Below are 115,343 nucleotides of genomic sequence, written 5' to 3'. Positions count from 1 at the left end.
GAGCGTATTGTAGATTTTGCTGTCACCAACGTACCTTCAGCCTTCAATTCACAATCTACCCGCGTTGTTTTACTTTTGGGTGAAAATCATAAAAAACTCTGGGAAATAGTAAAAGATACTCTTCGTAAGATTGTCCCTTCCGAAGCTTTTAAAAGCACGGAAGCGAAAATAGATAACTGTTTTGAAAGTGGTTATGGAACCATCTTGTTTTTTGAAGACCAACGTGTTGTGAAAGATTTGCAGGCTCAATTCCCCGGGTATAAAGATAATTTCCCCGGATGGTCTTTACAGACATCCGCCATGCACCAGTTAGCTATCTGGGTGATGTTGGAAGATGCAGGTTTGGGAGCTTCTTTGCAACATTACAATCCATTGATAGACGAAGAAGTGCGTCATACATGGGGATTACCCCATAGCTGGCACCTGATAGCTGAAATGCCTTTTGGCGCACCGGTTCAAGGACCCGGGGAGAAAGAATTCGAACCGCTTTCCGAACGTGTGAAGGTTTTTAAATGATCTCTTCTGTTGTATATGTTTTTATGAATATATTACCTATCTTTGCCCTGAAAAGATAAAGATAGGTAATGTTATGATTCGTATATTCCTGACCGGCTATATGGGTGCTGGTAAGACTACTTTAGGAAAGGCTTTTGCCCGCAAGCTGAACATTCCGTTTGTCGATCTGGACTGGTATATGGAAGAGCGATTCCATAAAACGGTTGGAGAACTGTTTTCCGAACGTGGGGAGGCAGGCTTCCGGGAATTGGAAAGAAGTATGTTGCACGAAGTAGGCGCTTTCGAGAATGTGATTATCTCAACAGGTGGGGGCGCACCTTGTTTTTTCGATAACATGGAATTCATGAATCAGAATGGTATTACTGTATTCTTGGACGTGGATCCGGAGGTTCTGTTCCGGCGTTTGCGCATTGCTAAGCAGCAGCGTCCCATCTTGCAGGGCAAAGAAGACAGTGAATTAAAAGATTTCATTGTTCAGGCGCTGGAAAAGCGCGCTCCCTTTTATTCCCAGGCACAATTTATATTCTGTGGCGATGAGTTGGAAGACCGCTGGCAGATTGAAAAGTCAGTGGATAAGCTTCGTGAATTATTAAATCTATAGCCATTTTGGGGCATATGTAGGTATCTTATGCAAAAAACGTTCCTTTCTGATTGTAAACTATGGATTTATAGTTATTTTTGCTGCCTTAAATAACTTAATAAAACAACTGAATACAGAAAATGAGAAAGTGGCGTATTGAAGATTCTGAGGAGCTTTACAACATCACAGGTTGGGGTACCTCGTACTTTGGTATTAATGACAAAGGTCATGTGGTTGTAACCCCGCGGAAAGAAGGTGTAGGTGTCGATCTGAAAGAACTGGTCGACGAACTGCAATTGCGTGATGTGACAGCCCCCATGTTGGTGCGGTTTCCGGATATTCTGGACAATCGTATTGAAAAGACTGCCCATTGTTTCAAGCAGGCTGCCGAAGAGTATGGCTATAAAGCTCAGAACTTTATCATTTACCCCATAAAGGTAAACCAGATGCGTCCGGTTGTCGAAGAAATTATCAGTCACGGAAAGAAATTCAATCTTGGACTGGAAGCCGGTTCCAAACCGGAACTTCATGCCGTCATTGCTGTAAATACGGATTCTGACTCATTGATCATCTGTAACGGATATAAGGACGAAAGTTATATCGAACTTGCTTTGCTCGCCCAGAAGATGGGTAAGCGGATTTTTCTTGTCGTCGAGAAGATGAACGAGCTAAAGCTGATTGCCAGAATGGCAAAACAGCTTAACGTCCGGCCGAATATCGGTATCCGTATCAAACTGGCATCTTCCGGCAGCGGTAAATGGGAAGACTCCGGTGGCGATGCCAGCAAGTTCGGACTTACTTCCAGCGAACTCCTTGAAGCATTGGACTACATGGACTCGAAAGGGCTGAAAGATTGTCTTAAATTGATTCATTTCCACATCGGTAGTCAGGTGACAAAGATTCGCCGTATCAAGACCGCCCTTCGTGAAGCGTCTCAGTTTTACGTGCAACTTCACTCAATGGGCTTCAACGTTGAGTTTGTCGATATTGGCGGAGGGCTGGGAGTCGATTATGACGGAACCCGTTCATCCAGTAGCGAGAGTAGCGTGAACTATTCGATTCAGGAATATGTCAATGACTCCATTTCAACTCTTGTGGATGCCAGTGATAAGAATGGTATTCCTCATCCGAATATCATTACTGAAAGTGGAAGGGCTTTGACAGCCCATCACTCCGTACTCATTTTCGAAGTGTTGGAAACAACCACGCTGCCCGAATGGGACGAAGAAGAAGAGATTGCTCCCGATGCACATGAATTGGTACAGGAACTTTATGGAATTTGGGATACGTTGAACCAGAATAAGATGCTGGAAGCGTGGCATGATGCACAACAGATTCGTGAGGAAGCTCTCGACTTATTCAGTCACGGTATAGTCGATTTGAAGACTCGTGCCCAGATTGAACGCCTTTATTGGTCCATCACCCGCGAAATAAACCAAATAGCTGGTGGCTTGAAACATGCGCCTGATGAATTCCGGGGCTTGTCCAAGCTGTTGGCGGATAAATATTTCTGTAACTTCTCCTTGTTCCAGTCGCTTCCCGACTCTTGGGCAATTGACCAGATATTCCCCATCATGCCTATCCAGCGTTTGGACGAGAAACCGGAACGCTCTGCCACTTTGCAGGATATTACTTGCGATTCGGATGGAAAGATTGCCAATTTCATATCCACGAAAAACGTGGCACATTACATGCCTGTCCATAGTTTGAGAAGTAAGGAACCCTATTATCTAGGTGTTTTTCTGGTAGGGGCTTATCAGGAGATATTGGGAGATATGCATAATTTGTTCGGTGATACGAATGCTGTACACGTATCTGTCAACGAAAAAGGATATACCATCGAACAGATTATAGATGGTGAAACGGTAGCCGAAGTGTTGGACTATGTGCAATACAGCCCGAAGAAGCTCGTCCGTACGTTGGAAACGTGGGTAACTAAGTCCGTCAAAGATGGAAAGATTTCTTTGGAGGAAGGAAAAGAGTTCCTCTCCAACTATCGTTCGGGACTGTACGGATATACTTATTTGGAATAAAATACTTTAAAAGGAAATTATTAAATATTCCGCTACAAATTACGGGCTACCGGCTACGAGTCATCATATCGGGAATCTGATGTGTCGCTTGTAACCCGTAGCTCGTTGTTTATACCTGTCGGTACTGATTTGTAGCCTATAATTGTGAGATTATGAGAGAAAAACTAACCGTTATTAAAGTTGGTGGCAAGATTGTAGAAGAAGATGCCACCCTCAACCGTCTATTAGATGACTTTGCAGCTATCGGAGGGCACAAAGTGCTTGTTCACGGTGGCGGGCGTTCCGCCACAAAGCTGGCTACCCAGTTGGGTGTTGAAAGCAAAATGGTCAATGGCCGCCGTATAACAGATGCCGAAACGTTGAAAGTAGTCACTATGGTTTACGGTGGATTGGTCAACAAGAATATAGTGGCGGGTTTGCAAGCCCGTGGTGTGAATGCATTAGGTTTGACCGGTGCTGATATGAATGTGATCCGTTCTGTCAAACGACCGGTACAGGAGGTAGATTATGGTTTTGTGGGGGATGTCGAAAAAGTAGATGCTTCCTTGCTTTCCGATCTTATTCATAAAGGGGTCGTTCCGGTCATGGCTCCCCTTACTCACGATGGAAAGGGGCATATGTTGAATACCAATGCCGATACGATTGCCGGAGAAACGGCTAAAGCCCTTTCGGAATTCTTCGATGTCACCCTTGTCTTTTGTTTTGAGAAAAAAGGAGTCTTGCGTGACGAGAATGATGACGACAGCGTTATCCCCCAGATCACCCCGGATGAATTCAGGTGTTATGTGGAAGACGGGGTGATCCAGGGAGGCATGATTCCTAAGCTAGAGAATTCTTTTGCTGCCATTCATGCAGGTGTGACAGAAGTCGTAATAACCTTGGCCACAGCTATTAATGGTAATGGAGGCACAAGAATAAAAAAATAATTCAAAAAAATAGGAATCCCCCTGTAACTTTTCAAATACTCACCCGTCATTATTATAGAGATGCAAGAGATCAGCTTCCGGAACGACATATTGCCTTTGAAAGACAAACTCTTTCGATTGGCGCTGCGGATTACCCTGAACAGGGCTGAAGCGGAGGATGTTGTACAGGATACCATGCTGCGGGTATGGAACAAGCGTGATGAATGGCAACAATTTGAATCGGTCGAAGCCTATTGCCTGATAGTGGCAAAAAACTTGGCGATAGACAGGATTCAGAAGAAAGAAGCCCAAAACGTGGAAATCACCCCGGAGATGGAAGAAGAGGCAGATGCATCGGGTCCACATGATCAGTTGATCAATGAGGAACGGATGCGGATCATTCACCGCTTAGTCGATGAACTCCCGGAAAAACAGCGGCTTATCATGCAACTGCGGGATATCGAGGGTGAAAGCTATAAAGAGATTGCAAGAATCCTGAACCTGACAGAGGAACAAGTGAAAGTAAACCTTTTCAGGGCAAGGCAAAAAGTGAAACAACGTTATATTGAGATAGATGAATATGGACTGTAGGTATGTAGAACAGCTTTTAGGGCGATACTGGCAATGTGAGACTTCTTTGGAAGAAGAATCGGAATTGCGCTCCTTCTTTTCGAAAGAAGAAGTTCCCGCTCATTTGCTTCAATATAAAGACCTGTTTGTTTATCAGCAAGTCCAGAAGGAAGTAGGGCTGGGTGAAGACTTTGACGCACGTATCTTGGCACAAGTGGAAGCACCTGTAGTAAAGGCAAAGCGTCTGACCCTTGTCGGAAGATTCATGCCTTTGTTCAAGGCGGCTGCGGTTATTGCCGTCATGCTTTCGCTGGGCAATGTAGCGCAACATACATTCTTTGCCGATGAGGCATTGGATTATAATTATGATATGTATACGGATACATACGACGATCCGGAGGTTGCTTACAAGCAAGTATCTTCCGCATTGATGATGGTGTCCGAAGGTATAAATAAGTCACAAGACCAGCAACTGGCAGATAGTTTGAAGAACAGTGCGGTTGAAATGATGAAAGAATAATGAAGAGCGTTCTTTTAATGTGTTGGATGGCATTGCTGTCTGTGGCTGTATCGGCCCAGGACTTTGCTTCCCGTTTTCTTTCTGAGTACGAATCGGATAGTAATCTGGTTTGCATTACGATTAGTCCGAAGATGATGCGGGAAATAATGAAAAGCGATGTCGAGAGAGATGATGAAGTATTGGAGATCATTTCCAATTTGAAGAGTATGCAGATGCTTACTTCCGAAGTGAAAGGACAGAAGTATTATGACGCAGCTCTGAAGGTAGTGGAGAAGAATCCCGGACGGTTTGAACCCTTTCTTTCTTTTAAGGACAAATCTGCGAATTGCCAGATTATGGTACGGAAGAAGAATGATGCGATTATCGAACTGGTGATGTTGATGCACGATAAGAATCATTTTGCTGTGATAAACTTTACCGGTAATATGAGTCCGGAGTTTATCTCACAGTTGGCAGCTTCGATGAAGCCGAAACGCTCTTGATGGAATTAGACATTTTCATTTGCTTTAAACATATAATATAGTTAGTGTGCTTAATTAAAACAACTTGAGGCTGTGAAGTTTCAATTCTCTCAAATTTTTATAATAAAACTAACTAAATAGCTGGGCTACCGCGTGATGCAGTAGCCCTTTTATTTTTACCGGTATGAGCTGACAAAAAGAAAAGGAAGCCATCCTCACGAAGACTTCCCTTTTCCATCTCTGAATAGAAATAAAAGTTATCTAAGAGAAAATATTATATGTTTTTTATGCTTCCCACTCCTTTTTTATTGAACACCTTTTGTTCCGGTGAACCTTTATAGTCGATACTACCGACACCTCTCACCGAGGCATCTATGGATTGAATGGCATTGCAGGATATGTTTCCTACCCCACTGGAAGAAGCTGTCACATGAACTGCTTCCAGAGCTATGGCGCTAATATCGCCTACACCTTTCGAGTATAAAGTTGCATTTTCGGCTTTACCTTTTATTTCAACATTCCCTACTCCCATGGAGCTTACCATCAGGTTTTGGCAATCCAAGTCCTGGATATTGATATTGCCTACACCTTTACTTTCGATGTCAAGACGGCTGGTGGTTAATTTGTCGTCTATAATAATGTCGCCTACACCTTTGAAATCGATGCGATTCAGATGGGGAGAACTTATTGTTATTTTCAACTTCTGTGCATTCTTAATTTTCTTATGTTTGTCCATCGTGAGTTTTAAAGTTTTGTCTTTGATCGACACTTGTATTAATTCCACAAAATTATCCGGACCATAGATCTTTAAGGTGCATTTCCCATCCGTCGATTGCGTATAGTGAATATCACTGACAGTGATTGCATCTATCGCAGTGAAATCTGTCACATTGAAATCCCGGGTAATATAATTTTTACTGGGTTTTAGAGTTTCGGTATTCTCCCTGATGAACGTACAGCTCATCAATAGGCTTGCAAATAGTAAGGCCATTAATACATTGAAGATTGTTTTCATTTTTATTATGTTTTTGAGGTTTCTGCATATTAGACGTAGCTTGCTTTAAAAAAGTTGCAAAATACAATTACTTTTTTATTATTTGTTTCGTAAGTCCGTCTTATTATTCGTTTATTTGCAGAAGTATGATAAAGATGGAAAAGATTATTGAAGATAAGGAGTTGGGTACCTTGATCGTTCATGTTAATCCACGTGCCCGTCGTTTGGTTTTCCGCGCCAAAAGTGATGCAATTTATGTCACTGTCCCTTCCGGAACTACTTCAGCCGAAATCGGTGATGCGGTCAATAAGCTGCGTGACAAGCTACGCGGATGCAAAGAGAAAGTTTCCCGTCCTTTGATCGATCTTAATTATCGGATCGATACGGAATACTTTAGGCTTTCCTTGGTGAGCGGACAAAGAGATAAATTTCTGGCACATTCCGAATTGGGTGAGATGCGTATTGTCTGTCCCCCCTCCGCTGATTTTACGGATGGCAACTTGCAGTCATGGCTTCATAAAGTGATTGAGGAGGCATTACGCAGGAATGCTAAAATCATTCTTCCTCCTCGTCTTTATATGCTCTCCGGTCAATATAATCTCCCTTATAAAAGTGTGAAAATTAATTCAAGTAAAGGACGCTGGGGGAGTTGCTCGGCACGAAAAGCGATTAATTTGTCTTACTATCTTGTCCTATTGCCCAAACATCTGATTGACTATGTATTGCTTCACGAACTCTGCCATACCCGCGAGATGAATCACGGAGAACGTTTTTGGGCGTTGCTCAATTCTGTGACAGATGGAAAGGCACTCGAATTGCGAGAGGAATTGAAACAATATAAGACGGAGATATGAAAAATAGAGATGACACTTTGTTTTGACTGGCATTATACATATTTTTAATATCCCCCGTCCCCTTATTATATTTGTCTTTTGATAGAATATTCCTTTGGTCAATCGGTCAGTCTTCGATTTTTAGATAGCTCCCCTAATCTTCCGATAAGTAGCTATTATCTTGAGAGTTGTTTGATTCCCTCCGCATCTTTTTCGAAACGGTAATTGCCTCCCTTTTTACTTAAATCGAATACCGAGACCTGTTCTGTGATATTGTCAACAATCATCAAGGCGCTCTCTTCTGCAAAACGATTGATATCTACTGCAACAGGCTCTTCCATAATTGTCTTATTCATCACCAGACTGTCATTGATGAAGAGCGATAGCGAATCGCCCGTAAAACCTTTAACCAAGTTGATGCTATATGTCTCTAGAAAATGGCGTTCCGATTGTTTCTCTTTTTGGAGCCGCAGACTCATATAGATGAAGATAACCACTACAAAAATAACGGCAAACGCAAGGATTCCATTGCCTACCATAAATTGCTTGTTCGTATTCAGACGATGTGTCATAAAGATGCTTTTATAGATTTCCGGGATAAAGATACGGATTTTGCCGCATATACTTAATCTTCAATTAGGATAATAATAGAGCAGACTTGAAAAAGGAGCATTTGGAACGGAGTAATGATGAATAGGTAATTCTTTATAAACAAATGAGTGTGATTTTTTGATTTATTTTCGTTATTATGTTATTAAACAGGAGTTTTTAGAATTGAATATTAGTTGTTTTTTGTTTCTTTGCCTAAAGAATATGAAAAATTCGTTTAATAAACGTCACAAATTAAAAAGTCAGGCTTATGAAATCACTCCTTTCCCTTTTGTTCGCGTCTGTACTCTCCTTTCAATTGTCTGCCCAGGCCACCCTTAACAGTTCGTGTAACCTTCCCCGTTCGGGCGACCACCTTGTCAAACAGCAGGTTGACTATAAGGCTCCCGGTGGTAAGGGAGTGGGGGTTGTCTGGGATTTTAGCGATCAAACCCCGTTGAACGATCATTACGAGTTGAATTACCGTTCCTTGGACGCCCATTCTGATACCCTTGTCGGTACTGAACACCGCACGATGTACTATTACCATCTGCGTGGCGATTCCCTCTATTCCCTGGGTTATGAGAACCCCACCACCCTGATCACTTACCGCAAACCTGAAACCCTGCTCGTTTTCCCTTTCATTTACGGTCGTACGTTCACCGATTATTTTGAAGGGACTGGCAGTTATTGCAGCCGGCTCGACATCCACGTGCAGGGTAAATCTCAGGTTACAGCGGATGCCTCCGGGATGCTTGTTCTTCCCGGGGGTGACACGTTGAGGCATGTTTTGCGCGTGCATCATCGCAAACGCATGGTCGAAAGCATGGAGCCTTTCACCCCGGGTTCCTCTTTGCGCGCGGACACCGTCCCGTTTGTGCTGGACCGGGACAGCATCGACTGGTATCTTGCCAATGACTCCTCCTCTTTGCAGGTGGACACTTGGCGTTGGTATGCGGAAGGCTACCGCTATCCCGTGTTCGAGTCCGTTGAAGGTTCTGTATGCAGGCAGGGGAGTGAATCCCCCTATTTTGCCACCTCTTTTTATTACCCTCCCCACGAACAATACTACGCGCTGGATGATGATTCCGACAACCGGGAGAGACGTGACGGCTTCGTTGAAAAAGAGTATTCCGTCTCCAACGGCAACGGTGAAGACGGCAATGGCAAGGACTATTCCGATGAGCGTATCAGTTATGGTATCAGCATCGACGCTCAGGGCGAGCTGAAGATTGATTATCTCCTCAACGAATCTGCAGACGTGCTGATCGGGCTTTATGACTTGCAGGGCCGTCAACTGAGCGATGTCCGTAGGCAGGAAAAACCCGTTGGCCGTTATACCGAAACGCTCTCCCTGGCTGGTTTTCCAGACGGTGAATACCTTCTCCGTCTGGTTGTTGGCGGAAAGACTTATGGTGAGAAAGTCCTGAAGCGGTAGTTTTTAAGATAGTATACAGTAATCCCGTTTCGAATCTTATCGCATATATAGGTGCATGTTATTAATAATCCATTTAAACCAACAAAATATGAAACGATTCAATTACTATTTCTTCTTTTTTAATGGTTCAATGCAGAAGATGATAAACAAAACTGTTGTCTTGTTTATAGTTGTTTGCTTCTTTATGAAACCTTTCATTTCTTTTTCTCAAACTCTTGATGAAATAGTGCCGGTATCCCCCAATGCAAGTAGTTTGGAAACTTTTGGGAACGTTCCTGTTGGACCATATACGGGAGTACCGGATATTCAGATTCCTATATACAACATAGTAGTGGATAATGTAACGATTCCCATTAAATTGCAATATCATCCCGGAAATGTAAAGAAAGAAAGTGTAGCATCTTGGGTTGGATTAGGATGGAGTTTGAATGCCGGAGGGATGATAGGGCATACTATAAACGGGTTGGATGATTTTTATAGTTACCAATCTAATCGATATTTGTCGGGACAGGCTATTAATTATATCCCCAAAGAAAATGAATCAAGTAAAATACAAGGTGTCATTAATAATTATCCTTTCGTAGATACGGAACCTGATATTTATTCTTTCCATATTGGCGACCACTCGGGAACCATGTTCTTTAAGAACCAGATTATGAACGAAGTGCAACAGGATAATGTTTCTCCCATAATTCAATCCAAAGGAAATCCATTGAAGGTTTCGTATAATTACAGACAAGGAACTTGGACGATCATTGATGGAAATGGAAATACTTACTATTTTGGAACACCCGAATATACTTATCCTCACAGTAACAGTGAATATTGTGATAATCATCAAGTATGTAATTACAATTTTAGGCAACAAACTTATAATCCCGGCACGAAAAGTGATGGAAACAAACAAAACACAGCATGGACTCTGGACTCCATAAAAACACATTTGGATCATAAGATCCGGTTTAAATACAAGGATGATTATGTTACCAATTATCCTTCTTATAGTGAACGGAAAGCTTATATACTGGAACATGACGGTACATTGTGGGATGGAACAGTACCTTTTTTTAATTATTTTGCTTTGACTTATTCGTCATCGGTAAGCTTACAGAAAATTTTAAAAGAAATAGAATTCCCACATGGGAAAATAGAATTTGAAACCGTGGATCGGAGGGATGTCTATGGAATATACATTGATAATAGTAGTAAAGTTACTTCACCCCAATGTCTATCCGCTATAAAAATATATTCTATGGATCAAAGTTTGGTGAGGAAGTTTACTTTCCAAATGGAAGAGAGACAAACAGGCAGCGGGTTTAACAAGATTTTTTTGACGGAGGTTATGAAACCGGATGCAAGTAAGTATATTTTTAATTACAAAAGTAGCCACCCTGGGATTGCTTACTCAGTGGATTACTGGGGGTATGAGAATGGCAAATCACGCGGGTTTGAAAAATCTTCGGATATAGGTTATCCGGCACCTAATGGCTGGGGTACCTTTATTCCTTCTATGCTTATAAAAAAGAAGGACTCCTACCAATATTTATTTGGAGCGGATCGTACACCTGATGTAAATTATGCGACAAATGATTTGCTGACACAAATCACTTATCCTACGAAGGGGGAAACCCGATTTACGTATGAACTGAATGATTTCTCTAACACCTCTTATTTGGATATTTCACGGATGAGGCTTGCCGATTATTCATTGGTTCCTACTACCGGTTATATGGGAGGGAATAATGAATTTGTGTTAGATTCGGACGAATCTCTTGTATATATAACCGGAAGGATACAATATAGCAGTAGCGGTACAAGTATGAATCCATATTTATGTCCCTATTTGGAACTACGGGAAAATACTGCATCGGGAACCGTGGTTTATGCTTCTGTAATGAATGGTGATCCAGCCTGTAAACCATTTACTCTAAAAAAAGGGAAATATGTCATGGTCCTGAAAGATCAGGACAGAAGGGAGATTAATGGAGATTACATAAGGAAATTGAGGGAAGAATATGGTGTAAGTTATATGATTTGTGAGATCTCAAAAATCACATCTGACAAATGTAGTAAAGGGGGAGGGTTGAGAATAAAGAGGATAGAAGATTATGATTCAAACAACTCTTTGGTTCAGAAGAGAGAATTTGTCTACGAAAAGGATGGGAAAAGTACCGGGAGATTGATGAGCAATTTAGACTTTTTCAAAATATTGTCTTTTAAATATCGTTATGAACCAATTGCATCTAAGCCCGAATGGGACGGCCTTGTTCGATATTATGTCATGACATACGACTATACGGCGAGCGCATCGGTAGCTTTTGTTTCTTCGGTCTCTTACATCCCTTCAATGCCCAGTGCCGCAGGGTCTTATGTTGGATATGATTATGTAGAAGAACATTTATATGGCCCTACAAAATATGAAGGTATGAATCGATATTACTATTATAATAAGGAAGATTCTGTTTTATATAATCAATTTTACATGGAACAATATCCGACACTTTCAGATCCAATGAACGGTTCGCTGTTGGAACAACAAGTTTGTGATGCCGAGTCTCGCATATTGCGTACGACGAAATATGAGTATGAGACTAATTGCTTGCAGGAACAAACACAAGGATTATCCATTTTTATCTTTTATGGAAAAGAATCAGAGTCCAACCGTCCCGGATTTTATAAGGAATACCCTGTATATGGGCAATGGAATAGGATGTCTAAAATGACGGAGCATACTTATGTCAACAATGTTCAGTTGCAACCGACCCTTGAAACTTATAGCTACAATGAAGATAATTATCAAAAGAACCAAGTAAAAGTTCTTTCAAATAATAAAGAGAGAGTAATAACCTATCAATACCCTACAAATGCCGGTTCGAACTCCGTATTGGAGCAAATGAAGAAAAAAAATATAGTGCTTCCTATTGTGGAGGAAAAAAAGTATACAAACGGCAGTTTGGTGGAGTTTATTCAAAGAGAATACAAACAGGAGTATAATCATTTTGTCCCTAAAGTCGTTCGAACGTCACACAGAAGTAATTCTCCTTTGAAGGAAGATATCAGTTATCCTTATTATAACAAAAGCGGTTATCCCTGTCAGATAAATGCCGATGAGATCCCGACCACTATTTTATGGTCTTATAACGATTCCCGTCCGATAGTTACCATACAGGGGATAACTTATCCTGAAGTTCGGACTATTTTAGGTGATAACCTGATAAATAGGCTATCTCAGACAAATTTCCCTTTGGAAAGCGACTGCAATACCGTACGAGAAAAATTGAAGGATCACGGCTGGGTTACTGTCTATGTTTATGATTCATGGGGTAATACTTGCCGTATCATAAATCCCAGAGGTATCACAGAAACATATGAATATGATTCTGTGGGAAGATTGATTGGCAGAAAGGATCATAAGGGTAGTCTATTGGATAAATTCGAATATCACTATAAGCCTTAATTCTGTAAGCTACTTATGGTGACACAGCTACTGATGGTTTTGATGGAACGGATAATTTTTATGAATCTTAAAATTTGACATACAATGAGAAAATTTTATTCATTTATTATATTACAATTTGTACTCTCTTCTCTTTTTTCACAGGAGAGCAGCCAGAATTATGTCCTTACCCGCACTTTTCTCAACGAGTCCGGAACTAAATATATTGATAACATCCAGTACTTTGACGGTCTTGGTCGCCCTACCCAGACCGTTCAGAAAGGTGTGACCCCCAACCGTTCGAATCTTGTCACCTTGCAGGAATACGACGGTTTCGGCCGTGCGACCAAGAGCTGGCTTCCCCATGTCAGTACCTCCTCCTACCTCGATCCCGTTTCTTTCAAGAGCGTTGTTCCCGGTACTTACAATGGCGACAGCCGTCCTTATGACGAGACGGTCTATGAGGACTCCCCCTTGAACCGCGTGGTTAAACAATACGGCCCCGGAGCATCTTGGGGGACACATCCTGTTTCCACCTCTTATCTGACGAACGATGATAGTAAAGAGCTTGTCTGTAAATACTATTATGTTACTTCGACTGACAGTCTGGCGCAGGACAAAGTTTACCCTGCGCGGGAATTGTATGTTGCAAAATCCACCGATGAGGACGGAAATGTCTCTTACCTCTTCACGGACAAGTTGGGCCGCCAGCTTCTTAGCCGGCAAATGTCGAATGCCACTCCGTATGATACTTATTATGTCTACGATGATTTCGACAATTTGCGTTTTGTCCTCCCTCCCGGCTATCAAGATACGGACAGCCTCTCCCTTTTTGCATACCAATATAAGTACGATGAATACGGGCGTTGCATTGAGAAAACACTTCCCGGCTGTGAGGTCGTAAAATATGTTTATGACAAGGCTGACAACCTCATCTTTTCCCAGGACGGTGTTCAACGCAAGAAGGGCGAATGGACCTTCTACCTTTACGATCTTTTCCATCGCCTTGTGATGCGTGGCATCTGTACCAATACGAATACCTCTTTAGTAAAAAGCCAGATTGTCAAGACCCAACTGTCAAGAAATTCCTCCACCCGCATGATCCTTGCGGAGGGAATAGGTGATACGGGCTATTCCTCTTCTTTTGGAATATCCTCACCCGTCCTTCACACAGTGAACTATTATGACGACTATACTTTCCTGAACCTCAGTGGCTTTTCCGGCAAGGAAGGCGGCAGTGTGAATGCCAAAGGATTATTGACAGGTAACATTACATTTGGTCTGGATGGTTATACAAGCTACTGTACGGTCAGCCATTATGACACTCATGGTCGGGTCACGAAAGTAATCAGTGACAATGCCATGCGAGGCACGGAGACCACTACGACATCTTATACCTTTACAGGCAAACCGCTTGTCGTGGAATATAGCCATGTCGCCCGGAGCGTCAGCCCCCCCTTATTCTCCCATACTGAAACCTATCGTTACACTTATGACCATGCGGAACGTTTGACCAAAGTAACGCACCAATTGGATGAAGACCCTTCGGTCGTATTATCCGAAAACGCCTATGACGAGTTAGGCCGTTTGCAATCAAAAAGATTCCATGGGAATTCGAACCTTACAACCAATTACAGTTACAACATTCGCAATTGGGTGACAAAAATTTCAGGCAATTCCTTTAAGCAGTCCCTCTACTACGATAGCAATGACGGTGGTTCCCCGGCCTGTTTCAACGGTAATGTCAGCGTGATGGAATGGCGTGTGGGTACTACCGCGTCTCAAAGATATGATTTCTCTTACGATGCCCTGAACCGCCTGCTTTCGGCTGACTATTCCAGTTTTCAATTGGCTGTTACTGGAAATTTCCCCAACTTCAGCGAGCGCGTTCTTGAATATGACAAGCAAGGTAACATCCGCCGTCTTCAACGATATGGCAAAGATTCACATTTCAGTTCAATTCAGGGGCCCCCTAAGTATACTTACCCGCGTGTTGATGATTTAACATTGAATTATCGGGGTAACCAGTTGATAAATGTCAGTGATGCGGGTATTGATCCTTTGGCGAGCGGCAGTTTCAACTATATTGATCTTCATGACGACGGCTCTGATGATTTTGCTTATGATGCCAATGGCAATCTGACGAAAGACTTGGACAAGGACATCAATTCCATCTCCTATAATTGCCTCAACCTGCCGGAAGAGATATCATTTACTGACAATGGCAATCCCCGCAGCATTTCTTACAGTTATGATGCCAATGGTCTTAAACTGAGTGCCGAACATGTGATTACAGATTTTACACTCACGCCTATGTCTTCCTTGTCGGTTCAAGGAAACATGAGTACGAGTTCACCTACACGGCACTTTATTAAAACTTTTTATGGTGGAAATGTAATTTATAAGAGCAATAACACGATTTATGGTGACAAATGGAGTTCGCCTAAGACCAGGATCGAGCGTATTTTAACAGAAGAGGGCTATATCACGTTGGATGGTGAAGACCATGAATATCATTATTACCTGAAAGACCATTTGGGCAATATCCGCGTTGTCATGAATCAAGATGGAGAGACTATTGAGCAGTCGAACAACTATTATCCATTCGGTGGTATCTTTGAAAGTACCGGAGATGGTGAACAACCATACAAATTCGGTGGTAAAGAGTTCGATCCTATGCATGGATTGAATTGGTGTGATTTCGGAAACAGGTATTTAAGAAATGACGGGCCCGGTTGGATGAGCATTGATCCGTTATGTGAAAAGTATTATTCGATTAGTCCGTATGCGTATTGTTTAAACAATCCTATAAATGCAGTGGATAGAGATGGGAGATTAGTTATATTTATAAATGGAATGCATGCTGGATCAGGTGGAAAATCAGATTATTGGGTAAATATTGATAAAATGATAATGAATAGAATAAAAGATTGGAATGCGGATTATATTGATGGAGCGCATGGGGGGATAAATAGTCTTCCATGGAATCTTTCTGCAAAAGAAAGGGATAAAGTCGGATATAAACAAGGAAAAGAATATGCTAAAATTTTTATATATGTTTATAAGAATGATGATGGAAGTTTTAAAGAAACCATAAAAATCATCACTCATAGTATGGGTGCCGCATTTGCTAAGGGCTTTATTAAAGGATTAATAGATGCGGGTGTACCTGTAAATGTTATAGAATTTGAAGCTGATTTTGCACCATTTCAACCAACAAAACAAAAAACTGTTAAAGGGGTGAAAACATATCAGTTGTCTCATAAACAAGATAATATAGCAAATAATAGACTTTTAGGAAGCCCGTCAGGAAAGATTGATGGAGTGTCTGAAATTGACTATTATAATGATGATGATGAAATTAAAACACATGGAATAAATACTTTCTGGGACGAAGTTAGTAAATTGCCCGAAGGTAAATACATAGTAGTAGATGGTAATATTATATCTCAATAACCCATAATTATGAAAAATATAAAACCTTTTGTGTTGTTGGCGGTATTATTCATTTTGTATTGGATATTAGTTTATTTGATAACTTATATTGTTGGATTATACTATCCAGCGGGGGGAGAGAGCATTTTAAGAGCTATACTAATAGCAATTAAATTATGTCCTTTGATTGGTATAGTAATAATATCAATGCTTTGTTTTCTTTATAAAGAGTGGTATTCTAGATACAAAATTATTATATTTTTACTTTTGATAGTTCAGATAATATTCTTATTTTTAGCGCTGTTTAGTAAATAAGCAGATGTGTATGCTTATAAAAATTGCGACAGTGAAGGGAAATTCTATATTAGTCATGTTTATCATTGGGATGCATGCTAGCTATGGAGGAGGTTTTTGTTGTAGGAGGAGGATTTGAGAAATTGTAATTCATCGAATTAAACATTTTATGGATCAAGTACGGAATTTGCCTCCTGGCAAATATAAAGTGGTAAATGGTGAAATAATTTCTGATTAAAATATCTTTTATGAATCCTATTAAAACAACTTTCATTACTTTGGTAATATGGGCAATATTAACTGTGGTATATGTTTATATTGCTGAAAAAATATGTGGAGGAGATGCCTTGACTATCTTATTTTTCTTTTATTATTTAGCCCCTTTTGTGGGGTTGATTTCTTTTATCATTAGTATCGTTTTTGGGTAAGTGGACATAAAACATTAGTTGCTACAATCTTAACTGTTTTAATTACATGGATATTATATATTCTCATACATATACGATCGCTTTTCGTATAGGATGTCATAAAAATATTTATTGACTATTTCCGGTGTTCGTTTCTTTACTTTTATTTAAATTCAACGATAAAAGAAAAGAGATTATAATTAATTTATATTCAATAGTTTCTAATGATTTGTCAATTTTTCAATAGAGAATCAACGTTTTTGGTAGATGTAATCTTCTTATTTAGAACCATCATGCCAACTGGAAAGACTGTTTTTGCTCAAATCATGGATCTTGTCCCTGATTATGAACTTGATAAATATAAAGGAGACCACAAAACTAAGAAGTTCACTTGTTGTGACCAGTTCATGGTAATGAGTTATGCCCAGTTCACAAGGAGTTCTAGTCTTCGAGTAGTGGAAACTACTCTTACTGCATTCTGCTCTAAGCTTTATTATTCAGGATTGCCCCCCATTTCTTATAATCCCTTGAACCTTCCTAACCAAGTGACGTTCTCGGCCACAGAGGAAGGCTCAAAGGAGATTTCTTACCATTATGACGTTTCCGGTTTCAAGCACCGTGTCGAACATATCACCCCCGTCACTTCGTCCCTAGTTCCCATGGTTTCTCCTTCGCTTCCGGGCGGCATCATCATCGGTGGCAAGGGTAAGAAGTACATCAATACCACCACCTATTGCGGGAACATGATCTACAGTTCGTTGTCAAGAGACAACGGCACATCGATGTCCCTTCTGGAAGATGGTTTGGAACGTATTCTGACGGAGGATGGCTATATCACCCTGGACGGTACTGCCCCTGTCTACCATTATTTCCTGAAGGATCATCTGGGTAACGTCCGTGTGGTAATGAACGAGGACGGGAAGACGGTTGAACAGTCTAATAACTATTACCCTTTCGGTGGCATTTTCAACAGTAAGGGGGACGGTGAGCAGCCATACAAGTTTAATGGTAAGGAACTGGAAACGATGCACGGGTTGAACTGGTATGATTACGGTGCGCGAATGAAAGACGATTGGTTCTTTCCCACACCGGATCCTTTGTGTGAGAAGTATTATTCGGTGAGTCCGTATGCGTTCTGCAATAATAATCCGATCAACTGCATAGATCCTGACGGGAATGGCTGGTATCGCCACAATGAGACTGGGAGTTATTTTTGGCAGGAAGGTGAAGAGTCTTTGGAAGGGTATACATATGTAGGTTCTCAAGTTTCCATACAAATGGGCAAGGATTCCTATTTCAATGCATACCAGAACGCTGGTGTGATAGCTACTAAACCGGTAAATGCCTTTGAATTTATATATTCCAGTAATAAGTTGCAGAACCAGTTCCTAGGCAAGGACAGTCCACTTTCAGAGAATTCTAAATCAGAATTATTCAATAAATTGAATAATCGGGAAAATCATGAATTAGGATTGAAAGTTGGGCAAACATTATTGACATTAGAAGCACTAATTAGTGGAATTGAAGCTGTTGGTGCAATAACTACATTAGGAAAGGTAGGAACAATAGAAGGAACTAAAGTTGTAAATAATGTAATTAAAGGAATAAAAAAGCATGCGGCACAGCAGATTATTACGAGAGGCTTTAAACCTGCCGATATTATAAAAATAGTAAAAGAAGGTAAGGTCACACAAGGTGTAGTGCGATATGGATCACAAACTCGATACACATTAGGTGGAAATACGGTAGTTATAAATGAAAAAGGGGAAATAATTACACTATTTAGTAACGCTTCTGGTACACCAAAAAAGTAAATGAAGGTTTACTTATTCCCTTTAAATAAATCAAGAAAATATGAATGAAATTTTTGAAAAGATAAATAACATTTTGGCTGAATGGGATCCTATCGGAGTTGGTGTAAAAATCGCATCGGATGAATATAGAGGATATATTCCCAAGATTCTCCATTTTATTCAAAATCGTCAGGAGCTGATTAATTATCTTGAGACAATGTTAGTGGACGATATAGGTTTAAGTTATGATCCTCATAATAGAGAACATTTTGAAGATTTACAAAAGGTGTGCGATAATTTGATGCAAGTTTATCATGATTCAAAAGAATGATTGCCTGAATCTCCCGAATGACATCGCTTTTCTGTGTGATGGCAATCCCCGTAGCATTTCTTACGGTTATGATTCCAACAGCTTAAGACGCAGTGTCACGCACGTGACCGCCTATGGGTTTATTTTCACCCCGATGGCTTCCTTTCCCTTGCTAAACATTCCAATCAAAAAATTGCCCGACTGCTACATAACCACCACCAAAAATTGCGGCAACCTCATTTATAATTGTGTCAGTAAGGGCAGCGGTTTTTTCGTGACCACACCTGATGTAAGCCTTGAACGCATTCTTACTGAAGAAGGTTATATCACTATGAATGGTGACACCTCCGTCTACCATTATTTTCTTAATGATCATCTGAGCAATGTCCGTGTCGTTATGAACGAGGACGGTGCGACGGTTAAACAATCGAACGGCTATTATCCTTTTGGTGGTATTTTTAAGAACAAGGAGGATGGCGAACATCCCTTCAAGTTTGGCGGTAAGGAGTTTGACCCCATGCACGGATTGAACTGGTCTGATTTCGTTGCTCGTATGAGGGGTAATTGGCGGTTTATGTCGATTGACCCGTTGTGCGAGAAGTATCATTCGGTGAGTCCGTATGCGTATTGTCTGAATAACCCTGTAAAATTTGTTGATTCAAATGGATTGTCCCCAATTTATGGAATTGATGGCGAATTTTTAGGAACAGATGATCATGGTATTTCAGGAGCTGCATTAGTTATTGATAAAAAAGACTTTTCTCAAGGAATGTCACAAGCGGACGCACAAAAAGTGTTATATGCTGGCGAAACGACTAAAGAAGCACGTATAAAAATGGATGAACATGTAGCCGGGATACCTAATAGACCAGATTATGATGGAGTTGTAACAATTTCAGAAGGAATTGCATGGGCGAAAACACATCCTGGAGCAATGGATAATCCTACTGCTGACAACACATTGTATCTAGATGCATCTAAAATAAATTTCGGTAACTTGAGTGTGAAAAATATAGGATTAAATGAAGGGGGAAAAGGTGATGTAAATTTATTCAATTTTGTTAATTTTGGCAATGCTGAATCTAGAGCTTCAACCTATGCTTTAGGTAACACTCAAATTCAACTATTAGATGCTTCAAAAGGAACAGTCAGATTGTTTACGGATGGTTATGATTGGGATTATTATAATCCATTAGTAAATGGTAAACCATAAGGAACTCGTGATAATTTAATGTATTGGGAAAGAAAGAGGATAGGAGTGGATGACACTCATGGTTTTCCTCTAATTATGTATGGAGTAGGGAAAATTAAAACCAAATAAAATGAGAAAAATAATTTGTGCATTTTTGGGGGGCTTTATTGTATTAAGTTTAGTTGTTGTGTTATTAGTTTATCCGATATTCATTAGGATAGATGATAGCATTGACTTAGGGAGTGGATATAGATATATACAAGACCATCCTCAATCAATTATTCATCATGCTTCAGAAAAATATAAAGGTACAGGAAATGAAGTTATACCTCCTCTAGTTTTGGAATATAATTATAATGAAAGTTTTATTATTGCAAAAACAAAAGATATAAAGACGAAAAATACAATCTTTTGGATTGTTGAAAAGTCAAAAATGAAATCTGAAATTTATTTGGATTTTATTGAATTTTGTAAACAGGTAAAAGATAGGAATATTAATTTAATATTAAAATCAAATTATAATAGAATTGGGGATTTCTGATTGGAATTTTGTTGTAAATTCTCATTCGAAGACGGTGTAATATTTATATAAAGTACCGGGGTGTACATATAAATTATTAATAATCCATTTAAACCAATAAAATATGAATGATCATTATTGTAGAGTTTGTGGCTTATATTTAATGGATAAGCCATGGGGAGATGATGGAGAAACTCCCACATTTGAAATATGTCCATGTTGCGGTGTTGAATTTGGTAATGAAGATTATACGTTAACTTCGATACGTAGATATAGAATACAATGGTTGGAACAGGGCACACCTTGGTTTGATATTACAAAAAAGCCAAAAGATTGGAAGTTGGTAGAGCAGTTACAAAACATTTCTGAATTCCTTTAAGTCAATAGTTCGTTAAGTTTTGAATTAACATAAAAAAGTAGGTCAAGTCCTGCTTATTTATTAAATTATGGACTACTACATCCTAGAATGATGAACCATACGGAATTTGACATTGGGCAATTTGGAGAGGTAGTTATAAATCCACAAACAGGAAAAATTATATCAGTAAATCCTACATTTACTACTAAAGCTATAAAACTTTTAAAACAACTAGGACAATGATAATTAAATTAAATCGAGATCAAATGGATTATTTAAATGATAATCTTTTTGAAAATAGGGAAGACTTAATTTTAAAGTTAAAGATAAATAAAGTTGGAAATTGCTTTTGGATTGAGTTGGATAATGTTACTTCAAATGAGATAAGAGATTGGGCTAATTTGCAATTACAGTATAGAGGATTTGATGCAAATTATGAGCTGACAGAGGAGGGTGAAATCTTAGATAAATTGATTGATACTTTACTAGAATGAAGCCTGGTGAAAAAATACGTTGTCATATAAATCTCGCATTTTAATATTCCAAAAGGTGTATGCGTTTAAATGTAATGAAAAAAGTGGTTAGTCAATTTGGTGGAAGGGTCAGAATGGATTTGCACGGAGTAAAAGGTACAGGTAAAGTGCCACATGTATACGTTGAAGGCCTAGGAAAAAGTATTGAAGCCAAGCATATATGGATAGAATCCGGAGTTAAATAATTAAAAGTATAATATGTAGTATGAATAACTGGAATTGTATTGTTAGATTTTTATGTTCTTTCTTCAATGTATTTGATGCATATATAATTGAAGTAAGAATACGAAAAGATGAAGTCGAAGGGGTAATTATGTATACTGATGATGATATGCAAAGGTTTGTATGGCATTATTCTAATTTGAACCATCTGAAAATGGCTACTGAACTTTTGGACATCTTGAAGCAAAAAGAATGGATTTCCATTGATAAAATTATAGTTTCAGAAAAGGAACTTATTAAATATTTGGAGGAGATAGGATGGAATATGGATGATATTAATAATGTTCTTTTCTTCCTTGTTTCACTTAATATTAATATGATTGATGAAGGAGAAGAAACTGATATGTTCTTTGTTCATTTCTAGTTATCCTATCATTTGCCGGAAAGGAAGTTTAAAGCAAAACGATGGGAGGTATGCTCAAGAGAGATACCTCACCACCATTTATTACAGTAATATCATTTATAATAGCGCAATCGTGGATAATGGCTATGACTTTGCTCGTGAAGTATTTCAACTGCATCCTTACGGAAGATGGCTATATCACCTTGGGCGGTACTAGCCCCATCTACTATTACTTCTTAAAGGATTATTTGGGCAACGTCCGTGTGGTAATGAACGAGGACGGGAAGACGGTTGAACAGTCTAATAACTATTACCCTTTCGGTGGCATTTTTAACAGTAAGGGGGACGGTGAGCAGCCATACAAGTTTAATGGCAAGGAACTGGAAACGATGCACGGGTTGAACTGGTATGATTACGGTGCGCGAATGAAAGACGATTGGTTCTTTCCCACACCGGATCCTTTGTGTGAGAAGTATTATTCGGTGAGTCCATATGCTTACTGCTTAAATAATCCGGTAAGATTTGTCGATCCCGGGGGAGATTCTGTTCGAGTTTATACGGAAACTCATGCTACAGGACACACTTGGATAAGTGTTGGTGAAGGAAATAATATGGTTGTCTACAGTTATGGTCGATATAATGGAACAAATAAAGGTCCTGATGGGAGTTTTAACTCTTTGGCAAATGGTCCTGGAGTTCTCTTAAAATTGACAGGAGATGAAGCAAAAGCTTATAATAATGATAAAAGTGAAGATGGAATGTCCGTATTTGTTGTGGCAGACGTAACCGATGAGATCATAGCAACTGCTATGGATAAAAAATTTAATTCATCTGCCATAACTCCTGATAAAGGAATATATAAAGATAATCCTTCTGCACATGTGATAGATGAATATAATTTGACAAGTAATAATTGTACTACTGTCGTTTCTGATGTTTTAAATGAAAGCGGATCGAATGCTTTAAAAGGGAATATTCTACAACAAAGTAGTTCATTCGGTACGTATTCAACGATTCCTGTAACTAAAAGATTTATACTTCCGGTATTAATGCAGAACTATTTAAATAAAATATCCAAAGCTGGAAGTATAATCCATAAAACTAAATAAATTATGAGATGGTTTAGAATTATATATTTTATAGTCTCTATTGTTATACTATTAATAATTGCTTATGCAATTATTAATAGTATGGTAAGTTTCAAATACGAGATAGAGGAACCTCCAAAATTGGATAACATAGACATAGGGTTCGCTGTTGGTTATTTAAAATCTCAAATAACATGGTTATATTGTTTTGGATGTTATGTAGCAATAAATGTTATATTCTTATCAAGTTCAATATTTCTAAAAAAATAATTGATAATGAAAACAATGGTTGATACAGGCATACTTTGGTTTGATTCTACAATTAAGTCAAAAGATGGAAATTAGTAGAGCAATTACAAAATGTTTCTGAATTTCTTTAAAAGCAATAGTCCCTTTTTATGATTTTTGCATGGCTTGGATTTTTTTATTATATTCAAGTTATTGATTGTTGTGCTTCAAGTACAACACTACTATTATATTTTCACTTATGGAGACATATGAAACGTTTTTAGAAGTAGTACCCGAACTGTTTTACATGAATTTGGTCATCCCACAGGATTGTCTCATGAAAGTGCAACAGGCTGGAGCAATTTGATGAGATCGGGAAAAATTGCTACAACTGTTACACTAGAACAACGTAAGATAATGATAATTAACGTGAATTCGATATAACATCAGAAGATTTCGAGCTGTGAGTCATTGATAAAATTCACATTTATGACTGGCTTCTTCTCAGAGAAGCAATAAGCAGAAATTACTGAAAGGGCGTTTACAATGAAATTGTTGAATGATCGGTGTTTGGAGTGTTCAATCTGTGGGATGCTCATCAATTCATCGTTGCCTGTTTCTATCAGTGCCCTTGTGAGAAGCTGTATGACATTAAGGAAGAGATTCTTAGAGAACGCCTGTCCGATATATTCCTTATCGGTGCATAATTTCCCTTTTATATTTGCCAGAAAGTCCCCTTGTCTTAAAGGTTCACGATCATTCACATTTCCAGGAGTAAACATGAAGTTCTGTATTTCTCCTTTGTTGTTGATGATCAAGTGAAGTTTAAACGCGAAGAACCATCTCATAGGACATTTCCCATACTCGGCAAACCCCTCAAAGTTTTTGTGAATTAGTATCCGCTGATTGCAGCGGACGCGCAGGGGAGTCGAATCGGCAAAACTGATACCTGTGTAGATCCCCAATAGGACTTTTTGATAAAAATGGTCAAAAGGAACAGCACCTCCTTTTCTAATTCCACAAAGCGATTATAGGATACGCGCTCGGGAAATAGGATTTTCAGGTGTTTGCAAACATATTCTTTGTGTTTTTCCTGTTATAATGCAAATTCCTTGCAAAAATTCATCTACCATACAAAAAATCTCTGTAATTTTAGCCTCTGTGAACATGGTATTGACAATGAAATATAACGAACACCAATTAAGACTTTTGTGCGAGATGCTTGAATTTATAGAGGCTTTTCGTAGGGGAGAATTATCATATTATTTGCTTGTTGGTAACTTAGAAAGTGCTTTAGATGCGGGGGAGTTCAAAAATGAAGAAATGGTTGAATTATGGTATGATTATTGGGGACCTCTAGAGATTTGGAATGCTACAAAAGGGGATAGCGTAATTATTGAAGATGTTAATCCTGATTTATCTAATATGGAATCATTCTTAAAAAGAATTCTTTCAGAAGTCCAGTAATTGAAGGGATTATGAGAATTTGGTAGTGGTAAATTTGTAAATGACAATGATCTGTTTGCCGAGATCAAAATGAAAAAATGGGTTGATACTCCTTTCGGAGATAGTATTGTCTGTTCTTTTAGATTTGATTCAGATGGAATTTTAAAATTTATATATAAAACAGAAGTGTCTAGTCTGTAAAATAAAAGATTTATCTTTTGGATGTGTGTTGATTGAACGATTAAGAGCCGAAGATAAGTCATACCGTTTGGAGTTTTCTATTCTTTTAATAATAAAGAATGTTATCTGAATGAAACTTTCCAGTGGAAAATTGTTTTATTGGAAAGCAATCATTAAAAATACCCGTTAATAACATGGTTAAAGCATTTTTCAAGAAGAATTGGCTCACATTTGCAGGGCTTGCAATAGGAGCGATAGGAGGTTTTCTGTACTGGAAGTATGTGGGTTGTACTACTGGTACTTGTCCCATAACCTCTTCACCCGTAAACAGTACCCTTTGGGGAGCTTTGATAGGCGGACTCCTGTTTAATCTGTTCAAAACAGGCAGTGAATCGAAAAAGATAAATTAAACATTGCATGATATGGCAACATCAAACGAACAAGAACAATCCAAAGCCTACATCCTTGCAGGCATGTTTACCCTTTCACTGCGGCTTGTAGTCGGTTGGACGTATTTTTCCGCTTTTTGGCGGCGGCTTGTTCTCGAGAATAAGTTGCTCCCGGACGCACCGGGGTATATCGGTGAAAAGTTCAACCATTTTCTCCCTAACTCGATAGGCATCCGCCCGGTTATTGAATATCTGGTATCTACACCGGATTTGCTATGGTGGGCTATGGTAATCTTTACATTGGTCGAGGGCATTGTCGGTTTGCTCTATATGTTCGGGTTTTTCACCCGGCTGATGAGCATAGGCGTGCTGAGTCTGGCAACCGGCATTCTTCTTGGATCGGGATGGCTCGGCACTACTTGCCTGGATGAATGGCAGATCGGTATATTGGGTGTTGCCGCAGGTTTCACCATTTTCTTGTCCGGTGGTGGTAAGTTCTCGGTGGATTATCTGGTTGAACGCAAGTTCTCCCTACAAAAGAACGCTCGTTGGTTGGTATGGCTTACGTCCGGTGAGCTTCCGGTCAAAGTCAAGCGGTTTGCCGGGATCAGCGTGCTGGGTACGGTGGCTATCTTCATCCTGACGTTGTATACCAATCAGGAATTTCATAACGGTGTTTGGGGACCGTTGCACAACAAGTCCGTTAAACCCAAAATTGAAATATCTGATGCCCGTTTGGAGAACAACTCCCTGTCATTTGATGTTTATCGTGTGGAAGGTGCCGATGTGTATGGTTCGTTCCTTATTGGTATAAGCCTGAAAGATGCGGACGGAAACGTGATCTTGGAAAAGGACGGTGAAGAATTGGCAACCTTCCCGGTTGCTAATATCCGTAATAAGTACGTAGCCCGTGTCGCTCCGGGAAAGCACAGTCTGGTGATCCCTCTCGGAAGCAAAGCGACACTTACGGTCGATGATCCCGTTTTATCCGGTCTGTCTCAGGGAAATTACGAATTGGTATTGACTGACATCAGCGGCATTACCTGGACAAAAGAGATCGTACATTAATAATTTAAAAAAACTGGAAAAATGAAAAAGAGTATTCTTCTTTCCTTTCTGTTTGTAGGATTGTTTGCATTTGCATCCTGCAATGGGACATCCGGAAATAAACAGGCAGCCGCTTCGGAAACGGCGCAGACAGATAAAGCTCAGTCGGGAACCATTCATCTGACACGGGCAGAGTTTCTGACAAAAGTGGCGGATTATGAAAAGAATCCGAATGAATGGAAATATCTAGGTGATAAACCGGCCATTATCGATTTCTATGCCGATTGGTGTGGCCCTTGCAAGCTGGTGGCTCCATTGCTCGAAGACTTGTCTAAAGAATATGCAGGGAAAATTTATGTCTATAAGGTAGATGTCGATAAAGAGCCGGAACTGGCACAAGCTTTTGGTATTCAGAGCATCCCGACTATCTGGTTCGTACCCATGAAAGGTAAGCCCCAGATCAGTATGGGAGCGTTATCGAAAGAACAATTGAAAGAGTATGTGAATAATGTCCTGTTGAAATAGGTTTTATTTTATTTTTTCTCTTAGTGGAAGGAGGGATGTCTTACGGGACATGCCTCCTTCTTTGTTGTATCAGTTATAGATATCTATCGCCCTGTCCGTTAATATTCATCACAATACTCATTAATACCTATCGCGGTAACTTTTAATTCTCAGCATGATGCTCTTTAATGCCTGACAAACATGTAATCTGTATAGTAATATCTTTTCGGTACAAAGCATTGTAAAGCTTCGCACATAGATGTTGATTATTGCTCGTTTCCCGAAATAGAACTTAACGGCACTGAACTCTCAAATAGCAGAAAATCAAACGATAAAATAGTGAAAAAGTATCTAACGGAAGGAAAACAGAAATTCAAAATGTAACATTTAACCCCGAAAATGTTACATCCGGTACACATAGCATAGCACAGCATAGCATAGCAAAGCATAGAAGAGAATAGCAAAGAACTCCCCCTTCTTGTTCCCCCCCCCCGAGGGGAAAGATACCGGCAGAGCCGGAGTGGAGGAAGGAAAAGAAAAGAGAAGGAGGAGATTTTTCTGAAGAAGGTTGAAACCGCACACCCCTGCGGTCACAAAACGGCATCTTTTCCCTATGCCGGATATCCAAACTTAGCAGATTGGACTGCTAAAGGATCAGCAACCGAATTTTCGTTTTTTCATATCAAAAAATACGCCCCAGTTGTCCTCCATCAAGCGTCCTTTACTTGAAGAATTATTAGTTTTTTTCATTCCGACCCGGAAAAACCAAAACCGTTTTAGTATCTTTGGGCACTCAAATTTTAAATAGTATGCGACAAGACATTAAACAATTAGTAAGTATCTTTTTAGGTCTGTTCCTTCTTCAGACCTTATCGGCACAAGAGGTTAGCCGTGTGGAAATCAACCTTGGAAAGCGCGGAGCTAAAATCCCTTCTTCGCTTTATGGAGTTTTCTTTGAAGAAATATCAGGATCGGGTGATGGCGGACTGTACGCGGAAATGGTTCGTAACCGTGGATTCGAAGACGGTGTGCTGCCCACCGGATGTACGCTGGATGCGGATGGATTCGCAGCCGCCCCGCACAAACATTGCTACTCCAATGATTCCATTAACCGTTTTCGTGTGCCTTGGAGTCCCGACCGTTTCATGACCGGATGGCGGACACAATATGCCGATGGTTCGCAAGCGGCATCTACCATTACAGACGAATTCCCGCTCAATTCCGCCACTCCTCATTCACTGCGTTTGGACTTGAAATCAGCTTATCGGGAAGTCAGTGCCGTGAATACAGGCTATTGGGGAATGGCTGTGGAAGCAGGCAAAAACTACAATCTCGAATTTTATGTTCGTGCCGAGGAAACTCCCGGATGCCGTGTGGCAATTATCACTTCCAGCGGAAGAACGGTAGCACAGAAAGAGATTAAGCTCACTGCCGATGGTCAATGGCATCGCTATACCGCCACTTTTACCCCCTCCGTGACAGGAGACGATTGTAGCTTGAACCTTATTTTCCCCCCTAAGGGACAAATCTGGCTCGATTATGTTTCCCTTTTCCCGCAGGATACGTTCAAAGGTCGTCCGAACGGGTTGCGCAAAGATGTCGCCACCGCCATTGAACAGATGCACCCCGCATTCATCCGCTGGCCGGGCGGTTGCATCGTGGAAGGTCTTACGCTCGAAAACCGTGTGAAATGGAAAGAAACGATCGGTGATCCCGTGAAACGCCCGGGAGAATATAACTTATGGGGATACCGGAGTACGTATGGTTTCGGATATCATGAATTCCTTCAGTATTGCGAAGATATCCATTCGGATGCCATGTTCGTATGCAATGCAGGTATGGCATGTCTGTTCCGCAACGGTGACTATGTGCAGGGAGACGAACTGGAACCCCTGATACAAGAAGCCCTCGATGCCATCGAATACGCCATCGGAGATGCCAAGACTACCAAATGGGGCGCAGAACGGGCAAAGAACGGACATCCCGAACCTTTCCCGTTGAAGTACATAGAGGTAGGCAATGAAAACGTATTCTCCCGCTATGCCGAGAATTACAATCGTTTTCATAAGGCTATCAAGGCAAAATACCCGCAATTGACCGTCCTCACGGCACTGATGTTCAGCAAAGACGTGAAATCACTGGATAAAGTGGAAGTAATCGACCCGCATTACTACGAGACAGCCGATTGGTTCTATAACAATGCGGACGTGTACGATAAGTTGCCGCGCAACCTTCCCTACAAAATCTACATCGGAGAGTATGCGGCCGTGGGACGTTCCAATCTTTATTCATCCCTTGCCGAGGCAGCTTTCCTCACCGGGGTGGAACGTAATGCCGACAAGGTGCAACTGGTTTCGTATGCTCCCTTACTGCAAAATGCCCATTTCGGACGCGGACATCTCATCGTGTTTGACAATAAGCAGACGTATGGCCGTTCCAATTACCATATCGTAAAGCTCTTTGCCGAAAACCGTCCGGACGTAAATGTGCAGACCCGTATTACCGGTGAGCAAACCGCTGTTCCCTATTCCCCGAAAGGATTTATCGGACTGGGTACAGTGAATACGGCAGCCGAATTCCGTGACTTGAAAGTTGTCAGTGACGGACGTACGGTCTATGCTACCGATTGGAGCGACTTTGCCGAAAAATGGAAACCTTTGCGGGGAGAATGGAAAGTTGAAAACGGTGTATTAAAACAACCCGTAGCAGCTCACGAAGCCCTCCTCCGCCTGAACGACCTCAACGTGGGAGATTGTACCATCACCCTCAAAGCCCGGAAGACGAAAGGAAGCGAAGGTTTTAGAGTGATCTTCGGGATGCAGGATGAAAACCATTATTTTATGGCCGACATGGGCAGCCACTCCAACGAATCGGTTCTTTTCAGGGAGATCAGCGAGAAAGGTTCCGTATCCCTCTTTGATTACCGCAACCAGGAGCCGATCCTGAAAGACCATTGGTACGATGTCCGCATCGAAATCCGCGGTAATAAGTGGAAGTGTTACCTTGACGGGCAGCTTAAATATGCTTATGATTATAACATTGTCAATAAGCACTATGCCGTAGCCGGAATCGACCATGACAAGAACGAACTGGTTGTGAAGCTCGTTAATGGACGGACCGAACCTTGGAATACCACATTGGCGTTGAAGGGAAGGAATATAAAGGCGGGCGAAGCTCTCCGGATCGACCTGACATCAGACTCCATCAATGATGAAAATTCGTTTGAGAATCCCGAGAAGATATCAGGACGTGAGTCTACTATGAGGATCGACGGGCGGAATGTCCCTCTGGAATGCGCTCCCAATTCTCTCACAATCATACGAATCCCGTTATAAATAAACGGTAAGTTAAGAAGATAATATTTGACTGGAACCTATAAGCGCAATCTTTCTCTTTTGCAAGGAATCGATTTCAATCGAAAGAGAAAGATTGTCCTTATAGGTTTCACTGTGTCTGACCCTGTTTTTATCACCCTACACAAATATGTTACAACAAATATGCTGCTATTTCGGGTGATAACGCGATGCTTTGATCTTTGCGGATAATGATGAAGTTGGCATTAAACAATGCGTTGATTATCTCTTTATAAGTCGATATTCCCATCCCTTCAAGGCGTTTCAACGCTGGCCATCCGTGCTGTGACGTATATTGCAGGAGTTGGTGTACGGTCTTTATGTCCAGCTTATGTAAGATGCGGCATGCCCGCTCGCTGACAATCTGTGACAAGTCGATCTTGGTAGGATAATCTGTGTCATATTTGCCAAACAGCAGTGTCATCACTTGCTTGCGATATGTGGAGATTCTTTCTGGGTTTTTCCCTAACTCTTCGAATATTTGCCCGTATCTTGTCGTAACCTGGTCGTACGTCATTTTATGACGTTCGGCTACTTGTACAATCGGCTCTCCCAAAGAGATGGAGACGAATATGTCACGGTCGGAACCATCCGTAATCAGTCCACCGAGTTCCCTGATGATGATTTTGTAAAGCGGTTCAAAAAGTTTCTGGGTTTTTAGCAGATAAAGATTATCATCAAGTTGTGAGAGGAGGATGTCTCGTTCCTGTTCCTTTTCTTTGATCATTTTTTCTAAAGAATCGCTTTTCATTCCTTTAGTCCGTTTGATATCCAGAAAGCGGATCAAGTCCTCTTCATCGAGCATCACGACATTGTCTACGGTTGACGATGTGATGTAACCTAAACATTTCCATCCACGCAGAGTGGATTCAGGAATGCCGTATTTCTGCGACATTTGCAATATTGAGTGCCAGTTTGCCATAAGATATATATTGTATTAAATTGTGAGTATTTTGTTTGCAATGGTTTAGAAGCTGTCTCATCTTTTTCTTCACCATGCGGTGAAGATTCTTTAAGTGGGGGGAGAAAGGATAGCAAGGAATCTCGGTAAGTGATTCCGCAATGTAATGATTGGTTCCTAAAGCCGCACCGGTCAAGCTGGCTGTTGGTTTCACGATTTTTTCATGATCACTTTGTTCGTACATTGTTCTTACAACGCTGTACAATGTTTTTTTGTTTGGCCTTTTCATTCCTTTTGAATATTAATGACCGTCCGCTTTCTAATGTGTGCCGCACATAAAAAAGAAGTCGGGCGCTGAGTTCATATTTATCCAGACAAAAGGTACTACCAATACCCCATGGTTTAATAAATATGTTCACACGCCCGACCCTACGTCGCACGCATGAAACAGATTTATTGAAACCATGTTTTTTGTTTATAATAAAGTTGGTAGTTTTTTTGTCTGCAAAAAACGTTTCAATCTGCCGCATTTCTCTTCGGCTTTCAAGAGACAAAGATAAGTGATTTATTGGAGATTGCAAAAAAAACGATGGAAATGAGTGGGTTACTGCCTTGATTCTTTTCTGTATTACCGAATTAATAAACTCATTAAGGCACTTTCTTTGAAACGATAGGCTATATGGGCGCATACCCGTATCTTTGTATTGTCATTAAGCTTAAGACATAACTAACTGATTTATTCACACAAAAAAACATGTATTATTATGCCAGTATTGTATCAACCATTTCAGTCCTCTTTGAAAGACAAAAACGGAAAACAACTATTCCATCCCCGCGTAGTTCGTACGGGAACTGTCAACATCTCGCAGATAGCCAAAGAGATATCCGCTTATTCCTCCCTTTCTCCCGGTGATGTGAAAAACACCGTTGAAAACTTGGTAACAGTCATGACGCAGCATCTGCAATCTTCGGAAAGCGTGACATTGGACGGCTTCGGAACTTTCCGCATGGTCATGAGATCGCGGGGAAAAGGCGTGGATACATCCGATGAAGTATCCGCAGCGCAAGCTTCCCTCACCGTTTGCTTCCAACCGGCATCTACCCGCAATCCGGATCGTAGCATGGCTACTCGCTCATTGGTGACGGGTGTGAAATGTCTTCGTTTCGACCGTGCCGAGACGGGCAGTGATGGGGGCGACCACGGAGAAGACCCGACTGTATAGCCTCCTGTGATTTGATAGGAGAAGAAATCTAAGACGGTCTGTCGAAATCGGTATCGGACTCGTATGAAGAAAACGTGGAAATATTTTATAATTTAGAATCAGAAAGGAGGTAAGTGATTTATGGCAATAAAGAAATCGGTATGGGATGTACTCCTGAAAGTGATTATCGCTGTAGCTTCGGCTGTAATGGGTATCTTAGGCGGTAACGCGATGAACCTTTAAGCGACGCGGTTGTTTATTATAGGTGATATGAAAAAAACGGTAATTTAAGAATGAAGGACGTACGCTTTCAAAAGTGTACGCCCTTCTCTTTGATTTTGACTTATCGTTTTTTAGCCTTATATTTGCACACCTAAAGCTTTTCCATTGTTATTGGATTGCAAAGGTCCGTTCCGGAGAAGCTTTTTTCATTGAAAAACACATTTTTATCCCATGAAAAAGAGCGATGCCCTATTCATTTTGTTAGTGGTAGCCCTATTCCTGCCATTCATCCTCAGTGATACCATTTATGAGTGGTATAAGTCATTCAACGCTTCGCACGGCATGTTGATGAGTTTCATCAAGTTCGCCATCCTCTCTACTTTAGGAGAGTCACTCGGTTTGCGCATCAGCACGGGAGCATATTACAACCGTACTTTCGGCATTATCCCCCGCATGGTCGTTTGGGGATTTTTAGGTATGGGCATCAATATGGCAATGATTATTTTCTCGAAAGGTACTCCTGTGTTCTTGGAGTATTTAGGTATGGATCATGCTGCCAGCCTTATGAACGGTGAACTTTGTTTCCCTAAATTCCTTGTGGCGCTCGCCATATCCGTGGCCATGAATTCCATCTTTGCCCCTGTCTTTATGACATTGCATAAAATAACGGATACCCACATCAAAGATTGTGGCGGTTCCATCAGGACCCTCGTCACCCCCATTCCTATGACACGCATTATCACAGGACTGAATTGGGCGGTCTTGTGGGGCTTTGTATTCAAGAAGACCATTCCTTTGTTTTGGTATCCGGCACATACCATCACTTTCCTGTTGCCCTCGGATACACGAGTGTTGTTTGCAGCCTTCTTGGGCATCATATTGGGAGTGTTGTTGGCAATTGCTGCAAGAAAGAAATAAGGAGGCTGAATGTCTTTTTATGATTTTAGGTGAAAGCATGGATATTAAGAGCAGTAAAAGGGCCAATAAAAACTTGGTCTCTTGTATATGGCATTCATGTAAAACAGTAATATCATTGCCATATAGTCGTTAAATCTATCTTTTTTTCTCTAATATTTTGTAGTCGAATAGATTATTTATATCTTTGCACCCGAAACGGATGAAAGGTGGAGGGGCGATTAAGCTCCTTTTTTTGTTCTTAATAGCTAATCAATGATAGAAAAAAAAACTGTTTGTCAGATTGTTGAAGAGTGGCTGAAGGGGAAAGATTATTTTCTGGTCGAAGTAACCGTAAGCCCGGATGACAAGATTGTGGTCGAAATTGACCATGCAGAAGGTGTTTGGATTGAAGATTGCGTGGAGCTGAGCCGCTTCATCGAATCGAAGCTAAACCGCGAAGAGGAGGATTATGAACTGGAGGTCGGTTCAGCAGGAATCGGACAGCCATTCAAAGTAGTACAGCAATATTACAACCATATCGACAGAGAAGTGGAGGTTCTTACGAAAGACGGACGTAAGCTGACCGGTGTGTTGAAAGATGCCGATGAAGATAAGTTTGTCGTGGCTGTACCAAAGAAGGTGAAAGCAGAAGGAGCGAAACGTCCGAAAATAGTTGAAGAGGATGAAACCTTCCGTTATGATGATGTAAAATACACTAAATACTTAATTAGTTTTAAATAATTATGGCCAAGAAAGAAGAAACAATCAGCTTGATTGATACATTTTCGGAATTTAAGGAACTGAAAAATATCGATAGAACAACGATGGTAAGCGTACTCGAAGAGTCGTTCCGTAGTGTGATCGCGAAAATGTTTGGCACTGATGAAAATTACGACGTAATTGTGAACCCGGATAAGGGTGACTTTGAAATATGGCGTAACCGTGAGGTAGTGGCAGACGAAGATTTGACCAACCCGAATATGCAGATCTCCTTGACGGAAGCTCAGAAGATCGATGCTTCTTACGAAGAGGGTGAAGAGGTGACGGATGAAGTGATCTTTGCCAAATTCGGTCGTCGTGCCATCTTGAATCTTCGCCAGACATTGGCTTCTAAAATTCTTGAGCTTGAGAAAGACAGTATTTATAATAAATATATTGATAAGGTAGGTACCATCATCAACGCAGAAGTATACCAGATATGGAAAAAAGAGATGCTGCTGCTGGACGATGAAGGAAATGAATTGTTGCTGCCTAAGACAGAACAAATTCCGGCAGACTTCTATCGCAAAGGCGAAACTGCCCGTGCCGTAGTGGCTCGTGTGGACAATAAGAACAATAATCCTAAGATTATCCTTTCGCGTACCTCTCCGGTTTTCCTGCAACGTCTGTTTGAAATGGAAGTGCCTGAAATTAACGATGGCCTGATCACCATAAAGAAGATTGCCCGTATTCCGGGCGAACGTGCGAAGATTGCCGTTGAATCTTATGATGATCGTATCGACCCCGTAGGAGCCTGTGTAGGTGTGAAGGGAAGTCGTATCCATGGTATCGTACGTGAACTTCGCAATGAGAATATTGACGTGATCAACTATACGTCAAACATCTCTTTGTTTATTCAGCGTGCCCTTAGTCCGGCAAAAGTTTCTTCTATCCGTCTGAACGAAGAAGAACGCAAAGCAGAGGTTTTCCTCCGTCCGGAAGAGGTTTCGCTGGCTATTGGTAAAGGCGGTTTGAATATCAAACTGGCCAGTATGTTGACTGAGTACACCATCGACGTGTTCCGCGAATTGGATGAAGCTGCGCAGGATGAAGATATCTATCTGGACGAATTTAAAGATGAAATCGACGGATGGGTAATCGATGCTATCAAAGCTATCGGTATCGATACGGCAAAAGCTGTATTGAATGCACCTCGCGAGATGTTGATTGAAAAGACGGACCTGGAAGAAGAGACGGTGGACGAGGTATTACGTATTTTGAAATCGGAGTTTGAAGAAGAATAAGAAATCCTTCTTTCAATAAGCTCCATTTATTCATTAAATTAAAGTATGACGATAAGGTTAAACAAAGTTACAAGAGATTTGAACGTAGGTATTTCAACGGTAGTTGAATTCCTGCAAAAGAAGGGGTATACCGTTGAGGCAAACCCCAATACCAAAATTACCGAGGAGCAGTATGCTGTACTCGTGAAAGAGTTCAGCACTGACAAAAACCTTCGGATTGAATCGGAGCGTTTTATCCAGGAGCGTCAGAACAAGGATCGTAACAAGGCATCGGTATCTATCGATGGTTATGAGAAACAGCCCGAGAAGCCGAAGGCGGAGGATGTTATCAAGACGGTTGTTCCTGAAGATGCACGCCCGAAGTTTAAACCTGTCGGAAAAATTGATTTGGATAAACTGAATAACCGGAGAACTGAAAAGGAATCTGTAAAAGAACCTGCAAAGGAATCGAAACCACAACCGCAACCGAAGCCACAACAGCCTGTTGCCGTGGCTGAGGAGAAAAAAGCAGATGTGGTGAAACCAGTTGTTGTAGAAACTAAGAAGGAAGAAGTGGTTGTTCCTGCTCCCAAACCGGAGCCGGTAAAAGAACCGCAACCTGTGGTTGCTGAACAACCCAAGTCGGCTATGGAACAACCGAAGCCGGTCATAGAAGAAAAAAAGGTGGAAGAAGTAAAAAAAGAAGAGCCTAAAGTGGAACCTACCCCTGTGATAAAAGAGGAGAAAACAGAACAGAAGCCTGTTGCTCCCGAGGTAACTGAACCTGAGAAAAAGGAAGACGATGTGTTTAAAATCCGTCAACCGGAGTTTGTCTCTAAGATTAATGTAATCGGACAAATCGACCTTGCTGCGTTGAATCAGTCTACTCGTCCGAAGAAGAAATCGAAAGAAGAGAAGCGGAAAGAGCGGGAAGAGAAAGAAAAGGTTCGGCAGGATCAGAGAAAGCAGATGAAAGATGCTATCATCAAGGAAATTCGCAAAGATGATAACAAGGCTGCGAAGGGAGGACCTAAGGATGCTTCTGCAGATGCAAATGCAAAGAAAAAGCGTACACGTATCAATAAGGAGAAAGTCGATGTGAACAATGTTGCTTCCAATTTTGCCCATCCTACTCCTAACAGTGAACGCCCGAACAATAACCGTGGTGGAAACAACCAGGGTGGTGGACAAAACAGGAATCGTAACAATAACAACAGAGACCGTTTCAAGAAGCCGGTTGTAAAACAGGAAGTGAGCGAGGAAGATGTAGCTAAGCAGGTAAAAGAGACATTAGCTCGTCTGACTACAAAAGGAAAGAATAAAGCTTCCAAATATCGTAAAGAGAAACGTGAAATGGTTTCCAACCGTATGCAGGAGTTGGAAGACCAGGAAATGGCAGACAGCAAAGTATTGAAGTTGACCGAATTTGTGACTGCCAATGAGTTGGCAACCATGATGGATGTATCTGTCAACCAGGTTATCGCTACCTGTATGAGCATTGGTATGATGGTTTCCATCAACCAACGTTTGGATGCGGAGACAATCAATCTGGTAGCAGAAGAATTCGGCTTCAAAACAGAATATGTAAGTGCCGAGGTTGCCCAGGCAATCGTGGAAGAGGAAGATAATGAAGAAGATTTGGAACCACGTGCCCCCATCGTTACGGTGATGGGACATGTTGACCATGGTAAGACATCATTGCTCGACTACATCCGTAAGGCCAACGTTATTGCAGGTGAAGCCGGAGGTATCACGCAGCATATTGGTGCATACCACGTTTCGCTGGAAGACGGACGTAAGATAACATTCCTTGATACTCCGGGACATGAGGCGTTTACGGCCATGCGTGCCCGTGGAGCGAAGGTTACGGATATTGCCATCATCATTGTTGCCGCTGATGACAATGTGATGCCGCAGACGAAGGAGGCCATCAACCATGCAATGGCTGCGGGTGTTCCTATCGTGTTTGCAATCAATAAAGTGGATAAGCCGACTGCTAATCCGGACAAGATAAAAGAAGAGTTGGCAGCTATGAACTTCCTTGTTGAAGAATGGGGAGGTAAGTATCAGTCACAAGATATCTCTGCCAAGAAAGGTATCGGTGTTAATGATTTGATGGAGAAAGTGTTGCTCGAAGCGGAAATGCTTGAGCTGAAAGCGAATCCGAATCGTAATGCTACCGGTTCTATCATTGAGTCTACCCTTGACAAAGGACGTGGTTATGTCGCTACCGTATTGGTATCCAACGGTACGCTGAAGGTTGGTGATATTGTTTTGGCAGGAACCAGCTATGGCCGTGTAAAGGCAATGTTCAACGAACGTAACCAACGCATCAAACAAGCCGGTCCGTCAGAACCTGCATTGATCCTTGGTCTGAATGGCGCACCGGCCGCTGGTGATACATTCCATGTAGTGGAGACCGATCAGGAAGCACGTGAGATTACCAATAAGCGTGAACAACTTCAACGCGAACAAGGACTGCGTACGCAGAAGATCCTTACATTGGATGAGTTGGGTCGCCGTATCGCATTGGGTAACTTCCAGGAATTGAATGTGATCGTCAAAGGTGACGTGGACGGTTCGGTAGAGGCATTGAGTGACTCGTTGATCAAGTTGTCTACGGAACAGATTCAGGTGAATGTTATTCACAAGGGTGTGGGACAGATTTCAGAGTCCGATGTATCCTTGGCTGCCGCTTCGGATGCCATTATCATCGGTTTCCAGGTACGTCCTTCGGGTGCTGCCGACAGAATGGCGGAGAAAGAAGGAGTGGATATCCGCAAGTATTCGGTGATCTACGATGCTATCGAAGAGGTGAAAGCGGCTATGGAAGGTATGTTGGCACCGGAAGTGAAAGAGGTGGTAACTGCAACCATTGAAGTACGCGAAGTATTCAATATTACCAAGGTCGGTACGGTTGCCGGGGCGATGGTGAAGACCGGAAAGGTGAAACGCAGCGACAAGGCTCGTCTGATCCGCGACGGTATTGTGATCTTCTCGGGTGCAATCAACGCATTGAAACGTTTCAAAGACGATGTGAAAGAAGTCGGAACCAATTTCGAATGCGGTATCAGCCTTGTGGGTACGAACGACCTGAAAGTAGGCGATATGATCGAAACCTATGAAGAAGTAGAAGTAAAGCAAACGCTATAAGTTAGTTGAGAGTTGAGGGTTGAAAGTTGAAAGTTTCCATGCAGTGTGATAGCGCAGCAGACTTTCAACTTTCAACATTCAGCTCTCAACTTTTTTTATATGACTACGATCGATATTATAATTCTGGTTATTGTGGGTGCCGGTGCCATATTGGGCTTCATGAAAGGCTTTATCAGGCAGTTGGCTTCCATTTTGGGCTTGATTGTCGGCTTGCTGGCAGCCAAGGCTTTATATACCTCTTTGGCAGAAAAATTTTGTCCTACGATAACTGATTCGATGACCGTAGCCCAGATACTTGCTTTTGTCATCATCTGGATTGCCGTGCCGCTGATTTTTACTTTGGTGGCATCCTTGCTGACAAAAGCGATGGAAGCTGTCTCCCTGGGATGGTTGAATCGCTTTCTGGGAAGTGGCTTGGGAGCATTGAAGTTCCTTTTGCTTGCCAGCTTGGTGATTTGCGTGATAGAATTTATCGATCCGGATAATACCTTGATTAATCAAACTAAAAAGGAGGAATCTGTGTTATATTATCCGATGGGGAAGTTTGCCGGGATATTCTTTCCGGCGGCAAAAGAAGTGACTCAACAATATATACTCAATAAATAATGCAACAGGAAGAACTCAATAAGCCTAACATAGACGAACCTCGGAAGGAACCGGAAAAGAAGGTTTCCAATGAGTACGTTCGGAAGTTTGCGGAAGAAAAGTATAAATATGGCTTCACTACGGAGGTGCATACGGATATCATTGAGAAAGGACTCAATGAAGAGGTCGTTCGCCTTATTTCGTCCAAGAAAGACGAACCGGAGTGGTTGCTGGATTTCCGCTTGAAAGCATACCGCCATTGGCTGACGCTGGAGATGCCTACTTGGGCGCATCTTCGTATTCCGGAGATCGATTATCAGGCAATCTCTTATTATGCCGATCCTACGAAGAAGAAGGAAGGCCCGAAAAGTATGGATGAGGTAGACCCGGAGCTGATAAAAACGTTCAATAAGCTGGGCATTCCGTTGGAAGAACAGATGGCATTGAGCGGTATGGCTGTGGATGCCGTGATGGACTCCGTTTCGGTGAAGACTACATTCAAAGAGACGCTGTTGGAAAAAGGAATCATTTTCTGTTCGTTCAGTGAGGCTGTGCGCGAACATCCCGATCTGGTAAAGAAATACCTCGGATCGGTGGTGGGCTATCGTGACAATTTCTTTGCTGCACTGAATTCGGCAGTCTTTTCCGACGGTTCTTTCGTATATATACCCAAAGGCGTTCGCTGTCCGATGGAGCTTTCGACGTATTTCCGCATCAATGCCCGTAACACGGGACAGTTCGAGCGGACGTTGATCGTTGCCGATGACGATTCCTACGTATCCTATCTGGAAGGATGTACGGCACCGATGCGTGACGAAAACCAGCTTCATGCCGCTATTGTGGAGATTGTGGTACACGATCGTGCCGAAGTGAAATATTCCACCGTGCAGAACTGGTATCCCGGTGATGCCGAAGGTAGGGGAGGCGTATACAACTTTGTGACGAAACGTGGAAATTGCAAAGGGGTGAACAGCAAACTTTCATGGACGCAGGTGGAAACCGGATCGGCTATCACATGGAAATATCCTTCCTGTATCCTCACCGGAGACAATTCCACAGCGGAATTCTATTCGGTTGCAGTGACCAACCATTACCAGCAGGCGGACACGGGAACGAAGATGATACACTTGGGAAAGAACACTCGCAGTACGATCGTAAGCAAAGGTATCTCCGCAGGAAAGAGTGAAAACTCCTACCGTGGATTGGTGCGTGTGGCGGAGAAAGCGGATAATGCCCGCAATTACAGCCAGTGCGACTCACTTCTTCTGGGAGACAAATGCGGGGCGCATACGTTCCCGTATATGGACATCCACAATGAAACGGCGGTGGTGGAACATGAAGCTACTACCAGCAAGATCAGTGAAGACCAAATCTTCTATTGCAATCAGCGGGGTATTTCCACGGAGGATGCCATCGGTCTTATTGTGAACGGATATGCCAAAGAAGTGTTGAATAAGCTACCGATGGAGTTTGCCGTCGAAGCACAAAAGTTGCTGACCATCTCTTTAGAGGGAAGCGTCGGATAAAGTAAGAATGAAGAATTAAAATATAACGGTGTAGAGAATTTCAGAAGTTATGTTAGAGATAAAAGACCTGCATGCCGGCATTAACGGCAAAGAGATATTGAAAGGCATCAACCTGACGGTGAAGCCGGGCGAAGTACACGCCATTATGGGGCCTAACGGTTCCGGTAAAAGTACACTTTCTTCTGTACTGGTCGGCAACCCTGCATTTGAAGTGACGAAGGGCAGTGTGACTTTCGACGGGAAGAATCTTTTGGAACTGAGTCCGGAAGACCGTAGCCATGAAGGGATCTTCCTGAGTTTCCAGTATCCGGTAGAGATTCCGGGAGTAAGCATGGTGAACTTCATGCGTGCCGCTGTGAACGAGCAACGTAAATACAAGGGTTTGCCTGCATTGTCCGCCAGTGAGTTCCTGAAACTGATGCGTGAGAAGCGTGCGGTGGTGGAATTGGATAATAAACTGGCGAACCGTTCGGTAAACGAAGGTTTCTCCGGTGGTGAGAAGAAGCGTAACGAGATTTTCCAGATGGCAATGCTGGAACCACGTCTCAGTATACTTGACGAGACAGATTCCGGACTCGATATCGATGCCCTCCGTATCGTTGCGGAAGGGGTCAACAAGCTTAAAACTCCGGATACAAGCACCATCGTTATCACCCACTATCAACGCTTGTTGGATTATATCAAGCCGGACATCGTGCATGTGCTTTATCAAGGCCGTATTGTGAAGACTGCCGGACCGGAATTAGCTCTTGAACTGGAAGAGAAAGGATATGATTGGATCAAGAAAGAACTAGGGGAATAAGATTTAGAAGTGTAATCCGTGTCTAAAAAAGATAGTAATTATGAATAGTGTAGAACAACAGTATATAGATCTTTTTTCCCAATATGAAGCAATGATTTGCCGGCATAGTTCCGAGGTCTTGAATGCCCGGCGTGCTGCCGCCTTTGCCGATTTCGAACGGTTGGGTCTGCCGACACGTAAACAGGAGAAATATAAATATACTGATATCAGTAAGTTCTTTGAGCCTGATTACGGACTCAATTTGAACCGTCTGCCCATTCCTGTCAATCCCTACGAAGTGTTCAAGTGCGATGTGCCCAATATGAGTACTTCCCTGTTCTTTGTGGTGAACGATGCTTTCTATAATAAAGCTCTTCCGAAATCGCAATTGCCGGAAGGAGTTGTCTTCGGCAGTTTGAAAGAGGTTTCGGAACAGCATCCGGAACTGGTAAAGAAGTACTACGGTCAGTTGGCGGATACTTCCAAAGACGGGGTGACAGCCTTTAATACGACTTTTGCCCAAGATGGAGTCATCCTATATGTACCGAAGAATGTGGTTGTGGAAAAGCCTATTCAACTGATAAACATTCTTCGTGCAGATGTCAATTTCATGGTGAACCGCCGTGTATTGATAATCCTTGAAGAGGGATCGCAGGCACGTTTATTGATTTGCGACCATGCGGTGGATAATGTGAATTTCCTAGCTACACAGGTCATTGAAGTGTTTGCCGGAGAGAATTCGGTCTTCGATCTGTATGAACTGGAAGAAACACATACCAGCACGGTACGCATCAGCAATCTTTATGTCCGTCAGGAGGCGAATAGCAATGTCTTACTGAACGGCATGACCCTGCATAACGGTACGACCCGTAATACGACGGAAGTTACGCTTGCCGGCGAGGGTGCCGAAATAAACTTGTGCGGTATGGCTATTGCCGATAAGAACGAACATGTGGACAATAATACAATGATCGACCATGCCGTACCTAACTGCACCAGCAATGAGTTGTTTAAATATGTGCTGGATGATCAGGCGGTCGGTGCTTTTGCCGGACTGGTGCTGGTGCGTCCGGACGCACAACATACAAGTTCCCAACAGACGAATCGTAATCTTTGTGCCACCCGTGATGCACGTATGTACACGCAGCCGCAGCTTGAGATTTATGCGGACGATGTGAAGTGTTCCCACGGTGCTACGGTCGGGCAGTTGGATGAGAATGCGCTATTCTATATGCGCTCCCGTGGAATTGCCGAGAAAGAAGCTCGTCTGTTACTCATGTTTGCTTTTGTGAACGAAGTAATCGATACCATCCGTCTGGAAGCTTTGAAAGATCGTTTGCACCTGTTAGTGGAAAAACGCTTCCGGGGTGAACTGAACAAATGCCAAGGATGTGCGATATGTAAATAGGGAGAAGTGGAAAATGGATATACATAAGATACGTGAAGATTTTCCCATTCTGAGCCGTAAGGTGTACGGGAAGCCTTTGATTTATTTGGATAATGCGGCAACTACCCAGAAGCCGCGGCTGGTAATCGATTCTTTAGTCGATGAGTATTATTCCGTCAATGCGAATGTGCATCGGGGGGTACACTATCTGTCGCAACAGGCTACCGAATTGCACGAAGGTTCACGTGCTACCGTGCGTGAGTTCATCAATGCCCGCAGTACCAACGAAGTAATTTTCACACGGGGGACGACCGAAAGCATCAACCTGATTGTATCGAGCTTTGGTGAAGAGTTCATGCAGGAAGGCGATGAAGTGATCCTGTCCGTGATGGAGCATCATAGCAACATTGTCCCTTGGCAATTGCTGGCTGCCCGCAAAGGGATTGCTATCAAAGTCATTCCAATGAATGATAAAGGCGAACTTCTGCTGGATGAATACGAAAAACTCTTCTCTGAAAAGACGAAGATCGTTAGTGTAACTCAGGTATCCAATGTGTTGGGAACCGTCAACCCTATCAAAGAGATGATTGCGACCGCCCATGCACATGGAGTTCCTTTTCTTGTGGATGCAGCACAATCCATACCCCATATCAAAGTGGATGTACAGGACTTGGATGCCGATTTCCTTGTTTTCTCCGCCCATAAAGTTTATGGACCGACCGGTGTGGGTGTCCTCTATGGAAAAGAAGAGTGGCTGGATCGTATGCCACCCTATCAGGGAGGAGGAGAGATGATCCAGCATGTATCTTTTGAGAAGACCACATTTAATGAACTGCCATTCAAGTTTGAAGCCGGTACTCCTGATTATATCGGTACCACCGGACTGGCAAAAGCACTCGATTATGTGACGGGCATTGGCATAGAGAATATTGCCGCTCACGAACATGAACTGACCGCTTATGCCATGCAGCGAATGAAGGAAATACCCGGCCTCCGTATCTTTGGCGAAGCCCCCCATAAGAGTAGTGTCATCTCTTTCCTTATGGGCGATATCCATCATTTCGATATGGGAACTTTGCTCGACAGGCTGGGGATTGCCGTGCGTACGGGGCATCATTGCGCCCAGCCGTTGATGCAGCGTCTTGGCATTGAAGGCACGGTTCGTGCCTCTTTGGCAATTTACAATACAAAAGAAGAAATAGATGCGCTGGTAGCCGGTATAGAGCGCGTGAGCAAAATGTTTTAAAGCCGGTACAATAGAATGAATATATATTCGCCTGCATGGAGATGCAGGCGAACGACACGACTACTACAAAACTATAAAATAAAACGTTATGAAAAAGAATGTCCTTGTTTATTTTCTCATGGGGTTTCTCTTTCTGGGAGGAACTACCTGTACAAAAGCACAAACAGTCAAAAAGTTTACCCTGCCCACTCCTTGGACTGAAACAGCCCTACAAGCAGAAACTCCGCTGCCGGAGTATCCACGTCCTCAAATGGTACGTTCCGAATGGCTAAACCTGAACGGAACGTGGGATTATATGGGTGGTAAGAACTGCCCTGATCCCGTAACAGCCACGATTCCTCCCGTATTCCCGGCTCGTCCGGAGCAGATACGTGTTCCTTTCCCGCCCGAAGCGGAATTGTCCGGCATCGCCCGTAAGGACGAATGTAATTTGTGGTATCAGCGGAAATTTGTTCTTCCCAAAGAATGGAAAGGAAAGAGCGTTCTCATCAACTTCGGTGCGGTAGACCGCATTTCCACTGTTTTTGTAAATGGCAGGAAAGCGGGAACACACACGGGCGGATACAATGCTTTCACATTTGATATCACTCCTTACCTCAAACAGGGAGAGAATCAGCTTATCGTTGGGGCATATGACCCGAATGACGGCAAAGCTGCCTGTGGCAAAAACGGCCCTCGAGGTGATTATACGTATACATCCGGCATTTGGCAGACCGTCTGGCTTGAACCGGTAGAGAAAGAATACATCTCTCAAATAAAAATTGTTCCCGATGTGAAGAACAACCGGTTGGAAGTCATCGCCTATACCGCTCGTCCGGGGTTGAAAGTGACGGCAATTGCCAAGGACGGTTCTACCGAAGTCGCAAAGGCAGACGGTATGTCCGGCAATCGTTTTTATATCCCCGTCCCGTCTCCCCGGCTTTGGAGTCCGGAAGATCCTTTTTTGTATGACCTGACACTGCAACTGAAAGACCGGAAAGGAAAAGTACTGGACGAAATCGGTTCTTATTTCGGTATGCGTTCCGTGGGTATCGGCAAGGTAGATGGTGTGAACCGTCCTTTGTTAAATGGGGAATTCGTCTTCCAGATTGGTCTTTTGGATCAAGGCTATTGGCCGGATGGAATATTCACCGCACCCACGGACGAAGCATTGCTTTATGACATCCAATTGGCGAAACGCGCTGGCTTCAATGTGATACGCAAGCATATCAAAGTAGAACCTCAGCGTTGGTATTATCATTGCGACCGGTTGGGATTGATGGTGTGGCAGGATATGCCCAACTTATGGGAACCCGATGGGAACGATTCCGTAGCTGTGCGCCGTCAATTCCGTGAAGAATTAAAGACGATGATCGATCAGCATATCAGCTCGCCCAGCATCGTGATGTGGGTACCTTTCAATGAGAACTGGGGAGCTTTTGAGGCGACAGATATTACGGCATGGGTGAAAGATTATGACCCACACCGTTTGGTAAACGGACTGTCCGGATACAATTATGCCCCCGGTTACCGCCCTGCTTACGGTGATCCGGGCAATGGTGATTTTGTCGACATGCATCATTATGGTAAGATAGAACCTCAGGCAATGCCCCGCCCGGACGAAAAGAGAGCAGCATCTTTGGGAGAATTCGGTGGAAAAGGCTTGTTTGTGCGTGACCACATGTGGCCGGTACGCAATGATGCCTATGAGATGATGATAAATAAAGATGTTCTTAGCGATACTTATGTATTAATGCTCAACGAACTGGAACAGATGATCCGTTATTTCGGATTGAGTACAGCCATCTATACCCAGACTACGGATGTGGAGCATGAAATTAACGGTCTGGTAACATACGACCGTTGGGTGGAGAAGATGGATTTGGAGAAAGTACGGCAGATTAATCAGGAAGTAATCAAGAGTACCCGGAAGAAATAGATCAATAATACGATGTTGCTTCACATGATTATTCCAATAAAAAAGGTTCAGGAGTGCAACTTTTTATTGCCTCCTGCGTCTAATAGTTATGAATAACTAAATAAAGAAAGGACAAAATTATGTTAGTAACCACCACTCCCATTATTGAAGGGAAACGAATAATTCACTATTACGGAATAGTTTCGGGCGAGACAATTATCGGTGCCAACGTGTTTCGTGATCTGTTTGCCAGCATCCGTGATATTGTAGGCGGACGCGCTGGTTCTTATGAAGAGGTGTTGCGTCAGGCCAAAGATACCGCCATTAAAGAAATGGAAGACCATGCTGCACGATTGGGTGCAAATGCGGTGATAGGCGTTGACCTTGATTATGAAACTGTAGGAAGCAGCGGCAGTATGCTGATGGTGACAGCTACGGGAACAGCGGTAAAGATGGAATAACTTTTTTGAGCCTTTTGATTTATGGACTGCACCCCAAAAGTTTTGTGTCTGACTTTGTGGGGTGCTTTTTTTGAGTAAACACTAATTATTGATTCACGCACGACTTGTACGCAAATGGTGTGTTGTATAAGCGATAAAATCATTTGGATATAGGTAATATATATTAGAATGGATACTTTTGTATTATGAATAAAACGAAACCACAAGTTATCCCTTTTCACCGAATGGATGTTCACATACCGCTCGGCATCCAATTCGACTATTATGAAACTGATAGCGAGTGTACTGGTAATACAAAACCGGAGAAATACATGGCTCATCGCGATGACTATTATTTATTCCTGTTCATGGATACAGAGAAAACGGTTTTTACAATTGATTTTGAGACGATACAGGTGCAAGGAAAACAATTGTTTTATGTGCGCCCCGATCAGGTGCATTTTACGCCTGTGATGCGAAAGATGAAAGGTTGGTTCTTAGCCATTGATCCGGTATTGGTCGATAACAACTGCAAAAACCTGTTCGAGAAGCAATTTGCAACACAAAAACCAATGCCTTCGGACGCAGATGTTTCATTAAAGCTCACGCAAACAGCTTGCTTGCTACAAGTCGCCCTACAAGGAAGCCCTACGGCTTTCGGCAAGGGAGTGATACTCAATTTGGCAAATGCATTCATCGGGATTATAGCTGAGCAATATTCAGGACGGCAAATCGAATCACATCTTTCCCAATCCCGGTCATTAGTAATGGCTCATCAGTTTAAGGCGTTACTATCCGATAAATTCAGGACGATGAAAAGTCCATGCCAATATGCTGACAAACTGAACTACTCGCTTTCATATCTGAATGAATCGGTAAAGAGCGTCACCGGTTTCCCGATAAGTTATTGGATACATCAACAGATAATTCTGGAAGCGAAACGCTTGCTCTATTACACTGATATGAGTGTCAGAGAGATCGCCTTCTTTCTGGGATATGAAGATCATACTTATTTCTCGCGTCTGTTTTCTAAAGTTGCTGGAATGTCTCCCGGTGCATTCCGGCAGAAATTCCATGAATAGTCCAATGTTCTCTCCGTTTTTTCTATTTCCCGGTGAAGCGTATATCTGTAATTTTGCAGGCGAAACAGAAGCATTATTACAGATGTCAAATTATTTAGAAACAGAATATGAACTCAAACAACAAAAAAATGCTCAATAAACGTGCAGTCGTTTCAATTGCACTGTTTACAATGTTTATCTTATTACTAATTTCAGGGGAAATGGTTGGAGTTATGAGATGCGATCTCGAAGCTGTGTATGTATGGGGCGGCATTCATTCCTTATTAGGACTGCTATTCGCCATTCTCGGGGTATGTCATATTGTATATAACTGGCAAACGCTAAAACACTATTTGAGAAGGAGATGAATATATTATATATTGTTTTGGCAAGCCTGTTCTTGTTTTTTATACTCGGTCATGTCACTAGATGTAAGCGTGCAAGGAATAAAGTTATTCATATCGTTGATGATAATTGCGCCCGATGTAGATGTTGTCTAAAGAAATGTCATCGCGGAGTATTGGAAATGGTGGCCGATGGTGAAGGTGGACATATAACAGTAAAATCTCCCGAAAGATGTACTGCTTGTGGAGATTGTGTCGCAGCATGCAAATTCAATGCTTTGGAATTAACCGATCGGAAACGATAGGCATAAAAGGGGCTTTAAAGAAATAATAAGTTGCTTGAACTTTGGCACGGTACAGTGAATCGGCTATCTTTACACCGTATTACAAATGTTATGATTATGCAAGATATAATAGACGGACGCTGCGGTTGGTGCGGGACAGACGAACTGTATGTGAAATACCATGATCAAGAGTGGGGGAAGTTGGTGACGGATGATAAGATACTGTTCGAGTTTCTTGTACTGGAGAGTGCCCAAGCCGGGTTGAGTTGGATTACCATCCTTAAAAAGCGTGAAGGGTATCGCAAAGCCTTTTGTAATTTCGATGCCGAGTCGGTGGCACAGATGACCGATGAAGACGTTGAACGGTTGATGCATTTTGAGGGTATTGTGAAAAACCGCCTGAAAATCAAATCGACAATCACAAACGCAAGGCAATTCCTTGCCGTACAAAAGGAGTTCGGCAGTTTTTATGACTACACGCTTTCCTTCTTCCCTGATCGCAAACCGATTATCAACACTTTTCGGTCAATGAGCGAGATTCCGGTGTCCTCTCCCGAGTCCGATGCCATGAGCAAAGATATGAAGAAGCGGGGATTTAAGTTCTTCGGTACTACGATTTGTTACGCTCACTTGCAGGCTTCGGGGTTTATTAATGATCATTTGACGGACTGCATCTGCCGAAAAAGATAGATAACTGTCTGTCTTCGCTCAATGCGAGCAATGGTCACATAACCCCTTTATCACATAGTTGATGCTATCTGCCGTGAAATGCTGCGGCAGCGAAACCATCGGGATGTGGATGTTCCGCAGGCAATACGTCTTTTGACACTGGGTGCAATAGAAGTGTACATGGAGGTCGTCGATGTCGCAATTGCACTCGTTCCCGCATACGGCATACTTTAGTGAACCTGAACCATCATCTATGCCGTGTATGAGATGATGTTTCAGGAACAGATTGATGGTGCGGGAAAGTGTGGATTTATCGACCGTATCCAGATAAGTTTCCAAGTCGAGCAAGCTGAAAGCGCGCTCGAACTGCATCATGGCACGGAGTATCAATAGCCTCATCGCAGTCGGTTTGATGTCCCGTTGTGCAAGTTTTTTAAGATAAATGTTTTCTTCCATAACCTATATTCCTTTCCCTATTGTCAGAATTCCTTTTTCTGTATCCTTATGGCGTTCAGGATGGCGAGCAAAGCCACACCTACATCGGCAAAGACGGCTTCCCACATGGTAGCCATACCGATAGCTCCCAACGACAGTACTGCCAATTTAACACCGAATGCCAGTAAGATGTTTTCCCAAACGATGCGCTTTGTGGCTTTGCCGATGCGGATCGCTGTAGCTACTTTTGACGGTTGGTCGTTCTGTATGACTACGTCTGCCGTCTCGATGGCGGCATCGCTTCCCAATCCGCCCATCGCGATGCCCACTTGACTCATGGCAAGTACGGGCGCATCATTGATGCCGTCCCCTACGAAAGCAATCCGGTTGCCCGGAACAGCTTTCAAGGCTTCGATGTGGGCTACTTTTCCTTCCGGCAACAGATCACCGTATGCTTGGGATACCCCCAATTCTTCGCCTAATTTAGAAACAATTGCCTGTTTATCTCCGGAAAGGATCTGTATATTATCAATATTTAATGCTTTCAAGGCATTGATAGCCTTTATTGCATCTTCTTTGGGCGTGTCGGAGAGCAACAGGTAGCCGGCATATTTCCCGTTCGTTGCACAAACGACCACTGTGTCCGGTGAACGGTTCAACGTAGCAGGAAATGCGATGTCATAACGTACCAGCAGACGCGGGCTGCCTACCAAGACTTCCTGATCACCGATCCGTACCTGCAAGCCGTGTCCCGCTATCTCTTTGGCATCTGCCACCGGAAGAAGGTCTATCCCTTTTTTGCCGGCATACTCGCAGATGGCTTTGGCTATCGGGTGCGTACTTTGCCCTTCGGCAGAGGCGACGTATTGCAGTAATTTTTCATCGGATGATAGCTCGCTCTCTATTTTCTGCACTTCAAAGACACCTTTGGTCAATGTTCCCGTCTTATCAAAAACGACCGTGTTGACCTGAGTGATGGCATCCAGATAGTTTCCACCCTTGAACAGAATTCCTGCACGCGATGCCGCACCGATGCCTCCGAAATATCCCAGCGGGATGCTTACTACCAGGGCACAAGGGCAGGAGATCACCAGAAATACAAGGCTGCGGTAAAGCCAATCCTTGAACACATATTCGAATCCCGGCACCCCCAGTGAATAGAGGAAGGGTAACAGGACGATCAGTACCGCCAGCCCGGTGACGATCGGGGTATAGATGCGGGCAAACCGGCGGATGAATAGTTCAGCGGGAGCTTTCCGTTCATTCGCTTCCTGTACCAGTGTAAGGATGCGGGCCAGCGCGCTGTCGTTGAACGGTTTACTGACGGCTATCCGGACCACCCGGTCGGTGGCGATCATCCCTGCTAATACCGTTTCTCCTTCGCGGATGTTCCGCGGACGGCTTTCGCCCGTCAGAGCGGAAGTATTGAAAGCTGCCTGTTTGCTTAATAAGTGGCCGTCGAGTGGGACACGTTCTCCCGATTTGACTTCGATGACTTCTCCTACCCGTACCGTTTCGGGAGAAACCATTTCCGGTCTGTCTTCCCGGATCACGGTTGCAGTGGCAGGGCGCACATCGAGCAATGCCTTAATATTCCGTTTGGCATTTCCTACGGCACGGTCCTGAAAGGCTTCCCCGATGGCATAGAACAGCATGACTGCCACCCCTTCGGGATATTCCCCGATACAAAACGCACCGATGGTGGCAATGCCCATCAGCATGAATTCATTGAAAAACTCGCCTTGGCGAAGCCTGTTGAACGCTTCCCGCAATACCGGGAGGCCAACCGGAAGATAGGCGGCCGTATACCAGATAAGGGCACTTCCCCTCCAGACAAACCCTCCGAAATGGTTAATCAGCATTCCGGCTATCAGCATCGAAAGGCTGATGATCCCCGGAAGATATTCATTCTTTTTCTTTTCCGGTTGGCAACCGGAATGATTGCAACAATTACATCCCATATCTTTTTCCTTTTTGATTCTGTTGCAAAGATAGGGCATTTGGGGTGCAACTGTGTTGCAACTTTTGTCGGAGTAAGCTTTTGAGCTATGTAAGGCTCTTGAGAGCTTTCGTTAAAATGATAGAGTCTAGGCAATTAGTTTCGTTATAACTATTGCAAATTTATTGCATTGCCTTTGCAGCATTACTGCATTGCCTTTGCAGTGACACTGCGCTCCCTTTGCAGTAGTGCTGTATTGCGCTTGCAGTGGTACTGCATAACCTTTGCAGCGATTCTGCATTGCTTTACAGTGTCGTTGCCGGAAGACAAACTTAATATTACGGTAGGGATAATCTTTTTGATGGATAGTTGTGTCCGATGATTGAGAGGACGGGATTCGGCCGGTGTTTCACGTGAAAAATCTGTATTCATGGTACGGTGAATAAGAGGCATATCGGATGTTGAGTATTAGATGAATGCTGCAACAGTATGATAAAAAAGGTATCCGGCAAAGTTTTTGATGCTTGTATTACAGAATAAAAGTAAGGCTGCCTCGTCTTTTTGTGTGGAGGCAGCCTTGTCGAAACCAGAGGGAAGAGGAGAGATTACAGAATTAATATTTTATACCGTTCTGTTCCGATGCTCAGGATATACAGCCCTTCGGGTAATGGAATGTTGTTTGCCCCTTCGTGGCTGGTACCTGAATATACAGGCATACCGCTAATCGTGCAGATACGCACTGTTTCCGCACTGTCTGTGACAAAGCGTACGGCTCCTTTTTGCGTATGTACTTCTCTGTCGGTAGCTGATGCGGACGCGATGCCAGAGAATTCCGTGGTCTGAAGCATCACCTTGTTGGACAATGCCGAGGTTTCTTCTCCGGATTGGGCAATCACGTTGTAGATGTATCTCTTATTGCCTTTTAGTCCGGTTACCACACAGGAGGTTTCGGTGATTCCTTTTATCTCTTTGCTGAATTCTTCCGGTTCGGGCAGCGGCTCTTCCTTTTCCAACGATTCCCTTACATTTCCGTTGTAAATGCTTATTTCATTGAAATAGGCGGGCGCTTTAGTTTTGATATAAACGTAACCTGTCTGTCCTTCGACATTGAGTATCCAGTATATCTTTTGCTCTTTGGTGTTCATTATTACGATCTTGCTTTGCAAGACGTTCCCGTTCGTATCTAAAATGCCGAATTCAAATCCGTTGAATAGATTCTTGCTTCCGATGGCGTTACAGCATAGGGTGAACTCTTTTTCTCCGGAGAAGTCCAACAAAGGTGTGATCAGTTTCCCTTGCGACTCTTTGCTGCCGATCCGGCAATAGCCTCCCGCCTGATAGATCTCTTCGCCTGTCCATTGCGGGGTTGAGGTGTATTTGTCCAGAGAGGAAGCGATGTCCTGTCCGTCCGGTACTTCTATGCTTCCTTCGATACATTTGGAAAAGTCTTCCTTGATAGCGGCTTTTCCCGTCCTGCCTGCCGCGACTTTCAGGGTATACTCGGTGGCTAACTTCACAGGTGTCCAATGGGCGGTAAAATGGTCGCCTTCAATGTCTGTTGCCTCCTGGGCAACCGGAGTGGCTACATAATACATGAAGTCGAAAGTGATGATACCGTCCTTTTCTTCTATTTTGCTGATCGGTTTGCCGAGATATTCACCGGTATTGAGCTTTGCTGCCGGACGGGTATCGTCTGCAAAAGCCGTGTTCTTGTTTTTGCCGGGGAAGGCATCGCCTGTAAAGTCAACCAATTCGTTGTCTGCCGGGACTATCTGGAGGTGGGCATATTTAGAAGTGGCACTGTTCACTACATTGTCCTCCCATATGGAGGGTACATAATCGACATGTACGATGACCATTCCATGCCCCGGAAGGTGCTTGTCCCATCCGGTGTTCTGGCGGTTCTCGATCGTATAATACTCATCGGGGTTTTCGTCCGATCGTATCATGTATGCCTTGTTGGTGGTATTCATCGGAGAGAGTTGAAGGTTTCTCTGCGGTTCCGTCAGTTCAGTAGGGGTTAACCATCCCACACTGTACCGTTCGTAGGCTGAATATCCGGCAGGTGTTCTCGATCTGTTATTATAGGCACCGTAGTCCATCAGACTCCAGGCTCCCATGCCGACCAGTCCGCTATAACGGGTATCGTAAATGTCCGGTAGTCCCAGGCAATGGCTGAACTCGTGGCAGAATGTTCCGATGCCATCCATCGTTGTTCCGGTGCTGCCGCTCAGCTCGGCTGTACAGGCATAACTGTTGATCAGTTTGCCGTCCATCCGGACATTTCTGATCTTGGCATTTTCCAATGTCCATGCGTGGGGCCATATGCTGTTGGCAGGGCCTCCCTGTGCTTCTGCATATCCTGCGTAGATGATGAAAACGAGATCCACTTTCCCATCATCATCGAAATCGTATTGGGAGAAGTCCACGTTTAATAATGTATCGGCTATATAGCAAGCGTCCACAACCATTTCTGCGGGGTTCTGATCTTGTCCTGTATAACTGTTTGCCCCGTAATAGCTCATTTTCTTGGGAAGGGTAACAGGGCCGACAACATCGAATTCGGGGGTGAACAATCCGGATGATTGATCCATGAAATAATCGCGCGCGCTTCCGCTGGCTCCGTTCTTGGAATAGCCTTCGACGTTCATCATATCGTGAAATTCCTGATTGGTGTTCCCATCGGAGAACTTCACGTCCTGGTATTGCGCCAGGATAATAAGTCCTTTGACCGTTCCCTGATTGGGGAATTTGGATTTTTGGGCTTCCGTTTGCCATGGGGGCATGTAAGGACGGCTGCGCATTTGGGTCACGGCATTTTCTATGCGGGTGTTATCTATCTTTTCGATATAGGCTGTTTCGGCTTCGGTCCTTTCGGTGGGATCATGTGCGATGAATTCGCCCGCGGAAAGTAATCCCCGGGAGTTGACGGTGGCGTATTTCATGAATCCGTCGGGGGCCTTCTGTATCATGATCCCGTCAGTGGTACTCAGGTAATGAAAAAGTTCATCGCCCTGTAAGACTGTGCTGATGGTTGAACCATCGGGTTGCATCACTGTCCGGACAATCCTTTTGGCGGGTACGGCTTGAAGTGTCGTCATCCAGCAGGAAAGAAACAGCCATAGAGCTAGGGATAGTACGCCCTGCTTTGCAAATCTTCTTGAATGTTTCATATTAAATCTCTTTTAAATAAACTGTTTTGTTGGTCAGATGATCATTTGCAGCCTTCCGCACATTTGCCGGGTGATACGGAAGACTGCAATTATCAGTGACGGACGATGGGGGCTAGTCTTCAGTCCATACTTTTACGGTTTCGGAAGTCCCGTCTTCATAGATACGTTTTTCTATGATGATCCTGCCTTTCACCGGTTCGGCTACACGGATACCATCGGTCGTATAATACGTACGGCTCAGGATGACTTTAGACGTTTCAGTATTGCCGATGCCTACCGGTTCACCGTTTAATATTAACTTATAAGCCTTCTGTAGATCACCGGCTGTTAAAGTAATTACAGCTTCTTCACCGATTACGGAATTCTTTAACGTGACGGTGTTCCCATCAATTGCGAGATTGGAAGAGGCAGTCCATTCCACACCCTCGGGGGTTCCTATTTGGATGGGCTTTTTGACGTCATTCATTTCATCACCTTCGGCAAAGAGTATCAAGGTGGCATGGAAGTTGGCTGCAGCATCATTCTCGAATGCATCGATGCGCGGATAAGTGGCTACGCTGTATTTGAACGCATCTCCCAATGGTGCTTCCACCATCTCTGCGGTGGTCAGGGCGGTGGCACAAGTATCGAGGACGTACGTATTGCATAAGTTCTTATCGTAGAAAGACGAACTGACTTCGGTGAACTTTGCGGCAAGACCGACAATGTTTCCTAGGCTGTCTGCGGAAGTCGCTGCGACTTCACCCAGATTGTAGCAAGCAGTAACGCTCGTACCTGTTTCCGACTTAGTACCGGCAACGGTGGTTCCTATAATCCCGCCTACTTCGCTGAGACCGGATACTTTGGCTGTATTGTAACAGTTGGTAAGTACGGATTTGCCTTTACCTAGGATACCGCCTGCACTGACACTCTTCTTGGCAACCGTTCCCTGACTGATCACTTCACCTCGGTTGTAGCAACGGTCGATAGTACCCGTGCCGTTTCCGGCAATCCCGCCTGCCAAACCGAATTCGACAGTTATCGTACCGCTGTTCCATGACTTTTCTACAGAACCCGTACAATTCCCCACGATACCCCCTGTATAATTGAGAGCCGTGTTTCCATGCGCTGTGATGTCGGCTTCATTGTAAGTTCTCAGGAGGATGGTATTGGCGGCACTCCCTGCAATACCTCCGGCATAACTTTCATTGGCGGTGATCAAACCTTCTTTGGCATTGTAGCAATCTTCTATGCGGGAAGGATCGGCAACTGTTCCTGCGATCGTTCCTACGATTCCGCCTGCATAGGAAGTATTTGCCAGAATGGGTGCTTTATTGTAACAGTTGCGTACGATAGAAGCGTTCCCGGTCTTTCCAGCGATTCCTCCTGCATAGGTGGTTGATTTCAGCGTATAGGTTGTCGATACTTCACCGGTATTGTAACAGTCTTCCAGAATAAACGGGGCATCAGTGGTATGATTCCCGACTGTTCCGACGATGCCACCGGCAAAAGTATTGGAAATGATGCTGGCTGTGTTGTAGCATTTACCTACGTACGAACCGGTTAACAGATTTCCCGCAATACCGCCTGCATTGGACGATGAGATTTTGATATTGGCTGTGTTATGGCAGTCCGAAATGTATGCCATTGCCCGGCCAACGATACCTCCCGCTTGGGAACTCTTGACGCTGATCGTACCTTCGTTGCTGCAAGAAAGGATCTTGACTAACTGACCTTCTTCAGAACTACCCAACATGCCTCCGGCACCTACACTTCCAGCCGTCACATTGCCGCTGTTTTTGCAGTTTTCGATACTGGCACCGTCATAACCGAATCCGGCAATACCACCTGCATACATAAGACCTGTCGTGAGTACGTCCGTATGATCGTTTACACAGTTGATGATCTTACCGTATAATCCTCCAGCGAACGCTCCGCATTTCTTGTAAGTCTGGAACTTGCAATTCGACAGGGTAAGGTTGGCGATCGTACCGTCAGCACCTACTACCCCGAATAGCCCTCTTTCTTGTACCGTTGTAGAATCTGCGATGGCATACGTGATGTTCTTCAGGGTCTTGCCGTTACCATCGAAGTATCCTTGGAATATTTTGTTCTCAAAAGCAACTGGAGTATACTCCATACCTTCAAAGTCAAGGTCTTCCATTACCTTGAAATACTCTCCTCGGTACTCATGCCCCGTCTTATGGACGAAATCGGACAACTTCGCCATGTCATTGGGAGTCCGGATCAACCAAGGCTCTTCTTGAGTACCTTTGCCTTCAAGGATGTTGTAAAGTGCCCGGATGGGAATCATACGTTTTACGTTATTATAGGTCGCCACTAAAGTGTCTGTTACCACCTGATCCGTAGGCATCGTGACTTTCAGTGTCCCTTCTTCAATCCGGAAGAAAGCCTTTTTAGTCAGTTGCCATTGTATTTCAGAGGAGTTTTGTAGTTTACCCCCTTCTTTACTGATATTGGCAAGGCTGCTTGCAGTGTCCAATACGATAGCAGCACGTGCATCCAGTTGGGCTTGTGGCTCGTTTTTGAAAGCAATCAGCATGGGATACATATTCTCTTTTTGTATCCATGCCGAATCGGGCAGAGCCAGTTTTCCGGCAATTAGGTCTTTGGTATTCACACCGTTGTTGTTCTCTCTCTTTTGATTGTTTACGGCAGCTAATGCCTGTATCTGAATGTCATAATAATTGTTGGTGGTTTCAGTCGCTCCCGAGTTGTCGCCTATAATCTGACCGGAGGTGCTTCTGTCGTACCAGATCTCTATCTCTCCGTAGTTAATTGCGTTGATGACCGAACCGCCCGAACCGCTTACTTTCTGTGTGCCACCGACGATACCGCTTACGTTGTCATAGGTAGCTACTTTTCCCGTATTGAGTACGTTTCTTATAATGCCGCTGTTCAAGCCAGCGATGCCGCCCGCTGAACCTTGTGAGCCGGCTTTATAAGTAATGCTGAGCGGAAGTGCGCTGACAAGTCCGGTGTTCTGGCAGCTTTCCACGATGCCGTTGCTTGCACCGGTTATTCCACCGACTGCTTCCGAACCGGAGTAGACGGTACCGGAATTGAAACAGTTTCGTATTCTTCCCGAAGGCCCGTTATAGCCAACGATTCCACCAATATAGTTCATGTATCCTTTCACCGTGGCGTAATTCTTACAGTTTTCGATCAGTCCGTAGCTATATCCTGCTATGGCTCCGGCATTGGAGTACATGTTGAAATCGCAATCGGCAGCTATGGTCAGATTCCTGATCACACCCGACTCAGCTAGGCATCCGATGAAGCCCGTAAATTTCCGGGAGCCGTTGGTGTTGATCTTCCCGTTGTCATCAAAGGCGATGGAATTGATTTTTATTTTGGAGAGCGTATGCCCGTTCCCGTCAAAGATACCTCCGAACTGTATTTTTCCGGTGTTATCTTTTCCCAGTCCGGTGAAGTTCTCATCATATTCCATGTCGATATCAGCCGTCATCTTGAAGTGTGAACCATTGAACGTCTGTTTGGCATCATTGGTTGCAACAGCCAGGTTCATCATATCTTCTTTGTTCCCAATAAGGAACGGGTCATCGGCTGTGCCTTCTCCTTTCCAGCGGACAGGAGATATGGACAAGATATAGTATTTGAATTTATTATCTGCGTTGAAGGCAAATATCGTGTCCTGAGTGACTTCTCCATTCAGCACCCCTTTGTTGCCTTCGATGGAGAAACCGTGACCGTTATTCCCGAAGTATTCGTTCAAAACGGCTTTCCATTGAATCTGATTGTCCGTGGTCAGTGTGAAATCCCTGCGGACTTCTTTGGCTGTACCCATCTTGTCCAGAGAGAGGCAAGCTGCCGACAGGTATGCCGCATTATTCTCGTCAATGCCTTTCAAGCGGGGATAGTGTCCTGCCGTAAAGTTCCATACAGAAGCATCAAAGTCTTTTATGCCTTTGGCATCCGTGAGTTGTGCGGTTGAAATGCCATAGGTCGTGGACGGTACAGCCAGGATTTGTTGGTCGTAGAAGCTGTTCTTGATGGTTACGGCGGGAAGGGTCCGCCCGATGATGTAACAGGATTCTTCTTTACTTTTCGTGTAAATGATTCCTGTATTGTAACAGTTCTCTATCAATGATTTCTCTTCCTCTTTCATGTCCAGCGTGTTTCCTACGATGCCGCTTACCCGTTCGGAGTAGGCATCGGCTATCATACCGCTGTTGTAGCAATCTTGAACCGTACTATCCCAGATATAACCTAATATACCTCCCATGTTGACGGAAGCACCGGTCCCGGTTATTGTACCCGTATTGAAGCACCGTACGATCTTGGTCACTTTGGTACATCCAGCGATACCTCCCACCGTATATTCGTTGTTGAGTGCCTTGATCTGTCCCGTGAAATAACAGTCACTGATTTTTATATCGGCTTTGGTGCCGTACATGGCACTTGTGATACCTCCGCATGACGTAAACGATCCGGTGTTCGCAAAGGTGATAGTTGCATCTGCCCAGCACTTTCTGATATTGCCGAAAGAAGTGCCTACGATGCCTCCCATATAATCACCTCCCGTCATGGTTCCTTTGAAGGAGCAGTTGATGATGTCTGCGGTGTCGGAGTATCCGGCAATCCCTCCCGAATAGGTGCTTTCGGAAAGAATAGTGCCTTCGACCTGACAATTTTCGATTCTTCCGTAAGCATATCCGGCAATGCCTGCCCCATAATATCCGAGGGTTTCGCAAGTGTAGTTCTCCAGTCTCAGGTTCTTTACGACTCCTTCCGAACCGATATTTCCGAATAAGGCGGAATAACCCATCCCTTCCTTCATTGTCAGGTTTCTGATCGTTTTATTGTTTCCATCAAAAACTCCCGCAAAGCGTTGTGTGGCGTTACAGCCGATAGGATGAAGGGTAGTGGTGAGTGTGGATGCATCCAGGTCGGTTTCCAAACGGAAATACTTCCCGGCATAGCTGCTGGTATGGTCATCGACTAATGTCTTGTCTGCATTCACCGTTTCCGAGAAGATATAGAGATCTTCCATCGTTTTGATCAGATACGGACTCTCCGGAGTACCTTTCCCTTCAAAATTTGCTTCGACAGGCTTGGGGTAATCTATTTCCAGAAGAGTATTCAAAACGGAAGATTTGTATACTCCCAGTAGCATTCCTGATGACGGACTGTATACTCCCCAGTTTTCCCAACTCAGGTCTGATCCCGCTGTTTTTCCGGTAATCGTTTGATTGCGGTCGAACTGGGGATTGGTTCCGGAAACCTTCTTCAGCGGATAACAGATGAAACTGCCATACAGAGAATTTGCCAGAAAGACTTGGGGAGGAATGGTAAAGGTCTTATCCGGGTTTAACTGTATGTCGATTTTCACACCGATATTCGATGTATTATACATGGCAAGTGTATTCGCATTTATCTGTTTCAGGAGTATCGGATAAACAAGGGTCTCTTCCTCATCTTTAGACGTGAGGGATGTTTCCGTCATGTTACTATTGGGAAGGGTAAGTTCCGATCCTTTATATATGCCTAGACTGTAACTTTTGTATTCTCCTTCGTTGATAAGGGCGATCCAGGAATCGAAAGTGATTGCTCCGTCTTTGACAATACCCATGACCGGTACGTTAGGGTTGTAGGTATTTGTCTTGAAATCATAGCTGTATATAAAGATACTACCGTAGGTGGGATGAACGGAAATCTCCTGTGGATCAATCTTTATCGTATTATCTTCCGGATGGAGAATGGCTTTTATTGTCTTATCACCGTTCCAGAAATTACTGATGGATAAAGTCGTATTATCCGTAGCACTGATCTCAAGGGCATAACCTGTTTCCGTGCCATCACGGTCTTCACTGATTTGCATGTATGTACCTTCGAAATCGGAGGCGGAAACCGTAGGTGCATTCGTTTTGATGCGGTGCGTGGTTATCATTGCACCAGGAATGTCGGCTGCTTTAACCTTTTCCTGTGGAGTACCTGCTAAGATTCCTTTCATCTCGATTGCAGGTAGCGTAGAGATTTTCTCTTGCGCCCAAGTCACTAATATCCCTTGTAACAGGAATATCCAAAGAAATGTAATCTTTCTCATGAGCATAATTATTTAGTAAAACAATGATCGTGTGACATACTTTTGACCGGTTATTTTTCCGGCATAGTTTTCACAACTTCGGAGGTACCATCATCGTATATCCGTTTCTCTATGTTAATCTGGCCTTTTGCAGGTTTAGCTACCCGGATGCCTGTGACAGTGTAGTAGGTACGTTCTACAACAACTTTTGTCATTTCATTCTTATCGATGCCATCCGGAATGACGTTCAGTATCAGGTGATAAGCTTTTTCTAAATCCCCGGCTGTCAGGGTGAGTGTAGCCTCTTCACCGATTTCACTGTTTTTAGGAGAAACGGTATTACCATCAATAGAAAGATTGGAGGTTGCTGTCCATTCGGCTCCTTCGGGTGTTCCGATTTGGATATTTTTCTTGATATCATCCATCTCGTCTCCCTCGGCAAGTATGATCATTGTTGCATAGAAGTTGGCAACCGTATCTTTTTCGAATGCATCGATGCGCGGATAGGTAGCTACTCCATACAGGAAAGCATCTCCTAATTGGGCGTTAACCATTTCTTCACTGGTCAGGGCGGTGGCACAAGTGTCCAGGACATGTGTTGAACATAGCGTTTTATCATAGAAGGAAGCGGATACATGAGTGTAGTTTGCTGCCAGTCCGGTAATGTTTCCAATGCTGTCGGTAGACGTGGCATTGATTGTACCCAGATTGTAACAACCGGTGACGGTTGTACCTGGTTCTGTCTTGCTGCCGGCAACCATGCTTCCGATGATTCCGCCAACTTCGCTGAAGCCTGTGACTGTCCCCGTGTTATAACAGTTTGTCAACATTGAATTGCCTTTGCCCAAGATGCCGCCTGTACTTACGCTCTTTTTGGGTTCGATCCCTTCGCTGATGACCTCTCCGCGATTGTAACAACGGTCGATGGTAGCTACGGCATTTCCTGCTATTCCACCTGCCAGACTGTATTTGGCGGTTACTTTTCCACTATTCCATGATTTATCCATATAGCCTGTACAACCACCTGCAATACCTCCTGCATAACTTACTTTTTTGTCCTCACCAGCGGTGACATCCGCTTCATTATGCGTCTCCTGTATGTAAGTGTAGGTTGCATTGCCTGCAATGCCTCCTGCATAGTTCGTATTTGCCAGAATGGTGGCTTCTTTGGCATTATAGCATTTTTCGATGATTGAAGGTGCTGTTGCGGAACCGGTGATTCCACCGGCAATTCCACCGGCATTGCCGGTAGTGGTGGTGATTGGTGCCGTGTTGTAACAGTTGCGGATGGCACATGCATTTCCTGCTTTGCCCACGATCCCTCCTGCATTGCTTGTGGATTTCACGGAATACGTAGTTGAAACTTCTCCCGTATTATAGCAATTCTCCAGTATGAACGGCATGTCTTCGGAATGATTCTCTATGGTTCCTACGATGCCTCCCGCACAAGTATTGGCAATAATATTAGCCGTGTTATGACATTTGTTGATATAAGATCCCTTTAACAAATCTCCGGCAATACCACCTGCATTGGAGGAGGAGATGGTAATGGCTGATGTGTTATAGCAATCTTCAATATTGGCAGCTCCGCGACCGATGATACCACCGACCTGGGATGTCTTGGCATTTATATTGCCTTCATTGGAACATTTGCTGATCTTCACGGTTTGTTCGGCATCCGAACCTCCTAATATACCTCCTGCGTGTACACTCGCTGCTGTTACATTACCATTATTTTTGCAATTCTCGATTGCAGCACCCAAATAGCCGAAGCCGGCAATACCTCCGGCATGCATGGTACCGGTGGTGGATACTTCCGTATGATCGTTTGTGCAGTTCGTGATCGTCCCATAAAGGCTTCCTGCGAAAGCTCCGCACCTTTGGTAAGTCTGGAATTTACAATTGGAGAGGGTCAAGTTGGCGATGGTACCGTCAGAACCGATAACACCGAATAGTCCTCGCTCTTTGACGGTTGATGAATCAGCCACGGCATAAGTGATATTCTTGATTGTTTTCCCATTGCCGTCAAAATATCCTTGGAAAATAACATCTTCAATGGCTATCGGTGTGTAATTGATACCGGAGAAGTCAAGGTCTTCCATTACTTTGAAATTCTCTCCTTTATACTCATGCTTGGTGTTCATTACAAAATCGGATAGTTTATTCATATCGGAAGTACTCTTTATTAGCCAAGGTTCTTCTTGGGTGCCTTTACCTTCCAGAATATTATAAAGAGCCATGATCGGAATGGTACGTTTCACTGTGCCATAGGTCGCAACAAGTGTGTCTGTTGCGATTTGGTCGGTTGGCATTGTAACTTTCAACAGACCTTCTTCAATCCTGAAATTTTCCGTATTGTGAAGGAGTTCCCAAGTGACTTCCGTATTGTTTTGTAATTTAGCTCCTTCTTTACTCATGTTGGCAATCGTACTGGCATCGTCCAATACGATTACAGCGCGTGAATCGACCAAAGCTTGCGCTTCATTCTTGAATGAAATGAGCATGGGATATGTGTTTTCCTTTTGCACCCAGGCCGAATCGGGCAGGTTTAACTTACCGTTGATCAGCCCTCTTGTTTTACAACCGGACGCTCCCTCTTTAACCTGATTGTTTGCGGCTGCTAAAGTTTGCAACTGAATGTCGTAGTAACTGTCGATGATTTCGGTTGCCCCCATGTTGTCACCGATGATTTGTCCGGAAGTACTTCTGTCCGTCCATATCTCCACTTTACCATAGTTGATGGCATTTACTATAGAGCCTCCTTGTCCACTGACTTTCTGTGTTTTTCCTGCTATGCCGCTGATGTTTTTATAACTGGCTATTTTTCCTGTATTGATTACATTTCTGAGGATACCGCTGTTCAAACCGACAATGCCTCCGGCCGAACCTTGCATTCCGGGTTTATAAGATAGGCTGAGTGAAAGCGCACTGACATATCCGCAGTTTTGGCAATTCTCAATGAGTCCGTTGTTTGCTCCGGCTATGCCACCGACCGACTCTGTTCCGGCATAAACGGCTCCTGTATTGAAGCAACCACGAAGGATTCCCGTGGGTGCATTATATCCGGTAATGCCGCCTACATAATTCATATATCCTTTTACGGTAGCGTAGTTCCTGCAATTTTCGATGAGTCCGTAGTTGTATCCGGCTATGGCGCCTGCATTGACGTATAGGTCGAATTCACAATTTGCCGCGATGGTCAGGTTCTTCACAACTCCGGTTTCTGCCACGCTGCCGATGAATCCGGTAAATTTGCGGGAAGCCGAAGCCAGTTTGCCATTATCATCAAATACGACGGATGTAATTTTCATCTTGGAGATTGTATGACCGTTTCCATCGAAGACACCTGCGAACCGGAGTTTGCCTGTATTGTCTCTTCCCAATCCTATGAAGGCTTCATCATATTCCATATCTATGTCGGCTGTCATTTTAAAGTACATGCCTTCAAAGGTTTGTTGGGCATCATTAGTTGCTATTCCCAGGTTCATCATGTCTGCCTTCGTCTCTATTAGAAACGGGTCTGTTGCCGTTCCTTTCCCTTTCCATAGAATCGGTGAAATAGAGAGAATGTAATATTTATAATTCTTGTCGGCATTGAATGCAAAGATCGTATCTTGTGTAACTTCACCATTCAAGATGCCTTTATTACCCTTGATAGAGAAGCCATGTCCTTGGTCAGTGAAAAGTGTATTCATTACTGCTTTCCACTCTATCAGGTTATCGGTTGTCAGGTCGAAATCTTTGCGTATCTCCAACGTGCTACTGCTTTCGTCAAGTGACATGCAGGCGGACGACAGATAAGCAGCATTGTTTTCATCGATACCTTTTAGACGGGGGTAGTGACTGGCTGTGAAGTTCCATATGGCGGGGTCAAAGTCTTTTATTCCTCCGGCATCGGTAAGTTGTGCGGTTGACAGTCCGTAAGTTGGAGAGGGAACTCCCGTTATTTGTTGGTCATAGAAAGTGTTTTTTATAATCAATCTTGGAAGTGGACGGCCAACGATGTAACGCATTTCCTCTTTGCTGGCTGTGTAGACCAATCCGGAGTTATAACAGTTTTCTATGTTTGACCGTTCTTCGTCACTCATATCCAGAACACTGCCTATCACACCGCCTACTTTGGGTGATAGGTTATTCCCGATAAGTCCGCTGTTGTAGCAATCGCGGATGGTCGTGTTCCAAGTAAAGCCAAGGATACCTCCCATATTGACATTTGCTCCTGTACCGCTTATCATAGCCGTATTGAAGCAACGTAGAATTATGGCTTTATTAGTGCTGCCGGCAATACCTCCAACCGTACATTCGTTATTGGTAGCATTGATTCTTCCTGTGAAATAACAATCGGATATGGTGGCATCCGGGAACTTTGTACCGAACATAGAACTTGTAATGCCTCCGCAGGTGGTATTGGGATTATTATTGGAAAAATTGATCGTTGCATCTGCCCAACACTTTTTGATATTGCCAAAAGATGTACCCACAATGCCACCCATATAGTCTGTTCCTGTCATTGTTCCCTTGAAAGAACAGTTGATAATTTCCGCACCATAAGAATATCCGGCGATGCCACCGGTATATGCACTTCCGAAACTCATAGCTCCCGTTGTATGGCAGTTCTCTATTTTCCCCCAGACATATCCTGCGATACTTCCTCCATAGCTCCCGAGTGTTTCGCAAGTGTAGTTTTCCAGATTCAGATTCTTTATGACACCATCGGTGTCGATGTGGCCGAACAATGCGCAATAACCCATTCCTTCGTCCATTGTCAGATTACGGATCGTTTTATTGTTGCCGTCAAAGATTCCGGCAAAACGTTGGATCGCATTGTTTCCGATCGGATGCAATGTCGGACTTAGCGTTGTTGCGTCCAAGTTTGATTCCAGACGGAAATATTGTCCTGCATAAGTGCTGGTATGATCGCCATTGAGCGTTTTGTCAGAATTGACTACTTCCGAAAGCATATATAAATCTTCCATTGTTTTGATCAGATAAGGAGCCTCCGGTGTACCTTTCCCTTCGAAGTCGGCTACGACCGGTTTCGGGAAACTTATTTCCAGAAGGGTGTTTAATACGGAAGATGTATATAAAGAAGCTACTATGCCGGCTTTCGGGCAGAAGATGCCCCAATTCTCCCAGCTTAGGTCCGTACCGGAAATTGTGCCTTTAATCATTCGGTCTGTATAGAATTCCGGATTGGTTGCCGAAACCGTCTTCAACGGATAACAATTGAATTTGCCATACATGGCATTGCTCAGGAAGGTTTGAGGAGGAATGGCAATTGTCTTGTCCGAATTGAGTTGTAGGTTGATTTTCACTCCTATATTGGCTGCATTATACATGGATAGTTCGTTCGGACTACTCTGTTCTAAGTAAACAGGATAGACGGTGGTCACTTTTTCCCCATTGGATTCAAGTGTCGTTTCCGTCATATTGCTGTTGGGCATAATCAGTTCCGATCCTCTATAAACGCCCAAGCTGTAACTCTTATATTCTCCTTCGTTGATTAATGCGATCCATGAGTCTATCGTTATCACTCCATCATTTATTGTTCCCTGGATGGGAACCTGGGAGTTATATCTGTTCGTCTCAAAATCGTAACTATATATAAAGATGCTTCCATAGGTGGAATGAACTGCAATCTCTTGGGGATCAATCTTCAAAGTGCCTTCTTCAAGGTTGATAGAAGCTTTTATCGTTTTCTCGCCATTCCAGAAATTCGTAATGGCTAACGTGTGGTTGTCAACAACACTTATTTCGACAGCATAACCGGTTTCCTTGCCGTTGCTATCTTCGCTTATTTGTATGAATGTGCCTTCATAATCAGATATGGAAGCCGGAGACGTACTTTTCTTGAATTGGCGTTGTTGCTGAACCGGTGTACCCGGTAAGTTTGTATCCTTAATCTTTTCTTGAGGGGTACCCGTTATGATTCCCTTCATTTCGTTGGTCGGAAGCAAAGATGTCTGTTCTTGTGCCCATGCCGTCAATGTACCTAGTGACAGGAATATGCATAGGAGTATATTTTTCTTCATACGTTATTCTTATTTAATTAAATCATTAGAGTGAATGTTTTGTTAAGGATTCGATGTATTGTCCTTTTTATGGTGTCAAGGGATATGTATTTTGTACTTATCCTTGCCGATGATCACAATGTAGAAACCGTTCGGTAAAGCAATTTCGTTTGTTCCTTCCCGGCTTATTCCGGTATGTATATTCATTCCGTTTGCTGTGTAAATATGGATAGTTTCCTGAATATCCGATGTAAAACGAAGGCTACCCTTTTGCGTATATATTCCTCTTGAAGCGGACGAGGTTTCTATGCCTGAGTATTTCAGGGTTTGTACCACTACCTTATTGGATTTCTGTGAAACTTCTTCGTTCATCTTTGCGTATACATTATAAATATATTTCTTGTCGCTGATTAATCCGGTGAAGTTGAAAGAATTATCGGTGATATCGGCTTTACTGTTCTTGTATTCTTCAGGTGTGGTCAAGGTTTCATTCTTCTCCAATTGTTCTTTTACATCTCCATCGTAGATATGTATGTAGTCGAATGTGGCGGCAGCCTTGGTTGCTATCCGGATGTATCCTGCCGGGGCATCTGTGTTCACTACCCAGTAGAGTGTCTTTTCCGAAGCATTCATCATCATTGTTTTATCGAGTAGGATTTTTCCGTTGGCATCCAATAATTGGAAGATGAAACCGCTGATGAGGCTTTTGCTTCCCTTTACACTGCAACACAAGGTGAATTCTTTTTCCCAGGTAAGGTCGAGGAGGGGAGTAGTGAGACTACCGCCTGTGTTCTTATTTCCCATACGGGCATGACCACCGGCTTGGTAGATTTCACTTCCAGTCCAACCGTCCGTTTCGGTATAGGTGCTTAATGCATTGGAGATGTCTTGCTCATCTGCTTCTTCCGGGCTACCTTTGGTAAACTTACCGAACTCTTCGGAGATATTCTTTCTTCCCGTCATGCAGGAGGAAACTTCCAAGGTATAGGAAGTGGCATTGTTGACCGGGTCCCAGTTGGCGGTAAAACTATCTTCAGTGATGTCCGTTGCCTCGGTAGCTACCGGAGTACCGACAAAGTGCATGAAATCGAATGTTATGGTTCCGTCTTTCTCACGGATGTTGCTTAATGGTTTACTCAGGAATCCGCCACTGTATAGTGTGGACGCTGGTTCGCTTTCATCCGTGAATGAGGTGTTTTGAGTGGTTCCGGGGAATAAGTCACCAGCGTAATCATCGAATTCGTTGTCCGCAGGCACTATCTGCAAGTGAGGATGTCCGGCAACACTACTGTTTATAACGTTGCTTTCCCATAATGAAGGTACATAATCTACATGGACGATCATCATTCCATGTCCCGGAAGGTAAGCATCCCATTTATTTTGTTGTCGGTTCTCGATCGTGTAGTACTCATTGGGGTTCTGATCGGAGACTAACAGATAAGCTTGGTTGGCAGTGTCCATCGCTTTTAGTTCGATGTCTTTTTGGGGATCTTTAAGTACAACCGGGTTGAGCCATCCGACACTGTACCGTTCGTAGGCGGAATATCCAGCGGGGGTTCTGTTTTCGTTGTTGTAAGCCCCATAGTCCATCAGACTCCATGATCCCATACCTACCATACCGGTATAACGGGTGTCGTAAATATCAGGTAAGCCCAAGCAATGGCTGAATTCGTGGCAGAAAGTCCCGATGCCGTCCATGGTGGTTCCGGCTTTGCCGTGCCGTTCGGAAGAGCAGGCATAGCTATAGATCTGTTTACCATCCATTTTGATATCTTTAAATCCTGCATACTCAAGGTTCCAGGCATGTGGCCATACGCTGGCGGCTGGACCTCCCTGTGCTTCTGCATAACCGGCATAGATGATGAAAACCAAGTCTACTTTTCCATCATTGTCGGAATCGTATTGCGAAAAATCTACATTGAGAAGGGTGTCAGCGGCATAACAGGCATCTACGGTCATTTGAGCCGGATTCTGGTCTTTGCCGTAGATGTTATTGCCTCCGTAGAAGCTCATGTTCTCCGGTAGAGTAACCGGACCGACAATATCAAATTCAGGGGTAAATACACCGGAGGACTGGTCAATGAAATAGTCGCGGGCACTTCCGGTGGCACCATTGGCAGAATAGCCTTCGGAATTCATCATTTTCCGGAATTCTTCCGGTGTGTTCTCGGCAGCGAACTTGACATCCTTGAATTGGGCCAAGATGATCAGTCCACGGACGGTTCCCTGATTGGGAAATTTAGGCTTATCCGTATCGGCTAGCCAACGTGGATTGCTTTCCTGCACCCTTATCTTTTGGACGGCATTGTTTATCTGCGCGGTATTGATTCCTTTAATAAATGCTTTTTCCGGTTCCCCTCGTTTCCCGGGATCATGAGCGGTGTATTCACTAGCAGTGAGTACTCCTGAAGTGTTGACAGTGGCATATTTCATAAAGCCGTCTGCTGCTTCCTGTAACATGATGCCATCAGTGGTGGTGAGGTAATGGAAATTCTCATCACCTTGCAGAAGGGTGGTAAGGGTTGTACCGTCCGGTTGGGTTATCGTTTGGGGGGTACGTTTGGCGGGGATGGCTTGGATCGTACCTTCCAATAAAACGAAAAATAAAAGTAAGGTGGTAATGATTCTCTTCATAATATTCTTGTATTGGTTCGGAAAACGTTCTTTCAGATGATAATTCTCTTTCTGATTCATAAAGAGGATGAGGTAAAAGTTCAATATGCACACTAAAAGTATTATTGTCTAACTTTTGGGGCATTTCAAACGATGCCTCATCCTCTCTACAGGATATTTACATTAAATATGCGTCAAAATACGTCTTTTTACTTCGTATTTTCATTGATGAGAACCTTGCTGTTTTCAACTGATCCGTCATCGTAAATGGTTACAACGATGTTGATTCCTTGTTCCGGTTTCTCAATTTTTACACCGTTGGTCGTGTAATAGAACTGCTCAACGATGACTTTACCGATGTTTTCAGAAGCGATTCCTACTTTCTTGGTTTCGAGTACCAGGGTATAACTCTTCTGATAATCTCCTGCGGTGGCGGTTAAAGTAACCGTTGCCTTTGTGTCCGGATCCACTATGGCATCATTCCCGTTGAATGTGATATGGTCGGAAGCGCTCCAGCTTACACCTGCCGGTGTGCCAACCAAGAAGTCTTCCGTGACTTTTTCGGGGGTATCGCTTTCCGTCAAAAGGATACTTGCTGCCGACAGATTGGTGGCTTCATAATCCTTGAGAGTTTTCAGTGTAGGATAAGTGGCAGTCTGTACAAGCCAGTCTTCTCCGAGGTCGAGAGCGATCATTTCACGGCTTGTCAAGCCTGTGGCATCTTTGTCATTTTCATATTCTTTTGCAACGAGTTCTTTGTCATAGTACACATCTTCGCAAACCAGGAAGTCGGGATTCAAAGCTACGATGTTGCCTACTGCCGTTCCTTCCGGATTGGTGATCGTCACTTTACCCGTATTATAGCACCGGTAAGCTTCCGCTTTTGCTCCGTTATCGAAGATTTGTCCGTAAAGGCCACCTGCCTGATTGTACGCGGTCACGTTACCCATGTTGTAACAATTGGTAAGTATGGCACGTGTTTTGGCGATGATTCCTCCGGCATTGATATTTTTGTCGGTATTGCCTTCGACTGTAACATTACCCAAATTGACGCAATTCACAATATCACCGAGCCCTAAGGCACAGATACCTCCACTATGAGATTCTCCGGCAGTCACATTACCCGAGTTCCAACAATTGGAGAGATATAAACCGTTGGAAGCTGTGATACCTCCGGCATAACTGGCAGCTGCATACACTTCACCTATATTATAGAGGCTATCTGCATCTACATTGGAACCGATATTTCCTACTACACCGCCTGCATTGTCTTTGTTGGAAATCACCTTACCCGTGTTATAACATCTCTTGATGAGAGTCGTGAATGTATCCATACCGCTTGAAGTTCCGACAACACCACCGATTGTACCTGTCCCGGTGATGTCTGCCTCGTTCCAACAATCGCGCATGATTGTACCGGCACCTAAAGAACCGATGATACCTCCGGCATTTGTTTTGGTGGTCGTAATTTTACCTGTATTATGGCAATTGTCTACAGTCAGTACAGCACCGTTTCTGGATTGCCCGATTATACCACCTGCTATAGTCGGCACGTTAACTTCACCGCTGTTGACACAGTCTTTGACCACATTGTCTGCCAGTGTTGCAGAAACGATACCTGCTGCGTAATTGCTGTTTCCCGTGATGGTGCCTTTATTGACACAATTGATGATAGCTGCGTTGGCGTTGTTTTTAGCTGCGATACCTGCAACGTTCGAACTGTTGGCGTTGATAGTGCCCTCGTTCGTACAGTTCTGTATGGTTCCGCCATTTACGCCTACGATGCCTCCATTGGTTCCGCTACTGGCACCTGCTGCAGAAATCGTACCGGAATTGAAACATTCGTCAATCAATGTATTAGCTTCCGTCTTGCCGGTGATACCGGCTGTTGTTCCTGTATTGGAAGTGATATCGGCATAGTTGGAACATTTTTGAATGATACCTCCTTCATATACATAACCGGCAATACCACCGATATTGTTGGCACCTCCTACGGTCGATACGGGAGCCTTGTTTACACAGTTAATGATTTTTCCGCGCAATCCGCCGGCAAATGCACCGGAGTAGCCGAATGCCGTAAATGAAGAGTTGCTTTCAATTGTCAGGTTAGCAATCGTTCCGTTGCTGCCTACAATGCCGAACAGTCCTTTATATCTTCCTGTTTTGAATTCCAGAGGATCTGAAGATACGTATTTCAGGTTTGTGAATTTCTTGCCGTTTCCATCAAAGTAGCCTTGGAATTTGAGAACATCGGCTTCGGCAGCTATCGGGTGATACTCTATTCCCGTGAAGTCTATATCGTTTTCAACCCGGAAATATTCATGGTTGAAGTCCACTTTATCGGCTGCGAATTTGTAGATCTTATCCATGTCGGCAGCAGTCTTTACCAACCAAGGTTCGTTCTTAGTCCCTTTACCCGGCAGAATGGGAGGTACGGCTCTTAAGTAGAACTCTTTGTGATAATTTCCATAAGTTGCAGTCAGCGTGTCGAGAGCGATATCGTTTTCCGGCAGAGTCAGATTAAGAACTTGCTCGTTTATCTTAAATTGCTCGGATTTTGATAATTTCCAACCTAATCCGCTGTATTTATTTAAGGTAGCATTTGTTTTTATACTTATTCTGTTCTCCCCATCAGTGAAGGTTACGAACATATGGGAAGCGGCTACCGATTTCGGATCGTCTTTGAATACTTTCAACAATGGATATGCACCTGCCTGTATATACCAGATGTCTTCTGAATCCAAACCGTCGAGCGTGCCTCCGGTCAATACACTGGTATTGACTCCACTGCAACCGGTTGTTGGTCCATCATTGGCTCCTTCGGTCAGCACAATTTGCAAATCGTAATAATTATCTTTCAGTTCGGTCTTGCTTTCCAGATCACCTACGATGGAACCGCAAGTCGATATGTCTGTTAACGGATTAATATAACCATAGTTGACGGAACGCATGATGCTACCTATTGTATTACGGGCATAGTTCACTCCTGCTATACCACCGATGGCTTTGTAAGAAGCCACGTTGCCGGTGTTTAGCGCATCATATATTTCTCCGTAATTAGCTCCGGTGATACCTCCTACATTGAATTGTTCACCGTCTTTATATTGTTTGCTGACACTGTTGCCTGTTATGTTACCGTTGTTCTGGCAAATCTCGATGATACCCAGATTGATACCGGCAATGCCTCCCGTGTTATAATATCCTCCGTTGATATTTCCTGAATTGAGACAGTTCCGAATCAGTGCCTTATTATTTTCAGAATATCCCGTGATACCACCGATATGGGCACTCGCACCTTTTACATCGGCATAATTCTTGCAATTCTCGATGGTTCCTCCGTTGTATCCTACCAATGGAGCCGAGAAAGCATAGAACTCAAATGAACAGTCATCAGCAATCGTCAGGTTTTTCAAGGTTCCCGTTGGTGACAAGTATCCGATGAAGCCTACTCCCGAACGTGATTTCTCCATGTCTACTTTGCCGGATGAGAGATATTCTACCGATTTCAGTTTGAAATTATGAATCGTATGTTTTCCTCCGTTGAACGTGCCTGAGAAATAATGGGAAGATTTACCATCGGCAGCGATACCTGTAAATGTTTCATCTCCTGCAACATCTATGTCATTAATCATCAGGAAATAGTCTCCTTCGAAATGTTGTGTATGTTCCACGGTGGCATTTGCCAGTGTTTTCAAATCATCCAGATTTCTGATCAGGTAAGGTGTGTCTGCCGTTCCGTCACCATCGAATACTTTCGGGACGATTGATATAAGATAACTCTTATATTCTTTGTCGGCATTGAACGCATAAATCGTATCTGTGGCAAATACCGGCTTTATCTCGATCTTACTGCCATTAATGATGATTCCGTGGCCTTCATTACCTTGTTTACCGTCTTTCAGGACGCTCCAAGTGGTATTGTCGGTAGTGATCCGGAAAGGAGTTTTCACTTTGGAAAGGAATTCATTCTCTGATAACAGAATGGTAGCCATCGACAGATAGGCAGCATTATTATTGTCGATGCCTTTCAGACGTGGATAGACGTTTGTACTAAAATTCCATACGGAAGTATCGAATCCTTCCAAATATTTTGCTTGGGTCATTTGTGAGGTTGTCAGCCCGTGTTCAGGAATGGCTGTTCCGTAGTTGCGACCGTCAAAGTAGAAATTCTCCAATGTGTCGCCCTCCTTCATTTCACCGATAATCTCTTTATACTTGAAAGTCGATTTGGTGGCGACATTACCGGAACTATATACATTCTTAATGGTTGAGAACTCGGTAGACGTTATATTTATGGAGTAGCCTACGATTCCGCCTGTATGTTCGGAATTCGTATTGCTGACACTTCCTGCATTATAGCAATCGATTATTTCGGAACTCATCAAAATGCCTACTACTCCGGCGGTTTGCCCGGTGGCGGCTGTACCGATGATGTGACCTGCGTTGAAACAACGTCTCATTTCACTTTTGTATATTAATCCGGCTACTCCGCCTTGGTAAGAGATCGTTCCGTTGTCCGTAACTTGATCTACATAATCGACTATCATTCCGGAAAAGTAACAATCGTTTATCTTTGCACCGGTTTGACTGCCATAGATACCACCGACAACGCCTCCCATGTAACGAGTTTGTGAGGCATACGAGCAACCTATATTGGCGCGTGCCCAGCATTTGTTGACGTTGCCGTAGGTCAGCCCGACTATTCCTCCCACATTTCCATTAGAGGTAATGGTTCCTTCGAAGGAAGATTGACTGACTTCATTTTCGAGATAACCTACTATGCCGCCTACATTTTTCGCATTGGCGGTTATCTTCCCGCTGGCCTTGCACAGGGTAATGGCACCGAAGCTGGCTCCGGCAATTCCACCTACATTTTCTCCCGATGCCGTGTAGTCTATGTTCTCAAGAGTCAGGTCCTTGACGGAACCTGCGGGATCAATGATTCCGAACAGACCGCAAAGTCCCGGTTCGGGCACGTTCAACGTAAGATTGGATATTTTCTTCCCGTTGCCGTCGAATGTTCCGGCAAATCGGCAGTAATTAATAGAATTACCGATGGGTAACAATTGTGTGCTTCCATGAGATTTTGCATCCAGATCGTTTTCAAGACGGAAGAATTTCCCTTTGTAGTCATTGGGTGTACCCGTTATTTTGTTGACAGACTGTTCCAATGCAATCAGTTGATCCATTGTTTTAATAAGATATGGGCTGGCTTCCGTACCTTCTCCTTCGAATGCTGCTTCCTTCCCTTGAGGATAGGTGATCGTAATGCCGTCTAAGGTGATTGTAGAAGATTCGAACCCTCCGGCTATAACAGTTTGGCGTTGGCCTGCGAAGAGGATTCCCCAGTTTCCGAGTTTCATTGTTTTATCCGTTCCTGTTCCTTGAATAGGATACGTTTTACTGAATTTTTCGGTTTTCCATTCTGTATAGTAGCAATAAAAGTCTCCGTAGCCGGACGCAGTGAACATGAATTGCGGAGTAATACTGAATGTTTTGTCCGGGTAGAGGTTGACGGTAATATCTGATCCGGTATTACCGAAGTTGGCTATTTTGAGTATGTTGTCGAAGGGTTGTTCGATATAAACTGGGAATTCGTTTTCAGTTTTATCCTTATAATCAACAGTAGTCATGATACCATTGGAAGGCAATAACTGAGACATGGCATACAGGTTGGCATACGATCTCGCATCTTTGCTGAAACAGCCCCATGTTCCCAAGGTAATTCCATCTTTGCCGATGCTTCCTTCGAGTGGGTCGGTTTTACTGATTACGCCTGTTTCTGCGTTGAATGTATAAAGGTAGAGTGTAGTGTTATTACTTTCATATACGATCTGTGGTTCTATAGATATCTTATTATTTTCCAAATCTACAGTAGCGGTGATATCTTTTCCCAATCCACTGAAGTTTTCTATAGTAATAGTAGTCTCGCTTGCCGGGTTGATACTGACGGACGGATTCCGGGTGTTCCCGCTGAGATCATAGTTCCTCTGAATGTAGAATCCCGATAGTTCGTCAATGGTGCTGAAAGCTTGTGCTTTCGTTTGGGGAACCCGTTGCAGGACGGGGAACTTCTCTCTGTCCAATGTGGGAAGTTCTCCGGTTTGTAACTTGCTGATTCCAGCTTTGGGCATTTCAATCTTGTTCGTCTTTGTCAGCGGTAGATACTGAGCGAACAATACCAATGGCATCCATAGAATCGCCATGGCGAATGAGAATCTTAAATGTTTCATAGTGTTACATTTTTAGTAAGACATTAACAAAATTAGCAGGAAAAAGGAGAAAAACATAATAAATTAAATGCTCGCTTCAACTAATTCCAGAATTAGTCTGATTTATCCGGATAAAAACTCTCTCTGCAAAAACATTTCCCTCAGTTTCTTGCTTATTTCATCTTAAATTAATATTTTTAGCCCTTCGTTTAACCTCTTATATTTATTCTATGGATAGTATGCTTTTCTGGCTGATTCCAGCCGCTTCTGTTTTGGCTCTCTGCTTTGCTTATTATTTTCATAAGCAGATGATGAAAGAGAGTGAAGGTACTCCTCAAATGGTGAAAATTGCTGCTGCTGTGCGCAAAGGTGCAATGTCTTATCTGAAACAGCAGTATAAGATTGTCGGCTGGGTATTTCTGGGTTTGGTAATCCTGTTTTCGATTATGGCTTATGGCTTTCAAGTACAAAATGCATGGGTGCCTATTGCCTTCCTGACAGGTGGATTTTTTTCGGGGCTTTCCGGTTTCTTGGGTATGAAGACGGCAACGTATGCCTCTGCTCGTACGGCAAATGCAGCCCGCAATTCATTAAATGCCGGTCTGCGCATCGCCTTTCGCAGTGGCGCGGTGATGGGACTGGTGGTGGTAGGCCTCGGGCTGCTGGATATTTCATTTTGGTATCTGTTATTGAACTGGGCGATTCCGGCAGATGCGCTGACACCAACTCATAAGCTGTGTATGATCACAACAACCATGTTGACTTTTGGTATGGGTGCTTCTACGCAGGCGTTGTTTGCACGTGTAGGAGGCGGTATTTATACCAAAGCTGCCGATGTGGGAGCCGACTTGGTAGGTAAAGTGGAAGCAGGAATCCCGGAAGACGATCCGCGTAATCCGGCTACGATTGCCGATAATGTAGGAGATAATGTAGGTGACGTTGCCGGTATGGGTGCCGACCTTTACGAATCTTATTGCGGCTCTATTTTGGCAACTGCTGCATTGGGTGCGGCCGCCTTTATCCATACGGGTGATACGGCCATGCAATTTAAAGCGGTTATAGCCCCGATGCTGATTGCCGCTGTTGGGATAATCCTTTCTATAATCGGTATTTTCTCCGTGCGTACAAAGGAGAATGCAAAGATGAAGGACTTGCTGAATTCATTGGCTTTCGGCACCAACTTGAGTTCTGTGCTGATTGTGATAGCTACTTTCTTTATTCTTTGGCTTTTACAACTTGATAATTGGGTTTGGATATCCTGCGCTGTTGTCGTAGGGCTGATAGTTGGTATTGTGATCGGGCGTTCGACCGAATATTATACTTCCCAATCTTATCGTCCTACCCAGAAGTTGAGTGAAAGCGGTAAGACCGGCCCTGCTACGGTTATCATTTCCGGTATAGGCCTGGGCATGCTCTCCACGGCTATTCCGGTATTGGCAGTCGTTGTGGGCATCATTGCCTCTTTCCTGTTTGCATCGGGATTTGATTTTGATAATGTAGGTATGGGACTTTACGGTATCGGAATTGCCGCAGTAGGTATGCTTTCGACATTGGGCATTACGCTTGCAACGGATGCTTACGGGCCGATAGCGGATAATGCCGGAGGAAATGCTGAAATGTCCGGTCTGGGTGAAGAGGTGCGTAAACGTACGGATGCTCTCGATTCACTGGGCAATACTACGGCAGCTACGGGGAAAGGTTTTGCTATCGGTTCGGCCGCTTTGACCGGTTTGGCACTCCTTGCATCTTATATTGAAGAGATCCGTATCGGATTGACACGGTTGGATATTATAGAATTGAACATGCCTAACGGTGATGTGATAGCTACAGCGAATGCGACTTTTGTCGATTTCATGAATTATTATGATGTGACTCTGATGAATCCTAAAGTGCTGTCCGGCATCTTTATAGGTTCGATGATGGCATTCCTTTTCTGTGGATTGACTATGAACGCTGTAGGACGTGCTGCCGGACATATGGTGGACGAGGTACGCCGCCAGTTCCGTGAAATTAAAGGCATACTGACCGGGGAGGCAGAACCGGACTATGAGCGTTGTGTGGCTATTTCTACTAAGGGGGCACAGCGCGAAATGGTAGTTCCTTCATTGATTGCAATCGTTGCTCCGATTATTACCGGACTCATTTTCGGTGTGACCGGAGTGGTGGGTTTGCTGATAGGCGGCTTAAGCAGTGGTTTTGTCCTTGCTATATTCATGGCTAATGCCGGAGGAGCCTGGGATAATGCAAAGAAATACGTGGAAGAAGGACACTTCGGTGGTAAAGGGAGCGAAGTACATAAAGCTACGGTAGTGGGTGATACGGTAGGCGATCCGTTTAAAGACACTTCCGGTCCGAGCTTGAATATCCTTATAAAACTTATGAGCATGGTTGCCATTGTTATGGCTGGATTGACCGTTGCTTGGAGTTTGTTCTAAGTGAAGAACGAAAGCTGAAAATTGGAGATCGTGCAGTGCTATCGGATGGTAGACTCATTCCCCATTTTCAGCTTTTGATATTTAATAAAGTTCCTATTTTTCAATTATGTATCATTACAAGACACATTGGATATCAAGGGGCTCAATTTGATATGGAATAGGAACAATTGGAAAAAGGCAGTTAAACTGAAAAAGCGAAATTAATAATTCTGCAAATTGGTGTTCTATATGTGCATAGATATGAATTTTTATATATTTTGTACCATGAATATAATATAAGGATTATATCAACTATCTTTGTCCCGTTTTATAAACGGAGAAATTATGTTACTACCGTATTTGAATAAAGAACTGATAGAAGCCGGTTGTGATGAAGCCGGCCGTGGATGTCTGGCAGGGGCTGTGTATGCTGCTGCCGTTATTCTTCCCAAGGATTTTAAGAATGAGCTTTTGAACGATTCGAAACAGTTGACCGAAAAACAACGGTATGCTTTGCGTGAAATCATAGAGAAAGAAGCCGTCGCATGGGCGGTAGGAATTGTATCTCCGGAAGAAATTGATGAAATAAACATTCTTAATGCTTCTTTTCTTGCCATGCACAGGGCAATCGATCAACTGAAACTTCGCCCGCAACATTTGCTCATTGATGGCAACCGGTTTAAAAAGTACCTTGACATACCTCATACGACTGTCATCAAGGGGGATGGGAAATATCTTTCGATCGCTGCTGCATCCATTCTTGCAAAAACATATCGCGATGACTATATGAATCGCTTGCATGACGAATTTCCCTATTATGACTGGGATCATAACAAAGGATATCCTACGCGCAAACACCGTGCAGCCATCTCGGAACGTGGGACGACTCCTTATCACCGGATGACATTCAATCTTTTGGGAGACGGGCAGTTGAAGTTGAGTTTTGAATAGAAAGGACATTTCCCGTCACTGCATTTTATGTGATCTCCTTTTGTACGTTTCTGATTTTGCAGGATATTAATAACTAGCGCAATAACTATTAATACCTATCGCGATGGGTATTAATGGTCATCACGATAGGTATTAATGATTGGTAAATGGGTTATTAATAGCCCATTTCTTCAATGACTGTAGCTTTAAAACTGTGTTACAGTCGTAGTACTTACCACTTTCTTACATTTCTTTTTTCCCCAGGTAATATTGAATCCCAAACATACGTTGGCGTTCGCATTGCCTACCGGAACATATTGCGGGGTTACTTTAGTGATCATGTGGTCTGTTCCGATAAAGAAGTTGAAACCGCTCGGATGGAAGTTCAATACCCATCCCAATGAAGAGCCGAAGCTGCTGTATGCATAGTTCACCGAAGCCTCAAACCAATCCACCGGAGCCACATTGGCAGAAATGCGTGCTTCCGACCAAGTGAAAGGTTTGTTAAAATGCGTGGACGACAGAAGTCCGAATCTCAATTTCTTATAATAGGGCAGAGTATATTCGGCACCGATGTTCATTGTTGCAGCCAAAGCTGTGGTACGACCGCTTGTATTTCCCTTGTCGTAGAATTTGATGAACTCTTCAAATTGATCACCTAAATTGTCCAACTCATCGTCAATGTCGCCCGGGGCTCCCTCTTCCGGTTTTACAGCAATCGGGTTCTCAAAACCTTTGAAGGTGTAATTGTGTTTCATTTCCGCATTCAGGGCATTATTCCACCGGATAAAACCGAGGTCGAGCAATGCGGCCGAGAGCGTCAGACCTTCTACAAAATCATCCATTTTGTAAGCAGCACCGAGGTCGATTCCCAGACCATAACCTGCTACTCCGATTTTATCTACATCGAATCCGTCTATCTCTCCCGGTTTGCCTTGTTCGTCGGAGGCTTTGCTTTTGAAGTAACCGCCTTTCAATGAACCCTGGCCACTACCTTCGGCATCGATAATCCATTCGTCTTGCCCCATGGTGATATCCATCTTTTTGATTTTAGCATCTGCATTTCCTCCACCGATAAGGAATTTCACTTTGGCACCTACTGTCAGCCGGTTTTCGATGATTTCACGGGAGTGTCCCATGGCTACCTCGAAGTAATTGTTGGATCGTACGGTGAGGTCTTTTACCATATAGTGGTTACCTCCTGCCTCACTCATACCCGTCTTCATGAAATCAAACAATTCATAGGGCAGGTTGATGGAAGTGTTGGAACGGAAACTTATTTCGAAAGTATTGAATCCTCCCCATTTACAGAAACCGAAAGCAATGATCGGTAGACTCGCATTTACATTCAAGTGATTGTTATTGTGCAAATTGTTCAAGAACTCGTTGGCATTGACACTCGGGTTCATAAATGTGGTCAACTTACGTCCGTTTTGGTTGTATTTATACAAGAAATCGTTCACACCGATGTTTCCTTGCAGTCCGGCATTGAGATTGCCGATAACGGGGATGTCTACATAGTTGGTTTCGCCCATGAAAGCAGGATTGAGTCGGTGGCGATGAATCATGCTCTCCATGAAATAGCTCGAATTGAGATTCTGCGCTCCTGCAAATACAGGATAAAGGACGATGAGTAAAGCTAATGCGACCTTTAATTTATAGTGTTTCATTGTTCTATTCGTTTTTACGTTTCAGTTAATTTAAATCTACAATCACGCCTCCTGGAACTTTCAGACGTACGTTTTTCAACTGTAATGTTTGGTTTTCGTTCAGTTGTTGGCCTTCGGCTCCTGTTGTCGATGCAGCTACCACCTCGAAAGCGAGTCCATCGAGCATCTTGACTGCTCCCGGAGTCTTCTCTACGATTTCGATAACAAGCGAACTCTCGGTTGCCGTGTTGTTATTGCCGGCTTTGATGATGCCGTCTTTCTCACCGTCAACGATCACTGTAACGACTACACCGTCAAGTATTTTGGACTTGCCCTGATCATCCACCGTTAATGCTTCGGCTGTAAAGTTCAGACCTAATGGAATCTTATTGATTGCTGCGGCAGTGGCATTTATCTGTTTTACTTCATAATCCTTCAAATCGTCATACCAACCGTCTACAGAGTCTTTGTAAACGATGGTCGTGATTTTCGGTCCGAAAACGAAAGGTACGTTTACGTTATAGTCGGTAGTGATGGTGTATGTTTTATTCAATTCGATTTCCGTTTCTTCATCAGTTGCTTCGGTTATCACATCAAACTCGAATAGGTCGGGAATCTTGGTGATAAGTGAAGGCATGTTGGGTACTTCGACGTGGATCACGTCTTCCATACCGGTCGGTGCAATGGGGGATAAGCAGAATTCTTGCTTTTTCTCTTTGGCAACTGTAAAATTAAATAATACGGCAGGGTCTTCCGGTTTTAACAAAGGTATTTTTTCACCATTGTCATTGTAAATATAAGAGGTGATATTACCGTTTATTCCCGCTGCTACGGGTGTCTTGTTATCAGCGGTAAAGAATACCATTGGGTTTTCTACGGATAATGTTACTTTTTCATCACTCAGAAAATCGGGTAGCCCTGTTAAGGTGACAGGATCTAAAGTGATGTCGATGTCAGGTTTTACAATACCTGTCACGCTATTCACATTGACGATTGATTCCTTTGTATTGGCATCTTCTAAATTGATTTCTGCTAATAAAGTTACCGATGTAGTAGTTCCTTCGTATCTTTGGTCTACATCACCGGTATTAATGCTTACTTCTCCGTTCAGGACGATATCTCCATGAATGGAAAGTGTATGGCTGGTTTCATCAAAAAACACTCCGTTTTTGTTGCAGTCAATACCTTCTATCGGAACGATAAGTGTCAATCCACCGGTGCTGGTTGCAGTATGCACTTCCTGGTCTTTCAGTTTCAGCATTCCATTGGTGAGCTTGGAAGAAATGATGAATTCCGGGAAGTTTAGAACCACCCCTTTCAGACTGAGCTTACTAGCCACCGCTGGAGTAAATGAGAAGTGTATCTTGGCTTCCATGTCCATTTTGATGACAGAGAGGTTTTTGATATCCGAAGGTAGGTTTTCCCCTTTTATATCGAATTCTGTCTTTTTCTCGGGAAGTTCTGCAGAGATCTCTTGCGGAGGGATGGACGATAGTTGTTCCGGTATAGTGAAACTAAGTTCCTGGTCTATCGGATTGATATTTGGGCTGTTCACTTCAAAACCGTTTACAAAAATGTTGGTTGTCTTTTCCGAACCTTCCTGTAATAAATAATAATCTCCCGAGGGGGTGGTTTTTACAACACCGTCTTCTTCTATGTCCAGAATTTTGCTAAGTGGAATGGGTTCTGTTTCCCCACCTGGGATGGCAAATTCACTTCCCCCTACCTGAATGGTTAAATCGATGTTGTCGTCCAAATCGTAATCATTATCCACACAGGAGGTAAGTGTAAACAATGGAGCTGCAAGAACGATTGGAATAAACTTTAAGTGTCTCTTCTTCATAAGGCATGTTTTGTTTTAACACAAATGTAGTATCTTTTTGCAAATGTAAACAACGGTTCTGAATGTTACAAATTTTGAGGTAAAAAAGTTTTGTACTAAGAGTCTGCTTATATGATGCGAAAAGAGTGCCTAAACTGCTGTAATAGAAGTTTAGACGCTCTTTTTTAATGCTTATGCGTATTTTATTTCCCTCTCTTTTATTTTCACGAAACGAATCGGCAGGGATCATTTATTTCATTTCATAGTCTCTGTTTAGAACCATTTGATTTTTCTGAAGATAACGAACGTGAGTGCCGACAGCATAGCTGAAGCTATTATGATCAATGCGAAAGCATGTGGCACCTCATCCAGATGGATGTCAACGTTCATCCCGTAGAAACTTGCAATCAATGTAGGAATCATCAGGGTGATCGAGAGGCTGGTCATACGTTTCATGATGGCATTCACGTTGTTCGAAATGATAGAAGCGAATGCGTCCATCGTGCCGGTGAGAATGTCGCTATAGATATTCACCGTGTTGAACGCTTGCTTTAACTCGATGATAACGTCTTCAACCAGTTCCTGATCCAAGTAGTCCGTGTCCTGAAAGATCGTTTTCAGTTTGCCGATCATGATTTCGTTGCCACGGATGGAGGTATTGAAATAGACCAGCGTTTTCTGTAACTTCATCAGGCGCAGGAGGTCTTCGTTACGGATGCTCTTCTCCAGCTCTTTTTCGGCAGCAGTGATATCGATATTGATCTGTTTCAAGTATTTTAGAAACCAGACGGCCGATGAATAGATGAGCCGGAGGATGAGGTCGAGCTTATTGCGTACCACGATACCCTTGCGACGGGTATGCTCTATGAAATCGGGCAATAATTGGGTGTGGTAGTAACAGATCGAAACAATGATCTCGTTATTGGTGATAATACCGATAGGAACCGTACTGAAGGGAATGCCGTTCTGTTGGTTTTGTATCGGAATACGCAGGATGGTTAACAGCCAGTTGCCTTCGTTTTCGGTACGGGGGCGTTCATCGGTGTCGGCGATGTCCGTTAAGAAAGATTCGGGGACTTGCAGTTCCTTTGTCAGAAATTCAAAGTCATCTGCATCGGGGCATACTACATTTACCCAGCTGTTGGGCAGCCATTGTGATTTTTCCACAAAGCCAGCCTCACAATAGAGATACGTTCTCATCTTATTGTCTCCTTTCGTTGATTTTTAAACCGAACAGAGACTTTGTGACGCTCACCGTGGCTCTCTGTTCGCTTTTAGTTAATACTGTTGCACGTTCGCGGGTTTGAATCGTCCATATTTGTTTTAAATTTTTTAAAAGCGGTGCAAAAGTACGTAAATAATCTGAGAATGAATCTTATTGTACCGGAGGCTTAACATAGATTAAATCTCTTCCTAATTATCTTTTTCGTACCTTTGCGGCCGAAATCGAGAAGTCAATTAATTAATTTTAGATATTATGAGTAAGAAAGCCCTTTTAATGATCCTGGATGGTTGGGGAATAGGCGACCACGGGAAAGATGACGTAATTTTCAATACACCCACTCCTTATTGGGATTATCTGTTGGCAACCTATCCTCATTCTCAGTTGCAGGCAAGTGGTGAAAACGTTGGTTTGCCCGATGGACAGATGGGTAACTCAGAAGTAGGACACCTCAATATCGGTGCCGGACGGGTGGTATATCAGGATTTGGTGAAGATCAACCGTGCATGTGCCGATAACAGCATCATGAAGAATCCGGAAATTGTTTCTGCTTTCACTTATGCAAAAGAGAACGGAAAGAATATTCATTTTATGGGATTGACTTCCGATGGCGGTGTTCACAGCTCACTGGATCATTTGTTCAAACTCTGTGACATATCGAAAGAATACGGAATCGCTAATACATTTATACATTGCTTCATGGACGGTCGCGATACCGATCCGAAGAGTGGAAAAGGATTCATCGAACAGCTTGAAGCTCATTGTGCCCAATCAGCTGGAAAAGTGGCTTCTATTATCGGACGCTACTATGCGATGGATCGTGACAAACGTTGGGAACGCGTAAAAGAAGCTTATGACTTGTTGGTAAACGGCATTGGGAAGAAGTCTGCGGATATGGTTCAGGCTATGCAGGAATCATACGATGAAGGTGTGACGGACGAATTCATCAAACCGATTGTAAACGCAAGCGTGGACGGTACGATTAAAGAAGGCGATGTGGTGATCTTCTTTAACTACCGGAACGACCGTGCCAAGGAACTTACCGTTGTTTTGACCCAGCAAGATATGCCGGAAGCAGGCATGCATACTATCCCCGGATTGCAGTATTACTGCATGACTCCGTATGATGCTTCATTCAAGGGAGTACACATCCTGTTCGACAAGGAAAATGTGATGAATACGTTGGGTGAGTATATCGCTGCAAAAGGATTGAATCAGCTCCACATTGCTGAAACTGAGAAATATGCTCATGTTACTTTCTTCTTCAATGGAGGTCGTGAAACTCCGTATGAGAATGAAGACCGTATTTTGGTTCCTTCTCCCAAAGTGGCCACTTATGATTTGAAGCCGGAAATGAGCGCTTATGAAGTAAAAGACAAGTTGGTGGCAGCTATTAATGAAAACAGATACGATTTCATTGTAGTGAACTATGCCAACGGTGATATGGTAGGACATACCGGTATTTACGAAGCTATTGAAAAGGCGGTTACTGCTGTGGATGCTTGTGTGAAAGATACGGTTGAAGCTGCCAAGGCACAAGGGTATGAAGTGATTATCATTGCCGATCATGGAAATGCTGACCACGCTTTGAATGAAGATGGAACACCGAATACGGCACATTCTTTGAATCCTGTTCCTTGTGTGTATGTGACGGAAAATTCTTCTGCTAAAGTTGAAGACGGTCGTTTGGCTGATGTTGCACCGACTATCTTGAAAATCATGGGCTTGGAAATGCCTGCTGAGATGAATGGAAAGATACTGATTAAGTAATAATATCTTGTATTTTTATATAAAGAGGTGTTTTAAGGAGTTTTATCTGCTTGGAATACCTCTTTTTTATATAGATTAATGATAAACGTTTGCTTTTTAAGATTATCTTTGCTGTCATTATACCAAATGATAGAATGAAACGACTCCTGATTTTTTTAGCATTTGTATGGTTTGGGCTGTCATTGTCTCTGAAGGCTGAAGAGGCAGTTATCGACAGTTTATATTGGTCTGAAGCAAGTCGGGAGGTGGAGGAGAGAAATTATGAGGAAGCTGCCCGGACTTATGTTAAGTTGATAGAAAAAGGCGATTCCTTGTTTCGCGTATATGCCATTGACCGGGTGGAAGATATGCGGGAGAAATATTCAATTGATGAATTGGAATTGCAGAACAATGCACAGCAAAATCATTTATGGAAGCTTATTTTTATTATTATCCTGTTTCTTGTTATTCTGATTTTGGTTGGTTTCCTCTATTTAGGAAAAGAGAGGCGAAAGCTTATTCAGTCTAAGGATGAACTCCTAAAGGCTAAAACACAAGCAGAAGAGTCTGTTCGTAATAAGAGTTTGTTCCTTTCGAATATGAGCCATGAGATCAAGACTCCCTTGAATGCACTGGCGGGGTTTTCGGAGGTGCTTATTACACCGGGAATCGATGAGGCTACGCGGATTCAATGTAATGATGTGATTCAATTGAATTCGGAACTACTGCTCAAATTGATCAGTGATGTAGTGGATATCTCATGCCTGGATGTTGCGAACATGCAGTTTAGCATAGCACCGGTCGAGGTTGTGGGACTGTCGCGGAATGTAGTGAAGATGTTGGAGAATATAAAACAGACAGCAGCCGACGTCCGTTTTGAAACGGAGATACCTTCATTGGTTATTGAAACTGACCAGTGTCGTTTACAACAATTGTTGATAAATTTGTTGGTCAATGCTACAAAGTTTACAAAAGAGGGAAGTATCATACTGGCATTGCGTACAGATGAGAATGGTTTTGCCGAATTTTCTGTTGCCGATACGGGTTGTGGCATTCCCCTCGACAAGCAGGGCGCGATATTCGGACGTTTTGAGAAATTGAATGAAGGAATGCAGGGGACAGGGCTTGGGCTGTCGATATGTAAATTGATAATTAATCGTTTAGGTGGGGAAATTTGGGTAGATCCTGCGTATACATCAGGTGCCCGTCTTGCCTTCACTCATCCGTTAAAGCAGAAGGGGGAGTAGTATGATGAAGAAAATACTTCTTTTGTTATTGTTCTGTGCTGTTTATATTACTTCACTTCAAGCCTCAAGCGATGGTTGTCGGGACAGTATCTTTGCAACCTGTCGATCACTATCTTCAGATTCTGCTCGTGTGCAGTACATGCAGGAATCATTCAAGCAACATATTGGTGAGGACTGGTCGGCCGAACTCCTTGATTCTGCATTAATTCTTGCAATGAATATAAAAGATCGCGAAGCTGAAGTATCGATTCGTTATGAATATTTCCGCTATCATACTTTCCGGTTGAATGGTGCGGATATGGAAAAAGCATGTGATGTATTAAAAGAGATATCTTATCGGTATAAAAAGTATGATGAGTATTTTCAGGCATTGCATTATCTCATTCAACTTAAAGGTTCGGAAGGAAATACGGAATACGCTATTCAGAAATCAAAAGAAATGCGTGAAGAAGCAATTCGTCTGAAAATGGATCGTGGTATATTTTTGTCGTATATTTCTGAAGGAAAGTCAAATGCCTTTGCACAGAACATGGAAAAGGCAATCGAACTCTATAAAAAGGCACTTGAAATACCAGGAATTTCATTGAATGATGAATTAACAGTTCATAATTATTTGTCAAGTTCTTATTATTTTTTGGATAAATATCCTGAAATGAGAGACGAACTACAGGCTCAACGCAAAATTATTGATGATTTGATAAAGAAGAATCCTGACATGCTCAACTTTTATAGGAAATCCTTACTTGATATAGAAATGTTGTATTGTAAGGTCTATTTAGCAGAGTCTGATGCGGAGAATCTGAAACGTTACTTGGATGAAGCTGCCAAATTTTATAGCGACGATACATTTTCTACTGTTACCATCAACTATCATTTTTATTGGGCAGGTTATTATCTTTTGAAGAAGGATTGGGACAGGTGCTTTCCGGAATTTGAACGTTCGCTTTCAGCATTTAAAGGCGCTCAACCCATGTACGAGAACAATATACGTAGAATTATGGGGGATGCCTACATGGATGCGGGACGTTATAAGGAAGCCGCCAATACATATATGGCTGTTGCCATAAAACGCGACTCCATCAATAAGGCTACTCTAAGAATGAACGAAGAAACGGTTCAGGCAAATTATAGAATAAAGAAAGCCTTGCTTGAAAAGGAAATTGGCGAGAAGCGTTTTTGGCAAATAGCGGTAGTGGGAGGAGCTTTACTCATTATATTATTAGTAATAGGTTTGTTACAGTTACTTCATATTCGTCGTGAACTAGTGAAGTCGGAAAAAGAAATGCGTAAGTCATATGCTTTGGCGGAAGCTGCAGATAAGATGAAAGATGTATTTTTGCACAATATTACGAATGAAATCCGGGGACCTCTTAATTTGGTAGTGACTCTTTCGGATCGTCTTTGCAAGGAGAGTGATTTGCAGGCAGAACAGCAGCAGCGATATTCGGAAATCATCAAGCAAAATGCTGAAAAACTGATTAATCTGATATTCGACATTCTTGACCTTTCGCGTTTGGAGTCGGGAATGATGAAGTTTAATATAGAAGTTTATGACATGGTGCAGTTGTGCAAAGAGGCAAAGCTCATGTTAGAATTGAAGGATGGAAACAAGGTTTCTGTGGATTTTCGGACAGAGTTGGACTCTTTATTCGTATCAGTGGATACAGTCCGTTTCAGGAAACTACTTTCTTCTGTAATAATGCCATCGATGAGTGATGAGGAGCCTAAAGTGGAATATACCTTACACCGTGAAGATGATAATAGCTTGAGAATAACAGTCATAAATAGTCCGCTTTTAGGAAAAGATCGAGATGAAAAAGAAATTGAGATCAAACATGCCATTAATCGACTTTATTTGGAATCTTTTAACGGTCGGTATCAGGTGCGTGAAGAAAATGGTGAGCGTTTGATTATTATTACATATCCCATAAAATAAAAGACAAATATGATACAGATAGATGATGTGGTTGTAAGCTTTGATGTGCTGCGAGAGAAATTCCTTTGCGATATCGGGGTTTGTAAAGGAGAATGTTGCATTGAAGGAGATGCCGGAGCGCCGGTAGAACTGGACGAAGTTGAAAAATTGGAAGAGGTTCTGCCGATTATTTGGAATGACCTTTCTCCGGAAGCTCGTGCTGTTATTGAAAAGCAAGGAGTGGTCTATACGGATCAAGATGGTGACTTGGTGACTTCGATAGTGAACAATAAAGACTGTGTTTTTACATGCTATGATGAAAAGGGATGTTGTTATTGTGCTATTGAGAAAGCTTATCGGGAGGGAAAAGTCGATTTTTATAAACCTGTTTCTTGTCATTTATATCCCATCCGCATCGGAGACTATGGCCCTTATAAGGCTGTAAACTATCATCGTTGGGATGTATGTAAGGCTGCTGTTATTTTAGGGAAAAAGGAAAACTTACCGGTTTATAAATTCTTGAAAGAACCACTCATTCGTAAATTTGGAGAAGCGTGGTATCAGGAGTTGGAATTGGCTGTTGAAGAGTTAAAGAAACAGCACATGCTTTGAATTTTAATAGGTTCATTCTTTATAAATAGGCGAACATAAATATTATTTGTTTTATTGTTGTTAAGTAACAGCAATATCTGATACTTAGATTTTTGTAATATTATATATTATGAAAATGAGTCTAATGTATGTATAGAAGATTATATGAGCAAAGGTAGCTTTTTCGATTATGGCAAAAGGATATATTCCCATTTCATTATGTTTAGACCGTTTCCTGGGAAAAATTATGATTGATTGTATAAAAGAAAAACACCGGTCGGAAGGACTTTCCTTCTTCTGCCGGTGTTTCTTCGCTGTAAGATGCGAGGTTGGTTAATGTAATTATTAATTATGCATCGATATTTGCATACGTTGCATTATCTTCAATGAATTCGCGGCGTGGCCCTACTTCTTCGCCCATCAACATGGAGAAGATGAAATCGGCTTCTGCTGCATTTTCAATGTTTACTTGTTTCAACATACGGTTTTCAGGATCCATAGTTGTCTCCCACAACTGTTGAGCGTTCATTTCACCCAAACCTTTGTAGCGTTGCGTATGTACTGCATTCTCGGAACCACCGCCATATGTGTCGATAAACTTCTGACGTTGTGCGTCCGTCCAGCAATATTCTTCTACTTTCCCTTTCTTGCATAAGTAGAGGGGAGGAGAAGCGATGTACAAATATCCGTTCTGGATGATCTGCGGCATATAACGGAAGAAGAAGGTCATGATCAGTGTGTCGATGTGAGAACCATCGACATCGGCATCGGTCATGATGATGATCTTGTGATAGCGTAATTTGTCAATATTAGCGGCTTTGCTGTCCTCTTCCGTTCCGATGGTAACTCCCAATGCTGTGTATATATTGCGGATTTCTTCACTTTCGAGTGCTTTATGGTACATGGCTTTCTCTACATTCAGAATTTTACCGCGCAAAGGAAGAATGGCCTGGAAAGCACGGTTACGTCCCTGCTTGGCTGTACCACCTGCCGAATCTCCCTCGACAAGGAATAGTTCGCATTTTGTGGCATCTTTGTCCGAACAGTCAGCCAATTTACCCGGAAGTCCGCCTCCTGACATCGGTGATTTGCGTTGTACCATTTCGCGTGCTTTACGGGCAGCGTGACGGGCGGTTGCTGCAAGAACCACTTTGTCCACAATCAGTTTTGCTTCTTTCGGATGTTCTTCCAGATAATAAGAAAGAGCTTCACCTACAGCTTGGTCTACGGCTCCCATGACCTCGTTGTTTCCTAACTTGGTCTTGGTCTGTCCTTCAAATTGCGGCTCGGCTACTTTTACGGAAATAACGGCTGTCAGACCTTCGCGGAAGTCGTCACCGGAGATTTCTACTTTTACCTTTTCCAGCATCTTGCTGTCTTCGGCATATTTTTTCAATGTACGTGTCAGGGCACGGCGGAAACCTGCCAGATGCGTACCTCCTTCAATCGTATTAATGTTGTTGACGTAGGAGTGGATGTTTTCCGAGAACCCCGTATTGTACATGATAGCCACTTCGATGGGGGTGCCTTGTTTTTCGGTGTTCAGATAGATCACATCGTTGATAAGATGCTCACGGGATGATTCCAGATAGCGGACAAACTCTTTCAATCCTTCTTCCGAATAGAAAACTTCTTGTCTGAATTTACCGGTTTCCTCATTCACGACACGACGGTCTGTCAACGTGATCTTGATGCCTGCGTTGAGGTAGGCAAGTTCACGCATACGGCTGGCAAGAATTTCGTATTTATAAACCGTTTCAATGAAAATGCTGTCGTCCGGCCAGAATTGCTGTCTGGTTCCGGTATGATCGGATATACCTACTTCTTTGACTGGATAAAGAGGTTTTCCTATTTCGTATTCCTGTTGATAGATTTTCCCGTTACGATAAACCTGGCTGATCATGTGTGACGACAATGCGTTTACACAAGACATACCCACGCCATGCAGACCACCGGAAACTTTGTAGGAGCCTTTATCGAATTTACCTCCTGCGTGAAGCACCGTCATGGCTACTTCAAGGGCGGATTTTTGTTCTTTTTCGTGAAAATCTACAGGAATACCACGACCGTTATCCTGTACGGTGATTGAATTATCTTCGTTGATCGTTACCTCGATATGGTCGCAATAGCCTGCTAAAGCTTCATCAATGGAGTTATCAACGATTTCATATACCAAGTGATGTAGTCCCTTGATACTGATGTCGCCAATGTACATCGCGGGGCGTTTACGCACAGCTTCCAGGCCTTCTAGTACCTGAATGCTATCTGCTGAATACGATCCGTTGTCTTGGGGAACCTGGGAGAATAAATCTTCGCTCATAATTGCCTTTCTATGTTATAATAACTGAGCAAAAATACGAAAAAAAAATGAATTGGGGAAGAATAAGTGATGGAAAATCAATCTAATTGGGTCGATGCTCCTCTTTGCACAATAAAATACTGTTTTTTGAACGGGAATGCAGAAAAGGCCGAACTAAATAGTTCGACCTTAATGTTTGTATATCTTTTATACTTTAGTATTAAGCGAGCTTATTGATATAAATAGCCAACTTAGACTTTAGATTATTAGCTTTGTTTTTGTGAATAATATTCACTTTAGCCAACTTGTCAAGCATCTTGGTGATACCCGGATACATTGCAGTAGCTTCTGCTTTGTCAGTAGTTGAACGAAGCTTTCTAACAGCGTTTCTCATGGATTTGCCATAATATCTGTTGTGGAGTCTTCTTTTTTCTTCTTGTCTGATTCTCTTGAGTGATGATTTGTGATTTGCCATCTCGACTAATCTTTTTTAATTCGTTTTATTCTTTTAATTGTAGCCCGTGGGGGAATCGAACCCCCCTTTCAAGAATGAAAATCTTGCGTCCTAACCGATAGACGAACGGGCCATCCTTTGGGTGAAACGTTTCCGTTTCTTTCGCTTTTGAGAGTTTGTTTCTCGATTGCGGATGCAAAGGTAGATACTTTTTTTGAATTAGCAAATATTTGACGAATATTTTTTTCGAAAAAGAGCATGGTTTTTCTTTTTGATGCTTGGTTTGTTGTTGATAATCAGTGTTGTATAAGTTCGTATTTTTTTTGTCCGGCAAATAATTTTTTCAATAAAAGAGAGTGCTAATGTTTGTTCTCGGCTTTTTTTCGTAGTTTTGTGCTGGATTGAAACCGGAAAGAGAATATGTTGCAAAAGACAGTTGGAATTGTTCTGCATACACTGAAATACAATGATACATCCATTATAGTGGAGATGTATACGGAAAGTATGGGGCGGGGCTCTTATCTGGTTTCTGTGCCCCGTTCGCGGAAAGCTGTCGTGAAATCTGTTCTGTTTCAACCTCTTTCTCTGATAGAGTTCGAAGCGGATATCCGTTCGAACCGCTCATTATATAAGATAAAAGAGGCGAAATCATTCTATCCTTTTTCTTCCGTTCCGTATGATCCTTATAAATCGTCTATCGCGCTGTTTCTGGCGGAATTTCTTTATCGGGCTGTTCGTGAGGAGGCGGAGAACCGCCCTTTGTTTGCATACTTGGTGCATTCTATTACTTGGTTGGATGAATGTCGTACGGGATTTGCTAATTTCCATTTGGTCTTTTTAATGCGCCTTTCCCGTTTTCTCGGGTTATATCCTAATCTGGAGAATTATCATGAAGGGGATTATTTTGATATGTTGAATGCTTGTTTTACTTCACAGCGTCCCCAGTTACATTCATCGTATATTTTTCCTGTCGATGCATCCCGGTTGATAAATCTGATGCGTATGAATTATGAGACGATGCATCTTTTTGCAATGAATCGTATGGAAAGGGCACGTTGTCTTACTATCATTAATGATTATTACCAGTTGCATCTACCTGACTTTCCGGTTTTGAAGTCATTGGAAATTTTGAAGGAATTGTTTGATTAAAGTTCCGTTTATCTTTTATGCTTTTGGAAATAGGATTGCAGGGGAATCCTTTTGTAGAAGAGCTGTGTGAATTTGTTTTACATGGGTGTGGCTCCCGACTGAACGCATCCTTCCTCACCGATGAACACCCCGAAGGGCACCGATGAACGACCTCTTCCTCACCGATGAAGAGGTCGTTGATCACCGAGGTAAAAGTGGTCTCTTATATGTCTTGATTATCAGTTGATTAATAGTTCTAATAGATGTTGTGGAATAAATAGTGAAAGCTGAAATATGTTGACATGTTAGAGGATGAAGATATGATATGCAATAAGGCGATCATATTATAAAGAGGTTTCTTTTTATAAGTACTATATCTGCTCAATTTCTTCGACTGATAGTCCCGTGGCACGAACGATTGTTTCGGTAGGTAAATCCATTTTCTTCAAGTTACGGGCTATTTCGACTTGCTTTTTCTTCTCACCTTTTTCCAATCCTTCTTGTATGCCTTCTATTTTGCCTTCCATTTTACCTTCCAGCAATCCTTCCATCCTGCCTTCTATCAAACCTTCCAGTTTGGCAGAATCCAATACATCATTTTGTATCATGATTGCACTCAGATGTTCATCATAGGCTTGTCTTTCTTTCGGGGTCATATTGTAATAAACCAGCTTTTTACGTGCCTCTTTTAATCCGGGGGCTGTGGTATCGGGACGGATACGGCCGGTCTTGAGATAGTCAATCCATTCTTCAAGCGGGGTGACGGCTAGTTTATCGAATTCATTGACCCGGATCAGGAAATATTCAGGGAAGACTTCAGCGGGTAATTTATGTACGAGTGCATTCTTCTGCTTTGTACTTACCTGGAGGCGATCGCCTGTATGTACACCTACGAAATGGTTCTGTCCATGATAGAGGTAATCATCTCCTTTGCCGATATCAAAGTAGAGAATGCTGATGGAATAGATTTTCTTCACTTCATGGTATCGTTCGCCCAAGGAGATATGTTCGGTGATGGCTTTCGCCACTCCATACAGGATGCGTTCAAGATAATACAATTCACGTGTGTTTTGTATTTCGACAATGATGATTTCGCCTTTGTCGTTCTTTGCCTTGATGTCCACTCGGTTGAACTTGTCATCAGCGGTTAGTTGGTTGCCTTCGCTTTCCAGTATCTCGATGATTTTTACTTCTTCATCCAGTAACACACTTAGGAATCCTTCTAATACGTCAAAGTTGGCTTTCTGCCTAAGAAGGCGTTTGATAGCCCAGTCGAATCTTATGTATTGGTCGATTGCTTCCATAATACCATAAATTAAATCATTGTTCTAACAAAGGTACGGTTATTCGGTTAATAAACAAATATCTTTTTCTCTTATTTGTTTGATTCACAGAAATTGTGTTCTATGTGTTCGGGTTAACTATATTTCTACAAACGGAAAATTACTTGTTGACTTCTTTGTCATTCTGATGGGATTTTCTATCTTTGTCTTTTGAAAGCCGAAGAGAAATGCGGCAGGATGGAACAACTTTTGACGACGAAAAAACTGGTAATTTTATTTAAGCCGAAAGGGAATTGCTTCAACATTTTTGTTTCATGCGACCGACTGTATAGTCGAGCGTGTGAACATATTTGTTAGCAATTCGGGTATACCAGTACCTTTCGTCGGATAAATATGAACTCAGCGCTCGGCTTCTTTTATATATAAAGCTATATACCTCAGGATTCGGGCGTTCATAAATATTCGAAAAGGTATGAACAGAACAATCAAGAAGGCTTTAAGCTGCATTATGAAAGAAATGTGCCTATTCTGTGAACGAATGGCAGGAGGGAGGTCATATGTCTAATTGGCTTACTCTAAAACGACTTTCGGAGAAATACGGTGTTTCCGAATCTACTCTCCGCGTATGGAAATGTTTAGGCTATGTGACATCTTCGGTCATCGAAAATGTTGTGATGCTGGACGAGGAAAGCGTGATCCATTTTTGGGAGATGCGCAAAACAAAAGGATTGAACGAAGAATATCTGGAAAAACTCATTAAAGAGAAGGAATGGGAGAGGGATATACTTCTTAGCAAGCTTGACGATGAACTGTTTCTCCTTAGAACCTCCGAATTACATCAACCACTTTTCCATGTCATTATCCAAGAACTTGGTCAACTCATTACGAATGATCGCGAAAGAGAGATCTTCCTCGCCATCTCTTCGGGGAAACCCATCTCATGGGTGGCTGCAAATAGAGGGATGACGTATGCACAGGCCGTGGAGACATATAGTTCTATTCTTCGGCGATTAGGTGAAAACCCGGGAAGAATCGCTACTTTCCGTAAGCGGGTAATGGATCTTATGTTTGGCAAATATGATACGGAAGATCCTACAAATATTCCTTTATACAATCTTGTTGATACACGTGCCCATAGTATTTTGTATGGAGAAGCCGGGATGGAGACAGTGCGGGAACTTCTGCAGTACACGTCTCGAAACGGATGGAATAGTCTGAAGCGACTTCGGGGAATGGGTAGTATGACTTATCATCACATTATTAATACACTGTCTAACGCCCATTTTATTGTTATCGGTGAGGATGGAAGTATTGCATTGTCACCTGAAATAGCTGCACTTATATTATAAATTCTTGTATGATTGTGGCGCAAGTCATCATTTACTTTCTTTTAGACATGGATTTCACGATTGCTATATGCTTTAAAACTATTCACGGGGCAACCGTGAAATTCGTGTCTAAAGAGAGTCTATATTTAACCGATAGCTTTTACTAATGACCCATCTCTTGATTGTCCAAGGCGATGGTTGAGCTACCAGGGAAATTCTTTTCTTATCCCAGCAATTCTTTGACTTTTGTTGAGATAGCACGGCCTTCTGCCAGTCCGGCAAGTTTCTTGGATGCAACACCCATCACTTTGCCCATGTCTTTGCCGCTTGTGGCTCCTGTTTCTGCGATAATCTCTTTAATGGCAGCTTCCAATTCTTCCGGTGTCATTTGTTTCGGGAGATAGGCTTCCATCACTTTTACCTGAGCAAGTTCTGCATCGGCCAAATCTTGTCGTCCTTGTCCTACATAGATTTCGGCTGCATCTTTTCCCTGTTTTACAAGCTTCTGGATGATTTTCAGTGCAGCATCGTCTGTGAGAGTATCGTTTGCTCCCGGAGCTGTTTTTGCTTCAAGGAAGAATTTCTTTACGTTTCTCAATGTTTCAAGGGCAACTTTGTCTTTCGCCTTCATTGCGTTTTTAATGTCTTCGCTGACTCTTTCAAATAAATCCATGATAATATCTGCTGTTTTATAGTTTACAATGTATAATGGAAACAATTGCCTCCATTACATATTGTTCTTCGTTTTTAATTTGTCACTCTTAACTTCTCACTTAGAACGTGATCATTCCGCTTTCGTCTACCGCTTCTTCTGTCGCTATTTCTTCTTCCAAAGCTGCCTTTGCACGTATCTTGCCAAGTGTAGTTTTATCCCGTAGATAGGTCGGGGAATCTTCCACCATGGCAATGATATCATCATTGTCAAGATCCTCCGCACTGAAGATGTAGATGTGGCGGCGTTTACGCAGGTTCTTGCTGCCGATCCCGCTGGCACTTTCGCCATAAGCTTTGCGGATGCGTTCTTTGTTCTTTTCTTTTTCTTCTTCGAGTTGGAGTTGGCGTTCTTCTTCCTCCTGACTCCGTTTTTCGAGTACGCTGTCCATGCCGGGCACGTCTTCTACACCGAATCCTGTTGCAAGTACGGTGATCTTGACTCTCGATTCCAGTGCGTTGTCCATTGCCACACCCCAGATCACTTCTACTCCTTCGCGGAACTTGCTCATGAACTCGTGAATCTCGTTCATTTCCTCCATCATTAGCTCTGAGGTCGGACAGAAGGAGACGTTCAGCATGACCTTCTTGGCATTGAAGATGTCGTTGTTGTTCAGCAACGGGGAATGAAGGGCATCATCGATGGCTTTCGTCACACGGTTTTCGCCTTCACCGAATCCGGTACTCATGATGGCTACGCCACCATCTTTCAGTATCGTTTTTACATCGGCAAAGTCCAGGTTCACCGTACCGCGCATAGTGATGATCTCTGCAATGCTCTTGGCTGCGATGGAAAGGGTGTCATCCGCTTTGCCAAACGCATTCATGAACGTCAGGTCGGAATAGATCTCCCTCAGCCGTTCGTTGTTGATCACCAACAAAGCATCTACATGCTGGGCGATACGCTCTACACCGTCGAGTGCCTGAATTATCTTCTTTTCACCTTCAAAAATGAAAGGGATAGTGACAATGCCGACGGTCAATATATCCATTTCTTTTGCAATGCGGGCGATGACCGGGGCTGCACCCGTTCCGGTTCCTCCTCCCATACCTGCAGTGATGAATACCATTTTCGTACCGTCCTGCAGCAACGTCTTGATATCTTCGATGCTCTCTTCGGCGGCATCCCGCGCACGGTCCGGACGGTTACCGGCTCCAAGACCTTCGGTGATATTACGTCCCAGTTGCAGTTTCACCGGTACGGGCGATTCTGCCAAAGCCTGATTGTCGGTATTGCAGAGAACGAATGTTACGTCATGTATGCCTTCCCGGTACATGTGGTTGACAGCATTACCGCCACCACCGCCTACACCGATTACTTTGATGATTTTCGGCGAATCTGTCGGGAAATCGAATTGTACTATCTCGTCCATAACTTCTATAGATTACAAATTACTAATTACTGATTATTTCATATCATCGTCAGAGAATATCTCATTGGAGATTTTATTGAAGGTCTTTTCAAACCAGCTGGGTCCTTCTTTCTTTTTCTTGCGGGCTTCTTCCTTCTTGCGCTTTTCTTCCTCTTTTCTGCGCCTGTCTTCTTCTCTCCGGCGTTTGTCTTCTTCTTCTCTCTTCCTCTTGGCTTCGCGGGCGGCTGCTTCCTGTTCTTTCAGCGTCTCGTCTTCTTCGAACATGTTGACCGGCTCGGGGGTCGGCTGCACATGCGGAGTGATAACCGGACGAACTTCTTCTACGAGACAGCAATTCTCTTTCCCCTCGAACAACAGTCCGAGCATGGTGTTATGTGTACCGTCTTTCTTTATCAGGTCGCTTCCGGCATGTACTGTGTTGCGAATATTGCGTGCCGTCCGCACCTTTTCGATCTTGCTTCTTTTGCGAAGCATTTCGTCCAGACTCTTGAGGTTAGCGGCACCGCCTGTGAGGATAAGACCGGATAGTAACTTATCGTCATAACCGGAGTTTTGTATTTGATTCCACACATTGGCAATGATCTCTTCGGTACGTGCCTCGATGATATTATTCAGCACGCGCAGTTCGATGCTGCGGTTGCCGTCTTCCAACTGGCAGGTAGCTCCTTCTTCCTCCTCATTCTCTTCATAAACGGCATTCCCGTAAGCGATCTTTAACCGTTCGGCTTCCTCTTCTTCCATCTGGAGGGAGGTAATGTCGCGGGTGATGCTGTTTCCTCCCAACGGCAATACCGTGAGGAAACGGAGGATGTTATTCTTATAAACGGAGATTGTTGTCGTATCGGCACCGAAATCGATGAGGGCACAACCCGAACGCCGCTCGCTTTCGGTCAATACCGCATTGGCGGTTACTAACGGGGCGATCATCAGATCGGCGATCTCTATCTTGGCTTGCTCGAAACAACGTTCCAGGTTTTTCTTGATGGAGGCGCGTGCCACAATGTTCAAGAAACGGCCTTCGATATGGCTTCCGGCTACACCGACCGGATCCGCCTGCAGATTGTTTCCTATCTTATATTCTTGCGGGGCAACATCCAGTATATCCATATCTACTAACGGAATCTCCAGATTCTCGTCACAGATAGCATCGACCAATTCCTGCGTAATGATGGTCTCTTCGTTCAGGTCGCGGCTTACAACGTTCCGTACCGTACGGAGCGACTGCCCACCGATACCTACATATACTTTGGCGATCGAGTTTTTCAGATCGCCTTCCAACTTATTAATGATGGACGTGAGACTTTGGGCTGTCTTATCCAGATTATAGATGATTCCTTTCCGGATAAATGAAGAAGAATCTTCTTTGGCATAAGCCAACACCTGCATACTTCCGTCACTGTTCTTTCTTCCGGCAATGCCGGCAACCTTTGATGAACCCAGTTCAATAGCGGCGATAAATTCTGTTGTTGCCATATATTTAATTACAAATTACAAGTTATACATTACATTATAAGCCGAGATTCCGTTACTTCTCTTCACTTCTTACTCTTCACTTTTCTCAGCCTTCTCTTTTTGTACAGATAATCTGGTTGTTGAATTCCAGACTGATACGCGAATATTTATTCCATCCCACTTGGTTCAATCCCTTTTCATAGAATGTTTTCAGGCGGTCGAGCTTACTCTCGAAATTCTCCAGTTTGCCAAGATAAACAATATGGTCGCCTATTCGCGGTACAAATTCTATATCATTTCCGGGAAGGACATGTATCTGTTCTATAAGTGCATCCCAGAACGGATTGTTCTGCAAAAATACACCAAACTTATATAAATCCCTCATTGCAAACGACTTTTCTACATTTCCCGTGACAATTGTCCGACGAGCCACGCATTTTGCTTCGGGAGGCATGATCGTGCCTTTATTGTCAACATAATAATTCTCACCGTTGTTGCTCATGATGCGGAGAATCGGAATACGTTGTTTCACCTCGATACATATCTTGCCGCTGGGTGTTTTATAACATTCTGTTTCGTCGATCAACGGGTGTTTGTTCAGCTCCCGTTCCAACGTTTTGGTATAAACCCGTTCCAACTTCTTCCCTACCGGATAGATGCCTTTCTTCTGCAATATTCCGGCTACTTCGTTCTTCGTTACAAAACCGGCATATATCGTGTCCTTGATGATCAGTTCCATATCGCGGCAGACCTGATTCGCCGGTTTGCGGTTGAATGCTGTCACTGCCACTCCCAGGTAAGCAATGATAATCAACATGACGATAGATAAAAGAATACGTTTCAGCATGGTAATGTTTACTATTGAGCGATTTTATTGTTTATTATGGAAGCCTGTTCAGCTTCTTTTATTCAGTTCCTCCGTTAGGACTGGTACATAGTTCTCTATGTCTCCAGCTCCTAAAGTGATCAGAACTTCAATCTTTTTCTCCTTCAGAATGTCAGGTATATCTTCCTTTTTACAGATACTTTTTTCTATTCCGGGACGGAGGTTGTCATAAATCAATTGGCTGGTGACCCCCGGTATGGGTTGTTCACGAGCCGGATAAATATCGGTCAGAATTACCTCGTCCAGTAGGGAGAGGCTATTTGCAAATTCTTTGTAAAAGTCACGGGTGCGTGTATAAAGGTGGGGCTGAAAGATAGCTGTTATCTTCTTGTCCTTGTAAAGTTCCCGTATAGACTTTACGCTCTGCATGATCTCCGAGGGATGATGGGCATAATCACTGAGAAAGACAATCCGGTCGTTCTTTATTTTAAAGTCGAACCTCCGGTCTACTCCTCGAAAGCTTTTCATACCTTCTTTGATCTCTTGCTCTGTGGCACCATTCAGATGGGCTAGTGCGATAGCGGCTACTCCGTTCTCTATATTGATACTGACGGGAACTCCCAACTGGATGTCGTTGATACGAACATCAGGCCCTACGAAGTCGATAAAGATTTCTCCGTTTCCAATGCGGATATTCTCGGCATGGAAGTCTCCTTCGTTCCGGGAGTAAGTGTATATCTTTACTCCGGATTGGACTTGGGGTTGCAGGGAAATGCCTTTACGGATAATCAATGCACCGCCCGGTTGGATAAGCGTGGTATAATGTTCAAAACTTTCCAGATAGGCTTCTGCCGTGCCATAGATGTCGAGATGATCGGGATCGGTTGCCGTGATGACTGACATGTATGGAGACAGCCAATGGAAGGAACGGTCGAATTCGTCCGCCTCTATCACTGTATAGGGACTGTTTTGTGAAAGCAACAGGTTCGTATTGTAATTCTTGGAGATCCCACCCAGAAAGGCTGTGCAATCTACATGGGACTGGTGTAACAAATGGGCGGCCATCGTAGAAGTAGTGGTTTTACCATGGGTTCCTGCTACGCAGAGTCCTTTGCTGGAGTGAGTGATGGTTCCTAATACTTGTGCGCGTTTTTGTATCTCGAAACCGTTATTGCGGAAATATGTCAGTTCGGCATGTTCCTGTGGTACGGCGGGTGTTAGCACGACAAGCGTGGTTGCCGGATCTTTGCAGCCTTCCGGTATAAGGTTTACATCTTCCGTGTAATGTATTTGTGCGCCTTCAGCGATGAGGCATTCGGTCAGTTCACTGGGTGTGCGGTCATATCCGGCTACTAATTTACCTTTGGACAAGAAGTAACGTACGAGCGCACTCATCCCGATGCCTCCGGCACCAACGAAATAAACTGATTTTATAGTATCTATATTACTTTTCATTCCCATATATTTTATCACTCTTCGCTTATCACTTATCGTTTCTCCTTTCTCCCAATTTTATAACCTCCCTCGCTATGATAGTTGCCGAGTCCGGCAAAGCTAATTTTGCGATGTTATCGCTAAGCTCTTTCAATTTACCGGTATCTATTACGGTGGCTAAAGCTACCGGGAGAAGTTTCTCTTCCGCTTCTACATCTTTTACATAGATAGCGGCTTGTTTGTTCACTAGTGCCAATGCATTTTTGGTTTGATGATCTTCAGCTACATTGGGTGAAGGAATCAGGATGACAGGCTTGTGAAGCAAACAAAATTCAGAAATAGAACCGGCTCCGGCACGGGAGATGACCAAGTCGGCTGCCGAGTAAGCGGTAGCCATGTCTTTTATAAAATCCGTGACATACAGATTCGGAATGTTACCCGCAGCTTTTACGGCTTCCATTACCTGCTGATGGTATATTTTACCCGTTTGCCAGATAAACTGGATAGCAGGAGTCTCCTTAATGGTTTGCAATCCTGCCTTCAGGGTGTTGTTGATGGTACGCGCTCCCAAACTGCCTCCAAGTATCAAGATTGTTTTCTTCTTTGGATCAAGGCCGAAAGAAGTAATGGCTGATTCATGATCACGTGTTGCCGTCAGTAAGTTTTGGCGTACGGGATTTCCGGTCATCTGTATTTTCTCCTTTGGAAAGAACTTCTCCATTCCATCATAAGCGACACATATCCTCTGTGCTTTTTTGGCTAATAGCTTGTTCGTCACACCGGCATAGGAATTTTGTTCCTGTATCAGTGTAGGTATTCCCATCATGCCCGCCATCTTCAAAGTAGGCCCGCTGGCATAGCCGCCGACACCTACTGCAACCTGTGGGCGGAATTTCTTGATAATGCTTTTCGCTTTCCATTGGCTGCGAGCCAGTTTTATGAGTACAGCGAAATTCTTCCACAAGTGCTTGCGGTCAAAGCCTGCTACCGGCAATCCGATGATTTCGTAACCGGCATCCGGCACACGTTGCATCTCCATTCGTCCCTCTGCTCCTACAAAAAGTATCCGGGCATCGGGGCGTAGCTCTTTTATGGCGTTGGCGATAGATACTGCCGGAAAGATGTGTCCTCCCGTTCCTCCACCGCTGATGATAATTCTAAGTTCTTTTTCCATAATCTATTAGTTTTCTTTTTCAAACACCGCATCGCTGTTCAGAACCTCTGCGGTCGGTTCAGCGGCAGTTTGCGCTTCTGAAGCACCGGCTTCTATCTGCAACTGAAGTTGGGCATCATGCTCTTTTTGCTCTTCCAGCCGGGCTGTGTAGCGGCTGACGCTTAATATCATGCCGATGTAGGCACAGTTGATCAGTGTGGAAGTACCTCCTTTGCTGATCAGAGGCAACGGTTGCCCCGTTACCGGGAATAATCCGACGGCCACCATCATATTTAATATGGCTTGTGATACAAGCATCAATGCAATTCCCATCACAAGGAAGGCGGGGAAGGTGCGTTCACATTTCTGGGCAATCCGTCCTGCCCTCATTAACAGCCAGATATAGAGACAGACCACGAACGCGCCTCCTACCAGCCCGAGTTCCTCGATAATAATGGCGAAGATAAAGTCGGAGAAAGCCTGGCTCAAAAAGTCACGCTGTATGGAGTTGCCGGGAGCTTTCCCGACAAGATTGCTGGTGGCAATGGCTATACGGGCATGGGCAATCTGCGCATCCTTGTCGATGTCGAATTTCGCCGCTGGTACTTCTTCTTTCTCGGTGAAATTGCTGATACGGCTCTTCCACGTATCGAAACGGTGGAGGAACGGGATGTTCGAGTCTTTCGGTATTGCGAGTAGGAAAACGACACCGATGATTCCTACTAATCCCAGCGAACCGATCAGAAACAATAATTTACGGGCTGCCACCCGGCCGATGAACATCATCAGGAATACCACTCCGAACAGTAACATGGCTGTGGAGAGGTTTTCGGGAGCAATCAACAGGCACACGATTCCGGTGAGGATCATTATATATTTGAATGCCTTCGGGTTGGCTCCTTCATCATCCTGTTTTTTAGAAAGGATGAAGGAGACGGCAATTATCACCGCCATTTTAGCCAGTTCCGAAGGTTGGAACTGCAACCCCATGAACGACATCCAACGGGCGGCTCCATTTACACGGTCGCCCGTGATGACCCCCATCAGCGTGACGAAAGCGAGTAGCACCACCGAGACAGGATAGAGGAATACCGGGAAAACCTGAAACCATTTATAGGGGATGTTGTGCATCAGTACTACGACTACCGCCCCTACCATTAATATGATGGAATGTTGAGTGATCGGCCCCCAGTGGTCACCACTTTTGTACGTCAGGGTACTGGCTGCCGAGAACACCTCGATGATGGAGATGAGGCAGAGGAAAAGGAAGATAATCCAGATTACCTTGTCGCCCTTGAATATGTTTTTTAATAGATCCACGTTGTTTAGTGTTTTAAAGCTCTCTTACATACATCTTAAACTGGTCGCCCCTGTCTTCGTAACTCTTGAAGAGGTCGAACGAGGCGCAACAGGGACTCAATAATACGGTTTCGCCTTTTTTTGCCAGTTTGTAAGCTGCATCAACCGCGTCTTTCATTCCGGTCCGGACATCGGCAACCGGAAGTCCGAGGCGGTCGAAGAAAGCATGTAGCTTTTCGTTATGCAATCCCAGATAAACCAATGCCGAACATTTCTCTTTTACAAGCTCTTCTATTTCCGTATAATCATTTCCTTTATCCTTGCCGCCAATAATTAGGACAGTTTTCGTCTTCATGCTCTGCAAGGCATACCAGCATGAATTGACGTTGGTTGCTTTGGAGTCGTTGATAAAATCGATTCCGCCTACCCGGGCAACTTTCTCCAGACGATGCTCTACGCCTCTGAAATCGGAAAGGGCTTTGCGGATATTCTCTTTCGTTATCCCTGCCAGATTGGCCGAAATGCCGGCTGCCAGCGAATTGTAGAGGTTGTGCTGTCCCGTTAATGCGAGCTTCTCTTCTTCCATGTTGAAAGCGATCGGCTCGGTGATTTTCACTTCGTTATCCTCTACATAGGCAATCGAACCCTCTTCCTTCATGGCTGAGAATGGGTATAGATGTGCTTTTAAGCCATATTTCTCCAATTCACGTTTAATGATGGGGTCGTCGTTCCAGAAGATAAAAGCATCCTCTTGCGTCTGGTTCTGGATGATGCGGAACTTGGCATCGATATAGTTTTGCATACAGTGGTCATAACGATCCAGGTGATCTGGGGTTATGTTCATCAGTACGGCGATATTGGCACGGAATTGATACATATTATCCAACTGGAACGAACTCAGTTCGATGATGTAGTAATCATGCTCGTCCTCGGCAACTTGCAAAGCGAGGCTTTTGCCGATATTTCCTGCCAGTCCTACGTTCAGTCCGGCACTTTTAAAAATGTGGTAGATGAGGCTGGTGGTAGTCGTTTTTCCATTCGATCCGGTGATACAGATCATTTTGGCATCGGTATATCTTCCGGCAAACTCGATCTCCGAGATGACGGGCGTACCCTGTGCCTTCAGTTTCAGAATCAATGGAGCATCGTTCGGGATGCCGGGGCTTTTCACTACTTCATCGGCATTCAATATCAATTCTTCGGTGTGATGACCTTCTTCCCAGGCAATACCGTGGCTGTCGAGCAATTCCTTGTATCTGTCTTTGATGGTCGACATATCCGATACGAACGTCTCGAAACCCTTTGTCTTGGCTAATACGGCAGCACCTGCACCGCTTTCACCTGCTCCTAATATTACAATTCTTTTCATGTCTTTTAGCTGCGTATTTCAAGCTATGTGCTACAAGTTTGGGGTTCATAATAGGATCGGGGGGCGGGCACTTGTAGCATGTAGCCCGCAACCGGTCGCTCGTTTATCTTATCTTTAATGTTATGATCGTTATAGCTGCCAGTACGATGGTCACAATCCAGAAGCGAACGGTGATCTTCGATTCGTGGAACAATTGTTCGGGCTTCGTAAACTTCACGCTGCATCCCGGTTCGATCATGTTCATGGAAGTCCGGAAATGGTCATGGATGGGGGCCCGTTTGAAGAGGCGTTGTTTGACCCCTCTCCGTTTTCCGGCTTTGTAATAGAACCGTTGAAGGAGGACAGACAAATTCTCTACCAGAAATACACCGCAAAGGATCGGGATCAGCAACTCTTTGTGAATGATGATGGCGAATACTGCTATGATACCGCCAATGGTGAGGCTGCCCGTATCTCCCATGAATACCTGTGCCGGATAGGCGTTGTACCAAAGGAAACCGATGAGCGCACCGATGAAAGCACAAATGTAAATTACCAGTTCTTCCGATCCGGGGATGTACATGATGTTCAGGTATTGCGCAAACTCCATGTGGCTGGACACGTATGCCAGTATTCCCAAGGTCAGTCCGATGATGGCGGAGTTCCCCGCTGCCATGCCGTCCATACCGTCATTCAGGTTTGCTCCGTTCGATACAGCGGTAACAACGAAGATGGTGATAATGACAAACAGTATCCATCCTGCCGTTTGGGCATGTTCGCCCATGAAGCTTACAAGGTCGGCATAGTCAAGGTTATTACTTTTAAAGAACGGGATGGTGGTCTGGGTGGATTTCAAATCGTTCGTACCGTGAATCACCTCCATCTCTTCTCCGGGCTTCAACACTTCGATGTTTTCGCGGATCACGACATCAGGGCTCAGATAGAGAGTCAACCCTACGATCAGTCCCAATCCCACTTGACCGATGATCTTGAATTTACCGTGGAGACCTTCCTTGTCTTTTTTGAATATCTTGATATAATCGTCTAAAAAACCGAGTGTTCCGAGCCATACGGTCGTAATCAGCATCAGGAGCATGTAGACGTTGTTCAGTTTACCCAACAATAAACAAGGTATCAGGATTGCAACTATGATGATGATACCTCCCATGCTGGGCACACCCACTTTGTTTACACCGAATGGGTCAATCTTGGCATCCCGTTGCGTTTCCGTAATCTGTTTCTTCTTCAGCATATGGATGAACCTGTCACCCCATATGCTTGAAATAAGCAATGCCAGGATGATAGCCATCAATGCCCTGAAAGATGTATATCCAAACATTCCCGCACCGGGGAAGTTTAGTTTATGTAGCCATTCAAATAGATAATATAACATGAATTTTTTACTCCTCGCTAAACAACTGTTTTAATATTTCCTTATCATCAAAATGATGTTTCACTCCTTTTATTTCCTGATAATTCTCGTGACCTTTTCCGGCTACGAGGATTACATCTCCTTTTTCCGCCAGCATACAGGCGGTACGGATGGCCTCCTTGCGGTCGGTGATGCTGATTGTTTTTTTCCTGTCTTCGGCATCGAGACCTGCCAGCATGTCGTTGATGATATCTTGTGGCTCTTCGAAACGGGGATTGTCCGAGGTGATGATGACGCGGTCGCTTGCGTTGGCTGCTTCCTTGGCCATGATAGGACGTTTTCCTTTATCGCGGTTACCACCGGCACCGACTACGGTGATCACTTTTCCTTTTCTTTCGAGTACACCGTGGATGGCATTGAGTACGTTGACCAATGCATCCGGGGTGTGTGCATAATCTACGATGGCTGTAAAACCTTTCGGGGAACGTATTGCGTCAAAACGTCCGGCTACCGGATGCAGGGTGCTGAGGGCAACTAATACGTCTTCTTCCTTCTTGCCGAGCAATACAGCGGCACCGAATACAGCCAGCAGGTTAGAGGCGTTGAACTTGCCGATGAATTGTACGGCTAGCTCGTGGTTGTTGAAGTCCAATAACATCCCCTCGAAATGGGATTCCAGTATACGGCCTTTAAAGTCACTCAAACTTCTTAATGAATAGGTATATACGCGCGAACGGGTGTTCTGGGTCATTACCAAACCGTTCTTATCGTCCAGGTTGGTCAGGCTGAATGCATTCTTGGGCATATCGTCGAAGAACTTCTTCTTGGCTTTCAGGTAGTTCTCCACCGTTTTATGATAATCCAGATGATCGCGCGTCAGGTTGGTGAATATGCCACCTGCGAACTTTAACCCGCTGATTCGTTTCTGTGCGATGGAGTGGGAACTAACTTCCATGAAGACATATTTGCAGCCTTCGTCTGCCATTCTGCCTAACAAGCGATTCAGCGTGATAGGATCGGGAGTGGTGTGTTCGGTCGGGATAGCTTCATCGTCGATATAATTGCATACAGTGGAAAGAAGTCCTACTTTATAACCGAAATAGCGGAATGTATTATATAATAAGGTGGCGATTGTCGTTTTACCGTTTGTTCCGGTTACGCCTACCAGTTCTATCTTAGAAGTGGGATCGCCATAGAAATGGGTGGCAATCTTTCCGGTAGCATCTTCGCTATCCTTCACCTGAATGTAGGTGATTCCTTCGGCCGGTTGCTCCGGCATGTCCTCGCAAAGTACGGCAACGGCACCTTTTCCGATGGCAGCCGGGATGTATGTATGTCCGTCTGTCTGCGTACCGCGCATTGCCATGAATAAATGACCGGTTTCCACTTGTCTGGAGTCAATGTTGACTCCGGTTATTTCTATGTCCGAAGCTCCGACAACTTGTATCGGTTGAATAGCTTTTAATAATTCGCTTAACTTCATCTTTCTTACTTATTTGTTTAGTTGCCATCCGGCCCCTTCATTTTTCATTCTTTATTTTTCACTTAATACCAAGTGGATCGTCTGCCCTTTCTTTATCCTTGTCCCGTTGGCTATCGACTGGCTTTTAACTTTACCTACGCCCGTCAGGTGTACTTTTATCCCTTTGCTTTCGAGTAGGTAAACGGCATCTTTCGCACCCATACCGATAACGCTTGGTACAAAATCACGCATCAGATCCCTGCTTTCAAGGATCACGCTTTTCGGTGCCGCATGCGCGCTGCCCCATATCTCCTTGCCTTTGCTGGTGAACTTCGGTTGATTGGCAATATTCAATTCATCCAAGACTCGTTTGGTATCATTCATTTCTCCCGCTTTCACGCTGGGGATCACCACGCTGTTGGTATCTACCGCATTTGCCATTGGCAGACGGAGATCTTTGGCGTATACTCTTTCTGCAATTTTGCCAAACACACTTCCCGCCATTAAGCCTCCGGAAGCGGGAAGTCCCGGTTTCTGGATGGAGACAATGCAACTGTATTTGGGAGCTTCCGAAGGGAAATATCCGCAGAAGCTGACCAGATAATTGGTTCGTCCGGTTTTGTAGCCTGCGGCTCCTTGGGAGATCTGTGCCGTACCCGTTTTTCCGGATACCGAGAACTGTTTGCTTCCAGCGGGCTTGGCTAATCCCTGGTGAACCACTTTATAAAGAATCTCATGGATTTGCTGCAAAGTACGATCCGAACATATCTTCGGATTAATCACCTCTGTTGGAAACTCTTCAACGATTTCTCCGTCCTTCATAGCTGCTTTTACGAACTTGGGGCGTACCATGACCCCGTTGTTGGCAATGGCGTTATAGAATGTCAGGATATTCATTGGAGGCACTTGGGTTTCGTATCCGATGCTCATCCAAGGGAGGGTAGTCTTCGCAAAATAACGTTCTTTAGGGCCTTTGATGTTCGGTTTTCCCTCTCCGGCTATCTGTAGATGCAGTGGTTGGTCGATACTCATACGTTTCAGCCCGTCGACAAACTTCTGGGGGTTACTGTGATAGAACTGGTCGATGATGCTGGATGTACCCACGTTGGACGAAACTTCCAAAATCCGGGTCACGTTGATTCTTCCGTATCCACCGCGATACCAGTTATGGTCTTTCATCGGCCGGCCGTACATCATCTTAATACCGTTGCCTGTATCTACTTCATAATCCGGAGTGATGTATCCATCTTCCAGAGCCACCATGATAGAAGCTGTTTTGAAGGTCGATCCCGGTTCGAGCATATCGCTGATGGCATTGTTGCGCATCTCGTAATATCCTCCGTCTACACCCTTCATCATGTTGACGATGGCTTTTACCTCTCCGGTCGCTACTTCCATGAGTACGGCTACGCCTACGGTGGCATTTATTTCTTGCAGTTTGTCCACGAGTGCTTTCTCGCAGATGTCCTGCATACCTACATCGATTGTGGAGATAAGGTCGCATCCGTCCACCGGAGGAATGTCAACGATATTTAGGTATTTGTTCATCACTTTCTGGCGGTGCGTGATTCCGTCCCTTCCTTTCAGTAATGTGTCGAATGCGAGTTCGATGCCATTCTTTGCACCTTGTGCTGTGTCAGCATACAAATCGCCCAGCGTACGGGCTGCCAGTGAACCGAACGGTTTCTTCCGTTGGTTGTAAGCTAGTTCATGGAAGCCGCCTTTGTATTTGTTCATATTGAATACCGGCAACCGTTTGGCTTCTTTATATTGGATGTAAGAGATACGCTTTGGGTAAATGAGGTAATTCCTGCTTCCTTTTTTCATCCCTTTTTGAAGATGGGCTTTGAATTCAGCGGCACTTTTATCGGGGAATATCTGATGCAGCCCTTCGCAGATTTCGTTCATATGTTTTTTTAGCGAGTCGATCTTTGCCGGGGCACCGGCTTTGAAGTCCATGTAGATGCGGTATTCGGGAAGGGAACTTGCCATCAGCTTGCCATCGGCGGAGATGATGTTCCCCCGGTTGGGCTTTACCGTGACATTCTCTTTGACGAACCGGTCGGCGACATCCTGCCAGTATTGCCGTTCGGCAAACATCGTGATGCCTGCCTTGACAACAATAGCTACTCCTATCAGCCCCATCAGGAGGATGACGAAGAAGTAACGGGTCATTATATTTTTCTTATTAACTGCCACTATTGGTTTTCGAGTTACAAATTGCGAGAGTCTTTCTCTCTTTCATTTATCAATCTAAGTTTTCAATTCTCAATTAAATAAGGTGGATGGGTCGAAGTCTGCAAATCGCTCTCTTTGGTCGAGATATACTCTTCGATGCGCGATTGCCTGCTTTTCTCCATTAACTCCGAACTGCGTGTCAGTGCATCGTACTTAATGTCGATAAGTTCCTGTTTCAGCCGGTCTATCTCGATTTGTTGTTGCTGGCTGGCATAACGGTTGTGGATATAGAAGATGACAAACACCATAATAAGCACTATCAGGCGAGTCTGGCGGCGGAAAAAGTCCGTAGCCAGAATGTCACCTCCCAGTATGCTCTTGAATGAAGTTCTTTTCTTCTTCTTTCCTGCCTTATTTGTTTTTTCCTCTTCCTTCTCCATGCTCCCTTCACCCTTACTATTTCTCTTCTTTCTTTTCCGCAATCCTCAGTTTGGCACTTCGTGACCTCGGGTTGCGTTCGATTTCCTCTTCACTGGGAACAATTACTTTGTTATTTACCAGCTTGAAGGGCGTTTGCAGGTTCCCGAAGAAATCTTGGTTTGCCTTTCCTTCAACATTGCCGGTTTTCATAATGTTCTTGACCAAGCGGTCTTCCAGCGAGTGGTAAGTGATGACTACCAATCTGCCACCCGGCTTCAAGGCATCGGTTGCAGCAGTCAACATCTCTTTCAGAGCTTCCATCTCTTGGTTTACTTCGATACGAAGTGCTTGGAAGACTTTTGCCAGTTCTTTCTTTTCGCGTTCACGTCCGAAAAGCGGTTTGATGACCTCCAGGAACTCACCGATAGTTTTTATTGCACCATTAGCACGCGCCTTGACAATGACGGAGGCCAGCTTGCGGCTGTTCTTCAACTCACCGTACAGGTAGAAAAGATTGGCAAGCCGTTCCTCTTCATAAGTGTTTACGACATCGGCCGCTGTCAGTCCTGCCCGTTTGTTCATACGCATGTCCAATTCTCCGTCAAACCGGAAAGAGAATCCCCGCTCGCTATCGTCAAAGTGATGGGACGAAACTCCCAGATCCGCCAGTATGGCATCCACCTTTTCTATGTTGTGATAACGCAGAAAGTTGTGCAAATAGCGGAAATTGCTTCGGACGAACGTGAAATGCGGATCATTGACAATATTGCGCTCGGCATCTTCGTCTTGGTCGAATCCCAGCAAACGTCCGCCTTCGCCCAAACGTGAAAGTATCTCGCGCGAATGGCCTCCTCCTCCGAAAGTAACGTCTACATACGTCCCGTCCGGACGGATCATCATACCGTCCACACTCTCTTTTAGTAATACCGGTACATGATATGTCAAGTCTTCTTGTTCCTCCTTCATCTGTTTCACCTTATTATATAAGCAAGTGACGGCAAAAATACATATTTCCAAAGTAAAAAAGAACCTATCTGAAAGAAAATGCTGGATAAAGTTATCAACCGATTGTTAAATACTCTCCGTTTTTCTTTCGGCAGTCCTTCTTGTCGTCTTTTTGCTATTGTTCTCTTCTTCCTTTTTCTTTTTCTCCTGTGCTACCGTTTTTCTCTCTTCTTTCACTTGGAAGCTGAAAAAGCGGGTCATCCGTATCCTTTTCAGGAAGGTAGGGGCTGCTTTGAAGCAAACCCGTGATACACGCACTTTGTCTGCCGTGCAATCTTCCGGCTTTTCTACCGCTTCGCTTGTCACGGTCGGGTAGAAATTTCCCATACCGTCGATGCTGACAGTCCTGCCATCGCGCAAGTGATCGGCTATGATGTCCGATAGCTGGACTAATACCGACATGGCGTCTCCGTTCTGCAAAGAACTTCTTTCCGCAAGCTGGGCGGCAATCATCTTATTGTCCACCGGCCTTTTTTGTAAAGCTTTCGTCGTGGCATAATAACGTTCTTTGGGCTCTCCGTTCGTCTTGTCCACCTTCTTGGTTACTACGTAATGTATTGGCATATCTTTATTAATGTTAAGTATCAAGCTTTATAAGAGAAGAAAAACGGATTCCTATTCCGTATTCTATTCTTTTCATACTATCAAAACATCCGGATGTTTTAATAGAGAACATAGGGATGTTTTATTAGAGAACATCCGGAAGTTTTGATATAAAACATGGGGATGTTTTTGCTTAAAACGTGAGGCAAAGATATGCTAAACTTTAAAAAACTGCAAATGAAAAGTGCATAGTTCATTCATTAAATCGCCTAAGTTTTTGTGACAGAGATAAAGAAATGTTTTATTTTTGTATGTATGGGATAATTATGTTGGGCGGGATTGCATTAGCCACCTTGGCCATATCGCTAAGAAATGAATATTAGGAATCGGAGTGCCGGATTGAGTTTGGGAATTTAAAAGTGAAGTATAAATAGGGGGATGTTGGCTAATAAACTTATATAAGGGAATAAAAAATGGAGCAAGCAGAAATCACTTCCTTCTTGCTCCAATAATTAACACAACTAAAAATCTGCACTAAAATATTATATAGAAATCGACAAGTCAGTTTAGGTTATTTATTCTTGGTTATCTGAAATCTTTTAATTCTTCCTGTAATTTTTGGCGGGTGAAGAAGATACGGCTTTTCACTGTGCCAAGCGGAAGGTTCAGCTTCTCTGCTATTTCGCGGTATTTGAAACCGGAAACGTGCATAGAGAATGGAACTTTGTATTCTTTGGGCAAGGAGTTGACAATGCGATGCATCTCTTTCAGGTCGTAAGAACTTTCTGTGCTTTCAAAACCTGACTCCTGCGGGAGATTCAAATGGTAAAGATTGTCTGTCTGGTCAACAAATGTTTGGTCACGAACAACTTTTCTGTAGTTGTTGATAAAGATATTACGCATGATGGTATACATCCATCCTTTAAAATTTGTATCTGGCATATATTTTTCCTCATTATCTAATGCTTTTAATGAGGTTTCCTGCAACAAATCATTGGCTTCTTCACGGTCAGTTGTTAGTTTGTATGCAAAACGAAGTAGTTCTTCCTGAACACCTATTAAATCTTTTCTGAAGCTTAAACTTTTCATATACGTTGCTTTTTTAAGTTTTTGAATATATCGTTGTTTTTTTCGATGTTGCAAGTTTACGGCATTTTGTTCAAGTGGTAAGGGGTGAAATCGTCACGATTTAGGCTAAAAACTATCACTTGACAGTTTTTAGCCCTTTTTTGATAGATTTTAGGTGGTCTTTTGAGTGCTTAAGAAGGGCTATTCCTGTATTTTCTGCTAAATTATTGCGATTTATAGAAAAGTTCAATTAATTTTGCACAATCATTTTATCGAAAACGGATGACCGACGACTCTTTGTTTTTAATAGATATCGATAATATACTTCGGACAAAAGCTCCGAAGTATTATAAGTATATCCCGAAGTTCATCATATCCTATCTGAAAAAGATTGTGCATCAGGAGGAGATAAATGTCTTCCTGCGCGAATCAAAGGATCGGTTGGGTGTGGACTTTTTGGAAGCTTCGCTAGATTTCCTTGATGCTAAAGTCGAAGTGAAAGGTGCTGAGAACCTGCCTGAGGGCGGCCTCTACACGTTTGTTTCCAATCATCCGCTCGGTGGGCAAGATGGTGTTGCGTTAGGATATGTCCTGGGTAAACATTATAATGGGAAGGTGAAGTATTTGGTAAACGACCTTTTGATGAATTTGCGCGGTCTGGCTCCGTTGTGTATCCCTATTAATAAGACGGGTAAACAAGCGAAAGATTTTCCCAAGATGGTAGAGGCCGGTTTTAATTCGGACGATCAGTTGATTATGTTTCCTGCAGGACTGTGTTCTCGTCGTAACAATGGCGTGATCCGTGATTTAGAGTGGAAAAAAACTTTTATAGTAAAGAGTGTACAGGCCCATCGTGATATTGTTCCGGTACATTTTGGCGGACGCAATTCCGATTTCTTTTATAATCTGGCTAATATATGTAAGGTGTTGGGGATAAAGTTTAATATTGCCATGCTGTATCTTGCCGATGAGATGTTCAAAAACCGTCATAAAACATTCACTGTCACTTTTGGGAAGCCTATTCCCTGGCAGACCTTTGATAAATCTAAAACTCCGGTGCAATGGGCGCAGTACGTGAAAGATATTGTATATAAGTTGTAATAGAGAGAATAGAACAATACACTAACGAGGATATGGAAGAGATTATTGAACCAATAAGTAAAGAACTGATCAAAGCGGAGTTGACGGATGACAAGAGGCTGCGCATGACGAATAAAAGTAATAATCAAATTTATATTATTACTGCACAGGACTCTCCGAATGTGATGAAGGAGATCGGTCGTTTACGTGAAATAGCTTTTCGTGCTGCGGGTGGTGGAACTGGGCTTTCGATGGATATCGATGAATATGATGTTATGGAGAATCCCTACAAGCAGCTTATCGTATGGAATCCTGAAGCGGAGGAGATATTAGGGGGCTATCGCTATCTGTTAGGAACGGATGTACATTTCAACGAACAGGGGGCTCCTATTCTAGCTACTTCCCATATGTTCAACTTTTCGGAGAAGTTTGTGAAAGAGTACCTTCCTACAACGATTGAATTGGGACGTTCTTTTGTCACATTGGAATATCAGTCGACCCGTGCGGGCAGTAAAGGCTTGTTTGCTTTGGATAACTTGTGGGATGGTCTGGGCGCATTGACCGTGGTTATGCCCAATGTAAAGTATTTCTTTGGCAAGGTAACCATGTATCCCAGTTATCACCGGCAGGGGCGTGATATGATTCTTTACTTCTTGAAAAAGCATTTTGGAGACAAAGATGGGTTAATTACACCGATGAAACCGCTTGAAATGGAAACTGAGGAAGAAGAACTTGCTAAGATATTCTGTAAAGAATCATTTAAAGATGATTATAAAATATTGAATTGCGAGATTCGTAAATTAGGCTATAATATACCTCCTCTTGTCAATGCATATATGAGCCTGAGTCCTACCATGCGTATGTTTGGTACGGCTATTAATTATGAGTTCGGTGATGTTGAAGAGACCGGTATCTTGATAGCAGTAGATGAAATACTTGAAGAAAAGCGTATTCGTCATATTCAGACATTCATTGAAAGCCATCCGGATGAATGCAAGCTAACTTCGGGCGTAAACAAAGTGTTTACACCGCAGGAAGACTGTTGCCGTTGATTTTACGGTAAAGG

85 protein-coding genes, 1 tRNA gene and 1 pseudogene (2 of these 87 cut by a window edge) are annotated in these 115,343 nt (G+C 43.4%); 51 read left to right on the top strand and 36 right to left on the bottom strand.

Going from position 1 to position 115,343, the window contains the following annotated elements; all coding sequences use genetic code 11:
* From H8744_RS04775 to H8744_RS04745, 7 genes are all read left to right on the top strand, one after another.
* Window positions 1-516 carry the 3' portion of a nitroreductase family protein gene (locus tag H8744_RS04775; RefSeq protein WP_262433738.1) on the top strand. The gene continues 87 nt to the left of window position 1, outside the view, so the window shows 516 of its 603 coding nt (coding positions 88-603); the start codon falls outside the window, past its left edge; it ends in the stop codon at window positions 514-516.
* A 73-nt stretch (window positions 517-589) separates the two neighbouring features.
* Entirely contained in the window at window positions 590-1,117 is a 528-nt protein-coding gene (locus tag H8744_RS04770; RefSeq protein ID WP_262433737.1) for a shikimate kinase, read from the top strand.
* Between the two features lie 119 nt (window positions 1,118-1,236).
* Entirely contained in the window at window positions 1,237-3,129 is a 1,893-nt protein-coding gene (gene speA / locus H8744_RS04765) for a biosynthetic arginine decarboxylase (RefSeq protein WP_262433736.1), read from the top strand.
* Window positions 3,130-3,281: 152 nt separating this feature from the next.
* Window positions 3,282-4,055: an acetylglutamate kinase gene (argB, locus tag H8744_RS04760; RefSeq protein WP_262433735.1), complete on the top strand. Its 774-nt coding sequence runs from the start codon at window positions 3,282-3,284 to the stop codon at window positions 4,053-4,055.
* 60 nt (window positions 4,056-4,115) lie between these two features.
* Window positions 4,116-4,625: a GFO_1088 family ECF-type sigma factor gene (locus tag H8744_RS04755; protein WP_262433734.1), complete on the top strand. Its 510-nt coding sequence runs from the start codon at window positions 4,116-4,118 to the stop codon at window positions 4,623-4,625.
* Window positions 4,615-5,124 (top strand): PG0215 family putative anti-sigma factor, encoded by a 510-nt coding sequence (locus H8744_RS04750; RefSeq protein WP_305067440.1) that lies wholly within the window; start codon window positions 4,615-4,617, stop codon window positions 5,122-5,124. Before H8744_RS04755 ends, H8744_RS04750 begins: the two co-directional genes overlap by 11 nt.
* Entirely contained in the window at window positions 5,124-5,606 is a 483-nt protein-coding gene (locus H8744_RS04745; protein WP_262433732.1) for a DUF4252 domain-containing protein, read from the top strand. Before H8744_RS04750 ends, H8744_RS04745 begins: the two co-directional genes overlap by 1 nt.
* Before the next feature lie 253 nt (window positions 5,607-5,859).
* Here the strand turns inward: H8744_RS04745 and H8744_RS04740 are convergent, their stop codons facing one another.
* A complete protein-coding gene (locus H8744_RS04740) occupies window positions 5,860-6,600 on the bottom strand; it encodes a head GIN domain-containing protein (RefSeq protein WP_262433731.1) in 741 nt (246 codons plus the stop codon).
* Between the two features lie 134 nt (window positions 6,601-6,734).
* Between H8744_RS04740 and H8744_RS04735 the strand changes: the two genes are divergently transcribed.
* A complete protein-coding gene (locus tag H8744_RS04735; RefSeq protein ID WP_262433730.1) occupies window positions 6,735-7,433 on the top strand; it encodes a YgjP family zinc-dependent metalloprotease in 699 nt (232 codons plus the stop codon).
* A gap of 155 nt (window positions 7,434-7,588) precedes the next feature.
* On the opposite strand, the gene H8744_RS04730 is transcribed toward H8744_RS04735, so the two are convergent.
* A complete protein-coding gene (locus tag H8744_RS04730; protein WP_262433729.1) occupies window positions 7,589-7,984 on the bottom strand; it encodes a hypothetical protein in 396 nt (131 codons plus the stop codon).
* A 287-nt stretch (window positions 7,985-8,271) separates the two neighbouring features.
* Between H8744_RS04730 and H8744_RS04725 the strand changes: the two genes are divergently transcribed.
* From H8744_RS04725 to H8744_RS04670, 12 genes are all read left to right on the top strand, one after another.
* Window positions 8,272-9,438 carry a T9SS type A sorting domain-containing protein gene (locus H8744_RS04725; RefSeq protein WP_262433728.1) on the top strand — a complete coding sequence of 389 codons (1,167 nt, stop codon included), beginning with the start codon at window positions 8,272-8,274 and terminating at the stop codon, window positions 9,436-9,438.
* A gap of 88 nt (window positions 9,439-9,526) precedes the next feature.
* Entirely contained in the window at window positions 9,527-12,895 is a 3,369-nt protein-coding gene (locus H8744_RS04720; protein WP_262433727.1) for an RHS repeat domain-containing protein, read from the top strand.
* An 84-nt stretch (window positions 12,896-12,979) separates the two neighbouring features.
* Window positions 12,980-16,330, top strand: coding sequence for a DUF6443 domain-containing protein (locus H8744_RS04715; RefSeq protein ID WP_262433726.1), 3,351 nt, complete (start codon window positions 12,980-12,982; stop codon window positions 16,328-16,330).
* Window positions 16,331-16,851: 521 nt separating this feature from the next.
* Window positions 16,852-17,031 (top strand): hypothetical protein, encoded by a 180-nt coding sequence (locus H8744_RS04710; RefSeq protein ID WP_262433725.1) that lies wholly within the window; start codon window positions 16,852-16,854, stop codon window positions 17,029-17,031.
* A gap of 272 nt (window positions 17,032-17,303) precedes the next feature.
* Complete coding sequence (locus H8744_RS04705; RefSeq protein ID WP_262433724.1) at window positions 17,304-18,824, top strand: DUF4372 domain-containing protein; 1,521 nt, start codon at window positions 17,304-17,306, stop codon at window positions 18,822-18,824.
* Between the two features lie 40 nt (window positions 18,825-18,864).
* Window positions 18,865-19,134 carry a hypothetical protein gene (locus tag H8744_RS04700; protein WP_262433723.1) on the top strand — a complete coding sequence of 90 codons (270 nt, stop codon included), beginning with the start codon at window positions 18,865-18,867 and terminating at the stop codon, window positions 19,132-19,134.
* Complete coding sequence (locus tag H8744_RS04695; protein ID WP_262433722.1) at window positions 19,118-20,326, top strand: RHS repeat domain-containing protein; 1,209 nt, start codon at window positions 19,118-19,120, stop codon at window positions 20,324-20,326. Before H8744_RS04700 ends, H8744_RS04695 begins: the two co-directional genes overlap by 17 nt.
* Before the next feature lie 109 nt (window positions 20,327-20,435).
* Complete coding sequence (locus H8744_RS04690) at window positions 20,436-20,846, top strand: DUF3997 domain-containing protein (protein ID WP_262433721.1); 411 nt, start codon at window positions 20,436-20,438, stop codon at window positions 20,844-20,846.
* Window positions 20,847-20,949: 103 nt separating this feature from the next.
* A complete protein-coding gene (locus tag H8744_RS04685) occupies window positions 20,950-21,204 on the top strand; it encodes a hypothetical protein (RefSeq protein WP_262433720.1) in 255 nt (84 codons plus the stop codon).
* Window positions 21,205-21,422: 218 nt separating this feature from the next.
* Window positions 21,423-21,677 carry a hypothetical protein gene (locus tag H8744_RS04680; protein WP_262433719.1) on the top strand — a complete coding sequence of 85 codons (255 nt, stop codon included), beginning with the start codon at window positions 21,423-21,425 and terminating at the stop codon, window positions 21,675-21,677.
* Window positions 21,678-21,921: 244 nt separating this feature from the next.
* Window positions 21,922-22,302 carry a hypothetical protein gene (locus H8744_RS04675; protein ID WP_262433718.1) on the top strand — a complete coding sequence of 127 codons (381 nt, stop codon included), beginning with the start codon at window positions 21,922-21,924 and terminating at the stop codon, window positions 22,300-22,302.
* A gap of 50 nt (window positions 22,303-22,352) precedes the next feature.
* A complete protein-coding gene (locus H8744_RS04670) occupies window positions 22,353-23,390 on the top strand; it encodes an RHS repeat-associated core domain-containing protein (RefSeq protein WP_262433717.1) in 1,038 nt (345 codons plus the stop codon).
* A gap of 653 nt (window positions 23,391-24,043) precedes the next feature.
* Here the strand turns inward: H8744_RS04670 and H8744_RS04665 are convergent.
* Window positions 24,044-24,766, bottom strand: a pseudogene (locus H8744_RS04665) (transposase).
* A 10-nt stretch (window positions 24,767-24,776) separates the two neighbouring features.
* Between H8744_RS04665 and H8744_RS04660 the strand changes: the two are divergent.
* From H8744_RS04660 to H8744_RS04640, 5 genes are all read left to right on the top strand, one after another.
* Entirely contained in the window at window positions 24,777-25,064 is a 288-nt protein-coding gene (locus H8744_RS04660) for a hypothetical protein (protein WP_262433715.1), read from the top strand.
* 353 nt (window positions 25,065-25,417) lie between these two features.
* Complete coding sequence (locus H8744_RS04655) at window positions 25,418-25,633, top strand: DUF6132 family protein (RefSeq protein ID WP_262433714.1); 216 nt, start codon at window positions 25,418-25,420, stop codon at window positions 25,631-25,633.
* A gap of 12 nt (window positions 25,634-25,645) precedes the next feature.
* Window positions 25,646-26,680, top strand: a complete 1,035-nt coding sequence (locus H8744_RS04650; protein ID WP_262433713.1) for a TQO small subunit DoxD — start codon at window positions 25,646-25,648, stop codon at window positions 26,678-26,680.
* 21 nt (window positions 26,681-26,701) lie between these two features.
* Window positions 26,702-27,184, top strand: a complete 483-nt coding sequence (gene trxA / locus H8744_RS04645; protein ID WP_262433712.1) for a thioredoxin — start codon at window positions 26,702-26,704, stop codon at window positions 27,182-27,184.
* 788 nt (window positions 27,185-27,972) lie between these two features.
* Window positions 27,973-30,498 carry an alpha-L-arabinofuranosidase family protein gene (locus tag H8744_RS04640; protein ID WP_262433711.1) on the top strand — a complete coding sequence of 842 codons (2,526 nt, stop codon included), beginning with the start codon at window positions 27,973-27,975 and terminating at the stop codon, window positions 30,496-30,498.
* A 151-nt stretch (window positions 30,499-30,649) separates the two neighbouring features.
* Here H8744_RS04640 and H8744_RS04635 read toward each other — a convergent pair whose 3' ends face one another.
* Together H8744_RS04635 and H8744_RS04630 are read right to left on the bottom strand one after the other, a co-directional pair.
* Window positions 30,650-31,438 carry a hypothetical protein gene (locus tag H8744_RS04635; protein ID WP_262433710.1) on the bottom strand — a complete coding sequence of 263 codons (789 nt, stop codon included), beginning with the start codon at window positions 31,436-31,438 and terminating at the stop codon, window positions 30,650-30,652.
* On the bottom strand, window positions 31,386-31,661 hold the full coding sequence (locus tag H8744_RS04630) for a hypothetical protein (protein ID WP_262433709.1): 276 nt from the start codon (window positions 31,659-31,661) through the stop codon (window positions 31,386-31,388). The genes H8744_RS04635 and H8744_RS04630 overlap by 53 nt, the downstream gene beginning before the upstream one ends.
* 520 nt (window positions 31,662-32,181) lie before the next feature.
* On the opposite strand from H8744_RS04630, the gene H8744_RS04625 reads away from it, so the two are divergent.
* The 16 genes from H8744_RS04625 to H8744_RS04555 all read left to right on the top strand — a co-directional run bounded on the left by H8744_RS04625 (window position 32,182) and on the right by H8744_RS04555 (window position 49,114).
* The gene (locus H8744_RS04625) at window positions 32,182-32,640 is read left to right on the top strand and encodes an HU family DNA-binding protein (protein ID WP_262433708.1); all 459 of its coding nucleotides are present in this window, start codon (window positions 32,182-32,184) and stop codon (window positions 32,638-32,640) included.
* A 126-nt stretch (window positions 32,641-32,766) separates the two neighbouring features.
* Entirely contained in the window at window positions 32,767-32,862 is a 96-nt protein-coding gene (locus H8744_RS04620) for a smalltalk protein (RefSeq protein WP_369411053.1), read from the top strand.
* A 210-nt stretch (window positions 32,863-33,072) separates the two neighbouring features.
* A complete protein-coding gene (locus tag H8744_RS04615) occupies window positions 33,073-33,759 on the top strand; it encodes a hypothetical protein (protein WP_262433706.1) in 687 nt (228 codons plus the stop codon).
* Window positions 33,760-34,011: 252 nt separating this feature from the next.
* Window positions 34,012-34,479 (top strand): ribosome assembly cofactor RimP, encoded by a 468-nt coding sequence (gene rimP, locus H8744_RS04610; protein ID WP_262433705.1) that lies wholly within the window; start codon window positions 34,012-34,014, stop codon window positions 34,477-34,479.
* A gap of 2 nt (window positions 34,480-34,481) precedes the next feature.
* On the top strand, window positions 34,482-35,741 hold the full coding sequence (gene nusA, locus H8744_RS04605; protein ID WP_262433704.1) for a transcription termination factor NusA: 1,260 nt from the start codon (window positions 34,482-34,484) through the stop codon (window positions 35,739-35,741).
* A 45-nt stretch (window positions 35,742-35,786) separates the two neighbouring features.
* Window positions 35,787-38,873 (top strand): translation initiation factor IF-2, encoded by a 3,087-nt coding sequence (infB, locus tag H8744_RS04600; protein ID WP_262433703.1) that lies wholly within the window; start codon window positions 35,787-35,789, stop codon window positions 38,871-38,873.
* A 99-nt stretch (window positions 38,874-38,972) separates the two neighbouring features.
* Window positions 38,973-39,479, top strand: a complete 507-nt coding sequence (locus H8744_RS04595; protein ID WP_262433702.1) for a CvpA family protein — start codon at window positions 38,973-38,975, stop codon at window positions 39,477-39,479.
* Complete coding sequence (gene sufB, locus H8744_RS04590; protein ID WP_262433701.1) at window positions 39,479-40,984, top strand: Fe-S cluster assembly protein SufB; 1,506 nt, start codon at window positions 39,479-39,481, stop codon at window positions 40,982-40,984. Before H8744_RS04595 ends, sufB begins: the two co-directional genes overlap by 1 nt.
* Window positions 40,985-41,033: 49 nt before the next feature.
* The gene (sufC, locus tag H8744_RS04585; RefSeq protein ID WP_262433700.1) at window positions 41,034-41,786 is read left to right on the top strand and encodes a Fe-S cluster assembly ATPase SufC; all 753 of its coding nucleotides are present in this window, start codon (window positions 41,034-41,036) and stop codon (window positions 41,784-41,786) included.
* Between the two features lie 40 nt (window positions 41,787-41,826).
* A complete protein-coding gene (gene sufD / locus H8744_RS04580) occupies window positions 41,827-43,173 on the top strand; it encodes a Fe-S cluster assembly protein SufD (RefSeq protein WP_262433699.1) in 1,347 nt (448 codons plus the stop codon).
* Window positions 43,174-43,186: 13 nt separating this feature from the next.
* Window positions 43,187-44,398, top strand: a complete 1,212-nt coding sequence (locus H8744_RS04575; protein ID WP_262433698.1) for a cysteine desulfurase — start codon at window positions 43,187-43,189, stop codon at window positions 44,396-44,398.
* A gap of 88 nt (window positions 44,399-44,486) precedes the next feature.
* Window positions 44,487-46,316, top strand: a complete 1,830-nt coding sequence (locus H8744_RS04570) for a glycoside hydrolase family 2 protein (protein ID WP_262433697.1) — start codon at window positions 44,487-44,489, stop codon at window positions 46,314-46,316.
* A gap of 119 nt (window positions 46,317-46,435) precedes the next feature.
* The gene (locus tag H8744_RS04565; RefSeq protein ID WP_262433696.1) at window positions 46,436-46,756 is read left to right on the top strand and encodes a heavy metal-binding domain-containing protein; all 321 of its coding nucleotides are present in this window, start codon (window positions 46,436-46,438) and stop codon (window positions 46,754-46,756) included.
* Between the two features lie 185 nt (window positions 46,757-46,941).
* A complete protein-coding gene (locus H8744_RS04560) occupies window positions 46,942-47,817 on the top strand; it encodes a helix-turn-helix domain-containing protein (protein ID WP_262433695.1) in 876 nt (291 codons plus the stop codon).
* Between the two features lie 343 nt (window positions 47,818-48,160).
* Window positions 48,161-48,445 carry an ATP-binding protein gene (locus H8744_RS19005; protein WP_369410993.1) on the top strand — a complete coding sequence of 95 codons (285 nt, stop codon included), beginning with the start codon at window positions 48,161-48,163 and terminating at the stop codon, window positions 48,443-48,445.
* Between the two features lie 96 nt (window positions 48,446-48,541).
* Window positions 48,542-49,114, top strand: coding sequence for a DNA-3-methyladenine glycosylase I (locus H8744_RS04555; RefSeq protein ID WP_262433694.1), 573 nt, complete (start codon window positions 48,542-48,544; stop codon window positions 49,112-49,114).
* 18 nt (window positions 49,115-49,132) lie between these two features.
* Here the strand turns inward: H8744_RS04555 and H8744_RS04550 are convergent, their stop codons facing one another.
* From H8744_RS04550 to H8744_RS04515, 8 genes are all read right to left on the bottom strand, one after another.
* The gene (locus H8744_RS04550; protein ID WP_262433693.1) at window positions 49,133-49,549 is read right to left on the bottom strand and encodes a Fur family transcriptional regulator; all 417 of its coding nucleotides are present in this window, start codon (window positions 49,547-49,549) and stop codon (window positions 49,133-49,135) included.
* Window positions 49,550-49,572: 23 nt separating this feature from the next.
* Window positions 49,573-51,489, bottom strand: coding sequence for a heavy metal translocating P-type ATPase (locus H8744_RS04545; protein WP_262433692.1), 1,917 nt, complete (start codon window positions 51,487-51,489; stop codon window positions 49,573-49,575).
* 182 nt (window positions 51,490-51,671) lie between these two features.
* A complete protein-coding gene (locus H8744_RS04540; RefSeq protein WP_262433691.1) occupies window positions 51,672-51,899 on the bottom strand; it encodes a hypothetical protein in 228 nt (75 codons plus the stop codon).
* Between the two features lie 173 nt (window positions 51,900-52,072).
* Window positions 52,073-54,640 (bottom strand): M6 family metalloprotease domain-containing protein, encoded by a 2,568-nt coding sequence (locus H8744_RS04535; RefSeq protein ID WP_262433690.1) that lies wholly within the window; start codon window positions 54,638-54,640, stop codon window positions 52,073-52,075.
* A 112-nt stretch (window positions 54,641-54,752) separates the two neighbouring features.
* On the bottom strand, window positions 54,753-60,707 hold the full coding sequence (locus H8744_RS04530; RefSeq protein WP_262433689.1) for a GLUG motif-containing protein: 5,955 nt from the start codon (window positions 60,705-60,707) through the stop codon (window positions 54,753-54,755).
* A 50-nt stretch (window positions 60,708-60,757) separates the two neighbouring features.
* Window positions 60,758-66,718 (bottom strand): GLUG motif-containing protein, encoded by a 5,961-nt coding sequence (locus tag H8744_RS04525; protein WP_262433688.1) that lies wholly within the window; start codon window positions 66,716-66,718, stop codon window positions 60,758-60,760.
* A 75-nt stretch (window positions 66,719-66,793) separates the two neighbouring features.
* Complete coding sequence (locus H8744_RS04520) at window positions 66,794-69,391, bottom strand: M6 family metalloprotease domain-containing protein (protein WP_262433687.1); 2,598 nt, start codon at window positions 69,389-69,391, stop codon at window positions 66,794-66,796.
* Between the two features lie 128 nt (window positions 69,392-69,519).
* Window positions 69,520-75,543: an autotransporter outer membrane beta-barrel domain-containing protein gene (locus H8744_RS04515; protein ID WP_262433686.1), complete on the bottom strand. Its 6,024-nt coding sequence runs from the start codon at window positions 75,541-75,543 to the stop codon at window positions 69,520-69,522.
* A gap of 209 nt (window positions 75,544-75,752) precedes the next feature.
* Here H8744_RS04515 and H8744_RS04510 point away from each other — a divergent pair, with 209 nt between their 5' ends.
* Both H8744_RS04510 and rnhB read left to right on the top strand, forming a co-directional pair.
* Window positions 75,753-77,957 carry a sodium-translocating pyrophosphatase gene (locus H8744_RS04510; protein ID WP_262433685.1) on the top strand — a complete coding sequence of 735 codons (2,205 nt, stop codon included), beginning with the start codon at window positions 75,753-75,755 and terminating at the stop codon, window positions 77,955-77,957.
* Window positions 77,958-78,281: 324 nt separating this feature from the next.
* Window positions 78,282-78,887, top strand: coding sequence for a ribonuclease HII (gene rnhB, locus H8744_RS04505; protein ID WP_262433684.1), 606 nt, complete (start codon window positions 78,282-78,284; stop codon window positions 78,885-78,887).
* Window positions 78,888-79,072: 185 nt separating this feature from the next.
* Here rnhB and H8744_RS04500 read toward each other — a convergent pair whose 3' ends face one another.
* From H8744_RS04500 to H8744_RS04490, 3 genes are all read right to left on the bottom strand, one after another.
* Window positions 79,073-80,536: a DUF5723 family protein gene (locus H8744_RS04500; protein ID WP_262433683.1), complete on the bottom strand. Its 1,464-nt coding sequence runs from the start codon at window positions 80,534-80,536 to the stop codon at window positions 79,073-79,075.
* A 25-nt stretch (window positions 80,537-80,561) separates the two neighbouring features.
* Window positions 80,562-82,358 carry a hypothetical protein gene (locus H8744_RS04495; protein ID WP_262433682.1) on the bottom strand — a complete coding sequence of 599 codons (1,797 nt, stop codon included), beginning with the start codon at window positions 82,356-82,358 and terminating at the stop codon, window positions 80,562-80,564.
* 252 nt (window positions 82,359-82,610) lie between these two features.
* Entirely contained in the window at window positions 82,611-83,537 is a 927-nt protein-coding gene (locus H8744_RS04490) for a magnesium transporter CorA family protein (protein WP_262433681.1), read from the bottom strand.
* A 277-nt stretch (window positions 83,538-83,814) separates the two neighbouring features.
* Here H8744_RS04490 and gpmI point away from each other — a divergent pair, with 277 nt between their 5' ends.
* The 4 genes from gpmI to H8744_RS04470 all read left to right on the top strand — a co-directional run bounded on the left by gpmI (window position 83,815) and on the right by H8744_RS04470 (window position 89,082).
* Window positions 83,815-85,329 carry a 2,3-bisphosphoglycerate-independent phosphoglycerate mutase gene (gene gpmI, locus H8744_RS04485; RefSeq protein WP_262433680.1) on the top strand — a complete coding sequence of 505 codons (1,515 nt, stop codon included), beginning with the start codon at window positions 83,815-83,817 and terminating at the stop codon, window positions 85,327-85,329.
* 134 nt (window positions 85,330-85,463) lie between these two features.
* The gene (locus H8744_RS04480) at window positions 85,464-86,555 is read left to right on the top strand and encodes a sensor histidine kinase (protein WP_262433679.1); all 1,092 of its coding nucleotides are present in this window, start codon (window positions 85,464-85,466) and stop codon (window positions 86,553-86,555) included.
* A gap of 1 nt (window position 86,556) precedes the next feature.
* Window positions 86,557-88,491: a tetratricopeptide repeat-containing sensor histidine kinase gene (locus H8744_RS04475; protein ID WP_262433678.1), complete on the top strand. Its 1,935-nt coding sequence runs from the start codon at window positions 86,557-86,559 to the stop codon at window positions 88,489-88,491.
* A 9-nt stretch (window positions 88,492-88,500) separates the two neighbouring features.
* Window positions 88,501-89,082 (top strand): DUF3109 family protein, encoded by a 582-nt coding sequence (locus H8744_RS04470; protein WP_262433677.1) that lies wholly within the window; start codon window positions 88,501-88,503, stop codon window positions 89,080-89,082.
* Window positions 89,083-89,410: 328 nt separating this feature from the next.
* Here H8744_RS04470 and gyrB read toward each other — a convergent pair whose 3' ends face one another.
* The 3 genes from gyrB to H8744_RS04455 form a co-directional block, all read right to left on the bottom strand.
* Complete coding sequence (gene gyrB / locus H8744_RS04465) at window positions 89,411-91,381, bottom strand: DNA topoisomerase (ATP-hydrolyzing) subunit B (protein WP_262433676.1); 1,971 nt, start codon at window positions 91,379-91,381, stop codon at window positions 89,411-89,413.
* A 199-nt stretch (window positions 91,382-91,580) separates the two neighbouring features.
* Window positions 91,581-91,835, bottom strand: a complete 255-nt coding sequence (rpsT, locus tag H8744_RS04460) for a 30S ribosomal protein S20 (protein ID WP_262433675.1) — start codon at window positions 91,833-91,835, stop codon at window positions 91,581-91,583.
* A gap of 40 nt (window positions 91,836-91,875) precedes the next feature.
* Window positions 91,876-91,947, bottom strand: a tRNA-Glu gene (locus H8744_RS04455).
* Window positions 91,948-92,234: 287 nt separating this feature from the next.
* On the opposite strand from H8744_RS04455, the gene recO reads away from it, so the two are divergent.
* A complete protein-coding gene (gene recO / locus H8744_RS04450; RefSeq protein WP_262433674.1) occupies window positions 92,235-92,963 on the top strand; it encodes a DNA repair protein RecO in 729 nt (242 codons plus the stop codon).
* A 350-nt stretch (window positions 92,964-93,313) separates the two neighbouring features.
* On the opposite strand, the gene H8744_RS04445 is transcribed toward recO, so the two are convergent.
* Window positions 93,314-94,246 carry an Rpn family recombination-promoting nuclease/putative transposase gene (locus tag H8744_RS04445; RefSeq protein ID WP_262433673.1) on the bottom strand — a complete coding sequence of 311 codons (933 nt, stop codon included), beginning with the start codon at window positions 94,244-94,246 and terminating at the stop codon, window positions 93,314-93,316.
* Between the two features lie 509 nt (window positions 94,247-94,755).
* Between H8744_RS04445 and H8744_RS04440 the strand changes: the two genes are divergently transcribed.
* On the top strand, window positions 94,756-95,574 hold the full coding sequence (locus H8744_RS04440) for a hypothetical protein (protein ID WP_262433672.1): 819 nt from the start codon (window positions 94,756-94,758) through the stop codon (window positions 95,572-95,574).
* Window positions 95,575-95,776: 202 nt separating this feature from the next.
* Here H8744_RS04440 and H8744_RS04435 read toward each other — a convergent pair whose 3' ends face one another.
* From H8744_RS04435 to H8744_RS04365, 15 genes are all read right to left on the bottom strand, one after another.
* On the bottom strand, window positions 95,777-96,226 hold the full coding sequence (locus H8744_RS04435) for a GatB/YqeY domain-containing protein (RefSeq protein ID WP_262433671.1): 450 nt from the start codon (window positions 96,224-96,226) through the stop codon (window positions 95,777-95,779).
* 100 nt (window positions 96,227-96,326) lie between these two features.
* Window positions 96,327-97,637 carry a cell division protein FtsZ gene (ftsZ, locus tag H8744_RS04430; RefSeq protein ID WP_262433670.1) on the bottom strand — a complete coding sequence of 437 codons (1,311 nt, stop codon included), beginning with the start codon at window positions 97,635-97,637 and terminating at the stop codon, window positions 96,327-96,329.
* 33 nt (window positions 97,638-97,670) lie between these two features.
* Window positions 97,671-99,110: a cell division protein FtsA gene (gene ftsA / locus H8744_RS04425; protein WP_262433669.1), complete on the bottom strand. Its 1,440-nt coding sequence runs from the start codon at window positions 99,108-99,110 to the stop codon at window positions 97,671-97,673.
* A gap of 85 nt (window positions 99,111-99,195) precedes the next feature.
* Window positions 99,196-99,936 (bottom strand): cell division protein FtsQ/DivIB, encoded by a 741-nt coding sequence (locus tag H8744_RS04420; RefSeq protein WP_262433668.1) that lies wholly within the window; start codon window positions 99,934-99,936, stop codon window positions 99,196-99,198.
* Between the two features lie 48 nt (window positions 99,937-99,984).
* Window positions 99,985-101,370: a UDP-N-acetylmuramate--L-alanine ligase gene (gene murC, locus H8744_RS04415; RefSeq protein WP_262433667.1), complete on the bottom strand. Its 1,386-nt coding sequence runs from the start codon at window positions 101,368-101,370 to the stop codon at window positions 99,985-99,987.
* Between the two features lie 28 nt (window positions 101,371-101,398).
* Window positions 101,399-102,523: an undecaprenyldiphospho-muramoylpentapeptide beta-N-acetylglucosaminyltransferase gene (gene murG / locus H8744_RS04410; protein WP_262433666.1), complete on the bottom strand. Its 1,125-nt coding sequence runs from the start codon at window positions 102,521-102,523 to the stop codon at window positions 101,399-101,401.
* 6 nt (window positions 102,524-102,529) lie between these two features.
* Window positions 102,530-103,822: an FtsW/RodA/SpoVE family cell cycle protein gene (locus H8744_RS04405; RefSeq protein WP_262433665.1), complete on the bottom strand. Its 1,293-nt coding sequence runs from the start codon at window positions 103,820-103,822 to the stop codon at window positions 102,530-102,532.
* 13 nt (window positions 103,823-103,835) lie between these two features.
* The gene (gene murD / locus H8744_RS04400; RefSeq protein ID WP_262433664.1) at window positions 103,836-105,170 is read right to left on the bottom strand and encodes a UDP-N-acetylmuramoyl-L-alanine--D-glutamate ligase; all 1,335 of its coding nucleotides are present in this window, start codon (window positions 105,168-105,170) and stop codon (window positions 103,836-103,838) included.
* Between the two features lie 103 nt (window positions 105,171-105,273).
* Complete coding sequence (mraY, locus tag H8744_RS04395) at window positions 105,274-106,542, bottom strand: phospho-N-acetylmuramoyl-pentapeptide-transferase (RefSeq protein WP_262433663.1); 1,269 nt, start codon at window positions 106,540-106,542, stop codon at window positions 105,274-105,276.
* Between the two features lie 7 nt (window positions 106,543-106,549).
* Window positions 106,550-108,004, bottom strand: coding sequence for a UDP-N-acetylmuramoyl-L-alanyl-D-glutamate--2,6-diaminopimelate ligase (locus tag H8744_RS04390; RefSeq protein ID WP_262433662.1), 1,455 nt, complete (start codon window positions 108,002-108,004; stop codon window positions 106,550-106,552).
* 51 nt (window positions 108,005-108,055) lie between these two features.
* Window positions 108,056-110,158 (bottom strand): PASTA domain-containing penicillin-binding protein, encoded by a 2,103-nt coding sequence (locus tag H8744_RS04385; RefSeq protein ID WP_262433661.1) that lies wholly within the window; start codon window positions 110,156-110,158, stop codon window positions 108,056-108,058.
* Window positions 110,159-110,244: 86 nt separating this feature from the next.
* Window positions 110,245-110,601 carry an FtsL-like putative cell division protein gene (locus H8744_RS04380; protein WP_262433660.1) on the bottom strand — a complete coding sequence of 119 codons (357 nt, stop codon included), beginning with the start codon at window positions 110,599-110,601 and terminating at the stop codon, window positions 110,245-110,247.
* Window positions 110,602-110,617: 16 nt separating this feature from the next.
* Window positions 110,618-111,547, bottom strand: a complete 930-nt coding sequence (rsmH, locus tag H8744_RS04375) for a 16S rRNA (cytosine(1402)-N(4))-methyltransferase RsmH (RefSeq protein ID WP_262433659.1) — start codon at window positions 111,545-111,547, stop codon at window positions 110,618-110,620.
* Between the two features lie 105 nt (window positions 111,548-111,652).
* A complete protein-coding gene (locus H8744_RS04370) occupies window positions 111,653-112,150 on the bottom strand; it encodes an HU family DNA-binding protein (protein ID WP_262433658.1) in 498 nt (165 codons plus the stop codon).
* A gap of 564 nt (window positions 112,151-112,714) precedes the next feature.
* Entirely contained in the window at window positions 112,715-113,218 is a 504-nt protein-coding gene (locus tag H8744_RS04365; RefSeq protein ID WP_262433657.1) for an RNA polymerase sigma factor, read from the bottom strand.
* A gap of 261 nt (window positions 113,219-113,479) precedes the next feature.
* Here H8744_RS04365 and glsA point away from each other — a divergent pair, with 261 nt between their 5' ends.
* Both glsA and glsB read left to right on the top strand, forming a co-directional pair.
* The gene (glsA, locus tag H8744_RS04360) at window positions 113,480-114,298 is read left to right on the top strand and encodes a lyso-glycine lipid O-acyltransferase GlsA (protein ID WP_262433656.1); all 819 of its coding nucleotides are present in this window, start codon (window positions 113,480-113,482) and stop codon (window positions 114,296-114,298) included.
* A 32-nt stretch (window positions 114,299-114,330) separates the two neighbouring features.
* The gene (glsB, locus tag H8744_RS04355; protein WP_262433655.1) at window positions 114,331-115,329 is read left to right on the top strand and encodes a glycine N(alpha)-acyltransferase GlsB; all 999 of its coding nucleotides are present in this window, start codon (window positions 114,331-114,333) and stop codon (window positions 115,327-115,329) included.
* On the opposite strand, the gene H8744_RS04350 is transcribed toward glsB, so the two are convergent.
* Window positions 115,301-115,343: the final stretch of a deoxyguanosinetriphosphate triphosphohydrolase gene (locus tag H8744_RS04350; protein WP_305067338.1), read on the bottom strand. The gene runs 1,283 nt beyond the window's last position; only the last 43 of its 1,326 coding nucleotides appear in the window; the start codon falls outside the window, past its right edge; the stop codon is at window positions 115,301-115,303. The two genes, glsB and H8744_RS04350, sit on opposite strands and share 29 nt — an antisense overlap.

Source organism: Jilunia laotingensis, from assembly GCF_014385165.1.
GTDB classification, from domain to species: Bacteria; Bacteroidota; Bacteroidia; order Bacteroidales; family Bacteroidaceae; genus Bacteroides; species Bacteroides laotingensis.
Note: the sequence above shows the minus strand (reverse complement) of the source record. Positions and strands in the feature narration are given on the sequence as shown.

Bases quoted from the DNA above. Each gene is read 5' to 3' on its own strand.
- H8744_RS04680 (WP_262433719.1), top strand. From the start codon at position 21,423: ATGATAATTAAATTAAATCGAGATCAAATGGATTATTTAAATGATAAT.
- rsmH (WP_262433659.1), bottom strand. From the start codon at position 111,547: ATGAAGGAGGAACAAGAAGACTTGACATATCATGTACCGGTATTACTA.
- H8744_RS04630 (WP_262433709.1), bottom strand. From the start codon at position 31,661: ATGTACGAACAAAGTGATCATGAAAAAATCGTGAAACCAACAGCCAGC.
- H8744_RS04675 (WP_262433718.1), top strand. From the start codon at position 21,922: ATGAATAACTGGAATTGTATTGTTAGATTTTTATGTTCTTTCTTCAAT.
- H8744_RS04565 (WP_262433696.1), top strand. From the start codon at position 46,436: ATGTTAGTAACCACCACTCCCATTATTGAAGGGAAACGAATAATTCAC.
- H8744_RS04435 (WP_262433671.1), bottom strand. From the start codon at position 96,226: ATGGATTTATTTGAAAGAGTCAGCGAAGACATTAAAAACGCAATGAAG.
- H8744_RS04365 (WP_262433657.1), bottom strand. From the start codon at position 113,218: ATGAAAAGTTTAAGCTTCAGAAAAGATTTAATAGGTGTTCAGGAAGAA.
- H8744_RS04650 (WP_262433713.1), top strand. From the start codon at position 25,646: ATGGCAACATCAAACGAACAAGAACAATCCAAAGCCTACATCCTTGCA.
- infB (WP_262433703.1), top strand. From the start codon at position 35,787: ATGACGATAAGGTTAAACAAAGTTACAAGAGATTTGAACGTAGGTATT.
- glsA (WP_262433656.1), top strand. From the start codon at position 113,480: ATGACCGACGACTCTTTGTTTTTAATAGATATCGATAATATACTTCGG.
- H8744_RS04720 (WP_262433727.1), top strand. From the start codon at position 9,527: ATGAAACGATTCAATTACTATTTCTTCTTTTTTAATGGTTCAATGCAG.
- H8744_RS04690 (WP_262433721.1), top strand. From the start codon at position 20,436: ATGAGAAAAATAATTTGTGCATTTTTGGGGGGCTTTATTGTATTAAGT.
- H8744_RS04730 (WP_262433729.1), bottom strand. From the start codon at position 7,984: ATGACACATCGTCTGAATACGAACAAGCAATTTATGGTAGGCAATGGA.
- H8744_RS04535 (WP_262433690.1), bottom strand. From the start codon at position 54,640: ATGAAACATTCAAGAAGATTTGCAAAGCAGGGCGTACTATCCCTAGCT.
- H8744_RS04695 (WP_262433722.1), top strand. From the start codon at position 19,118: ATGATTCAAAAGAATGATTGCCTGAATCTCCCGAATGACATCGCTTTT.
- H8744_RS19005 (WP_369410993.1), top strand. From the start codon at position 48,161: ATGAATATATTATATATTGTTTTGGCAAGCCTGTTCTTGTTTTTTATA.
- H8744_RS04525 (WP_262433688.1), bottom strand. From the start codon at position 66,718: ATGAAGAAAAATATACTCCTATGCATATTCCTGTCACTAGGTACATTG.
- H8744_RS04660 (WP_262433715.1), top strand. From the start codon at position 24,777: ATGAAATATAACGAACACCAATTAAGACTTTTGTGCGAGATGCTTGAA.
- H8744_RS04500 (WP_262433683.1), bottom strand. From the start codon at position 80,536: ATGAAACACTATAAATTAAAGGTCGCATTAGCTTTACTCATCGTCCTT.
- H8744_RS04745 (WP_262433732.1), top strand. From the start codon at position 5,124: ATGAAGAGCGTTCTTTTAATGTGTTGGATGGCATTGCTGTCTGTGGCT.
- speA (WP_262433736.1), top strand. From the start codon at position 1,237: ATGAGAAAGTGGCGTATTGAAGATTCTGAGGAGCTTTACAACATCACA.
- H8744_RS04390 (WP_262433662.1), bottom strand. From the start codon at position 108,004: ATGAAGTTAAGCGAATTATTAAAAGCTATTCAACCGATACAAGTTGTC.
- H8744_RS04725 (WP_262433728.1), top strand. From the start codon at position 8,272: ATGAAATCACTCCTTTCCCTTTTGTTCGCGTCTGTACTCTCCTTTCAA.
- murC (WP_262433667.1), bottom strand. From the start codon at position 101,370: ATGAAAAGTAATATAGATACTATAAAATCAGTTTATTTCGTTGGTGCC.
- sufB (WP_262433701.1), top strand. From the start codon at position 39,479: ATGCAACAGGAAGAACTCAATAAGCCTAACATAGACGAACCTCGGAAG.
- H8744_RS04540 (WP_262433691.1), bottom strand. From the start codon at position 51,899: ATGAATACAGATTTTTCACGTGAAACACCGGCCGAATCCCGTCCTCTC.
- H8744_RS04475 (WP_262433678.1), top strand. From the start codon at position 86,557: ATGATGAAGAAAATACTTCTTTTGTTATTGTTCTGTGCTGTTTATATT.
- sufD (WP_262433699.1), top strand. From the start codon at position 41,827: ATGAATAGTGTAGAACAACAGTATATAGATCTTTTTTCCCAATATGAA.
- H8744_RS04715 (WP_262433726.1), top strand. From the start codon at position 12,980: ATGAGAAAATTTTATTCATTTATTATATTACAATTTGTACTCTCTTCT.
- mraY (WP_262433663.1), bottom strand. From the start codon at position 106,542: ATGTTATATTATCTATTTGAATGGCTACATAAACTAAACTTCCCCGGT.
- H8744_RS04770 (WP_262433737.1), top strand. From the start codon at position 590: ATGATTCGTATATTCCTGACCGGCTATATGGGTGCTGGTAAGACTACT.
- H8744_RS04615 (WP_262433706.1), top strand. From the start codon at position 33,073: ATGAAAAAGAGCGATGCCCTATTCATTTTGTTAGTGGTAGCCCTATTC.
- H8744_RS04550 (WP_262433693.1), bottom strand. From the start codon at position 49,549: ATGGAAGAAAACATTTATCTTAAAAAACTTGCACAACGGGACATCAAA.
- trxA (WP_262433712.1), top strand. From the start codon at position 26,702: ATGAAAAAGAGTATTCTTCTTTCCTTTCTGTTTGTAGGATTGTTTGCA.
- H8744_RS04530 (WP_262433689.1), bottom strand. From the start codon at position 60,707: ATGAGAAAGATTACATTTCTTTGGATATTCCTGTTACAAGGGATATTA.
- nusA (WP_262433704.1), top strand. From the start codon at position 34,482: ATGGCCAAGAAAGAAGAAACAATCAGCTTGATTGATACATTTTCGGAA.
- rimP (WP_262433705.1), top strand. From the start codon at position 34,012: ATGATAGAAAAAAAAACTGTTTGTCAGATTGTTGAAGAGTGGCTGAAG.
- H8744_RS04385 (WP_262433661.1), bottom strand. From the start codon at position 110,158: ATGACCCGTTACTTCTTCGTCATCCTCCTGATGGGGCTGATAGGAGTA.
- H8744_RS04655 (WP_262433714.1), top strand. From the start codon at position 25,418: ATGGTTAAAGCATTTTTCAAGAAGAATTGGCTCACATTTGCAGGGCTT.
- H8744_RS04685 (WP_262433720.1), top strand. From the start codon at position 20,950: ATGAATGATCATTATTGTAGAGTTTGTGGCTTATATTTAATGGATAAG.
- H8744_RS04670 (WP_262433717.1), top strand. From the start codon at position 22,353: ATGCTCAAGAGAGATACCTCACCACCATTTATTACAGTAATATCATTT.
- H8744_RS04740 (WP_262433731.1), bottom strand. From the start codon at position 6,600: ATGAAAACAATCTTCAATGTATTAATGGCCTTACTATTTGCAAGCCTA.
- recO (WP_262433674.1), top strand. From the start codon at position 92,235: ATGTTGCAAAAGACAGTTGGAATTGTTCTGCATACACTGAAATACAAT.
- H8744_RS04420 (WP_262433668.1), bottom strand. From the start codon at position 99,936: ATGCTGAAACGTATTCTTTTATCTATCGTCATGTTGATTATCATTGCT.
- gpmI (WP_262433680.1), top strand. From the start codon at position 83,815: ATGAGTAAGAAAGCCCTTTTAATGATCCTGGATGGTTGGGGAATAGGC.
- H8744_RS04445 (WP_262433673.1), bottom strand. From the start codon at position 94,246: ATGGAAGCAATCGACCAATACATAAGATTCGACTGGGCTATCAAACGC.
- sufC (WP_262433700.1), top strand. From the start codon at position 41,034: ATGTTAGAGATAAAAGACCTGCATGCCGGCATTAACGGCAAAGAGATA.
- H8744_RS04560 (WP_262433695.1), top strand. From the start codon at position 46,942: ATGAATAAAACGAAACCACAAGTTATCCCTTTTCACCGAATGGATGTT.
- H8744_RS04510 (WP_262433685.1), top strand. From the start codon at position 75,753: ATGGATAGTATGCTTTTCTGGCTGATTCCAGCCGCTTCTGTTTTGGCT.
- H8744_RS04625 (WP_262433708.1), top strand. From the start codon at position 32,182: ATGCCAGTATTGTATCAACCATTTCAGTCCTCTTTGAAAGACAAAAAC.
- H8744_RS04545 (WP_262433692.1), bottom strand. From the start codon at position 51,489: ATGGGATGTAATTGTTGCAATCATTCCGGTTGCCAACCGGAAAAGAAA.
- H8744_RS04480 (WP_262433679.1), top strand. From the start codon at position 85,464: ATGAAACGACTCCTGATTTTTTTAGCATTTGTATGGTTTGGGCTGTCA.
- H8744_RS04735 (WP_262433730.1), top strand. From the start codon at position 6,735: ATGGAAAAGATTATTGAAGATAAGGAGTTGGGTACCTTGATCGTTCAT.
- H8744_RS04640 (WP_262433711.1), top strand. From the start codon at position 27,973: ATGCGACAAGACATTAAACAATTAGTAAGTATCTTTTTAGGTCTGTTC.
- H8744_RS04370 (WP_262433658.1), bottom strand. From the start codon at position 112,150: ATGCCAATACATTACGTAGTAACCAAGAAGGTGGACAAGACGAACGGA.
- rnhB (WP_262433684.1), top strand. From the start codon at position 78,282: ATGTTACTACCGTATTTGAATAAAGAACTGATAGAAGCCGGTTGTGAT.
- H8744_RS04570 (WP_262433697.1), top strand. From the start codon at position 44,487: ATGAAAAAGAATGTCCTTGTTTATTTTCTCATGGGGTTTCTCTTTCTG.
- H8744_RS04755 (WP_262433734.1), top strand. From the start codon at position 4,116: ATGCAAGAGATCAGCTTCCGGAACGACATATTGCCTTTGAAAGACAAA.
- H8744_RS04705 (WP_262433724.1), top strand. From the start codon at position 17,304: ATGCCAACTGGAAAGACTGTTTTTGCTCAAATCATGGATCTTGTCCCT.
- H8744_RS04635 (WP_262433710.1), bottom strand. From the start codon at position 31,438: ATGGCAAACTGGCACTCAATATTGCAAATGTCGCAGAAATACGGCATT.
- H8744_RS04700 (WP_262433723.1), top strand. From the start codon at position 18,865: ATGAATGAAATTTTTGAAAAGATAAATAACATTTTGGCTGAATGGGAT.
- H8744_RS04555 (WP_262433694.1), top strand. From the start codon at position 48,542: ATGCAAGATATAATAGACGGACGCTGCGGTTGGTGCGGGACAGACGAA.
- H8744_RS04710 (WP_262433725.1), top strand. From the start codon at position 16,852: ATGAATCCTATTAAAACAACTTTCATTACTTTGGTAATATGGGCAATA.
- rpsT (WP_262433675.1), bottom strand. From the start codon at position 91,835: ATGGCAAATCACAAATCATCACTCAAGAGAATCAGACAAGAAGAAAAA.
- H8744_RS04750 (WP_305067440.1), top strand. From the start codon at position 4,615: ATGGACTGTAGGTATGTAGAACAGCTTTTAGGGCGATACTGGCAATGT.
- H8744_RS04495 (WP_262433682.1), bottom strand. From the start codon at position 82,358: ATGAAGAAGAGACACTTAAAGTTTATTCCAATCGTTCTTGCAGCTCCA.
- argB (WP_262433735.1), top strand. From the start codon at position 3,282: ATGAGAGAAAAACTAACCGTTATTAAAGTTGGTGGCAAGATTGTAGAA.
- H8744_RS04470 (WP_262433677.1), top strand. From the start codon at position 88,501: ATGATACAGATAGATGATGTGGTTGTAAGCTTTGATGTGCTGCGAGAG.
- H8744_RS04595 (WP_262433702.1), top strand. From the start codon at position 38,973: ATGACTACGATCGATATTATAATTCTGGTTATTGTGGGTGCCGGTGCC.
- H8744_RS04515 (WP_262433686.1), bottom strand. From the start codon at position 75,543: ATGAAACATTTAAGATTCTCATTCGCCATGGCGATTCTATGGATGCCA.
- H8744_RS04520 (WP_262433687.1), bottom strand. From the start codon at position 69,391: ATGAATCAGAAAGAGAATTATCATCTGAAAGAACGTTTTCCGAACCAA.
- ftsZ (WP_262433670.1), bottom strand. From the start codon at position 97,637: ATGGACGAGATAGTACAATTCGATTTCCCGACAGATTCGCCGAAAATC.
- glsB (WP_262433655.1), top strand. From the start codon at position 114,331: ATGGAAGAGATTATTGAACCAATAAGTAAAGAACTGATCAAAGCGGAG.
- ftsA (WP_262433669.1), bottom strand. From the start codon at position 99,110: ATGGCAACAACAGAATTTATCGCCGCTATTGAACTGGGTTCATCAAAG.
- H8744_RS04575 (WP_262433698.1), top strand. From the start codon at position 43,187: ATGGATATACATAAGATACGTGAAGATTTTCCCATTCTGAGCCGTAAG.
- H8744_RS04380 (WP_262433660.1), bottom strand. From the start codon at position 110,601: ATGGAGAAGGAAGAGGAAAAAACAAATAAGGCAGGAAAGAAGAAGAAA.
- gyrB (WP_262433676.1), bottom strand. From the start codon at position 91,381: ATGAGCGAAGATTTATTCTCCCAGGTTCCCCAAGACAACGGATCGTAT.
- murD (WP_262433664.1), bottom strand. From the start codon at position 105,170: ATGAAAAGAATTGTAATATTAGGAGCAGGTGAAAGCGGTGCAGGTGCT.
- murG (WP_262433666.1), bottom strand. From the start codon at position 102,523: ATGGAAAAAGAACTTAGAATTATCATCAGCGGTGGAGGAACGGGAGGA.
- H8744_RS04490 (WP_262433681.1), bottom strand. From the start codon at position 83,537: ATGAGAACGTATCTCTATTGTGAGGCTGGCTTTGTGGAAAAATCACAA.